The 85,807-nt window shown below is 39.6% G+C and carries 69 protein-coding genes and 1 riboswitch (1 of these 70 running past the window's edge); of the genes, 44 read left to right on the top strand and 25 right to left on the bottom strand.

From position 1 onward, the window contains the following. The first annotated feature begins 334 nt into the window (after positions 1 to 334). Together BM163_RS02610 and BM163_RS02605 are read left to right on the top strand one after the other, a co-directional pair. Positions 335 to 1,393 carry a methyl-accepting chemotaxis protein gene (locus tag BM163_RS02610; protein ID WP_089799916.1) on the top strand — a complete coding sequence of 353 codons (1,059 nt, stop codon included), beginning with the start codon at positions 335 to 337 and terminating at the stop codon, positions 1,391 to 1,393. A gap of 9 nt (positions 1,394 to 1,402) precedes the next feature. Further along, complete coding sequence (locus tag BM163_RS02605) at positions 1,403 to 1,960, top strand: methyl-accepting chemotaxis protein (RefSeq protein WP_170243613.1); 558 nt, start codon at positions 1,403 to 1,405, stop codon at positions 1,958 to 1,960. Between the two features lie 184 nt (positions 1,961 to 2,144). On the opposite strand, the gene BM163_RS02600 is transcribed toward BM163_RS02605, so the two are convergent. Together BM163_RS02600 and BM163_RS02595 are read right to left on the bottom strand one after the other, a co-directional pair. Next, a complete protein-coding gene (locus BM163_RS02600; protein WP_089799912.1) occupies positions 2,145 to 3,344 on the bottom strand; it encodes a DUF4317 domain-containing protein in 1,200 nt (399 codons plus the stop codon). Beyond that, positions 3,337 to 4,095 (bottom strand): MurR/RpiR family transcriptional regulator, encoded by a 759-nt coding sequence (locus BM163_RS02595; RefSeq protein ID WP_089799910.1) that lies wholly within the window; start codon positions 4,093 to 4,095, stop codon positions 3,337 to 3,339. Before BM163_RS02595 ends, BM163_RS02600 begins: the two co-directional genes overlap by 8 nt. 218 nt (positions 4,096 to 4,313) lie before the next feature. Between BM163_RS02595 and BM163_RS02590 the strand changes: the two genes are divergently transcribed. The 4 genes from BM163_RS02590 to BM163_RS02575 all read left to right on the top strand — a co-directional run bounded on the left by BM163_RS02590 (position 4,314) and on the right by BM163_RS02575 (position 8,922). Next, positions 4,314 to 5,741 carry a 6-phospho-beta-glucosidase gene (locus BM163_RS02590; RefSeq protein WP_089799908.1) on the top strand — a complete coding sequence of 476 codons (1,428 nt, stop codon included), beginning with the start codon at positions 4,314 to 4,316 and terminating at the stop codon, positions 5,739 to 5,741. Between the two features lie 93 nt (positions 5,742 to 5,834). Beyond that, positions 5,835 to 6,374, top strand: a complete 540-nt coding sequence (locus BM163_RS02585) for a DUF4358 domain-containing protein (RefSeq protein WP_089799905.1) — start codon at positions 5,835 to 5,837, stop codon at positions 6,372 to 6,374. Between the two features lie 44 nt (positions 6,375 to 6,418). Continuing rightward, positions 6,419 to 7,801, top strand: coding sequence for an MBOAT family O-acyltransferase (locus BM163_RS02580; RefSeq protein ID WP_089799903.1), 1,383 nt, complete (start codon positions 6,419 to 6,421; stop codon positions 7,799 to 7,801). 17 nt (positions 7,802 to 7,818) lie between these two features. After that, positions 7,819 to 8,922, top strand: a complete 1,104-nt coding sequence (locus BM163_RS02575) for a DHHW family protein (protein ID WP_089799901.1) — start codon at positions 7,819 to 7,821, stop codon at positions 8,920 to 8,922. Positions 8,923 to 9,049: 127 nt separating this feature from the next. On the opposite strand, the gene BM163_RS02570 is transcribed toward BM163_RS02575, so the two are convergent. Both BM163_RS02570 and BM163_RS02565 read right to left on the bottom strand, forming a co-directional pair. Beyond that, positions 9,050 to 9,835: a carbohydrate-binding domain-containing protein gene (locus tag BM163_RS02570; protein ID WP_177200248.1), complete on the bottom strand. Its 786-nt coding sequence runs from the start codon at positions 9,833 to 9,835 to the stop codon at positions 9,050 to 9,052. 46 nt (positions 9,836 to 9,881) lie between these two features. Further along, on the bottom strand, positions 9,882 to 10,142 hold the full coding sequence (locus BM163_RS02565) for a hypothetical protein (RefSeq protein WP_089799897.1): 261 nt from the start codon (positions 10,140 to 10,142) through the stop codon (positions 9,882 to 9,884). Between the two features lie 220 nt (positions 10,143 to 10,362). Here BM163_RS02565 and BM163_RS02560 point away from each other — a divergent pair, with 220 nt between their 5' ends. Together BM163_RS02560 and BM163_RS02555 are read left to right on the top strand one after the other, a co-directional pair. Next, a complete protein-coding gene (locus BM163_RS02560; protein ID WP_089799895.1) occupies positions 10,363 to 11,475 on the top strand; it encodes a YibE/F family protein in 1,113 nt (370 codons plus the stop codon). Continuing rightward, entirely contained in the window at positions 11,472 to 12,275 is an 804-nt protein-coding gene (locus BM163_RS02555; protein ID WP_089799893.1) for a YibE/F family protein, read from the top strand. Before BM163_RS02560 ends, BM163_RS02555 begins: the two co-directional genes overlap by 4 nt. Positions 12,276 to 12,310: 35 nt before the next feature. Here BM163_RS02555 and BM163_RS02550 read toward each other — a convergent pair whose 3' ends face one another. From BM163_RS02550 to ahpC, 5 genes are all read right to left on the bottom strand, one after another. Further along, positions 12,311 to 13,057, bottom strand: coding sequence for a MurR/RpiR family transcriptional regulator (locus BM163_RS02550; RefSeq protein ID WP_089799891.1), 747 nt, complete (start codon positions 13,055 to 13,057; stop codon positions 12,311 to 12,313). Positions 13,058 to 13,233: 176 nt separating this feature from the next. After that, a complete protein-coding gene (locus BM163_RS02545) occupies positions 13,234 to 14,562 on the bottom strand; it encodes a 6-phospho-alpha-glucosidase (protein ID WP_089799889.1) in 1,329 nt (442 codons plus the stop codon). Between the two features lie 85 nt (positions 14,563 to 14,647). Then, the gene (locus BM163_RS02540; RefSeq protein ID WP_089799886.1) at positions 14,648 to 16,213 is read right to left on the bottom strand and encodes an alpha-glucoside-specific PTS transporter subunit IIBC; all 1,566 of its coding nucleotides are present in this window, start codon (positions 16,211 to 16,213) and stop codon (positions 14,648 to 14,650) included. A 450-nt stretch (positions 16,214 to 16,663) separates the two neighbouring features. Then, entirely contained in the window at positions 16,664 to 18,190 is a 1,527-nt protein-coding gene (gene ahpF, locus BM163_RS02535; RefSeq protein ID WP_089799884.1) for an alkyl hydroperoxide reductase subunit F, read from the bottom strand. 14 nt (positions 18,191 to 18,204) lie between these two features. Beyond that, the gene (ahpC, locus tag BM163_RS02530; RefSeq protein WP_089799882.1) at positions 18,205 to 18,771 is read right to left on the bottom strand and encodes an alkyl hydroperoxide reductase subunit C; all 567 of its coding nucleotides are present in this window, start codon (positions 18,769 to 18,771) and stop codon (positions 18,205 to 18,207) included. A 492-nt stretch (positions 18,772 to 19,263) separates the two neighbouring features. Here ahpC and BM163_RS02525 point away from each other — a divergent pair, with 492 nt between their 5' ends. Genes BM163_RS02525 through BM163_RS02505 form a run of 5 tightly spaced genes read left to right on the top strand, consistent with a single transcriptional unit; the run spans position 19,264 to position 24,242 of the window. Continuing rightward, a complete protein-coding gene (locus BM163_RS02525; RefSeq protein ID WP_089799881.1) occupies positions 19,264 to 20,118 on the top strand; it encodes a helix-turn-helix transcriptional regulator in 855 nt (284 codons plus the stop codon). Next, entirely contained in the window at positions 20,115 to 21,281 is a 1,167-nt protein-coding gene (locus BM163_RS02520; protein ID WP_089799879.1) for a Gfo/Idh/MocA family protein, read from the top strand. Before BM163_RS02525 ends, BM163_RS02520 begins: the two co-directional genes overlap by 4 nt. 13 nt (positions 21,282 to 21,294) lie before the next feature. After that, positions 21,295 to 22,308: a Gfo/Idh/MocA family protein gene (locus tag BM163_RS02515; RefSeq protein WP_089799877.1), complete on the top strand. Its 1,014-nt coding sequence runs from the start codon at positions 21,295 to 21,297 to the stop codon at positions 22,306 to 22,308. After that, positions 22,298 to 23,158 carry a sugar phosphate isomerase/epimerase family protein gene (locus tag BM163_RS02510; RefSeq protein ID WP_229675477.1) on the top strand — a complete coding sequence of 287 codons (861 nt, stop codon included), beginning with the start codon at positions 22,298 to 22,300 and terminating at the stop codon, positions 23,156 to 23,158. The genes BM163_RS02515 and BM163_RS02510 overlap by 11 nt, the downstream gene beginning before the upstream one ends. 10 nt (positions 23,159 to 23,168) lie before the next feature. Further along, positions 23,169 to 24,242 (top strand): Gfo/Idh/MocA family protein, encoded by a 1,074-nt coding sequence (locus BM163_RS02505; RefSeq protein ID WP_218029746.1) that lies wholly within the window; start codon positions 23,169 to 23,171, stop codon positions 24,240 to 24,242. Between the two features lie 98 nt (positions 24,243 to 24,340). Here the strand turns inward: BM163_RS02505 and BM163_RS02500 are convergent, their stop codons facing one another. From BM163_RS02500 to BM163_RS02485, 4 genes are all read right to left on the bottom strand, one after another. Next, positions 24,341 to 25,765, bottom strand: coding sequence for a 6-phospho-beta-glucosidase (locus BM163_RS02500; RefSeq protein WP_089799875.1), 1,425 nt, complete (start codon positions 25,763 to 25,765; stop codon positions 24,341 to 24,343). Between the two features lie 80 nt (positions 25,766 to 25,845). Beyond that, entirely contained in the window at positions 25,846 to 27,723 is a 1,878-nt protein-coding gene (locus BM163_RS02495; protein WP_089799873.1) for a beta-glucoside-specific PTS transporter subunit IIABC, read from the bottom strand. A gap of 125 nt (positions 27,724 to 27,848) precedes the next feature. Further along, positions 27,849 to 28,691 (bottom strand): BglG family transcription antiterminator LicT, encoded by an 843-nt coding sequence (gene licT, locus BM163_RS02490; RefSeq protein WP_089799871.1) that lies wholly within the window; start codon positions 28,689 to 28,691, stop codon positions 27,849 to 27,851. Between the two features lie 197 nt (positions 28,692 to 28,888). Then, a complete protein-coding gene (locus BM163_RS02485) occupies positions 28,889 to 29,815 on the bottom strand; it encodes a DUF1002 domain-containing protein (protein WP_089799869.1) in 927 nt (308 codons plus the stop codon). Between the two features lie 209 nt (positions 29,816 to 30,024). Here BM163_RS02485 and BM163_RS02480 point away from each other — a divergent pair, with 209 nt between their 5' ends. From BM163_RS02480 to BM163_RS02470, 3 genes are all read left to right on the top strand, one after another. Then, on the top strand, positions 30,025 to 30,657 hold the full coding sequence (locus tag BM163_RS02480; RefSeq protein ID WP_089799867.1) for a cyclase family protein: 633 nt from the start codon (positions 30,025 to 30,027) through the stop codon (positions 30,655 to 30,657). 131 nt (positions 30,658 to 30,788) lie between these two features. Then, complete coding sequence (locus BM163_RS02475; protein WP_089799865.1) at positions 30,789 to 32,570, top strand: DUF4153 domain-containing protein; 1,782 nt, start codon at positions 30,789 to 30,791, stop codon at positions 32,568 to 32,570. A gap of 137 nt (positions 32,571 to 32,707) precedes the next feature. Beyond that, positions 32,708 to 34,159, top strand: a complete 1,452-nt coding sequence (locus tag BM163_RS02470) for an amidase family protein (RefSeq protein WP_089799863.1) — start codon at positions 32,708 to 32,710, stop codon at positions 34,157 to 34,159. Positions 34,160 to 34,212: 53 nt separating this feature from the next. Here the strand turns inward: BM163_RS02470 and BM163_RS02465 are convergent, their stop codons facing one another. The 6 genes from BM163_RS02465 to BM163_RS02440 all read right to left on the bottom strand — a co-directional run bounded on the left by BM163_RS02465 (position 34,213) and on the right by BM163_RS02440 (position 39,402). Further along, positions 34,213 to 35,097, bottom strand: a complete 885-nt coding sequence (locus BM163_RS02465; protein WP_089799860.1) for a metal ABC transporter permease — start codon at positions 35,095 to 35,097, stop codon at positions 34,213 to 34,215. After that, positions 35,094 to 36,008: a metal ABC transporter permease gene (locus tag BM163_RS02460; RefSeq protein WP_089799858.1), complete on the bottom strand. Its 915-nt coding sequence runs from the start codon at positions 36,006 to 36,008 to the stop codon at positions 35,094 to 35,096. Before BM163_RS02460 ends, BM163_RS02465 begins: the two co-directional genes overlap by 4 nt. A 1-nt stretch (position 36,009) precedes the next feature. Continuing rightward, on the bottom strand, positions 36,010 to 36,747 hold the full coding sequence (locus tag BM163_RS02455; RefSeq protein WP_089799856.1) for a metal ABC transporter ATP-binding protein: 738 nt from the start codon (positions 36,745 to 36,747) through the stop codon (positions 36,010 to 36,012). Positions 36,748 to 36,761: 14 nt separating this feature from the next. Further along, a complete protein-coding gene (locus BM163_RS02450) occupies positions 36,762 to 37,691 on the bottom strand; it encodes a metal ABC transporter solute-binding protein, Zn/Mn family (RefSeq protein ID WP_174787611.1) in 930 nt (309 codons plus the stop codon). Positions 37,692 to 37,843: 152 nt separating this feature from the next. Further along, positions 37,844 to 39,034, bottom strand: a complete 1,191-nt coding sequence (locus tag BM163_RS02445; RefSeq protein WP_089799854.1) for a pyridoxal phosphate-dependent aminotransferase — start codon at positions 39,032 to 39,034, stop codon at positions 37,844 to 37,846. A 173-nt stretch (positions 39,035 to 39,207) separates the two neighbouring features. Next, entirely contained in the window at positions 39,208 to 39,402 is a 195-nt protein-coding gene (locus tag BM163_RS02440; RefSeq protein ID WP_089799852.1) for a DUF6366 family protein, read from the bottom strand. Positions 39,403 to 39,559: 157 nt separating this feature from the next. Between BM163_RS02440 and BM163_RS02435 the strand changes: the two genes are divergently transcribed. From BM163_RS02435 to BM163_RS14090, 8 genes are all read left to right on the top strand, one after another. Beyond that, positions 39,560 to 40,657, top strand: a complete 1,098-nt coding sequence (locus BM163_RS02435; protein WP_089799850.1) for an iron-containing alcohol dehydrogenase family protein — start codon at positions 39,560 to 39,562, stop codon at positions 40,655 to 40,657. 2 nt (positions 40,658 to 40,659) lie between these two features. Further along, positions 40,660 to 41,442, top strand: coding sequence for a carbon-nitrogen family hydrolase (locus BM163_RS02430; protein WP_244946854.1), 783 nt, complete (start codon positions 40,660 to 40,662; stop codon positions 41,440 to 41,442). 86 nt (positions 41,443 to 41,528) lie between these two features. Continuing rightward, positions 41,529 to 41,637: riboswitch (SAM riboswitch) on the top strand. 88 nt (positions 41,638 to 41,725) lie between these two features. Further along, positions 41,726 to 42,526 carry a MetQ/NlpA family ABC transporter substrate-binding protein gene (locus tag BM163_RS02425; protein ID WP_089799846.1) on the top strand — a complete coding sequence of 267 codons (801 nt, stop codon included), beginning with the start codon at positions 41,726 to 41,728 and terminating at the stop codon, positions 42,524 to 42,526. 13 nt (positions 42,527 to 42,539) lie between these two features. Continuing rightward, positions 42,540 to 43,562, top strand: coding sequence for a methionine ABC transporter ATP-binding protein (locus BM163_RS02420; RefSeq protein ID WP_089799844.1), 1,023 nt, complete (start codon positions 42,540 to 42,542; stop codon positions 43,560 to 43,562). Continuing rightward, positions 43,555 to 44,214 carry a methionine ABC transporter permease gene (locus tag BM163_RS02415; RefSeq protein ID WP_089799842.1) on the top strand — a complete coding sequence of 220 codons (660 nt, stop codon included), beginning with the start codon at positions 43,555 to 43,557 and terminating at the stop codon, positions 44,212 to 44,214. Before BM163_RS02420 ends, BM163_RS02415 begins: the two co-directional genes overlap by 8 nt. Before the next feature lie 9 nt (positions 44,215 to 44,223). After that, positions 44,224 to 45,321, top strand: coding sequence for an alpha-hydroxy acid oxidase (locus BM163_RS02410; RefSeq protein ID WP_089799840.1), 1,098 nt, complete (start codon positions 44,224 to 44,226; stop codon positions 45,319 to 45,321). Between the two features lie 119 nt (positions 45,322 to 45,440). Beyond that, positions 45,441 to 47,129 (top strand): methyl-accepting chemotaxis protein, encoded by a 1,689-nt coding sequence (locus BM163_RS02405; RefSeq protein WP_089799838.1) that lies wholly within the window; start codon positions 45,441 to 45,443, stop codon positions 47,127 to 47,129. A gap of 243 nt (positions 47,130 to 47,372) precedes the next feature. Further along, complete coding sequence (locus BM163_RS14090) at positions 47,373 to 48,284, top strand: methyl-accepting chemotaxis protein (RefSeq protein WP_089799836.1); 912 nt, start codon at positions 47,373 to 47,375, stop codon at positions 48,282 to 48,284. Positions 48,285 to 48,358: 74 nt separating this feature from the next. On the opposite strand, the gene BM163_RS02395 is transcribed toward BM163_RS14090, so the two are convergent. Then, positions 48,359 to 50,008: a thiamine pyrophosphate-binding protein gene (locus BM163_RS02395; protein WP_170243614.1), complete on the bottom strand. Its 1,650-nt coding sequence runs from the start codon at positions 50,006 to 50,008 to the stop codon at positions 48,359 to 48,361. Between the two features lie 211 nt (positions 50,009 to 50,219). Between BM163_RS02395 and BM163_RS02390 the strand changes: the two genes are divergently transcribed. From BM163_RS02390 to BM163_RS02380, 3 genes are all read left to right on the top strand, one after another. Continuing rightward, positions 50,220 to 50,432, top strand: a complete 213-nt coding sequence (locus tag BM163_RS02390) for a heavy-metal-associated domain-containing protein (RefSeq protein ID WP_089799832.1) — start codon at positions 50,220 to 50,222, stop codon at positions 50,430 to 50,432. Positions 50,433 to 50,554: 122 nt separating this feature from the next. After that, a complete protein-coding gene (locus BM163_RS02385) occupies positions 50,555 to 52,471 on the top strand; it encodes a heavy metal translocating P-type ATPase (RefSeq protein WP_229675476.1) in 1,917 nt (638 codons plus the stop codon). Positions 52,472 to 52,515: 44 nt separating this feature from the next. Beyond that, entirely contained in the window at positions 52,516 to 53,181 is a 666-nt protein-coding gene (locus BM163_RS02380) for a Crp/Fnr family transcriptional regulator (protein ID WP_089799830.1), read from the top strand. A 443-nt stretch (positions 53,182 to 53,624) separates the two neighbouring features. Here the strand turns inward: BM163_RS02380 and manA are convergent, their stop codons facing one another. Further along, positions 53,625 to 54,581, bottom strand: coding sequence for a mannose-6-phosphate isomerase, class I (gene manA / locus BM163_RS02375; RefSeq protein ID WP_089799828.1), 957 nt, complete (start codon positions 54,579 to 54,581; stop codon positions 53,625 to 53,627). A gap of 120 nt (positions 54,582 to 54,701) precedes the next feature. Next, positions 54,702 to 55,610, bottom strand: a complete 909-nt coding sequence (locus BM163_RS02370; RefSeq protein ID WP_089799826.1) for an ROK family protein — start codon at positions 55,608 to 55,610, stop codon at positions 54,702 to 54,704. Between the two features lie 362 nt (positions 55,611 to 55,972). On the opposite strand from BM163_RS02370, the gene BM163_RS13600 reads away from it, so the two are divergent. From BM163_RS13600 to BM163_RS02305, 11 genes are all read left to right on the top strand, one after another. Further along, the gene (locus BM163_RS13600; RefSeq protein ID WP_143088168.1) at positions 55,973 to 59,383 is read left to right on the top strand and encodes a glycosyl hydrolase; all 3,411 of its coding nucleotides are present in this window, start codon (positions 55,973 to 55,975) and stop codon (positions 59,381 to 59,383) included. 461 nt (positions 59,384 to 59,844) lie between these two features. Further along, a complete protein-coding gene (locus BM163_RS02350) occupies positions 59,845 to 61,008 on the top strand; it encodes an AGE family epimerase/isomerase (RefSeq protein ID WP_307725318.1) in 1,164 nt (387 codons plus the stop codon). Continuing rightward, positions 61,008 to 62,201 carry a glycoside hydrolase family 130 protein gene (locus BM163_RS02345; RefSeq protein WP_089799824.1) on the top strand — a complete coding sequence of 398 codons (1,194 nt, stop codon included), beginning with the start codon at positions 61,008 to 61,010 and terminating at the stop codon, positions 62,199 to 62,201. Before BM163_RS02350 ends, BM163_RS02345 begins: the two co-directional genes overlap by 1 nt. 161 nt (positions 62,202 to 62,362) lie before the next feature. Continuing rightward, the gene (locus BM163_RS02340; RefSeq protein ID WP_371859473.1) at positions 62,363 to 63,376 is read left to right on the top strand and encodes a substrate-binding domain-containing protein; all 1,014 of its coding nucleotides are present in this window, start codon (positions 62,363 to 62,365) and stop codon (positions 63,374 to 63,376) included. Positions 63,377 to 63,458: 82 nt separating this feature from the next. Continuing rightward, positions 63,459 to 64,055, top strand: a complete 597-nt coding sequence (locus BM163_RS02335) for a DUF624 domain-containing protein (protein WP_089799820.1) — start codon at positions 63,459 to 63,461, stop codon at positions 64,053 to 64,055. A 484-nt stretch (positions 64,056 to 64,539) separates the two neighbouring features. Further along, positions 64,540 to 65,907: an ABC transporter substrate-binding protein gene (locus tag BM163_RS02330; RefSeq protein ID WP_089799818.1), complete on the top strand. Its 1,368-nt coding sequence runs from the start codon at positions 64,540 to 64,542 to the stop codon at positions 65,905 to 65,907. A gap of 158 nt (positions 65,908 to 66,065) precedes the next feature. Further along, a complete protein-coding gene (locus BM163_RS02325) occupies positions 66,066 to 66,941 on the top strand; it encodes a carbohydrate ABC transporter permease (protein WP_089799924.1) in 876 nt (291 codons plus the stop codon). Between the two features lie 4 nt (positions 66,942 to 66,945). Continuing rightward, positions 66,946 to 67,776 (top strand): carbohydrate ABC transporter permease, encoded by an 831-nt coding sequence (locus BM163_RS02320; RefSeq protein WP_089799816.1) that lies wholly within the window; start codon positions 66,946 to 66,948, stop codon positions 67,774 to 67,776. Between the two features lie 24 nt (positions 67,777 to 67,800). After that, the gene (locus BM163_RS02315) at positions 67,801 to 68,823 is read left to right on the top strand and encodes a glycoside hydrolase family 130 protein (protein WP_089799814.1); all 1,023 of its coding nucleotides are present in this window, start codon (positions 67,801 to 67,803) and stop codon (positions 68,821 to 68,823) included. A gap of 121 nt (positions 68,824 to 68,944) precedes the next feature. Next, entirely contained in the window at positions 68,945 to 69,883 is a 939-nt protein-coding gene (locus BM163_RS02310) for a glycoside hydrolase family 113 (RefSeq protein WP_089799812.1), read from the top strand. A gap of 2 nt (positions 69,884 to 69,885) precedes the next feature. After that, positions 69,886 to 70,839, top strand: coding sequence for an alpha/beta fold hydrolase (locus tag BM163_RS02305; protein ID WP_089799810.1), 954 nt, complete (start codon positions 69,886 to 69,888; stop codon positions 70,837 to 70,839). Between the two features lie 152 nt (positions 70,840 to 70,991). On the opposite strand, the gene BM163_RS02300 is transcribed toward BM163_RS02305, so the two are convergent. After that, positions 70,992 to 73,235 carry an alpha-galactosidase gene (locus tag BM163_RS02300; RefSeq protein WP_089799809.1) on the bottom strand — a complete coding sequence of 748 codons (2,244 nt, stop codon included), beginning with the start codon at positions 73,233 to 73,235 and terminating at the stop codon, positions 70,992 to 70,994. Between the two features lie 251 nt (positions 73,236 to 73,486). Between BM163_RS02300 and BM163_RS02295 the strand changes: the two genes are divergently transcribed. After that, positions 73,487 to 75,982 carry a beta-mannosidase gene (locus BM163_RS02295; RefSeq protein WP_089799807.1) on the top strand — a complete coding sequence of 832 codons (2,496 nt, stop codon included), beginning with the start codon at positions 73,487 to 73,489 and terminating at the stop codon, positions 75,980 to 75,982. A 129-nt stretch (positions 75,983 to 76,111) separates the two neighbouring features. Continuing rightward, positions 76,112 to 76,630, top strand: coding sequence for a GNAT family N-acetyltransferase (locus BM163_RS02290; protein ID WP_170243615.1), 519 nt, complete (start codon positions 76,112 to 76,114; stop codon positions 76,628 to 76,630). Positions 76,631 to 76,907: 277 nt separating this feature from the next. Here BM163_RS02290 and BM163_RS02285 read toward each other — a convergent pair whose 3' ends face one another. Next, positions 76,908 to 77,624 (bottom strand): HAD family hydrolase, encoded by a 717-nt coding sequence (locus BM163_RS02285; RefSeq protein WP_089799803.1) that lies wholly within the window; start codon positions 77,622 to 77,624, stop codon positions 76,908 to 76,910. Positions 77,625 to 77,894: 270 nt separating this feature from the next. Between BM163_RS02285 and serC the strand changes: the two genes are divergently transcribed. Beyond that, positions 77,895 to 78,986, top strand: coding sequence for a 3-phosphoserine/phosphohydroxythreonine transaminase (gene serC, locus BM163_RS02280; protein WP_089799801.1), 1,092 nt, complete (start codon positions 77,895 to 77,897; stop codon positions 78,984 to 78,986). Between the two features lie 173 nt (positions 78,987 to 79,159). Next, positions 79,160 to 81,718: a lipocalin-like domain-containing protein gene (locus tag BM163_RS02275; protein WP_229675475.1), complete on the top strand. Its 2,559-nt coding sequence runs from the start codon at positions 79,160 to 79,162 to the stop codon at positions 81,716 to 81,718. Positions 81,719 to 81,799: 81 nt separating this feature from the next. Here BM163_RS02275 and BM163_RS02270 read toward each other — a convergent pair whose 3' ends face one another. Continuing rightward, on the bottom strand, positions 81,800 to 82,825 hold the full coding sequence (locus BM163_RS02270) for a LacI family DNA-binding transcriptional regulator (protein ID WP_089799799.1): 1,026 nt from the start codon (positions 82,823 to 82,825) through the stop codon (positions 81,800 to 81,802). Positions 82,826 to 83,159: 334 nt separating this feature from the next. Here BM163_RS02270 and BM163_RS02265 point away from each other — a divergent pair, with 334 nt between their 5' ends. Together BM163_RS02265 and BM163_RS02260 are read left to right on the top strand one after the other, a co-directional pair. After that, complete coding sequence (locus tag BM163_RS02265; protein WP_089799797.1) at positions 83,160 to 84,872, top strand: glycoside hydrolase family 13 protein; 1,713 nt, start codon at positions 83,160 to 83,162, stop codon at positions 84,870 to 84,872. A 345-nt stretch (positions 84,873 to 85,217) separates the two neighbouring features. Continuing rightward, positions 85,218 to 85,807: the beginning of a family 43 glycosylhydrolase gene (locus BM163_RS02260; RefSeq protein ID WP_218029750.1), read on the top strand. Its footprint extends 823 nt past the window's final position; 590 of the gene's 1,413 nt are visible here — the first part of the coding sequence; its start codon is at positions 85,218 to 85,220; its stop codon lies beyond the right edge, outside the window.

The following is an 85,807-nucleotide window of genomic DNA, read 5'->3' as shown; positions in this document are numbered from 1 at the left end:
CCCCTTCCTCAAACATTCGTGAGAATGTTAGGTGGGGGTAGTTCAATTCATGTTTACACATCACTCTAGCGGACCTTTATCCACACGGTTATACACATATACCACCTAGTTCATGTTTGCTTATTGTTATCCACAAGTGGATAAGTGTTGTTTGCGCAGGAAAATAAGTCGTTTGTGATTGGTCGCTTCAAACGAGTAGTGCTCTTGTTATAGTCAAAGGAGATAATACATATAAATGCAGACGTTTACTAAACGCGAAAAAAAGGAGCAAATCAATGAAGCAATCGATGAGTAGAAGAATGTCCGTTATCTTTTTTTATTAGGAATGATTTTTTTGACGAATACTATCATGAGTGCGGTAACAAGTGATCAAGTACGATTATCATCTGAACTTATGAGTGATTATTTTTTACCGATAGAGCAGTCACGGTTAGCAATTAAAGCGTCCTTATATGATATCGGTTTAGGAGTGCGAGGTAATCTTACAGGTGAAATAACTATACCAGAAGACACCAAGAATCAACTTGTGCCTTTAACGGATGACCTGAAAAATACACTAGAGAATTATTCAGGTCGCGCGATGCATAATGCGTTATTATTATCATTTGAACCTGTCCAGCAAGTTATAAACAGCATAGGTGCGACACTCCAGTCGGGTGAAATTGAAGCTTCTAAATGGGGGGAGTTGTACGATGTGTATAATATGGCTGAAGCTGACTTTAATGACGTGCTAACGCAAAATATTGCTCATGAAAAGTCATTAATAGACAGTCGCGTCAACCGGTTAGTCATCATCGTTTGGGGCATGGGACTATTATTTTTTATGGTCATGTTGATCGGTTTTTTTCATTTAAAGCGAACAATCGTTAAACCACTCGTCGTTATGAGCCGGACATTAGGTGACATGATCGCCGCAATAGAAATGAAACAAGGTGATTTAACAAAGCGATTAACGCATAAACAATCAGACGAATCCGGTGTGATTCGTGATGCGGTAAATAGCTTTATCGAGCGACTACAAAGTGTGCTTATCGGTGTGAAACATGACGCGAATTTAACCGTATCTAGTAATGAAACGCTCAATCAAAATATCATTGAAAGTACCGAGCATACGGCATCGATGAGTGAATCACTGCATCAATTATCGGCAATAATGGAAGAGGTAAATAGCACAATCTTAGAACGAGAACATGCCTCAATCCAAATTGAGGATAAAGCATACGTTATTGATGGTGTGTCAACGGATCAAGTAAATGTCATTGATGCAATTACAAAAGAAACAACTGCCTTCAATCATCATTTAAAACTAAACCATGAAACGGCAAAAGATCAAATAACCTCAATGTCAAAACCAGTTGCGGGTGCGATTAAAGGTGCAACAGCTGTTAATTAGATTGACGACTTGACCAAAAAAATCTTGGATATTTCGGGTCAAACGAATTTACTTGCTTTAAATGCTTCGTTTGAAGCCGCACGTGCCGGTGAAGCGGGTAAAGGTTTTAGTGTTGTCGCCTCAGCAATTAGGAACTTGGCTGCTTCAACCGAAAACACTGCTTCACATATTCAGACCGTTAACGGCATGGTAAATGACGCGGTCAATCGATTGATTAAAGAAAGTAAAGGGATGATTGCTTACCTTCAGTCAGATATACTCATAGATTATCAACAATTTAACAAGGAAATGAGTCGCTTCACCAATCAGATGGCAGACTTAAAAGACGTATTCGGCGGATTTAAACAACATATCAACATGTTTAAAACAACGAGTCGATATATGGCAAGTAGTTTAAAAGAAATGACGACTGCAACAGAAGATGCTGTCGCAACTTTAGTGTCATCAAGTGAAAATGCTGCATCACTGTTAGAAAATATGGAAGATATGCGCACCTCATCAAGAAATCAACACGACAGGATTCAACATCTTACGACTCAGTTAGAGCCATTTGAAATGCTGGAGTAGATATACACATGTGGATAACCACACTTAGTAAACTTATCCAGCGTGTCTTTGGGTAACCTGGGGATAACCTGGTATAATTAAGTAGGCATGACTGTCTATATAAAAAGAAAAAGAACCGGTAAAAAACCTTAAGGTTTTTACCGGTTCTAAATGCATGCAAAAAGACGTGTTGATAGCGTATCCTTTATTCGTTATCTTCTGCTAGGTCGTCTTTCTTTTCGCCGAACACTTCCGGAATCATTGTGAAACCATCAACAACGGTATCCTCGTCAACCTCGATCATTAAATAGCGACGGCCAAACATTTGCATTTGTTTGACATAGCGCAAGTCCTCCGGACTCACTTTCACATCGGCCACTTTCGTATTAATTTTAATCGATTTAGATTTATATTTAGGGACAATATTTTTCGCTTTTAAAGCGTAATGTTCGTCATCAATCACTGTTTGAAAAGCGGTTTTTACACGCTCAGCTTCTATTGGTGTAGAGCTATTTGATGACAGTAATTCGGCAATATCTTTATAGTCAAGTGTTGGTATCTCATCTTCATCTTCGTTTTCTTCAACGAGACGGTTAATATCTTCATACATAGATGACAATGTTTGAGTATCCATCTTATAACCTACGGTATCACGGATGATTTCTTCGAAAATGATTTTATCTTCTTGTTGAGTGACGGTTTCTTCTGCTTCTAATACGTCAGTAATGAAGACTTCATCCGGTTCATTCGCTTTTGGTGCCGTATAAAGAATATGATTTACATCTGCTTGTTTATCCGTAAAGCATGGGAATAAAAAACCGCCAATGGGTGCTTTAATGTTAATCACCGGATCAACAATCACTTGGTATTTAAATGTTTTTTCTACATAATCAAACAATAAATCTTTCGGTGGGTCTTGGGTTTTATTTATCGTACACAAAATAAATTGGTGATCATAGACAAGGTCATTTTGGTGAGAGAAGTCATCATCTGACTTTTTTTGTGGTTTTAAGTAATCACCTTTAATAAAACTAATGACAATATCATGGTCATATTCTCTTGCTTCAAGTATCCGTTCAACAATTTCTAGCATCAATTCAATGAAGCGAGACTGATCTTCAGTCATTAACGCTTCGTTTAATTTTAGCTGAACAGGATCTTCGGTATCTGATTGAAATTTAAGCTCAAATAATTTCTCGTCAAGTTGTCCTGTTAAGGTCTTTTTAAAGTTAGTAAAAAATAAATCTTGTTCATCTTCTGCGAGAATGTTAAATGGTCGATTAATCTGGTGATATATTTCTTTTGTTTCTTTCATGACATAGACGTTAAATATATTTTGTACGTGTAATAAATCATTGTCACGTTTAAATTGTTTTCTAATATCGGCAATATCTTTTTTATTCATCGTGTCCCTCCATAGCTTTCTTACGTAAGTCTTGTTCATGTTGATTAAGTTTTCGTGCTAAAGTTTCTAATAGATAGATCACCGGCACTTGTGTCGTAATATTTGTGTCTTCATAATACTCTTCAGTCATATAGTAAGCAAGATTGATATCACTCATTTTCGCGGTTGTACAGTGCTTATTGTTGGTGATGCTAATGACTTTTGAGCCTTCACGTTTTAGGCGATTCATTTGCTTAACGGTAAAGCTATTTTCACCAGAGACCGACAACACGATAGATACGCTGTTTTTTTGAAGGCGATTATGGATCGGATAAGAAAAGTCTTTAATATACATTGAAAACTTTCCTAGACTAGAAAAATAACGTGCCCCATATTCAGCTAAAATACCTGAACTGCCAATGCCAACAAATAATACGTTATCTGCACTAGTCAGTAACTCGACAGCCTCTAGAAGCACAGCTTCTTGATCGCTTGAAAGGGTGCGCTCAAAAAACTCCATCACTGTGTGTTCACCCGATTTAACTGTTTCTTGTCTAGATTTAAGTTCTATTTTTAGTTTTGTTTTAAATTCTGAAAAACCTTCACAACCAACTTTTTTGCAGAAACGCAAAATAGTCGCGGTGGAGACATGTGTGTGTTCAGCAAGTTCTCTGATGCGCATGTAAATCACTTCTTGTTCATGGGTAATGACATAATTATAAATATCTGTTTCAAGGTCATTAAATGACGCGATCATTTCACTAGTAAACATTTTTCCACCTGCTTTTCTACACGTATAGCGTGCTGTTTCGTTCATACATTATAGCATAATGATACACCCTGTGTCAGAAATGTTACATGGGACATTTTATGTAAAGATAAACTAAATGACATGATGAACAGAGCAGTCATTAGAAATGTGATACGATAAAAGCGTGGATAAAAAATAAAAATAAAATGACGTATGAAAAACCAGAGGAGGTAATAATTATGGGATTTAGAGAAGATTTCTTATGGGGTGGAGCAACGGCTGCCAACCAATGCGAAGGGGCTTATGATGTTGACGGACGAGGACTGGCAAATGTAGACGTTGTGCCAATTGGTGAGGAGCGCTTTTCCATTATCGCAGGTAAACGAAAAATGCTCGATTTTGAAGACGGGTATTTTTATCCGGCCAAAGAAGCGATTGATATGTATCACCACTACAAAGAAGATATTAAGCTCTTTGCGGAGATGGGCTTTAAAACGTATCGTTTATCGATTGCTTGGACACGGATTTTCCCTAAAGGAGATGAACGAGAGCCAAATGAAAAAGGCTTAGCTTTTTATGAAGACTTATTTAAAACATGCCAACAATACGGGATCGAACCACTTGTGACGATTACGCACTTTGACTGTCCGATTCATTTAATTAAAGAGTATGGTGGTTGGCGTAATCGTAAGATGATTGAGTTTTATGAACGCTTAGTACGCGTATTATTTACCCGTTTTAAAGGTCTCGTCAAGTACTGGTTGACATTTAACGAAATTAATATGATTCTCCATGCACCGTTTATGGGAGCAGGACTAGTATTTGAAGATGGTGAGAATGAACAACAAGTTAAATATCAAGCGTCCCACCATGAACTTGTCGCAAGTGCACTCGCAACAAAAGTGGCCCATGAAGTTGACCCAGAAAATATGGTTGGTTGTATGCTTGCGGCCGGCTTAAACTATCCTTATACGTGTAAACCAGAAGATGTCTTTTTAGCCCAACAAAAAGACCGAGAAAATTACTTCTTCATCGATGTTCAGTCACGCGGGGAATACCCAGCGTATGCTTTGAAGGAATTGGAGCGAGCAGGGATTGACATTGAGATGACAGAAGAAGATCTAGCTTTGCTTAAAAACCATACGGTTGATTTTATCTCCTTTAGCTACTATTCTTCACGGGTTGTTACAACAGATCCTAAACTTAATGAACAAACAGAAGGAAATATTTTTGCATCAGTGAAAAATCCATACTTAGAGGCAAGTGAGTGGGGTTGGCAAATTGATCCGTTAGGATTTAGAACGACGATGAATGCACTTTATGACCGTTATCAAAAACCGCTGTTTGTTGTGGAGAACGGCTTAGGGGCGATTGATACACCTGATGAAGCGGGTTACGTTAAAGACGATTACCGGATTGATTACTTACGTGAACATATTCAAGCGATGAAAGATGCCGTTGAGATTGATGGCGTTGATTTACTCGGTTATACGTCTTGGGGTTGTATTGACCTTGTGAGTGCTGGGACAGGTGAGATGAAAAAGCGGTACGGTTTTATCTATGTTGACCGTGATAACGCAGGCAACGGAACACTCAAGCGGACAAAGAAAAAATCATTTGATTGGTATAAGAAAGTCATTGCGTCAAATGGTGAAGACTTAGCTTAAGAAAAAGGTTACAGCTTTTCTAAAAAAGTTGTAACCTTTTTCTATTGATGGCGACTAATGACATAGATATACATAAGAAAGGGAAGGATAGAGATGAAAAAAGTATGGCTAGTTGTTAGTTTAATTGTTTTGACGATGGCAATGGCAGCGTGTGGAAATGACTCAGCAGGAGACTCAACAAGTGAAACAGACGCCGTCACAATGAATACAGAAGAAGTGATGGATAAGATTGAAAGTCAGATCAGTGAGGATATGGACGGGGAGACAGGGATGTTTCAACGTGCGGATTTAACCGATGAAGAAGACCCGACGGGTGATATGTACATGGATACGATGGGAATTGATCGTACCCTACTTGCTTCTGGTTTCGGTTATCAGTCCATGATGAATGTGAATTCTACCACGATTATTGTCTTAGAAGCTGCATCGTCAGACGATATACCGGCAATAAGAGCAGGACTAGAAGCGTATTTAGAGAATCAAGTGAACATCTGGAGCCAATATCTACCGGATCAATATGAAAAAGTCGAGAACAATATCATTAAAACAGAAGGTAACTACTTCATTTATATTACGTACGATAACCCAGAAAGTATCGAAGCCATCTTTGATGATGCAGCTGGGGCTTTATAAGTGGTTGTTTCACTCATATAGGGCAATGTAAAGGAGGACTGACGATGGTCTTTAGCTCACTGACATTTTTACTCATCTTTTTACCACTTGCCTTCGCAAGCTATATACTCAGTCCGAAGCGGCTAAAAAACGGAGTGCTACTTATTGTTAGCCTCCTTTTTTATGCGTGGGGTGAACCGGTCTACGTCGTGCTCGTCATCTTTTCAGGGGGGATGGATTATCTTCATGGACGGTTAATGGGACGGTTTGAAGGAAGGGCCAGAATAAGAAGGTTGGTCTTATTATCCTCGCTCGTAATTAATCTAGGTGTGCTGTTTTTCTTTAAGTACGCGGATTTTATGATTGACTTAGTAAACAAAGTATTTCAGTTAGACATTGGCCTATTAGAGTTACCGCTTCCGATTGGCATTAGTTTTTATACATTTCAAACGCTATCTTATACGATTGATGTTTACCGAAAGAAAGTGAAAGTGAATCATAATCTGATTGACTTTCTTATGTATGTGTCACTTTTTCCGCAACTGGTCGCCGGACCGATTGTTCGTTACGAGGCAATTGATAATCAATTAAGAGAACGAACCATCACAAAAGAAGATGTTACTGAAGGTATCTTTCGCTTTAGTTATGGCTTAGCTAAAAAAGTATTAATCTCTAATCAAATGGCCGCATTACATGCTGAACTGATAAGGCTTGAATCGGTGTCATTTTGGGTGAGTTTTTTCGTGGCGTTTAGTTATGGCTTACATATTTATTTTGATTTTAGTGGCTACTCTGATATGGCGATTGGTTTAGGGCGTCTGTTTGGCTTTCGTTTTCCGGAAAACTTCAACTATCCGTATCAAGCGACCTCGATTAAAGACTTCTGGCGGCGCTGGCATATGACGCTTAGTCAGTGGTTTAGGGATTATCTGTATATCCCGCTTGGGGGTAACCGAGTCGGAGAAGTAAAATGGTTAAGAAACGTTTTCATTGTATGGTTTTTAACGGGTCTTTGGCACGGGGCAAGTGTCAACTTTATTTTTTGGGGTTTGTATTTTGGCTTTTTTCTTATTGTGGAGACCTATATTAGTCCTCTCTTTACACACAAGGTACCTGTCACATTAAAGCGCGTGTATACCCTCGGCGTTGTTCTTGTGAGCTGGTTGATTTTTAGTGTGACGGATGTCTTTAACCTGATGCGCTACATCACAGGACTAGTCAGCTTCCAAGCGCCACCGCCGACACTCATTTATTATCTTCGTGAATATGCGGTGCTGTTAGTGGTGGCGATTATCGGTTCGACAGATATATTTGCTAAATGGATCATAAATAAGTCATCCCCTACCACCCGCGTATTAGAAAGTCTCTTTGTCTTTATGCTCGTTGTGTTATCGATGAGTTATCTTATTGATCAATCGTTTAATCCATTTATATATTTCCGGTTTTAATGTGAGAGGAGAGTACGATGAAGCGATTAATAGGGATTTTAATCATAAGCTTCTTGATGAGTTTAGCGCTTTTGACATTCGTGATAGAAGACCAAACCTTTTCCGAAACGGAAAATCGTTATTTACAGACGATGCCTGAATTTAAGCTAGCGGCTCTACTTGACGGGTCATTTATGTCTGATATAGAAGACTATTTGGCTGACCAAATCATTGGGAAAGACTTTTTTCTCACCTTAAAATCAAAGACAGAACAGGCGCTACTTAAAAGGGAAAATAACGGGGTCGTAAAAGCAGGAGATTATTTAATTGAACCGTTTATCTATCAAGAAGACAATCTATTAAAAAATTTAGAAGCTATCAATGAGTTTCACCAGTCTAACCAAGCGATATTTGACATTACGGTCATGATTGTCCCAAATCAAGTCGGTATTTATGACACCTACTTACCGGCGTACTTACCAACGGATGATCAATCGCACGTGTTAAAAATAATAGACGAACGTCTTCATATGGATACGGTTAATGTCAGTCAGATATTACGTCAACATCAAGAAGATAATATTTATTATCATACCGATCATCACTGGACAATGCGAGGGGCTTACCTAGCCTATCAAGTATGGTTTAATGAAAGAGCGAAGCCATTATCAGATTATCAGTCTGAAGTTGTTTCAACTGACTTTCCGGGTACACGCTACCGCAAGTTTCATGACCTCACTTTGCCAAAAGATACGATTGAATGGTTTAACGTGACAGATGAGCTTGATTTAACCATTACGTATAGTGACGGTAGAGTCACAAATCAGTATGTTCATGATCACTATTTAGATGAGACGGATCAATACCGTTTCTTTTTAGATGGGAATGATGCGCTGATTAAGATTGAAGTTAATCATGAGGAGAAAACGAATAGAAAGCTCATGGTGGTAAAAGATTCGTACGCCGATAGTTTTGTGCCATTTCTGCTTCCGCATTACGATGAGATTCATTTGATTGATCCGCGTTATTATAAACAGTCGCTCAAAGCGTATATGGCAGAACACGAACTTAGTGAACTACTCGTCTTATATAATCTTCGTACCTTTAATGAAGATCAATCGCTTCGATATGTGTTATATTAATACTTCCATAACACCATATGATATACAACTAAAAGCAACGCCTTTAGACTTCGATTAAAGTCTAAAGATGTTGCTTTTTATGGGCTGTTTTTACATATACTATTTAATATTATGTTTGGCAACTAGACTATTGAGCGGGTCTATTTGGTCGTCGGCCAAAGCCGGATTCTGTGAGCGGGGTGCTACTTACTCCTGAAGGTGTAAGATAAGTTAACGTGTCTGTTAGCGTAAAGTTTAGTTCAGTTGACGTTGTGATTACACCATTCGTAATTAATCCGTTGACAGCTTCACCGTCTAAATCAACAGTCGTATGCCAAGTAACTGTCTTGTCTGTTTCAAGCAATGGACTGGATACAACAATCGTCTGGTAGCTTTTCGTTGGCGTGAAGCCTAGAATGAACTGACCACTGTCATCTGTCAGGGAGATGGACTCGGTTGTTGGTTGATCAAATTGATAGATAATACTTGGTTGAGAGGAGTCATCTGATGGACTTTGTGCCATTGCACTACTGCCGGCCGCAATGAGTATCCCACCTGAAATATGAAAGGTCTCGTCATAGTCAAGCGCACCATTACCGCCGTCGATCGGGCCGTTCACAATAACCGTTCCTCCTGTCATCTCAATAGTTGAATTAGAGTCAATTCCATCACCTGATGCATCGATTGTTATGTCTCCCCCATGAATAGCCAAATAACCTGTCTCCCCACTTGAGAGAATAAATGTCCCATTGACTATCTGAATATCTTTGTTGCTATGCAACGCATCGTCTAAGGTGTTAATGTTGAAAGTGCCAGAGGCGATGACAGTATCTTTTTCAGCTTTTAATCCTTTTGTTGAAGGTGTGTCATCAGACGTTTCATCCACTGTTTCATCATCTGTCGTGTTGCCCTGCATTCCTTCAGGCGGTGCCATCTGTTTATCTTCACCCTGCATCGCGGTAAATGCTTGTTTATTCTTTTCAAGGATTTATCGCAGGTCGTCCATGGACTTTGTCCCCCAGTAATGCTTCGGTTAAAGTGTCATTAAAGTCATTTTCTGCAATTAACTGTTCGACGAAAGTGGTTATATCTAATGGTCCAGCGAAGTTACCCATCATGTGATTGTTAGTTAAAGAAATCGTTTCTGGTGCACCTCCACCAGATGTGAGAGTATAGTTTCCATCTTCGACATATAAAGATGCGATACTTTGGATGGCATCTGATTTTGCTTCAATTGTCATATCACTTGATAAGATGGTTATGTCACCTTTATTGCATTAAGGCGAGAAGACACTTTCCTCAAGTGCGTCGGCACTAGGTGGGGAATCTTGTGTTAGTTGAGACATCTGAATATGGCACGACTTTTCGTTTGACTCTTCCGAAAGAAACGAAATAGGTATACACTAGACTAGTAAATCAGTATGAATATTTACTAGTCTTTTTTTGAAATGAGGTAAAGCTATGTGGGGAGTAAAAAGACGGACAAAGAAAAGCATCGTATCGTCCAGTCTATTGATTGGACTAATTATCATTTATTTCCTTATGGGGATAAGTACCTTATATGAGCGGCCAATAGTTGAGTTAGTTGATATTAAACATGTAGAAGAAATTGTTGTTAATGCGGATAATAGTGACGTTGCGGTGGATGTTATTTATGACGTTACCTTTAAAGCGCGACTTGAAAACACGAAGCATCGCGGTGAGACACTCACGATGCAGTATACCTATAGTGATAGTGCGCCGTACCATTCCGCCTTTGATGTGGGCGATAAAGTCTTTGTTACATTACGCGAAGGAAGTATACTAACAGCTGAGGTCATTGAAGTGAAACGTGACCAAGAAGTACTGATCTTATTTAGTTTATTTTTACTCATTATGCTTGTGGTGGGTCAGCGTCAGGGGTTATTCGCGGTCCTTAGTTTAATTTTTCATGTGTCGATAATGGCAGGAGCCATTTATCTTTTCATTGCCCGGCCAGGTACATCATTGCTCTTACTAATGGGTATTGCGGCAATTTTTATGACGGTGGTGTCATTGATTTTTGTTAGTGGCTTGACGAAAAAAACACTCAGTGCCATTCTTTCGACACTCACAGGCTTAGCGCTGATGATGACTATCACCTTACTTGTCTTAAGGCTAACGAATCAACAGGGGTTAAGGTTTGAAGAAATGGGGTTGCTTACACGGCATCCTGATGCGGTCTTCACTGCTGGTCTACTCATTGGGGCGATCGGTGCGGTTATGGATGTCGCGGTAACGATTGGCTCAACGCTCTTTCAGATTAAAGAAGAGCATCCAATGATTAATACAAAATCGCTGGTAGCTTCTGGACGACGCATTGGTCAAGATATTATGGGGACGATGACTACGATCGTTTTCTTTGCCTATATTAGCGGGACGATTCCAACACTACTTATTTACTTATTAAATGATGCGTCGCTAGGGTATAGTTTATCGATGAATTTCTCACTTGAACTTGTCCGCGCGTTAAGTAGTGGGATTGGAATTGTCTTAACAATACCGGTGTCTATTCTTTTTGCGGTACTCTTGACGAAGGTAGGTGAGGCGACATGACAACGATTAGTCTCTTGGCTATCATTCTATTCATACTCATGAGTGTGATTGGTGGAAAGAAAGGGTTATTAAGCTTTACTGTTATGCTGATTCATGTGAGTGTAATCATTGTCGCCGTGTTGATTATGACGGATCCAGCTGCAAGTCCGATCATCATCACATTGCTTGCCAGTGTTGTCATTAGTTATGCGACGCTATTCTTGATTAATGGGAAAAATGAGAAAACAAAAATTTCCTTTTTAGCAACGATTGCGACCATGATGGTTTTAATCGCTATGATACATTTCTTTGTTCTTTGGACACGTGTTGGAGGGTTTAGTACGGAAGAAGTCGAAGAACTAGCCATTTATTCGTTTTACTTTGGAGTAAACTTTACTGAGGTTATCACTTCGGTTATCATTTTAAGTACGATTGGGGCGGTGACTGATGAAGCGATCTCTGTCGTGTCACCGATGTATGAGTTGTATCGTCATAATCAAAACCAATCAAAGAAAGAGCTCTTCATGAGTGGTATGCGAGTCGGTATGGATTTATTATCAACAAGTGCGAATACACTATTTTTCGCCTTTTTTGGTAGCTATCTTGCGTTGCTAGTACGTTTTTTTGATATGGGTTATCAGATCAGCGAGGTGTTGAATGCGAAAGTGTTTGTTCAAGAGATTGTCACGATTCTTTTATCAGGTGTTGGGATTGTACTCGTCGTTCCAGTAACTGCATATTTAACGGCATATCGATTAACATCGACTCGCAGTAAGTCCGATACGTCATCATATCATTTAGTCAGAAGGATATTTAAATGAGGTTTGATATATAAGAAAACAGCTAATCATTTGCGTTAGCTGTTTTTCTTATAATCTAAAAATCCTCGAAAGAGCAAATCTATAAGTACTTGTAAGCCGATAAATGATTTTTGGGTATGGTCATTATAAGTGCCAAGGTCAGTAGACTGATAATACAAATGATAAGTAGAGTGTTCAGCAAGATGGTTATTTTTAAAACTCGTGATTGATAACGTAGGAATCCCTTTGGCTTTAAGCCTTTTAAGATGATTTAAAATGGGGTGTACATCACCACTTAAAGAAATGAGGATGACTAAATCATCCGTTGTGATCTCTTTAAGTGCCATTTGAAATTCAGTTAAAGCTGGTAAGTGATAGAGGTGTTTACCTGATGCAAAGAAATAACGTTTTAATTCTCTTAAAGCATTTTCCTGTCCGAATCCTGTCGCAAAGCCATACAACGATTGCGCTTGGTCAATCAATTCATATATTGCTCGTTTATCGATTTCTTCAAAGAGTTGAATTGTATAATCGATGTCATAGCGTGACAGTTCAAATAAATCTGAAGGATGATCTTCTTTTAAGGCATGTTCTTTTAAGAAGTATTTAAATTCACTGTAACCTGAAAAGCCGAGCTTTTGAGTCAGCCGAAGAATCGTTGATTTTGACGTCATACAGGCGTCACTTAAGGCAACAATGGTCATTTTTTGTGTATCGTTTGGGTGTCGTTCAATATAATCTAATATGTAATAATCATTGTCAGTTAAGTCATCAGCATATGTATGAATGAGCGCTTGAAACACATAAAAAACCTCCTTCTTGTTAGCACTATTATAGCGGATAAATTTATGTGTGACCATGGATAAATAGTGAATCGATATAAGAATTAAAGCGCAAACATATTCAACCATGACATAAAAAAGAAAGACGGACGATGATGATCGCCCGCCAAAAAGTGAATGGTTTGATTAGTGTAGGATTATTTTAATGTTGGCCAGAAGTCTTTGTTAGCTTCTAGTAATTCATCGAGAAGCTCCTTAGCTACACGCGCATTTGGTACTGTGCGTGAAAGTGTGAGTGCTTGCCAAAGTTTTTGATATGACCCTTCAGCATAGGCTTCGACAACGAGTTTTTCTACAGCGACTTGTTGTTCCATCAATCCTTTTTGGAAGCGTGGAATCTCACCTTGAGTTAACGGTTCAGGTCCGTTTTTACCAACAATACAAGGGACTTCAACCATAGCTGTTGGCTCAAAGTTTGAGATTGCCCCGTTATTTTCAACGATGAGTAACATTCTTTCACCTGTGTTATAAGCAATCGCACGTGCCAGGTCAACGATATATGATGCATGTTCATCAATTTCTAGTGTTGATCCTTCTGTTGACTGATTCTCGGCAATACGTTTACATTCAGTAAAGACATGCTTTTCACGGCCATCCATTACTTGATTAGCTCTGGTGTAGTCTGGGTCTGTTTTCTCTACTTCATCTTGTGGGTAGAAATAATATTTTAGATAGGTGTTTGGTAACGTATCAGGTGCAAGTGCATAGACATCTTTCACTTTCTTGAATGTATCTTGCCAGCTTTTATCCACATGCTGACCAGCATCGGTAAAGTCCACAGCATAGCCGTTATCTTTTACGTGCGCTTTTAGCACAGGCATTAAATCATTACCTGCTTGGTCTGTAATAGATGTCCACCAGCCGAAGTGATTAAGGCCATAGTAACGGACCTGCATTTCTTTACGTGATTTAAGTCCAAGTATTTTTGCCATTAAATTCTCAATTGAGATAGGCATGTCGCAAATATTTAGTATTTTTGCATTTGGGCGTAATTTGCGTGTCGCTTCTGCAACAATGGCGGCTGGATTTGAGTAATTTAACATCCATGCATCAGGTGAGTATTTTTCCATGTAGTCAACGAGTTCAAGCACACCACCGATTGAACGCATGCCATAGCTCATACCGCCTGGTCCGCATGTTTCTTGGCCAACGACGCCGTATTTAAGAGGAATCTTTTCGTCCATTTCACGCATTTTGTATTTACCTACGCGAATATGGGCCATTACAAAGTCTACATCGGTAAAAGCTGTTTTTGGATCAATTGTTTTAACAACGTTAATCTCTGGTGCTTTTTCTTTAATAATGACCTCACACGCGTCAGCAACAATATCTTGTCGTGCTTCATCATTATCATAAAATTTAATTTGACGAATCGGTAATCGGTCGAGATTATCGAGTAACATTAGGACAATCCCTGGAGTAAATGTTGAGCCGCCACCTGCGATAACAATTGAGTGTTTTTTCATTTTAAATCGTCTCCTTTATTGGTTAAGTGTATGTTCATACATGTTAGGGTTTTATTTCTCTATTTCCATATTTATTCGTGTTGCTTTATTTCATTAAATCCTCAATATTCCCACGTACTTGTGGAACCCTTAGTCCGACAATGACTTGTAAATTATGCCCTGAACGCACGACACCAGCGGCGCCGATATCCATAAATACATCGTCTGTTGCGACGTTATCTATCTCTTTTACTCTCACACGTAAACGTGTAGCACAATTGGTGATACTATCGATATTGTCTTTTGAACCGAGTGCCGCAAGGTACGCTTCTGCTAGTTCTTGATCAATACCCTTACCAGCCTCACCTGATTGTTTACTTTGTTTATAATCTTTTTTCGATTTTAATGACACATCAGCCCCACGACCGGGTGTTTTGAAGTCGAATTTTATAATTAACGCTCTAAAGATTACAACATATAGCGCCATGAAACCAATACCAACGGCGATTTGAATGACATAAATGAGCCAATGATTCGCAGCAAGTGGTAACCAGTTTTGGAAAACAAAATCAATTAACCCTGTTTGGAAGTTACCAGACAAGCCAAGTAAATAAAGTGTGGTAGCCATCGTTGCCGATAGTACAGCGTGCATAAAGAATAGTAGTGGCGCAACAAATAAGAATGTAAATTCAATCGGCTCGGTAATACCAGTAAGTACAGCAGTAACAACCGCTGGAACTAATAGACCAAGGACTTTCTTACGGTTTTCAGGTTTGGCTGTTAAATACATGGCAATAGCTGCCCCTGTGGTACCAAATGTTTTCCCCATACCCGTTAACATGAGTCCACCTTGCGGGAAGAGTGATGTTAAGCTGTCTGTTGAATTAGCAAAGTCTGATAGGTTTTGAATCCAATAATTCACCGTTCCACCATCAATCGCAACGGGTCCAAAGAAGACAGGACCATAAATGAAGTGGTGTAAGCCTGTTGGAATCAATATTCTTTCAAGGAAAGTAAATGTCCAAACGCCAAATCCACCAGCTTCAACCATGAAGTTTTGCATATTGAAAATACCTGATTGGATTGCTGGCCATACAATAAGTGTGACTAAACCAGCTAAAATTGTGATAGGGAATAAGAAAATAATGACAAGAGGTGTACCTCTAAAACTTTGCAGCATGTTAGGGACTTCTTTATCGTAATATTTGTTGTGAATCCATACGGCAAGAGAAGCAGCCACAATCGCACCGACTAAATTGGTATCAAGCGTGAGGACGCCAGCAACTTCAGTTAACCCTAGTGCGCCAGCTTCAAATGTATCTACGCCAAACGTTGGACCAAAATAGCTTAGTGTTGCCCCCATGAAATAGTTATACGTTAAATACGTAATAAAACTTGTTAATACGGCACGACCACTTTCTTTTTTTGCTAAGGTAATAGGAATACCTAAGACGAATAGGAGTGGTAAGTTTCCAAAGATTACGAGTGATGTTTGTAAGAAAATATCCGTGATTTTAAAGTAAGTTGAGCCTTCTACCGCAAAGGGGAATAATTGCTGGTTTTGCAAGATCACAGTCAGACCTAAAAGAATACCGGCAAAAGGTAACAAGAGCGCTGGGAAAAACATCGCGCCTCCAAATCGTTGAACTTTGTCTTTTAATGATTGAAACATAGTATAACCTCCACATCATTTTTTTGTTTTATCCATCCATGTGCCGTCGACTATTCTTAATCATCTCCTCCTTTATAGGGTGTAGTCATGTCATTTTTCGCAAGTGATTTTTAAGCCGCTTTAATGTTCTTACATATATTGAAAAAACATAGTGGCGTGTGTTTCTTTGACACTTTTATTAAAACATCATTAGTAAGCGTTTACAATGCTGTTAGGTCGTTTAGGGAGAGGGTAGCAAGGTTAGATACTTTTCTCTTAAAACGGGAAATTTCCCGAAGATGATGAGTGTAGAGGTGATAAGTGAACGATATAATGCGTGATGTGGTCTGGGTACTAAAAGTAAAAAATCCAATATATACAAAAAATCCAGTATTAATCTTCATTAAGAAGATTAATACTGGATACTATCTCAAGCTATACATTAACTTAAATCGTATAGCTGTATATTAATTAGTTGCGAATAAGGTAATCAAATGCCCCAAGTGATGCTGTTGCACCTGATCCCATTGAAATAATGATTTGTTTGTAAGGTGTGTCAGTACAATCACCTGCAGCGAAGACACCAGGTAAGCTTGTTTGACCATGCTTATCAACGATAATTTCTCCCATGCGGTTACGATCGACCGTATCACCTAACCAGTCTGTATTAGGTATAAGACCGATTTGTACAAAGACACCTGCAAGCGCAATGTGGTGTTCTTCACCCGTATCACGATCTTTATAAGACAAGCCGTTCACGGTTTCATCACCAGTGATCTCCGTAGTTTGAGCATTCTTAATCACCGTAACATTTGGCAGAGAATTAAGACGATCTTGAAGTACTTGATCAGCTTTAAGCTCAGGTAAAAACTCAACGACTGTTACGTGTTTTACGATACCAGCTAAATCAATCGCTGCTTCAATCCCTGAGTTACCGCCACCAATAACAGCAACATGTTTACCTTCAAAGAGTGGGCCGTCGCAGTGCGGGCAATAAGCTACGCCCTTATTTTTAAATTCTTTCTCACCAGGTACATTGATATTTCTCCAACGTGCACCAGTAGAAAGGATCACTGTTTTACTTTTTAAAACAGCCCCGTTTTCAAGTTCCACTTCAAAAAGGTCATTTTTCTTTAAACCAGTAGCTTGTAAACTCTTCATGACATCCACATCATATTCGTTCACATGTGCTTCGACATTGCCCATTAACTTAGGGCCTTCGGTGTAAGGCATACCGATAAAGTTCTCAATACCTAATGTATCCATGACTTGGCCACCGAAACGATCAGCAACTAAACCTGTACGAATACCTTTTCGCGCAGCGTAAATGGCAGACGTCGCACCTGATGGGCCCCCACCAACAACAAGCACATCAAATGGCTCTTTACTATTTAATTCTTCTGGGTCTGGCCCTTGTGATACTAAAGCGAGTAAATCATCTAAAGTCATTCGACCAGATTCTAAAAACGCACCATTTAAGTATACGGCTGGAACAGCCATGATATTTTCGCTTTCAACCTCAGCTTTATGAGCTGTACCTTCAACCATTGTATGAGTGATATGAGGGTTTAACACACTCATAATATTCAATGCTTGAACAACGTCTGGACAGTTGTGACATGAAAGTGATACATACGTCGTAAAGTTTAATTCTTTGGAAATACTTTTAATTTGTGCGACTTGGCTATCATCTATTTTAGGTGCCCGGCCACTAACTTGTAACAGTGCCATAACCAAAGAAGTAAATTCATGGCCAAGTGGTACACCGGCGAAAGTTACACGAGGCGTTTCACCTTTTTTCGCGATAGTAAAACTTGGTGTCCGCTCTAACACGGTTTCTTCTACGGCAATACGATCAGACATATGACTTATTTCATCAACAAGTTCTTTTGTTTCAATCGAATGCTTATCGTCGCCTAAACTTACTTGAATGATAAGATCAGACTCAAGCAGTCCGAGATACTGCTTGAGTTGTTCTTTGATTTGTTGGTCTAGCATGTAACGATCACTCCTTAGATTTTACCTACGATATCTAGGCTTGGTTTAAGTGTTTCTCCACCTTCTTGCCATTTCGCTGGGCAAACTTCATTTGGATGTTCGCGAACGTATTGTGCTGCTTTTACTTTATTGATAATAGTAGAGGCGTCACGACCGATACCATCTGCATTTATTTCAACGGTTTGGATAACACCGTCTGGATCAATAAGGAAAGTACCACGGTCTGCAAGACCTGATGCTTCGTTTAATACATCAAAGTTACGTGAAATCACTTGTGATGGGTCACCAATCATCGTGTATTCAATTGATCCAACCGCATCAGAATGCTCGTGCCATGCTTTGTGAACAAAGTGAGTATCTGTTGATACTGAGAAGACTTCTACACCAAGTTCTTTTAATGCTGGATATTCTTTTTGCATATCTTCAAGCTCTGTTGGACATACGAATGAGAAGTCAGCTGGATAGAAAATAACCACACTCCACTTACCTTTAAGATCGGCTTCCGTTACCTCAAAGAAATCTTCCCCTTGTTTGAATGCTTGTGCTGTGAATGGTAGTACTTCTTTACCTATTAGTGACATAAATTGTCATCCTCCTTTAAATTTTGAATAATATAAGAGATTATTAACGTCAATCACAAAACATATGTACAATTAACGATTAACGATAATAATTCTAATTCGATATAGATTATTATAAAGTATTTGTTTTTAAAGTCAAGTTAAATGATTCTCATTAAGAAAGCGTAATCATTGTTTTTATTTCAGTGTTTTCGAGCGTTATTTGTTGAAACGAGGAAAAATATTTTTATACTTTTAAATAAAAAATCTGACGATATATTATCGTTTATCATATGAGTATGATAATCACCACGCTTAAATGAAACATCCCATCCTAAAATTCCCCGCTTTCATTATATACCCCAAAAAATCATGACGTATGCATGAAATATGTCTTCATTTGAATCGACCAATAACAGTCTCAGTCAATAATATAGGTAATGTAAGTGTTTTCAGTCATTGTTTTATAACCCCTCAAACATTATAATACAAGTATACAAGGAGGGAAGGGGAATGAGTCAATCCATTTTAGTTAATCATCGGTATAAAGAAAAGGCTTATCCGCTGGCGTTTCATACGCATAATCATGATGAAATTTATTTGTTTCATCAAGGCAGTTGCCGCTTTTTAATTGGAGAACATATGTATTTGTTGAAACCTGGAGACTTGCTTTTTATTGACGGAAAAACCGTTCACCGGGCAGCGATTTTCTCTGATGTTATTTCTTATGAGCGGAGCATCATTCATTTTGATCGCGAGTGGTTAAAACCGCTACTAGATTTTTTAAACTTAGATCATCTCCTTCATATATTTCAAGAAAATAAACAGGGCTATATGCGAGCGATTCGTCCAAAGGCTATCAGAAAGGTTGAAGAACTGATTGAGCGTCTCGTTGATCTTAAAGGCGCGGACGAACCACACCGAGAAGCTGAGCAGCGGCTCATCCTTGTTGATGTATTGCTAGCGGTCGATCGCGGGACAGAACAGGTAGTAGATAAACCAAATATGAGAGGGGATGAAAAGACGATTATTGCTGAACGCGTCGCTAAATATATCTCAGAACACTATCACGAGAACATAACGATTGAAAGGATTGCTCATCATGTGAATTTGAGTACATCTTACTTATCACACATTTTTAAAGAGATAGCGGGTCAGACCATCATGCAATATATTATGGGGTATCGTTTATCACAAGCAACCCATGCGTTAGAAAGTTATCCGGAATACACGATTAAGCATATTTCTAAGGCACATGGATTTGAGAGTGATGCGCACTTTAGTCGCTATTTTAAACAACATTTTCAACTAACGCCATCGGCGTATCGGAAACAAGTATTTAATCAAAGGGGAGAGTATATGTTATGAAAAAATTACGTTTTGGCATAATCGGTTACGGGGCACAAGGGTCAATGTATGCACGTTTTATCGAACAAGGTATGGTCGAGAGTATGGATCTAGTCGCGATTTGTGATAGTGATGAAGTAAAACAATCGCAGTTAGTTGAATCGTTTCCAAATAAAAAAATATATAACGATTATAAAGACATGATTACAAGTGGTGAGGTCGATGCCATCATTACAACAGTACCACACTATCTGCACCCGGAGATGGCTATGTTTGCCCTTAACAACGGGGTACATGTATTAAACGAAAAGCCGGCGGGTGTATACACAAAACAAGTGAAAGCGCTTAACGATTTTGTTGCAACAAATAGCGATGTGACCTATGCGATGATGTTTAATCAACGAAATAATCCGCTTTACCAAAAAATCAAAAAGATTGTTGAAGATGGTGAGATTGGACCCATTCGTCGAACTAACTGGATTATTACCACCTGGTGGCGCCCGCAACCATATTACGATCAAAGTGCTTGGCGTGCAACGTGGGGTGGCGAAGGCGGCGGTGTCTTAGTTAATCAAGCCCCGCATCAGCTCGATCTTATTCAATGGATTGCAGGTGTGCCGACGAAAGTCTACAGTAAAATTAAACATGGCTTTAGACGTGATATTGCTGTTGAGGATGAGGTAACAGCACTGATGGAGTACGAGAATGGTGCCACGGGAGTATTTGTTACGTGTACACATGACTTATTAGGAACAGACCGGTTAGAAATTTTAGGTGATAAAGGAAAGATTGTTGTAGAAGACAGTAAAACGGTCACGGTTAAACGCCTAAAAGAATCAGAAAATATATTGAATAAAAACATGGATATGGAAGATGTGAAACGTTTGTTTATGGGACAAATGAATACAAAGGACCTTTATTCAACAGAAGTATTTACAGAAGAGAGTGCTTGGGGTGAACAGCACTCCGGCGTTTTAGAAAACTTTGCTCGTCATATTCTTTATGGGGAGGATTTACTCGCACCAGGCGCTGAGGGGATTAACGGTGTGCGTCTAGCCAATGCCATCCATTTATCTACTTGGACAGGAGAAGAAATAGTACTTAAGGATTTTGATGATGATTTATATCTAAATGAACTAAATAAGCGGATCAAAGAAGAAGCTAAATTTGACCTGCGTCGTTAAGGAGAGAAAGACCATGCTTAAAGTCGCCATTATTGGTCTTGGGGATGTGTCATTTGTTCATCGTCAAGCTATTGAAGCAAGTGATGTCGCCGACTTAGTCGCTGTTTGTGATATCGATCCGACAAAGCACGCGTTATACCGTGACAGACCTTTTTATACACAAGTAGATGATTTGTTAGCGAAAGAAGAGCTGGATGTGGTTCATATTTGTTTGCCTCATGATTTGCATGTGCCGATCGCAAAGCAAGTGATTAACCAAAGGATCGCTGTTTTTTTAGAGAAACCCGTAGGTTTAAATTATGAAGAGGCTTGCCATTTAAATGATGAAGTTGAACGGCTTAATGCCGTCGTAGGTGTTTGTTATCAAAACCGCTACAATAAGACGGTTCGTTTGTTAAAAGAAAAGCTAGCATCTAAGGAGAAAGGAAGACTGCTGGCAGTCAAAGGGCTTGTTACTTGGGGACGTCCGTTGTCATATTACACGCATAAACCATGGCGGGGATCAATGGCTCGTGCAGGGGGAGGTACGATTATTAATCAAGCGATTCATACGTATGATTTAATGCAGTATATTGCTGGAGATATTAAAGATGTGAAGGCAAGTCTATCGAATCTGACGGATTATCCTATCGAAGTGGAAGATACCGCTGTCGCTCAGATCAACTTTGCGCAGGAAGTTCATGGATTTTCTATGTCAACAAACGCTTATGTGGCCAATTCAAGTGTTGAACTACAAGTCATTCTTGAACAGGGGAAATACACAATAAAAGATTATCAATTATTCGACACAACAGATAAAGGGAAAGTGTGCCTCGTTGAAGACAAGGTATCAATAGAATCAAAATCTTATTATGGACCGAGTCATCAAGAGGCCATTGAAGCCTTTTATCGGGCAATCATCCATGGGGAAAATGATTATATTACGGTGGAGGATGCCTTGCCATCAATGATTATGATTGACTTAATGAAACAATCATCAGAAACAGGAAAACGAATCGATAAAGGAGACTGGTTACGTGAGAGCTAAAATTGGTGTGCAAGCAATGATGTTAAAAGAGAAGGTAGAACAATTAGGCGCTTATGAAACATTTAGGAAAGTACATGAGCTTGGGTATCATGCTATTGAGGTATCTCAAATACCAATGACAAAAGAAAATGTGAGTGATATCAAGCGAGCAACAGAAGACTTTGGCATTGAGGTGGCGTCAATGACCGCAGGTTTAAAACCGATGCAACCAGGACAAGAGTCACTCACAACTGATTTTGATAAAATTGTCCGTGATTGTCACACGTTAGATTGCGATCTCTTGCGGATAGGCATGTTGCCATTTGAAGCCATGGCTTCATTGGAGAAAGTGATTGAGTTTTCACATGAAGTCAATGCTGTTGCTAAAAAGCTACAAGAAGAAGGAATCAAGCTGTATTATCATAATCATCATATTGAGTTTACCAAGTATGAAGGAGAATATTTATTAGATATTATTCGTCGTCAAGCACCGCTTTTGGGGTTTGAACTTGATGTGCACTGGGTGCACCGAGGCGGATTAAATCCAGTCGAAGTGATTAAGCGTTATAAAGGCAAAGTCGAGCTTATTCATTTAAAGGATTACCGTGTCAATCGTGTACCTGAATCTGCACTTGAGTCACTTTATGCCGGGGACATTAAAGGGTTTATGCAACAATTTACTGATATTATTGAGTTTGCTGAACTTGGTGCTGGCTCACTTGATTTTAAAGCGATTATTGAAGCGAGTCTCGATGCAGGGGTACGTTATTTACTTGTTGAACAAGATGATCAATATGGTCGCGATCCATTTGATTGTTTAAAAGATTCACGTGATTATTTAATTGAACTAGGTTATCGTGAGCTATTTTAGGAGGGGTCGTGTGAGTAAAAAAGATGGCATGAATTATGCACCAAAAGGTAAGAGTAAGAAGGTAGTCAAACCAGGCGAATTCAATGTTGCGGTAACGGCACTCGATCATGGTCATATTTATGGGATGACCAATGGATTGATTGAAGCAGGGGCAACGATAAAGTATTTATATGAGCCAGATAAAATAAAACGGGAGAAATATTTAGAAACGTATCCGTTTGTTGAAGCGGTGGATTCATTAGAGGTCATATTAGGCGATCGGGCGATTCATATGGTTGCAGCAGCAGCCATCCCATACCTTAGAAGTTCATTAGGGAATAAAGTAATGCAAAGTGGTAAAGATTATTTTACTGATAAAACGGGCTTTACGACGTTAGCACAACTCGAAGAAACAAAACGCGTAGTCAAAGAGACGGGCCGAAGGTATTTTATTTACTTCTCTGAACGGCTACACGTTGAAGCGGCTATTAAGGCGGGTGAAATAATTGACGCAGGCACGATCGGTAAGGTTATTCAAGTGACAGGTTTTGGGCCGCATCGTTTAGATAAAGAAAATCGTCCGGAGTGGTTCTTCGAAAAAGATAAGTACGGGGGGGTTTTAGCTGATATCGGAAGCCACCAAATTGAACAATTTTTATATTATACCGGCAACAAAGAGGCAAAAGTATTAAACAGCAAGGTTGCTAATTATTATAACTCTGATAAGCCAGAGCTTGAAGATTATGGCGATGCGACACTTGTTGGTGAGAACGGGGCAACGTTTTATTTTAAAGTAGATTGGTTGACACCGGATGGTTTGCCAACGTGGGGTGATGGGCGTACGTTTATTACGGGCACCAAAGGCACCATTGAATTAAGGAAATATACCAATGTAGGCACAGAAGAAACAGGTGACCATTTATTCTTAGTGACACATGATAAAGTAGAACATATGTCATTAACGGGCAAGGTAGGCTTTCCGTTCTTTGGTCAAATGATACTTGACTCACTAAATGGAACTGAAATAGCCATGACCCAAGACCATATCTTCAAAGCGCAAGAATTGTGTTTAATTGCTCAAGAAGAAGCGATAAAAGTTCATTGACTAGCCAATGAATATAGTCAGGTAAGATTATTTTATCAATAACCCGAATGGCGCATGGACCATTCGGGTTATAGCTGATAAATGAAGCATAAGAAAGCTTAACTCAAATCTTCACCATTTGAAGCAATGACTTTCTTATACCAATCAAATGATTTTTTCTTTGTTCGTTTAAGCGAGCCGTTGCCGTCATTATCACGGTCAACATAGATAAAGCCATAGCGTTTTTTCATTTCACCCGTGCCCGCACTTACGAGGTCAATACATCCCCAAGACGTGTAGCCGAGTAAATCGATGCCGTCCAGTTCAACGGCGTCTTTCATCGCTTTGATATGTTCACGTAAATAACTGATACGGTAATCATCTTTAACACAACCTGATTCATCCGGCATGTCAATCGCCCCAAGGCCATTTTCTACGATAAATAAAGGTTTTTGATAACGATCGTAAATAGCGTTCATCGTTGTTCTCAAACCAAGCGGATCAATTTGCCAACCCCACTCACTTGCTTCAAGATAAGGGTTTTTCACAGATTTAAAGATATTTCCAGCTGTTTTTTCGACGGATTCATCAGTTGTAACTACGCGAGAAGAATAGTAGCTAAAAGAGATAAAATCAACAGTATGTTGTTTAAGTAATGTGACATCCTCTTCAGTCATGTCAATCTCGATGCCTCCACGTTCGAGTGCTTTTAGTGCGTAGGCAGGATATTCTCCGCGTGATTGTACATCGATAAAGAAGTAATTTTCATGATTTTTTTGTTGTGCTAAGAAGACATCTTCTGGCTTTGGTGTTAGCGGATAGTATTCTCCAGCCGCAAGCATACATCCGATCATATTGTCGGGGTCTATTTCATGGGCTATTTTTGTAGCTAGTGCACTAGCGACGAGCTCATGGTGTGCGGCTTGATATTTTGTTTGTTGTTCATTTTCACCTTGTTCAAACACTAAACCTGCCCCCATAAATGGTGCATGGAGAATCATGTTAATTTCGTTAAACGTTAACCAGTATTTCACCAGCCCTTTATAGCGTGTAAAAAGCGTTCTAACAAGGCGCTCGTAAAACACAATCATCTTCCGGTTACGCCAGCCGCCATATTCTTTAATTAAATGAATCGGACAGTCAAAGTGCGTAATCGTTACGAGTGGTTCGATGCCGTACTGTTGACATGTTTTAAAAAGGTCTTCATAAAAAGCTAGCCCTTTTTCATTTGGTTCGAGTTCATCCCCGTTAGGGAAAATCCGTGTCCAAGCAATCGATAAACGGTACGTTTTAAAGCCCATCTCCGCAAAGAGCTTAATATCTTCTTTGTAGTGGTGATACATATCAATCGCTTTTTTTGCTGGATAGAAGTACCCGTCTTCAAAATCTAACATCTTTCTTTTTCCTGAGATAATATCAAATCGTTCGTTACCTATAGGGACGACATCTACATTTGCTAGTCCTCGTCCATCAGTATTATATGCGCCTTCACATTGATTAGCGGCTGTTGCTCCACCCCATAAAAAATCTTGTCTAAAACCCATTTTGTTTTTGCATCCTTTCCGTTGGTAGAGACGGACACCGCCTAAACAGATCCGTCTCTAAATCAGTTAGCGTATTTTATCTATTTTACAACCCGGATTAGCGGATCTTTATTTGTAACTGTTTGTTCTGTCAGTCCAATAATGTCTCCGTACTCAGCTGAATTAGTGATGACTAATGGCGTTGTGACAGGATAGCCCTGCTCTTTAATATAGTCGATATCAAAGGTAATTAATAAGTCACCAACGTTGATGCGATCACCCTTAGTAATCGCATACTCAAACCCTTTTCCTTCAAGTTGAACCGTATCAATTCCGACGTGAATCAGTAATTCCAGACCTTCGTCAGTCGTAATGCCTACAGCATGTCTCGAATCAAATGTGGCAGAAATAACACCGTCTACTGGTGAAGTGACCATACCGACCGTTGGTTCTACAGCCATCCCTTTACCAAGAATTTCTTCAGAGAACATCTCATCAGGCACTTGTGAAAGCGGCAGTGCTTGGCCTTTTAACGGTGAGACAAGGGTGATGGTTTGATTGGCGAGTGTTGTTTCTCCTGTCATATCTGTTGTTTTCTCATCTACTTCAGGTGTCTCTTCTACTTTGTCTTTATAAAGAACATAAGAAATAATGAAACTAACAACAATACTAATAGCCGCACCAATGGCCGCAAATGTAAAGTAACTTAATGTATCATCACCAATATAACTTGGTAAGGTAAGTAGACCAGGCGCGCCACCTGAGAAGTTTCTTACACGGAAAATCCCCATAAATAAGCCCCCAACACCCCCGCCAATCATAGCGGCATATAGAGGTGTCTTATAGCGTAAGTTAACCCCATAAAGTGCAGGCTCTGTAATGCCAAAGAGCGCTGTTAAACCAGCAGATGACGCCAGTTGTTTTACAGTTGAGTCTTTTGATTTAAAACTTACCGCAAGTGCTGCGGCACCCTGAGAAACGTTTGATGCTAACATACCTGGATAAATCACGGTATCATAGCCACTTGTCATCCGGTTATTAATGCCAATTGGCACCAAGCCATAGTGTGTACCAGTTGCGACAAATAGAGGAGTAAATGCTCCGATAATAAGTGGCACAATCCAAGGACTAAATGATTCAAGTGCCTGAATACCTGCTGAGATATAATCACTAATTAAATGCCCAAAAGGCCCGATAATGGTTAACGCTACTGTTCCAACAATCGCAATAGTAATCAAAGGCTTTGTAAAGAATTTGACAGCTTTGGGTGATACGCGATCAGCGATGGGTTCAACATATGACATAAACCAGACGGCTAAAATAATTGGAATAACAGAAGAACCGTAACCAATTGCTGTAATAGGTAAACCGAAAAAGGCAATACCTTGGCCGTCTTCTAATGTATTGACCATCGTAACGAAGTTAGGATGCAAGAGAATACCACCAAGCATCATCGCTAAATAAGCATTCGTTTTAAACTTAGCTGCAGCAGATGAAGCGAGCAAGATAGGCAAGAAATAAAAGGCGGCATCTGCCATAAAGTCCATCACTTGATAGGATTGTGACGTATTCTCAATCACGCCAAAAACAACAAGTAATGACAGAACAGCTTTTAACATACCGGCTGCTGTAATGGCTGGTAAAATTGGTGTGAAAATCCCTGTAATTGTATCAATCACTTTAGCTACACGGCCGCGGTCATCTTCTTCATCACTCGATGCATCATCGTTTAATTGTGGAATAATTTGAGTGATTTCTTTATAAACTGTTCCGACATCGCTACCGATAATGACTTGATATTGTCCGCCTTTAGCCACAGCCCCCATCACACCGGGTGTTTTTTTAATCGCTTCTGTTTGCGCCTTTTTTTCGTCCTTTAAATTAAAGCGTAAACGTGTAGCGCAGTGATTGAGCCCTTGAATGTTTTTATCACCACCGACGTGTTCGATGATGGTTTGTGCTAATTGTTGATAGTTCATTGTTTTTTCCTCCTAATATAGGTTGTTTGGCCAATAAAAAACACCTAAATGTCACCGCATGTATAAACATGTGTGAATCATTTAGGTGTAGCCTGCTTGACCAGTAACAACCCTATAGTAATAAGTTAGACGCCTGCTTGTGTGATGCGGCGTATGTGAATCGTTAAATAAATCATCTCATCTTCTTTTAAATCACGATGAAACTCTTTCATGATGTACTCTCTAATTTTAAGTGCACATTGATATTCCTCTTTATAACGCTCTTTAAGAATAAATAAAAATCCAGCATCTTTATCAGACTCAAGTTCAACACCTCGGTATAACCGGTGGATAAAAAACTTTAAATGGGTGATAAAGCGCTCATAGTTTAGTGAATATTCATCTAAATCAATTTTGTAGTGGTACTTAATAATATTAAGAATATTTTGGATGATTTTAGTCATTTCGCTTACTTCAGAGACCTTAGACATATCAAGTTCTGCATTCACGATATGAAGCGCAATGAAGCCTGCCTCATCTTCAGGAAGTTTAATCCCAAGCTTTGAGTCGATAATATTTAACGCCTCTTTACCAATTAAGAATTCATGATTATAAAAACGTTTGATTTCCCAAAGTAACGCATTTTTAATCGGCAGCCCATTTTGATAACGTTCAATCGCATAATCAATATGATCTGTCAGTGTTAAATAAATATTCTCACTCAGTTTTTTCCCGAGAGAAGCTTTCGCAAAATTAATAATTTCATTTGCGACTTGGACATGTTCTAGTTCTACTTTTGCTAATAACTCGGTTAGTTTATTTGTCGGCATATCTTTATTGCTCGTATAAACTTTTTCGATTAATGTTTGATCAATGGCGTCACCAGGCTTCTTTTTAAAACCTAATGCTTTACCAATCACTAACACATCTTTCCCGAACTCATCCGTTGATTGCACGATGTTATTATTAATAATCTTTTTTACTTTCACACGTTCGATCTCCTTAAATGAGATTCAATCAGCTAGCTAATCACATACTGTGAGCATATCGAGTGTAGCCCGTAAGCGGTAACAACCTCGACTCCAAAGATAATTACAACACAGGTTTATATGAAAGTCAAGACTAAAAAAGCGAAAGATACCTTTCCCGTAAAAAGGATGAAAGGTATCTTAAAATAATGAATTATTTACTTGCGTAAGTATGACGTGACAACAGCCTCGTCATCATTTGTAAAAACAGACGTAAACCAATCCCATACGGCACGGAAGAAGTCTCTGATTGCGTTCACAATACCCTGACCTTCTTCAGACTGCGTAAAGTCATTTAGCCAGTCACGTGTTTTATCGATAGTTTCATTCACTTTATCCCAGTTGATATTGAGGTTTTTTAGCTTATCAAAGAGACTGACTAGCTGGTTAAGCTGTTCGTCTGTAAGTGTAAGGCCCATTTCTTCGGCTAAGCGCTGAATAAGTGCACGTAATTCTTCTGTTGTTTCAGGCTTTTGTTTATCAACTTCTTCTTTAATCCTGTTCATAAAATCAATGGCGTCATCTTCTGATACATTTTCATCCTCAGCTAAATCAGCTGTGATGACCATCTCTTCATTGGCTGCTTTTTTTAAATCCTCATCAAGTTCTTCTCCTGTGGACTGTTCATAAGCTTTTAATATACCTGTTAAAGCGCCGGTTCCCGAAACGTTAAATGGTGCAGTTACATAAATTTCCGCTCCAGTAATACCAGCTGTTGCGAGTGCGTTAGCATACATTTTAGAAGTGATATAGGTAATGTTTTCAGTTGTTACCATAATACCAGAGTTGCCATCAGCCAAAGATATTTTCGCAGATGAAATGGCGCGCGTACCGATTTTTTCTTTTGGTACAACATCACCTAAATATTGGTGCTCTTCTGCGTTTGTTACGTAGACAATCTCTTCCTCGTTGATATCAGACATGTTCATTTCTCTTAATATACTCGCTTTTTGTTCAGCGGTTAAATCTTCACCTAATGTTACAACAACATCTGTCACTTGATCAGCGGATAAGACGGGTACTAAAACTTGAAAAGCCATAAGTGCGAGTAACATAACGACAAGATATTTTTTGAAATTTTTCATATTTTCTTCCTCCTTAAACTCTTACACATGTGTGCTTTAGAGCACATACACTGATAGTTTACCCCATAATGCTTTAAAAGTATCTTTTTCCTTCGTTTTTACACAAAAAATAGGTCAATAGCCAGTCTTTTGATACAATATAGTTAACCGAAAACGTTACGTTCATATTCAGTTAATGAAACGGATGATTTTAAAAAAGGGGAGAGATTATGCACTATATTGATATTACGATGCCACTTATAAACGAAGGTGCTGTTTGGCCGGGTGATACGCCCTTTCACTTTAAATTAAGTGCCACGATGAAAGAAACTAACGCCGTTAATATAGGTGAAATGAGCTTGAGTCTGCATAACGGTACCCACATGGATGCGCCGTTTCATTACGATGAACATGGTGCCACAATTGATCAGGTTAACCTTTCAATTGGGATTGGACGCTGTCAAATAATAGACGTCACGCATTTAGAGAAAGTTACGGAGAGTGACTTAAAATGTTTCGACTTTAATAATACTCCGCGCGTACTTTTTCATATGCTTGATCGAGCGCCTACTATTTTTCCAGAACAGTTTCCATTATTGACAGAAGATGCTGTAAATTATTTATCTAAGCAAGGAGTGAAGCTCATAGGAACGGACGCACCTTCTGTTGACGAGGTAACCTCCAAAACGTTACCTATCCACCAAGCGCTTCATGCATCAAACATGACTATTATAGAAAATCTTTTTTTAAATCATGTAGCACCTGGCGTTTATTGGCTCTATGCGGTACCGTTAAAAATTATCGGAGCAGATGCGAGCCCCATAAGAGCCATACTAACGCCGTTAGATGGCGAGGTATATTGAACATAATGCGTATGGGGAAAACGTGAGCTAACAGAAGAATAAAGCATGAATGTTACTTTATTAGGGTATAGATTGTTGTAAGTACAGATTAAAACGTAACAAGTAGTTATTGATGTGAAAGGGTGGATAATATGAAGATATTAACGCGTATAGAACAACAGTTAAATGACACGATTCAGGCAGTTGGACGTTATCCGTTAGCCTTTAGTTTTATTTTAAGCTTAACGATTGCGAACATGTTTATGATTGAATCAAATGATGAAGCAATGTATCGCTTTAGCTACACCTTTATTATTGGTATACTCCTAAGTATCGTATTTGAACATATTTATGAACGCTTTTATGTTCAAATTAAAGTGCGTATGTTGTTAATGTGGGGAGCGCTTATTTTAACGCTTGGGTACTTTTTCCTTCAAGATTGGCCGAGTTTTATGTCTATTCAAGTGGGCGTTAGAACGAGTGTTATTGTATTGATGAGTGTTTTGTTAATGATATGGATTCCAACGATTCAAAGTGAATTTCGCTTCAGTCAAAATGTGTTTGTTTTCTTCAAAAACTTTTTTATTTCCTTCCTGTATTCTTTTGTGTTAGCTATTGGTATTAGCTTGATCATCGCTTTAGTTAATGCGCTACTCTTTACAACAGGCGCAAATGTCTTTTTACATTTTCTTAATCTCGTTACTAGTCTTTTCTTCCCGGCACTCTTTTTATCAATGATGCCGGTCTACATTGGCGCGAGAGATCAAAGGTTGGCGAATAAAGACCAAATAGTAAAAAAGAATAAACTATTAGGTCTAACGGAAACGACGCCTATTTTTGATCGATTGCTCAGCTATATAATTATTCCGTTAACGAGCATCTATAGTGGGATTATTTTACTGTATATTATGATCAATATTACAGGTGATTTATGGTCAGAAGTCTTACTAGAACCGCTCCTTGTATCGTTCACTGTGATCGTTTTACTTGTCTATCTTCTTTCACTAGAAGTTGAGACGAAAACTGCTGATTGGTTTGCACGTATTTACCCGAAAGTGTTGTTGCCAATAGTGTTATTCCAAACGATGGCATCTATCGTTAAATTAACGGATACCGGTGTGACATATGGTCGCTATTTCGCCATACTATTCGGTGTCTTTGGTACAATTATGGCGGTTATTTATGGCTTTTTAAATCGAGAGAAAATGGGCTGGATTGCCCCAATCTTCGTCGTATTTGGGCTAATTTCTATCACACCACCATTAGATGCCTTTAGTGTAAGTTTCTTTAGTCAAAAAGCTAGCCTAGAACAACTACTGGAAGACAATGAGATGTTTAATGGCGGTGAAATCATTCCTAATGCTACTATTTCGGAGGCAGATAAGTCGCAGATAACAGAATATATCAATGAATTTGACTATCTGAATCAATTAACTAAGATTGATTATTTACCTGATAGCATCTTGAACGATGGAGCGTTCGAATCGATTTTTGGATTTAAGGCAACCTATGACTACGGTACGGATGATAGATTCCAGTTCTCTGTCTATCTCAATACATTTGAACGAGAGATGTTACCTATTTCAGGCTATAGTCACTTAATGATTAATCACGTAGAGCCTGGGGTAAGTACACAGACCGTTAATTTTGAACATAACGGTGAAAATTACCAGTTCAATCAACAAATGAGCGAGACGACCTTTACGTTCACTATAGAAGATAGTGATGAGAACACACTCGTTACCTTTAACGGCGATGATGTCATTCAGTCTTTAGAAGCTGATCAATACCACCGAGAAATAATGCTCGATCAGGCAACCTATTCAGCAGAAACGGATGAAGCGAAAATTACTGTTATTATTCAAAACTTTGATTATTATGACCAAGGGTATTATGGTAATTTCTATACGTTAATTGATGTGAAAACCGATTAATATGTTGGACATGCTAGCGTAAGTTCGTAATTAAAGTCGCCTGTAACATAGAGGCGACTTTTTGGCTGAAAGCGACTAAAAAAGGTAAACTAATAGAAAACATATTGAAGGTATCATGAATTCGGGGAGTGGTTGGATTGGGATTTAATTCTGCAGCATATTTAAAGGATCAAGTGAGAAAGCAGTATCATGATGCACCGACATCGTCGGTAGAAGTGGAAAATCTAGGAGAGCGTTTTCCAGTGAGGGCATCACTTACAGAAGAGATGATGAGAACCATTGTCAAAAGTGATGTTGATGCGTTACAAAAATATGTAAAATCAGGGAAAATCAATTATGAGGATATTGCGACGGTGTTTTTCAACCGCGTATTGGATTATGCCTCTTATCACGCGGTAATTTCACTTAACGGTGATGTAATAGAAGAAGCTAGACAATGCATCTATAGTGATACGAATGATCCGTTATATGGATTACCTGTGCTATTAAAAGACAACATAGCAACTAAAACATTACCAACAACAGCGGGTGCGGCTATTCTAAAAGATTACTATCCAAAAGAAGATGCTGATATTGTCCGTTCATTAAAAGAAAAAGGTGCGCTGATTTTAGGTAAAGTCAATCTATCGGAATGGGCGAACTTCATGTCAACAGATAGCGCTAACGGGTATTCAGCTGTAGGTGGTCAAACCCGTCATCCAGAAGGAGAATTTGATGTTGGAGGTTCGAGTAGTGGAAGTGCGGTGGCTGTCCGTTTAAAATTGTGTCCTGTTGCGATGGGCACAGAAACGGCAGGTTCGATTATTTACCCAGCGAGTCAAAATGGGGTAGCGGGTCTTAAACCAACATGGGGGATTGTCTCGCAGTCTGGGATTATTCCACTTGCTAAAGCGCATGATACCGCTGGGCCAATGGCTCAAACAGTAAGAGATTGTTTTTATGGCTTGCGCGCAATAACAGATGTTTCCTGTGATATAGATACGTATACATCGAAAGTGACAGATTATCGTTTTGGCTTTTTAGCTGATGAACATATAAAGTCAACCTATCGAGACGATGATGAAGCAATACTTAGAAAGTTCAAGCACATCCTTAAAGACAATGGGGTTGATTACACAGACGTGATGATAGATGAGGCGGCATACGAGGTAGACATAATGGATGTATTGACCTATCAGTTTAAAGAAGGTGTAAAGACCTTCTTTAAAAATGACATAACACCACGCACACTTTTGGATGTCTATCAATTTAATGAACAAGATCTCAAAAATCATGCTCCGCATGGACAAGATTTGATTAAACAGTCTATCGACACGTCGCTAAAAGAAGAGCTCATCACAAAACAAGTGATGAACCATCAGTCCATAACAAAAAAAGCGCTCGATCAAGCGTTTGAAGAAGTGGACATACTTGTGACACTGAGTAATTATGCTACAACACTTTATGCATCAAGTGGTTATCCTGCACTTACACTACCAGGGTTTAAGCGTTCAACAGGAGAACCGGTTGGTGTAACATTTATTTCCCCAGCGAATAAAGATAGTGAATTGCTTCATGTCGGCACACGTATTGAAGCGCTAATCAAATGATAAAAGCCAGCTCATCTCTGCAAAGATACCTTTTGCATGATGAGCTGGCTTTTTTAAATGGACGTCTGATTTGCGCGGCTAGGACGACGGCATTTGGATAGGAGGCCGTGTTTTGGTGACCCGATAAAGCTCACCATAAAGAAGATGCCAGTAGAGAAGGCCATTGATCCCGAGATGGATGCATCCAAAAAGACGGCAATATAATAGCCAGAAATAGCCGCTAGTACACCAAATAAACTGCTTAAAATAAGCATAATGGCTAACCGATCAGTCCAAAGGTAAGCAGCAGATGCAGGTGTTATAAGCATGGCTACAACCATTATTGCCCCAACGGCATCAAAAGAGGCAACGGTTGTGACTGAGACGAGGGCCATAAATAAATAGTGCATAGCTAGCGCAGGAATACCGATGCTAACAGCAAGCGCAGGATCAAAAGAGGTGATTTTCCACTCTTTATAAAACGCGATAATGAATACGAGTACGATTAAAAAGACACTAAATAATAAAAGCGTTGCTTTAGGGACAGACCCAATGAGAGGTAAGTGGGTTGTGTCAAAAGGAATGAATGTAATTTCTCCCATTAAGGCATGTTGAATATCTAAATGAGCATTACCGACAGACGTAGAGATTAATATAACGCCAATCGCAAACAACGTTGTAAAAATAATCCCCATAGAGGCATCATGCTGAACACCCAGTGAATGTAACGATTGTACTAAAAAGGCTGTGAGTAGACCGGAGCCTATACCACCAATCAGCATCATTGGACCACTTACTTCATTTGTCACTAGAAAAGCTAAAACAATGCCGAGTAAAACAGTATGGCTGATTGCATCAGCCATCATCGCCGTTTTTCTTAGAATAAGAAAGACACCAATTAACCCGCATGAAAGGCCAACTAAAGACGCGGTAATGATAATCCAAGCTGTATAAGTCATTTTATTGCCCCCTTTATTGGGAGTTGATTCACACGGTATTGCTTACTTTGATTTTGTCTGTGTAAGTAATGAATCAGCAAGCCTTTCTCTTTACCGAACACGAGAGAAAATATAAAGAAGCTAGCAGCAACAACGACGATAAATGGCCCAGTAGGCCACCCCCGCCCTTGCGCACTAATTAACGTGCCAATCGCTCCGGAAAACGCACCAAATATGGAGGAAATAATTAGCATGCACTTAAACGAATGTGTCCAGTAACGCGCACTGACGGCAGGGATAATTAAGATAGCTGCCATTAAGATGACCCCTACAGCCTGAATGCCAATAACGATTGTGACAACGAGAACGAATGTATAGAGTGTATTCATCGCCTTTAAAGGTAACCCAATACTATTAGCAAATGACTGATCAAATAAATAAATCTTCCATTCTTTAAAACCTATTACAACAGTTAATATGACAATGACTGCAAGCATCATCATCGTCCGAATATCTGAGCGTACCATGGCTGCTGCTTGACCAAATATGAAGTTATCCAGTCCACTTTGATTTCCCCCACTAGAACGTGAGGCAATCGATAACAACATAATGCCTAAACCGTAGAAGACAGATAAAATCATCCCCATTGCCGCATCTTCTGAAATACGACTAGATGTTGTGATCCATTGGATCAATAAGGCACCTATAAGTGCACTTATACCGGCACCAATAACCAGGAGCAACAGATTTTTCTCTTGGAAGATAAGAAAGGTGATCACAACACCGGGTAAGGCAGCATGAGACAAGGCATCGCTCATTAAGTTTTGTTTTTTCCAGTAAGCAAGACAACCTATAGCGCCAGCAGCAATACCGAGCATTGTCGTACTAAGAAGTACCCACCCGGTATTTGTATTTAGTAAGAGTGACCACATGTCAATCAACGCCCCCTAACCAACGGATATTTCCGCCATAAGTGCGGCGAATATTATCTTTTGAAAAGACATCTTGTGTCTTGCCGTGACTAATAATGGTTTGATTTAAAAATAGCACATGGTCAAAGTAATCTTCAACAGTTTGTAAATCATGGTGAACAACGATCACTGTTTTGCCTAGAGCATTTAATTTTTTTAATGTAGCCATAATAGCCCGCTCTGTTGCAGCATCAACCCCTGCTAGGGGTTCATCCATAAAGTAAATATCGGCATTTTGAACAAGGGCCCGCGCCAAGAAAACGCGTTGTTGTTGTCCACCTGATAATTGACTGATTTGACGATGGGCATATGCTTGCATCCCCATCTTCTCTAGTGCCTCAAAAGCACGTGCTTTATGTTGTTTCTTCGGGTGTTTAAACCAACCGATATCGCCATAAAGCCCCATAGTCACGACATCGAGTGCATCAGTTGGGAAATCCCAATCAACAGATCCCCGTTGCGGTACATAGCCAATACGTTTTTTTACTTCTTTAAAGGGACGACCAAAGAAAGTAATGTCTCCGGTAATGGCGGGATGAAGATTCAACAACACCTTCATTAACGTTGATTTTCCAGCCCCGTTAGGTCCGACAATCGCCGTTAATGAACCGGCAGGAATAGAAAAACTGACGTTTTCTAGCACTGTATTTTTTTGGTAAGCAGCGACTAAATGTTTGACGCTGATGACGGGCTGAGACATGACGCTTCACTCCTTTAAGGTTTTAATGCTTGATAAATCGTTTCGATGTTGTGTTTGTACATACCGATATAAGTGCCTTCTTCAGTTCCTTCTGCACCCATCGCATCTGAGAAAAGTTCACCACCTAATCGAACATCTAGTCCTTTGTTTTGGGCCCCTTCGAGTACGGCTTGTATAGTATTTTCGTTAATACTGCTTTCTACAAATATCGCAGGAACATGGTGTTTTTCTATAATGTCAATGGTGTCATTAATATCTGATAGGCCTACTTCGTCTTCTGTGCTTAGCCCTTGAAGTCCAATCACATCCATAGCGTATTTCTCACCAAAGTATCCGAAAGCATCATGTGCTGTCACAAGAATGCGTTGTTCTTTAGGGATTTCGTGAATTTTTTCTGAAAATATTCGTAATTGATCGAGCTCCTCAAAGTACGCTTGTTTATTCGCTTCGAAAAATTCAGCGTTTTCCGGGGAATAATCTTTTAATACTCCTACAGCGCTATCCAAAGCTTGCTGCCACAAGTCGATATCAAACCATATGTGTGGATCGACGATTTTATCATCTTCATATAAAAGGTCTGCTTCATCAATGGTATCACTTACGGCTAGAACTACTTTTTCATCGCTAAGAGCTTCAAAAATAGTGGTCATATTTGCTTCTAAGTCTAGCCCGTTATATAAAACGATATCTGCTTCGTCCACCTTTTGGATATCACTTTGTGTGGGATTGTATAAGTGTGGATCAATGGATGGTCCCATTAAGCTTGTTACTTCGACCTTGTCTTGTCCAATCACAGCTAAAGGTTCACCGATTTGCGCGATCGTTGTCACGATGTTAACTTTTTCGTTAGTTTCATGTGTGCTTTCTCCGTTGCTACAAGCTACTAATAGTAAAGTAACTCCTAAAATGATGAGCCACGTTAATTTCTTAAACAACATTATCATCCTCCTTTTTTGCCCTAGGGCAATTCTTTTGTATGAGTACAATTTAACGCACTTAACAGGACGTTGTCAAGTGGAGAAACTGAATTTATTAAAATAAAAAACACATAGACAAAAGTCTATGTGTAAATGTCGCACAGTGATTTGATTAAAGATCATGTCATGGTCTGTTTGGCTTTGAAAAGGCCTGTTTTTTCTATGCGATGAGCCGCCTCTATTAAGCGATCAACAGAATCAAGTAGAGCCAGTCTTACATAACCTTCACCGTATGAACCAAAACCATTTCCTGGAGCAACGACTACTTTTGCTTCCTCCAACAAATAGGCACTGAAGCTTTCTGAGGTAAAGTTTTCTGGTACTTTCAACCAACAGAAAAAAGTTCCTGCGGGTGCTTGAACATCCCAACCCAGCTCGGTTAAAGCAGTGATTAGTGCGTGACGTCTAGTTTCATATGTTTTAGTAAGGGCTATTGTCGTTGTTTGATCCCCCGTCAAGGCCGCTTTAGCCGCCATTTGAACGGCCCCGAAGATGCTCACATATAAATGGTCTTGAATCAATTCGAGCTTTTTAATAATGCTTTTATTTCCTACCGCAAAACCTACGCGCCAGCCCGCCATATTATAGGCTTTTGATAGAGTAAACATTTCAATGCCAACTTCTTTAGCGCCAGGAGTTGCTAAAAAACTAGGGGCTTTTTCGCCATCGAATTGGATGGTGTGATAAGCAAAATCATGACACACAGAAATGTGATGTTTCTTGGCAAAGGAGACGGTCTCCGAGAAGAAGGATTCGTCAGCTTTAGCGCCAGTAGGGTTATTGGGGTAATTTATAAACATTAATTTCGTTTGAGACAGATCAGTTTTTTCGAGGTCTTGATAATTCGGTAAAAACTGATTGGTGGCTAATAATGGCATCGGGATAACCTCTGCTCCGGCTAAGGCAACGCCTGATAAGTAGTCAGGATACCCTGGGTCGGGTACAAGTACGGTGTCCCCAGGATTTAATAAGCATTGACTTAATTCAACGAGCCCCGTTTTTGTACCAGGTAAAATCGCGACTTCAGTTGATGGGTCCAGTGTCACGTCATATTCGCGTGAATAATAATCACTCACCGCCTGTTTTAATTCTATGTAACCTTGAAACGGAGAATATTTGTGATGTCTTGTATCGTCTGCCGCTTGTTTTAGGGCATCAACAATTGCTGTAGGTGTTGGTAAATCGGGATTGCCTTGCCCTAAATTAATCACATCATAGCCTTCCTGTTGGAAGCGGTGCACCGTTTGAACTAAATCATTAAAAAACTGTTTGGGTAAACGTTTAAGTAAGTCTGAAGATGGATGAATCATTATGTCACGCCTTTCAATTGAGTAAATTTATTTAACATTCTGACGAATTCGTTTGTGATACAGTCTAACGAAAACGACCTCATTCGTCTAGTGTTTTTTCTCAGTTGTCGTTTTTTTACGTCTATCTGAACGAAAAAAAGCACCGTTAGGTGCTTGTAGTGTAGTATTTTTTATCACAATAAGGCAATAAGGAAAATAGCAGCGATGAGAATCAAAATAATCACTCCGAGTACTTTTGTACTTAAGCTACTTGCTAAATCTTTTGTGCTCCCATAACGCGCACGCTCTAGAGCGTCACGGCTATTTGCTGTTGGTGATGCTTTTCTTTCCTGTTGGTTAAGCGCTTCGCTTTTATCTTCTAGTTTCATTTACACGCCTCCCGTTCATATGTTGATGAACCTTGATAGAAATATTATAACATGGAAAATTTTATAAATAAATCGAAGTATGAAAATTCGAAAGATTGACATAAATGCGTGAGTGTCGGACAATAAACAAAACAATGATCGCAGGAGGCAAGGAATGATGGAGACAATAAAAGTGCAAGGGACACCGAATATATACCGTCACCATGACGGGGCAATTAAAGAAATGGCACAGGTTATTTGTCGTTATGGATTGAAAAAAGGGTTACTAGTGACAGGAGAGGCATCTTATCGTGTGGCAGAACCGCACTTAAGAGCGACAGATCTAAATGTTGTGGTCGAGCAATACAGTGGCGAATGTTCGCGTGAGGAAGTGACGAGGTTAGAGGCCATCGCTGAAGAAGGGGGTGTGGATTATTTAATCGCAGTTGGAGGAGGCAAGGTCATTGATGTTACAAAGGCAACGGCTACGCTCATGCGCTTACCCTATTTTATAATCCCGACATTGGCTTCTAATTGTGCGGCACTTACGCCACTTAGCGTGTTTTATACAGAAGAAGGCGTATTTACTGATCACGTTATTTTTGACCAAGCCGCCTTTATGGTTGCTGTTGAACCGAAAATAATGATTGAAACACCAAGCGAATACTTACGTGCTGGGATTGGTGATACGCTAGCCAAGTGGTATGAAGCAAGGCCACTCGTTTTAGAAATGGTTCATCAACCACTTGCAGTGAAAGTCAGTCAACACGCGGCCAAATTGTGCCAAGATGTTTTGATTACTTCCGGTAAACAGGCGCTAGATGATGCTAAACAGAAGGTAGTTAGTAACGAGTTTATTGACGTTGTTGATGCAATCATCATGGCGAGTGGAATGGTCGGAGGTTTTGGTGAGCATTATGGCCGTATTTCCGGGGCTCACTCCATTCATAACGGTTTAACAGTCCTAGAAGAAACACACCACCTCTTGCATGGAGATAAGGTCAGCTACGGTATTCTTGTCCAATTAGCATTATTTAACGAGTGGGACGAAATTGATCAATTGTTACCGTACTATGACGAACTCGGATTACCTAAAACGTTTGCTGATTTCGGCATTACAAAAGACTTGGATGAGAAATGGGAACACGTTGCTCGTCATGCAGTCCGAGAAAATGAGTCGATTCATTTATTGGGCGAGGTAACAAAAGAGGCTCTTCACCTTGCTATGTGTGAGTTAGAACAACATGTCATAATTAGAGCGCAAAGGGGAGAATGAGTGTGACATTAAAACATGTGGCGTGCTTACAAATGGATATTCAGTTTGGCGATGTAAAAGCCAACCTGGACCATATCAAAGCACAATTCAAACAATTAAGTTCGAAAGTTGATACGGTAATATTACCGGAATTTTGGCCAATGGGTTATCGTTTAGATATGTTAGCTGATGTGGTCACTAATGATTTGTTAACGCCATTACACACCCTGGCGAAGGTACATGATGTTGATATTATTGCAGGCTCTATTCCAACAGAGCGCGATGGCCAATTTTATAATACACTCCCTGTTATTGCTCGAACGGGTGATGTTATTTTTTCATATGACAAAGCGCATCTCTTCCGTTTGATGAATGAAGAGCAATACTTGGCAGAAGGGAAAGGAAAAGGTGTCTTTCAGTTGAACGGCGTGTCATCAGCTGCCGTGATTTGCTACGACATTCGTTTTCCAGAGTGGATAAAAACGCAGATGCTTGATGATGTAGAGATATTATACGTGGTTGCGCAGTGGCCCAAACAACGACTGGATCACTGGCGAACACTGCTTATCGCTCGTGCAATTGAAAATCAAGTGTATGTTGTTGCTTGTAACCGGGTGGGGAGTGACCCTAACAACGTTTTCGGTGGACATTCACTCGTCATTAGCCCTTGGGGAGAGGTTGTTAGTGAAGCGGGAAATGATGAAATGATTCTTGAAGCTACACTTGATTTAGCTGAAGTGAAGCGAATTCGCCGGGAAATTCCTGTTTATGAAGATAGAAGACCGGATCTTTACCAGTTGAAATAACGAAAAGTTTTAAAAGTTTAGAAAATTGTGTTGACTTTTTTAAAAACGTTGTGTAAAGTAAGTCTCAACAAAAAAATATTAACCGGATCTTATCAAGAGAGGTGGAGGGACTGGCCCTTTGAAGCCTCGGCAACAGACTATATGTCCTCGTGCCAAATCCAGCAGCCCTAATTTATTAGGGACGACAGATAAGTTGAGTATGCCTTTAAAGCCTCAATTTATCACTTGATAAATTGAGGCTTTTTAAATGTAAAGGTCCGGAATAACCTGAGGGGGAAACGAAATGAGAAAGTTATTAGCATTAATTAGTTTAGCCGTTTTAGTTGTGTTGGCAGGATGTGGTGATGAAGCAACGACACTAAGTGAGAATGAGATTACTGTAGGTGTAACAGCGGGACCACACGAACAAATATTAGAAAAAGTAAAAGAACTAGCCGCTGAAGAAGATTTAACGGTTAACATTGAAGTATTCACTGAATATGTGATTCCAAATACAGCCCTTGACGAGGGAGAGCTTGATTTAAATAGTTACCAGCACCAACCATTTTTAGATAACGCGAAAAGTGACCGTGGATATGAAATAGAAGCGGTGGCAACAACAGTTAATTTCCCGATGGGTATTTACTCAACAGAGATCGCGGATGTGAGTCAGTTACAAGAAGGCGATAAAGTTGCTTTACCTAATGATCCAACCAATGGTGCCCGTGCCTTGATTTTATTTGAAGCGGCTGGTCTCATTACGTTAAAAGAGGGTGTGGGTGCAGAGGCGATGGTGCTTGATATTGAAGAGAATCCATTAAACTTAGACTTTATTGAACTTGAGGCGTCACAAATTCCGCGTCAATTAGAAGAAGTAGCTGCAGCAGCAATCAATACAAACTTTGCGATCGAACATGGTTTTGTACCGACAGAAGATGCTATCTACATTGAACCAAGTGATTCACCTTGGGTGAATTTGATTGTCGCAAGAGAAGAAAACAGTGATGATCCTGTTATTGAAAAATTCATTCGTATTTATCAATCAGACGAAGTAAAACAATTTATTGAGGACACATTTGAAGGATCAGTTGTTGCCTCATGGTAAGGAGGCAAAATCGATGATTGAATTAAGAAATATCACAAAAGAATTTCATACCGGAAAAAACACTGTAATTAAAGCCTTAGATGATGTTAGTCTCACTGTTTCAAAAGGTGAAATATACGGTGTCATCGGTTATAGCGGAGCAGGGAAAAGTACCCTGGTCCGCATGGCTAATCTATTAGAGGTACCGACATCGGGTAGTGTGATCATTGATGGTGAAGACCTCGTGACATTATCAAAAGAACAGTTACGACAAAAACGACAAAATATTGGGATGATTTTTCAAGGGTTTAATCTACTTAAAACGCTGACAGTGTATCAAAACATCGCTATCCCACTTAAACTTACAGGTGTGAGTGAAGCAGAGATTAAAGTGAGAGTGAAAAAATATTTAGATATTGTCGGTCTCAGTGATAAAACCGATGTTTATCCGAACCAGTTATCAGGTGGACAAAAACAACGTGTAGCGATTGCGCGTGCTCTTTCACATGAACCAGATATTCTTCTAAGTGATGAGGCAACAAGCGCACTTGACCCAGATACAACAGACCAAATACTAGCGCTACTTTTAAAAATCAATCGGGAACTCGGGATTACGATTTTATTAATTACACATGAAATGCATGTGATTCAACAGATTTGTGACCGTGTGGCCGTGATGGAAAACGGAAAAATTATCGAACAAGGCCTCGTCGTAGATCTTTACACAGATCCTAAACACGAGACGACAAAGCGGTTTGTCAGCAGTATATTTCCAAGTCAAACCCCAGGTGCAATTATTGAAGATTTGAGAAAAGATGGTCCGATTTTAGATTTGACGTTTGTTGGCGAAGTGGCAGAAAAGCCAAGTCTATCAACAATTTCTAATCTCTTTCATATTGAGACGAATATTCTTTCAGGTAATATTGTGGAATTAAAGGATCAAACATTCGGTAAGTTGCGTGCACACGTTAAAGGCAATACTGAAGAAACAACCAAAGCGATAGATTATTTAACAACACACGGTGTGATTGTAAGGGAGGTAAGGAGTCATGGCTGAATTTATTGATCGCTGGGGAACAACAATTGTAGATGAGACGTTTGCAACGTTTCAAATGGTGACAATCAGTCTTTTTTTCTCCATTTTAATCGGTCTACCACTCGGTGTATTATTAGTGATTAGTCGAACGGGTGATAAGAGGAATATTTGGCTTTACCGCGTGCTTAATGTCATTATTAATACGATTCGTTCTGTACCGTTTATAATCTTACTCTTCGCATTACTTCCGTTTACGCGTCTTATTGTAGGAACGTCTATAGGGGTACGTGGTGTCATTATTCCGTTAGTTATTTATACGGCACCTTATTTGGCAAGGTTAATAGAATCGTCTTTACTTGAAGTTGACCAGGGAGTTATTGAGGCTTATCAAGCGATGGGCATCAAACCCTTATCGATCATTTGGCATGTGATGATTCGTGAAGCTAAACCATCGATTATTTTAGGTATAACGATTGCGGTTATTGGCCTAATAGGGGCGACAGCTATGGCTGGCCTTGTCGGTGCGGGTGGCCTTGGTGATTTAGCTTATCGCTTTGGTCATGTCCGCTATCAACCCGATGTGATGTATGTGACGATTGTAATTCTTATTATCATTATTCAAGCGATTCAATCTTTTGGTAATATACTCAGTCAAAAAGCAAAGAAAGATTAAGGTGGATATATGTCTAGAAAAACAGGTGTAGATTGGGAAAAGAAAGCAAAGGAAACGCTGTCTGCGAATGCTTTTGGATACTTATCTGGTGGTTCAGGCAGTGAAGTAAGTTTGTCTTATAATATAAAGCAGTTTGATCGCTATCGCTTGATTCCACGTGTATTAAGAGAGGTTAGTCTCACTGACACAACAACACACCTATTTGGCTCATCGATTCAAGCACCGTATTTACTCGCGCCAATCGGTTTTCATACAATTGTTCATGAGGCAGGGGAACTGGCAAGCGCACGCGCTGCAGACGCAGCTGGTGTGCCTTTTATCCAAAGTACTGTCTCAAGTTATAGTATTGAAGAAGTGAGTGAGGTAATGGCAGTCGCTGATCACTACTTTCAGTTGTATTGGCCAAGCGATGATGATGTCAGAGAAAGTTTTGTTCGCCGTGCAGAAGCGGCCGGTGTCAAAGGTTTGGTGATTACTGTTGATACGCCTGTTTTGGGACGGCGTGAAATTGATTTGTCACATAATTACTTTCCGATGGATGAAGGCGCAGGCATGGCTAACTTTTTAGCCGATCCTGTTTTTCAGGCGCGTTACCTGTCACCCACTATGGATTCAGCAGAAGTCAAACAGAAAATACAATCCATTTTGTTTAATCCGTCGCTTACGTTTAAGAAAGTACAACAGTTAATTAAAAGTACGTCGTTACCGGTCATCATCAAAGGTGTGCTCCATCCTGATGATGCGAAACGGTGTCAAGACATCGGCGCAAAAGGTATTATTGTAAGTAATCACGGGGCAAGACAATTAGATAGTGCGATAGAACCACTGGAGGTTTTATCGGCAATAAGAGAAAAAGTGGGCAATGATTTCCCGCTTATTCTAGATGGCGGGATTAGGCGCGGGGCAGATATTATTAAATCGCTTATTTTGGGTGCAGATGCGGTATTGGTTGGTCGGCCTTATATTTATGGTTTAACAGGTGGTGAATCAGGCGTTATGGATGTACTTTCAACGCTAAAAGAAGATTTAGAAATTAATTTAAAACTATTAGGTGCGACGTCAATCTTAGACTGTCATCATGACCACTTAAAACGACTCGAACGTTAGGGGCGTTTTTTTGTGCATCCGACTAAAGAAATATAAGTTTTTTTGTTGAATCTGTTCACAACTAGTAGAATGAGACGATATAATAAGAAGGAAGTGGATATTTTTTAGGGGGTATAACAATGAAGATCAAGGGTAAATTAATTAGCTCTTATGTTGTTGTTGCGCTATTAGTATTGGTTGTCGGCGTGGCAGGTATATGGGGTATGGGTCAGATTCAAAATAATACACGGTTACTCTATCGAAACCGAGTAGAGCCGCTCGGTGTTATGACAGAAATTATTCAAACAGGTGAAAATATCAGTGTACAATTACTGTTGGGTGTAGCTGAGGAAAACCCCACAAGAGGTAGTGATGCTTCTAATGCTCTAGAAGTAATGGATATCTTACTTGAAAGATATAGTGAATTTAATATGGAAGCTGATGAGCGTATCTTATTCGATCAAATGGTTGAACAGTGGAATACATATAATGTTCAAGCGGCCGAGAATGCAAGACTTGTTTCAAGTGGCTCTTTTGAACAAGCGGCTAGGGGCATTGACACAGCCGGCAATGATTTTCGTGCTTTTCGCGATACGCTTTATCAACTGCGAGATGGAAGTTTAGTGATTGCTGAAGGAGATTATTCCAATGGCGAGTCAGCCTTTATATGGACGCGCTCAATTATCTTTTTCATTGCGATTGGTGCTGTTGTTCTAGCGATTATATTAGGTGTTGTCATGGGACGTTACGTAGGTAGTCCTTTAAAAAAAATCGCGACGCGTTTAACAGCTATTGCGCAAGGGGATCTTACGCAAGATGAATTGAAAACAACACGCAAAGATGAAATTGGTGAATTAACAGAGTCGATGAATATGATGCAAGAAGATTTACAGGCGGTCATTCGCAGTGTATCAAGTGCAGCAGAACGTGTATCTGGCGCAAGTGAAGCGTTAACGCAATCATCACTGGAAGTACGCGAAGGTTCAGAACAAATTGCCTCAACGATGCAAGAATTGTCATCAGGTTCTGAAACGCAAGCACATACCGTATCTACCTTGTCAGAGAAGATGGAAGACTTTCTTAAACGTATTGCAGAGGCTAATGAGAAGACAGAACTCGTTTCTGAAGATTCTGCGACAGTGATTGAAAAAACAGATGATGGTTATAAAATGATGGAACAAGCCATTAATCAAATGATGAAGATTGATTCAATTGTGAATGATGCTGTGAAGAAAGTATCAAGTCTTGAGCAGCGCTCGAATCAAGTATCCAAACTTGTTGATGTGATTCAAGATATCGCGGAACAGACGAACCTTCTTGCATTAAACGCAGCGATTGAAGCAGCACGTGCTGGGGAACATGGTTCAGGCTTTGCGGTTGTAGCTGATGAAGTGAGAAAATTAGCAGAAAACGTCTCAGATTCAGTGCGAGAAATTACGACGATCATTCAAGGTATTCAAGGAGACACGAAAGAAGTCGTTCTTGCGTTAGAAAATGGCTATAATGAAGTCAATATGGGTACGGTTCAAATGGCTCAAACAGGTCAGAACTTTAACGTAATTAATGACGCCATTAAACAAATGGTTGAAAAGATTGAATATGTCACGAATACACTCTCGGATGTTACGAGTGAAAGTGTTTTAATCAATACATCTATTGAGGAAATAGCATCAGTTGCCCAAGAGTCAGCTGCTGGTATTGAAGAAACAGCTGCTTCTTCTGAACAGTCAGCTAGCTCAATGAATGAAATATCTGCAAGCGCAAATACACTTGCAGAATTAGCGGAGAGCTTAGGTAAAGAAGTCAGTCATTTTAAAACAATTTCATAAGTGAACGTGCCCTGCATCACGCATGCAGGGCTTTTAGCGTTTTTAAAGCGGATTAAGCAAATGCTTTGACTTTTAATCTGGATTTGTATAGTCTTTGTATAGTTAATGTATAGTAAAACGCTAAAAAATTGATAAATATAGCTGAGAGTAATAAAGAAGGGGTTTTTTACTGTTAGGGTGTAACACGTGAGTTAATTTGACAGGCTTGTCACAGAAGTGACAGAGTCGATGGGGGAAGAAATGATGGAAAGAAAATTATTTGAAAGCTGTGAAGCGAGTGAACTTATTATTGAAGCGCTAGAAAGTAACCTTGCGATTATTCAATTTGACTTAAATCGTCGGGTATCTTATGTGAACGGGTTGTTTGCTGGAACGGTAGGTTACTCGACGAAAGAGATGCTGGGGATGCATCACAAAGAGCTCTGCTTTGAATCGTTTAGTAAGAGTAAGGACTATGATGCATTTTGGAATGATTTATACAACGGGAAAAGTTACCAAAACAAAATTGACCGTAAAGCAAAATCAGGAAATAGGGTCTGGTTAGAGGCAACGTACATGCCGTTAAAAAATGCAGCGGGTAAAGTAGTCGGTGTTGTAAAGGTAGCAACAGATATTACAAGCCGCCAAGAAACAGTAACGCATGTTGTAGAACAGTTAAGTGATATGTCGCGTGTATTAAATGAGCGAGCTAAAACGGGGATTGCCCGCAGTAAAGATTTAGCAAAGCAAGTCGAGCAAATAGATAGAGCATACGACACGTCAAAAATCACATTAGAAACACTTCAAAATGACACGGCATCTATACAAGATATCGTTAAAACCATTCGAGGCATTGCGTCACAAACGAATCTTTTAGCCCTAAACGCAGCAATTGAAGCGGCACGTGCTGGTGAACATGGTCGCGGCTTTAGCGTGGTGGCTGATGAAGTAAGGAAATTAGCGACAGGTGTAGATCAATCTATTGGTGAAATAAGACAAAACATTGAACGTATAACAGCCGAAATTTCTCAAATAGTCGGTGATGCAAAAGAAGTGCAGGAAAATATCAAGGTGGCTAAAAAAGATGTTGCCACTGCAACGACTGATTTTGATAATGTATTAGATGCAGCTGAGCAGCTATCTAAACAAGCTGAAGAAGTAACAACGATAATTTAGATAAATAGAAATAAAAAAGAGAAGCTAATGTATAAATTTAGCTTCTCTTTTTTACTTACAACATTTTTAATCAATTACTCGCCACCTAACATTGCCTCAGTGTTTCTGCTACCTGGTGGGACAATCGGGTAAACATTCTTTTCATCTTCAATGGCAAAGGTCATTAAAAAGGGTCCGTCTGTTGCCATCGCTTGCTTTATTAAAGCCTTGGCTTCTTTAATTGTATGCGCTTTTCCACTATTAATACCATAACTTTCAGCGAGCATACTAAAATCTGGTGATGATATCTTAACTTCTGAGTATTTTCGTTCGTAAAATAGCTGTTGCCACTGACGCACCATACCGAGGTAGCCGTTTTGGAAAATAGCTATTTTGATATTTAATCGTTCCCGACTGACTGTCATTAGTTCTTGAAGGTTCATTTGGAAACTACCGTCACCACTAATAAGAATCACCTGCTGGTTCGCTTTTTTTCTTGCCCCACCAATGGCTGCGGGTAACCCATATCCCATCGTACCGAAGCCACCAGAGGTTAGGAGTTGTCTTGGACCTCGTAACCTAAAGTGATGAGCTGTCCACATTTGGTGTTGCCCGACATCTGTCGCAACGAGACAATCACAGCGTGCTTCTTGTTGAAGCGTCGTTAATATCATCGACGGATCAAGAAGTTCATGTGTTACCTTGTGAAATTTTGCGGATGTTTGATGCCAAGAAAGTGCTTCGTTAATCCAAGTCACCGACGTCTTTTGTAAGTGCTTCGAATTGATCTTAGCTAAGACGTCTTTTACATCACCAATCAAGGGCATATCCACAGGAATCAGTTTATTTATTTCTGCGGGGTCGATATCAATCTGTATCTTCTTTGAATACGGGGAGAATCCTTTAATGTTCCCTGTGATTCTGTCAGAAAAGCGAACGCCAAGACAAATAAGGAGGTCAGCCTTATGAACAGCTCTATTGGCACTATATGTACCGTGCATACCGACCATGCCTAAGTGAAGTGGATGGTCTTCATCTAAGGCACCAAGTCCCATCAAGGTACTGACAAAAGGTATCTCTGTCTGTGTAATGAAGTCGTGAAGTTCTGCGTGTGCCTGGCCTATAATAACCCCGCCTCCAACAAGTACGACAGGTCGCTCTGCGTGTTTTATGGCATCGCATATTAGGTTTGCCTGGTCATCTTTTAATTTTAGTGCGGGTTTCTTAGTCGATACATAAGGTTTATGTGTGATGTAAGCATCGAAGTGATGAAAATTCACTTCTACTATAACGATGCCAGGTCGTCCTTCTTTTGCTCGTTCGATAGCCGTTTGGACAGAGTTTAAAACGTCTGTATGATTTTGGACATAGATATAATCTTTCGTTAATGCTTGTGACATTGAAAAGGGATCAGCGTTTATTCGTGATTCGCGATTTGACTGATTGAGCATGATCACAAGGGGGACAGAATCGAGTTTCGCCGTGGCAATAGATGTTATGGCGCTCGGTAACGCTTGGTCATTGCGCAAAAAACAAACGCCGACAGAACCTGTTGCACGACTGTAACCGTCTGCTGCATGGACGGTGGCTTGATCGTGAACAAGTGATGTGATAGGAAACGTTTTCTGTTGAGGTGAAAAGGGTAACGGGTGACCAGTCGTAAAAGCATGTGTGATTGAGTATGTGTTGAATAAATCCATTAAGTAATGACTGACCGTTTTTTTGGTTGAAATAGCGGTAGACATCATATCTCTCCTCGTTCATTTAGTTGATTATTTTAAATTTTCTAAAAATAAAGTATTGTCATCATATCACGCTTTTAGTTGTTGTGGATAATAACATTAAAACGTTCACGAAATGTTCATAAAAAAAGGACGAATAACTTGACGGGCGTCAAGTTATCTTTGATAAAAGACCGATATAGTAGAAGTAGTTAAAAAATTAAAGGAGGACATGATGATGTTGATCACGCTAAAGTTAGAACAGCTCGGGTGCCCGAGCTGTGTAAAGAAAATTGAATCTGGTATAAAGCAACAAGCGGGCGTTCATGCGGTGGAAGTGTTGTTTAATTCTAGTAAAGTGAAGGTGGATTTTAATGAAAAAGAAGTGTCACGTGAAACAATCGCGTCAGTGATTGAAAAGTTAGGTTACACTGTAAAAAATAGATAGAAACAGCCCTTTGGGTGGTTCTTTCTGTTCTCTATCTCCGCTTTATATACGAATATTTAATGAAAGAAATAAGTGTCCATAAGATATGTGTCGCCTATAAAATGAAAGGAAGGAGCTATTAAGTGGCAAAGCGAATGAATCAATTTAAACAAATAGCTATGATGAGTGCTGGGTTGTTCATCATTTTGGCGTTCGCATTTTATCTTTTAGGTCTTAATGTACTTATTGCGCCTCTTTTGATCAGTGCAACAACATTGACAGCGATACCGATTGTATATTTTTCCATTCAAGCGTTAAAAGTGAAATATATGAGTATAGATTTACTTGTATCTATAGCCATGATAGGTGCTGTGGTCATTGGTGAGTATATTGAAAGTGCTGTGGTAGGTTTTTTGTTTTTGTTTGGGAGTTTCTTAGAAGTAAGGACGCTGGAAAAAACGCGGGCGTCGATTCAATCACTTTTATCACTAGCGCCTGATAGTGCGATCGTGTTTAGAGACGGTGAAGAAAAGACTGTTAGTGTTGAGGAAGTAAATAAAGGGGATACGGTTATAGTGAAAGCAGGTGCAAAGGTCCCGGTTGATGGTGTTATTTTCTCTGGTGATGCGTGGGTAAATGAGGCGATGATGACAGGTGAAAGTGTTCTGCGCGAGAAAAAAGCAGGCGATGATGTCTTTAGTGGCACGATTGTGGATGAAGGTTACATTAAAGTCATTGCTAATAAAGTAGGTGAAGATACGGCGTTTAGTCAAATTATTGAGCTTGTGGAAGAAGCGCAAGATCAAAAATCGAAAACAGAAAAATTTCTTGATCGATTTAGTCAATACTACACACCGGGTGTCGTGATCATCAGTGTGATTGTTTACTTAGTCACGAGCAATACACACTTAGCGATTACCTTTTTAGTGATTGCCTGTCCGGGTGCCCTTGTGATTGGAGCACCGGTATCGAGTGTGAGTGGGATTGGAAATGGTGCAAGACATGGCGTTTTGCTTAAAGGTGGTGATGTGCTTGATCGTCTTAAGCAAACAACGACCTTTATGTTCGATAAGACCGGGACATTGACAAAAGGTCAACCGGCTGTCACTGAGGTCGTTTCCTTCGTCTCAGGTAATTGGCTGTTAGCTGTCGCTGAACTTGAACGACATTCCGAACATCATCTTGGTCGTGCCATTGTGGCTTATATTGATAACGAGGTACAGCTAACGAATCATCACTTAGATGTTACATTGATTAAAGGTCAAGGACTTGTAGGTGATTGGGAAGGGGCAAGATATTATGTAGGTAATCGACGCTTACTAAAGGAGCACGGTTTTAATTTATCGATTGAAGTGAACCGAGCGATTAAGGTAAGAGAACAAGAAGGGAAAACTGCGGTGATTGTTGCGCGAAACGATGAGGTGATTGGCTATATTGTTATCGATGATGTCATCAAGAGTGAAGCGAAACAGGCGCTACGTATGCTAAAAGAGCGTGGTGTTAAATCATTGGTTATGCTGACAGGTGATAATGAGAAGACGGCACATTATGTTGCTAGGCAGTTAGGTATTACAGAAGTTAAAGCAGAACTTCAACCAAAAGATAAGTTAGCAGAAATAAAAAAACGACAAGCTCGAGGTGAGAAAGTCGTCATGGTTGGTGATGGTGTTAATGATGCGCCGGCTCTAGCGCTTGCTGATGTTGGTATTGCGATGGGATTTAGCGGCACTGATGTAGCAATTGAAACGGCTGATGTTGTAGTGATGAATGATCGCCTTGATAAAATGGTACACGCCTATCAACTCGCAAAACAAACGGTGAAAAACCGTACGCAAAATATATTATTTGCCTTAATAACGGTATTCTTTTTACTCATTGGTGTATTAAATGGTACGATACATTTAGCCTCAGGTATGTTTGTTCATGAAGCAAGCGTGTTACTGGTCATTTTAAATGGGATGCGTTTGATTCATTTCCGGTTAAAAGGAACTACGGAGGCTATAATGTATGAAGGGGACCTAACTAGTAAAGGTATTAAAAGTAGAAAAATAGTAGAATAACGTCTATGGAAGTTAGAAGCTAAATATAGCGAGGAGGCGTGGATATGAGCGAATGTCATCATGTGACTGGTTGTGTGCGACAGGTGCCTATCTTTAATCATTTACCAAATAAGGAATTGACTGAAGTGATGAAGGTGGTTCACTCTAGATCATTTCCTGTAGGGAGCTTTTTGTATAAAGCGGGAGACAGTTCAACGGGACTTTACGTGGTGCAAACGGGTAAAGTGATATTATACCGCTCTAATGAAGAGGGGAAAAAACAGCTTGTCCGTCAGCTTTTTCCGGGTGACTTCACGGGTGAATTAGCTTTGTTTTTAAAACAAGATCATGATTTATTTGCGGAAGCGGCTGAGGCCAGTCACATCTGTCATATTAAACAGTCAGACATCGATACTTTACTCATGACTTATCCTAATATTGCGTTAACGCTCTTAAAGCACTTAGCTTTTCGATTAGATGAATCCGAACGTGCCTTACAACAAGCGACGTCAGGTCCAGTTGACGTGCGGTTAAAACACTATTTGCATCAACTGAAACAGCCGAGTCGTTATCCGGTGGTGTGTGACTTGCCGATGAAACAAAAAGATTTAGCGAGTCATTTAGGAACAACACCTGAGAGTATTAGTCGAGCGATTAAACGTTTAGAAAAAGCAGGTGATATAAAAAAGCGTGGTCCTAAAACATTTGTTATATTGCAACCGCTTATCTGATAATAGGCTAACACTGTTTATTTTCGCTTGTTGGAATAGCTATCTAAATATGCTAAAGTCCTCCTCATTAATGCATCCGGGCGTATAGGGGGGCTTTTTACTATTGATAGCGCATCATGTTGTTATAGTCCGGGGGGCTTGATTATCTGATTCATTACCTCGATAGAAGGACTGATCTGGTGGTTGGCATATTTCTCCTTCCTGAAACTTAAGACCTGTCTCAGTGCCTTCGTGACAGAGGCTCTATCTGATTGATGATGAAACACATCGATGTGCCGAGTATCGATATCATCAGTACCTAAATAGGTATCAATCTTTTTGGGTTTTTCCAGGGGATAACTATTTTCTGCGGCGGTTATGGCCGTTGTCATAGTTAGCGATAAGGTGAAGAAGTTGTGAAGATAAAAAAACTCTGTCACATGTGAGTGACAGAGTGTGAGTGATTAACAGTGTGAAGTGATAAGTGTCATCTGACCGGATAAATCAAACGTGTTAACGCCATATGGTAAGACAAAGTGAGTGCCTTTTTTTATAGTATAGCTCTCATGATCTACAGTTATCGTACCTTCTCCTTCAATAACACTTACTTGTAGAAAGTCGTGATTTTGAGTTTCAGTTGTCTGGCCGTTTAATGTCCATTTTTCAACTGTGAAATAATGTTCTTCTACAAGTTCCGTTACAGTTAAATCGCCGCGCGTTGTCTCTGATTGATTCAATGCGGGGTCTTTGTGAGGGACAGTTGTCACGTCAATCGATTGTGCCAAATGTAACTCACGTGTATTTCCTTGATCGTCCAAACGATCATAGTCATATACACGGTAAGTAATATCAGAGCTTTGTTGTGTCTCTAATATGACAATTCCTGCACCAATCGCATGAATCGAACCGCTTGGCACGTAAATAAAGTCCCCCTTTGTTACAGGTACATAACGCAAGAGTTCATGCCATTTACCTTCCTCAGCAAGCGTTGTTAATTCGGTAACTGATTGAGCGTGATGACCGAAAACAATCTTCGCGTCTGGTTCAGCATCTAATACATACCAACATTCTGTTTTTCCATATGGAACGCCTTCTTTTTCGCGTGCGTATGTATCATCTGGGTGAACTTGAACAGATAAATTTTGCGCGGCATCAAGAATTTTTACGAGTAGTGGGTAAGCTTCTGTGTCTGATTCTTTTCGATTAAAATAGTCACGGTGTTGTTCCCACGCGTCTGTTAATGTTTTTCCTTTAAGAGGGCCATTAGTAATCATACTTGGTCCGTTTTCGTGTGCTGAAATCACCCATGCTTCTCCTGTCTTATCTGATGGGATATCATAGTGGAATTCGGTGTTAAGTTTGTTTCCACCCCAAATACGCTCTTGTAGTGTGGGTGATAAAAATAATGGTTGTGTTGTCATGTTTTATCTCCTTCTCCTAACTTTGTGAATGATGTTCATTTATCGTTATTTACATAATATCTAGTATAGTCTGTCTTCTGTATGAAAGAAAGGGTAGACGGGAAAAAGTATAAAATTCTTTTAACGATTTAATATCAATGCAGCCGCACCAATGACGCCAGCTGTCTGGCTTAATTTAGCTGGAACGATGGGTGTGTGTGCTGCATCTTTGTTGAGGGTGAAGCGTGTGACATAATGACGAATGGGTTCAAAAAGTATGTCACCTGCCTGGCTGACACCACCACCAATAATGACGATTTCTGGATCTAAAGTGTTAATTAATGAGACAAATGCCATACCCATCCTTTCTAGGACTTTGTCAAGGTAAGGGGTGATGACGGGTTCTTTCTCTTGGTAAAGCTGAAACACATCCTTTGTTGAAAGAGGCATTTTTTTAAGTCTTGAAGCCTCACGACTTATCGCAGTACCTGAACAGATGTGTTCAAAACAACCGAGTTGACCACAGACGCATAAGCCAAAGGATGGGTCCACCACCATATGTCCCACATCTCCAGCGTTACCTCTGCCACCTGAAATAAGTGTGTTATTGGCGATAATACCAGCGCCAATACCTGTGCTAATCGTAACAAATAGAATGTTTTTATGGCCATGTCCTGCGCCAAAATGATGTTCGGCGAGTGCGGCGGCAGAAGCGTCGTTTTCTAAGTGAATAGGTACAGAAAAATGTTGAGAGATGTAATCAACAATGCGTACTTCGCGCCACAGGGGCAAGTTAGGTGGATAAGTAATCATCCCTCTAAAAAGGTCAAGTGGGCCAGGAGCTCCAATGCCAATCCCTAATAACGTCTTTTCTGTCACGTCGCTTTTCTCGAGGAGCTTCTTCGCGCAGATGATTATTCGGTCAAGCATCACTTCTGGTGCCGCTTGTGTTGAAGTTTTTAGTTGATCATGCGCGATGATTGTACCGGATGCATTCATAATCGCCATCGCTGTTTTAGTGCCACCAATATCAATGCCTAATGCATACATAGATACACCCCCTTATGTTTAGTTATTCTACAATTTTATCAGTTTGTTTATTTTTAATCAATCAGAAAAGACTCTTTAAATTAATTTTTAAAGTTAACGATAACCCTAAAAATAAAACTTGTATTATAAGCTATAATTAGGGCGTAAAATTATGTTAACATCAATATATAGCAAGTTATACGTGTTTATTTATGTTGCATAAAAAAGTATGTTTCGGTCGTTATATAAATTATCTAAGTGAAATTAAACGATTTAATTAACTAAATTATAAAAGTATTTAAGTTTTTTTATTGAAATATTTACTTTATTATATATAATGATAAATGACAGCGGTTTCAAAAAATAAAGGAGGCGTAGATTGAATGAAGAAGAACAAACGATTGAAAAGTAAAATGGCTCGCGGGCTCGCGAGTGTCATGTTGGTGCTGTTAATGCTACAGCTGGTGCTACCGTATGTGGGGGTGACGGCTGTTTCGGATTATTCGGTTTTAAAGCTATCAAATCCGGATGCTTCTCGGTATACGAAAGAGTTATTTGCTTATTTAAAAGGCTTGGGTGGCGATGAGATATTATTTGGTCAGCAGCATGCGATTGATGAAGGGTTAACTTTAACGAATGATGGTAATCGCGTGGCCTCAGAACAATCTGAAGTGAAAAATGCGGTAGGTAATTATCCGGCTATCTTTGGTTGGGATACGAACAGTTTGGATGGGCGTGAGCGTCCTGGTAACGCTATTGGTGACGTAGCATTATCTTATGAAGAGCGTTTAAGTAACCTAGCGGCATCTATGAAAAAAGCACATGAACTTGGGGGTATTGTTACGCTTAGTATGCACCCGAACAATTTTGTAACAGGTGGAAATTATGGAGACACGAGTGGTCAAGTCGTAAAGGCTATCTTACCTGGTGGTGATGCGCATGATGCCTTTAATGCGTGGTTGGATCAAATTGTTGATTTGTCACATAGGTTAGTAGATGGGAATGGGGAAGCGATTCCGATGATTTTCCGTCCATTCCATGAACAAACAGGCTCTTGGTTTTGGTGGGGGCAAAGCTCAACGACGCCGGAAGATTATAAGGCCATCTTCCGTTATACAGTTGATTACTTACATGCCCGTGGCAACAATAATATATTAATTGGATACTCTCCAGGTTCTGGTCCGAGCGGAGATAAAGACCGTTACTTTGAAACGTATCCAGGAGATAAGTATGTTGATATATTGGGTATTGATAGTTATGATAATAAATCAAACGCGGGTAGTGACGCGTGGATTAACAGTGTGGCGGGTGATTTAGAAATGCTTGCAATTGAAGCAGAAGCGCGCGGGAAAGTCTCTGCTTTAACAGAGTTTGGTTACAGTGCTCAAGGGATGAATGAAACGGGTAATAATCTTGAATGGTGGACAAAAGTTTTAGAGGGTATTATGAATAATGAATTATATCCAAAAGCAAAAGAAACATCTTATATGTTGACGTGGGCAAACTTTGGCTTCCCGAATAACATGTATGTTCCCTATCGTGATGTCAATGGAAATTTAGGTGGTGATCATGAGTTATTACCAGATTTTCAGGCGTTTCATGATGATGAAAGAACGGTTTTTGCAAGTGAAGGTGACGTATATAATCAAGGGGTTCAGTATGAAACATACACCTACCCATCTGATATGTATGTTGTACGTCCGACGAATGGCGTGAGAGTGACCGAGTCGCCAACGACTCTAAGTGTGAAAGTTAATGGTGGGAAAAACCCTCAGGTAACTTATCAAGTAACGGGTGCTGATGAAGTGGATATGGTGCCTGTAGGTGAGTTCTATGAGGCTGAGTATATCCCGGCAGCTAAAGATAACAACGGAAGTATCGATGTGATCTATCGCTATTATGAAGGGGAAGAACTTATTGATGAAGACACGCATCGCTATTTCATCACGGTAAATGAGATAGTAGTCAAAGGCTATCCGTTTGACGAAACGATTGACGGTATAAAATCTAATGGCACATATTCTGATCAATCAGGTGATGCGCCAGAACTCATAATAAGTCATAGTGATTTTAACGGTGGTGCACTAAAGTTGGATGTGGAGAACATGGATCCAACTGTATGGTGGCAAGAACTGAAATTGGAATTAACGGATATTGAGGACGTTGATTTAATGGCAGTGAATCGTGTCAATTACGACCTCTTTGTTCCGGTGACAGCAGGAGAAAAGTCATTAGCTAATGTGGTTATGTTGCCGCCGGATTGGGAAAAAAAATATACACAAGAAGTGAATGTAGCTGATTATGACAGTGTTTCAATTGATAGCTCGGATTATTATCGTGTAGAAGTAAGTGTTGACGTGCCGAAGGTTGAGGGTGCAGAGAGTTTAGCGATTTCATTGGTGGGTAAGCAAATGACTTTTGATGATGCATTCTATATTGATAATATTCAACTTATCAATACGTTTGAAGAAGTTGAAGCTAATCCATATGTTGTTGATGATTTTGAAGGATACATGGGTGAGAATACATTACTTAACCGTGCCTATAGTACGAATGGTGATCCGATTGTATTGGCGTTATCAGAGACTGAAAAATATACCGGTAATTATGGTTTGGAGTTTGATTATACACTTGGTAGTGCTGGGTATGCGGGTCGCCAAACGTCGCTTGGTACGGTGGATTGGTCAGAAAGTAATGGCGTATCATTTTGGTTAAAACATGAAGCCCAAGGGGAACGCCGCTTAACCGTCCAAATTCAAATGGGTGGTGTTAGTTTTGAGTCAAACGTGGAACTTGCTGAAGCATTTGAAGGTATGGTAGACATACCGTTTAGTGCATTTTCTCCTGCGCATTGGGAAGGGAATCAACAGGCGATAATTGATTCTTCTCGTATTCAAAAAGTAACACAATTTGCATTGTATATGGGTGGTGAGACAGGTTCTGGAACGTTATATTTTGATGATATTAAAGCGACGACAATCCCTGGTGCGCCCGATGTGCCTGGAGCGAAGGATCCTGGGGAACAAGTCATTGAACCGATTTACTATATGTTTGATGATTCTCTTGAAGGTTTTTCGGCACCGGGTTTCAATGTCATCGACGGTTATTTAACAGGGGAAGTGAAGCTAGATGGTAAGAAAGAAATCAACCGAGCGTTTGGTCAATCGCTTGAAGGATACCAATATCTTGTTGCGCGGATCAAATATACAAGTCAACAGCCTGAATTAGAGGCTTTAAAGGCAAAGTTATTCATTAAAACGGGTGATGCATGGAGTTGGTCAGATAGTGGTGAGGTGACTTTAGTTAAGGATGCCTTTGTTGATGTTATATTTGACTTATCCGCAGTAGAAGATTTGAATGCGGTCAGAGAATTAGGAATTGAGTTTATCGGTGCTTCTACAGGTGAAGCGACAGTATATATTGATCATGTTAGCATTGTTGAGTCTCTTGATCAATTGCCAGGCGTGACACCGGATGAAGAAGATACCCCACCAGGTGAAGATGATGCAGAAGGAGAGGGAGATACCCCACCAGGTGAAGATGATGCAGAAGGAGAGGGAGATACCCCACCAGGTGAAGGTGACGCAGAAGAAGAAGGGAATACCCCGCCAAGTGAAGGTGACGCAGAAGGAGAGGGAGATACCCCGCCAGGTGAAGGTGTTGTAGTTGATGAGAGTGGTAACGCTTTACCTGGTACAGCGACGTCTAACTTTAATATTATGTTAGTTGCAGGGTTACTGTTGTTATGCGGGGGTAGTATGATTGTTATTGAGAGAAAGCGCCGCGTATTATAGTAAGGGAAATAAAGGTAGAATTAAGTACTTATTTTAATTGTTTATCTTACGTAAAAAACCAGTGGGATGTAAGTGTCCTTCTGGTTTTTTCTGTGGATTCTTTTTAAAAGTGATTGGTAGGTCGAATAGAATGAGTTGATAAATAATACAGTGATGGATGGCGCTAAGTTTTATCTATTTTGTGAATGTTTATGCGGCTTTTCTGGTCGTCTAAGGAGTGAGCGGTTTGAAGTGTGTCGGTGATACGCGTGTTTTCGGGGGCAGAACTAAAAATTAAATTTGTTTTAATAACTAATCTATAAAGGGAAACTTTATCCGTAAGTTAGTTTTACGTACACAAATGGATAGATTGATGAAAAAAACGGCTTTTCAAAAAAGAAAAGGCTTACTATTGACTTTTATTAAGGGTTTATTTAAGATGTAGTTATTAAGTTATCGATTAACTAATATGAGGTGATCTTGTGAATGAAGTAATGATAAGGAAGGAATTGGAACAATCGATCCTGCCATTCTGGATGCGTTTAAAAGATGAACAATATGGTGGTTTGTATGGGCGTGTAACATTTGACTTAATACCCGTTGAAGTAGGTGAAAAAGGTGGGATTGCAGCTGCTCGGCACTTGTGGTCTTTTTCAAGTAGTTACCGCGTATTAAATAACCCTGAATATTTGTCAATGGCAACACATGTGTATCAGTTTATTAAAGACGCTTGTATTGATAAGGTGTATGGCGGTGTTTATTGGATGCTTGATTACCGCGGAACAGTCATAGATCATCGAAAACATATTTATGCACAAGCGTTTATGATTTATGGTTTGAGTGAATATTACCGGGTCACAAAAGATAAAGAAGCGCTAGATTTAGCAATGGTGCTATATGATTTAATCGAAAGTAAAGGTTTTAATGAAGATAATGGAGCCTACAAAGAAGAATTTACGCGTGAATGGGTGGAAACGCCAAATGAAATGTTAAGTGAAAATGGTGTGATAGCAGACATTACAATGAACACGCACATTCATATATTAGAAGCGTATACAAACTTATATAAAGTAGCCCCAAGCGATGAACTTAAAGAGAGATTAAACTATTTATTAGCGCTTCATTATGAGCGTCTGTATCAATCAGATTATTTTTTAGGTGTGTTTTTTGATCAAAACTGGAAGAGCATTCTTGATTTAAAGTCGTTTGGTCATGATATTGAAGCGTCCTGGTTAATTGACGAAGCGCTAAAAGTACTAGGCAATGAAGATCCGCGTTATCATCGAATGGTGATCGACATTGCGGAAAATATAAGGTCGGTGGCGATTAATGATGATGGGTCATTGTTAAATGAGCAAGAAGGTGATCATATTGATCGTACACGTATTTGGTGGGTGCAAGCAGAAGCTGCTCTTGGTTTTTATAACGCCTATCAAAAAACAAATGATGCGGCGTTTAAGTCGGCGTCAGAACGTTGTTGGGGTTTTATAATGAAACACATGAAAGACCCGCGTGAGCGTGGGGAGTGGTACTGGTCGTTAGATGAAGATAATCTGCCGATCAAACGCGACTTAGCTGAGCCATGGAAGGTATCTTATCATAATACACGGAGTTGTTTAGAATTGATTGAAAGGATGGGAAAATGATGATTCACGAAAAATATTTTGAGTTAAAGCCGCAACAAGAGGCACTAATTACAAGAAAAAACGAGGTAAACAAGGCGTTTTATAATGGCATTTATGACCGTTATCAGTACCCTGTAATCACGCGTCACCACGTGCCGTTACACTGGCGTTTTGATTTAAATAAAGAAACGAACCCCTATTTTCAAGAACGTTTAGGTATTAACGCGACATTAAATCCAGGAGCGTTGTACCATGAGGGGCGCTATTATTTAGTTGTCCGAACAGAAGGGTTAGATCGAAAGTCTATATTTGCGCTTGCTGTGAGTGATAATGGGGTTGATAACTTCCGCTTTATCGATACACCACTTGTGTGGGAAGATATAGATGAAAAAGAAACGAACATGTATGATATGCGTCTGGTGAAGCATGAAGATGGCTATATTTATGGTATTTACTGTTCGGAGAGTAAGGATCCTGATGTACCACCGAGTGACACATCTAGTGCCATCGCGCAGGCGGGTCTCGTACGTACGAAAGATTTAAAAACGTGGACACGACTCCCGAATATTAAGACACCATCACCGCAACAACGTAATGTAGTACTTCACCCAGAGTTTATTGATGGTCACTATGCTTTTTATACGAGACCACAAGACGGTTTTATTTCAACTGGCTCAGGTGGTGGTATTGCATTTGCGCTATGTGAAGATATAGAGAACGCTGTCATTACAGAAGAACACGTGATTCATGAGCGTCAGTACCATACGGTATATGAGGTAAAAAATGGCCAAGGTCCAGCACCGATAAAGACAGATAAGGGATGGGTACATATCGCTCATGGTGTTCGAAATACGGCAGCTGGTTTGCGTTATGTCTTGTATGTTTTAGTGACTAGTTTAGATGACCCTAAGCAAGTAATTGCTGCACCAGGAGGACATTTTATTGCTCCTTATGATGATGAACGTGTAGGGGATGTCTCAAATGTCATCTTCTGTAATGGTGCTGTCGTCAATGAACACAATCAAGTATTTATTTACTATGCCTCAAGTGATACGCGTGTACATGTGGCAACGACGACAGTAGATCGCTTGCTTGATTATGCATTTAATACACCGACAGATGACTACCGTTCATTATTAAATGCGCATGTACGAAAAGCATTCATCGAAAAAAATGATGCGCTTTTAGCGTCTCTTAACGAATGGAAACCCTAACAATTCACGTGTGTTTATTGCCTTATTGCTTAAGGTTTGATACTATTAGGGAGAATTCGTTTAGTTAAACAACTAAGTTAACTTACTTAATAAAGTTATAACTTAAGCTCCTAGATGATGGCGATAAATAAATGGTAGTTTTGAGATGGGATGTGTGTATGATGGCGAATGTAACAATGAAGGATATCGCAGAAAAAATAGGTGTTAGTAGTGTCACGGTGTCAAAGGCATTAAACGATAAAGAAGGTGTCAGTGACGCGCTGAAAGATAAAATTAAACAACTCGCAGATGACATGGGTTATCGTTATAATACGACGGCAAAATCAATGAAGAATGGTTTAACTTATAATATTGGCGTAGTCATACCTGAGCGTTTTTCGGGTGGTATGTCTCAATCGTTTTACTTCCGTGCTTACCAACAAGCCGCACGTGTCTTTGAGAAATATGGCTACTATGGAATTATGAATATTTTGACGGATGCTGATGAAGAAGCGCTAAAATTACCCCGGCTTTATTATGAAAAGAAAGTAGATGGCTTTATTTTCTTAGGTCAATTATCGGCAGATTACATTAACCTCATCAAAGAAATGGATATGCCTAAAGTATTTTTGGATTTTTATGATGAACACGATGAAATAGACTCTGTTATTACGGATAACTTCTTCGGTGCATATGATTTAACGAATTATCTTTTTAATAAAGGGCATAAAGATATAGGCTTCGTAGGGAATCTGCATTCTACTAGTAGTATTCAGGATAGGTATCTAGGATTTTACAAGTCTTTGTTAGAGCATGGCAAAGATTTAACTAAAGATTGGATTATCAATGACCGTGATGAGCGTGGGAAGTATGTTGAATTTGACTTACCAGACGCCTTGCCGTCTGCCTTTGTCTGTAATTGTGATCAGGTGGCCCATGCTTTTGTGAACCGCTTAAAGCAAGAAGGATACAAAGTGCCAGAAGATGTATCGGTCGTTGGTTTTGATAATGACATATACGCAACCATCACTGACCCGAATTTAACGACGGTTGAAGTCGACATTCATGAGATGGTATCTGAAGCGGTAAAAATAATCATTAAAAAAGTTCAAGGGACAAAGAAATGTTATGGTCGACAGTCAATCAAAGGAAAGATTGTTAAACGAGCATCTGTTTGGGACAAAAGACAAGGTTAGCGCCTTGTCTTTTGGCTTTCAACCTATCGTTTCCTTATCAAGCTACACATATGGGAGCGACTGTGATAGTTCATGAAAGGGTGTGTGTCGTATCGGGACGAAAATCGTTAGTTGGACAGTTCAAATCTATCACTTTATCGTTTTGGCCGGTTATTTCTGGCTAGGTATTCTAAAAGGTCTTATCTTATACGGCGTTGTTCCGGCGTGTGTCAGTGTGATTAAAACATATGAAGATATCAAAGTGACCGATGAAGTTGATGAAAAATTTATTAAGAAGCGATTTTTTGACTATTACCGTGATTATGATCATTATAAAGTCTTATCATTCGTTATGAGTTTAGGTGTCCTCTTATTGATGTCATTATTCATGCTTAGTTTAGCGCGAGGTGTCTCGCTGATTTTAGTCGTTGTCTGCATTTATTTCTTGTTATTGTTAGTAGGGGCGATGAGCTATACTTTTTATCATTTAACGTTAAAGAAAGAATCCGGCCGTCTCGCTTTTTCTAAAGGGTTTGTTGTGATGATTAAAGAATTAAAAACGACTGTTCCTTTATTGATTGCTGTTGTTGTACTTATAGGTGTTCTATATTACAATCTGGTATTATTTCTCGTTGTCTTTCCTGCTGGCTACGCCGCTGTTGTTTCAGGAATACTGCATGAGAAAATGCCTTTAAGTTGAGTTGTTGTTTAAGTGAAAAACGCACATGATACCGGGGGTTAGGTTTATAGAGACTAATCCTCGGTTTTATGTGCGTTATTTTCCGTGTTAAATTAAGAGTGGCATATCCACCGAACGTTTATTTCAAGGATTATAATTAAGTAAGAAAAGTAATGTTAAGTAAAAAATGATCAAATAACTTAATATTAATATTTTATAGTAATGATTTTCTGTAAGTTTTAATATAATAAAGTTAGCTGGTGTAAAAGGAAACAAGCTTACTTGTATAGTTATGCTTCAGGAGTGTTGGGGTGTGAAGGTTGTTTGAGTGAGTTAAGTTAAAGAACGCTATTGTTAACTAATTGGTTAAGTAAAAACAATAATAAATTATGAAAAACCTATTGACGAGTAAACGTTTTCAATATACAATACAGTTATTAGCTTAGCGATAACTTAAAAGTTAAGTTAATAATAAGTTTGAAAAGAAAAGAAAGGGTGTTTAATTATGGGTAAAAAGTTAATGGTTTTATTTATGAGTTTATTCCTACTTGTGATGTTGGCGGCATGTGGCGGCGATAATGACAATGCGACAGACTCAGGTGACGGCGGTTCAGATGATAATGGTTCTTCTGAAGAAAAACCAATGCATGAGGCGTGGAAAGACATGGATCCTGAAGAAATTGAAGGAGACTTAACGGTTCTTACACACCGTACCGATATCGTTGATTCGGTGTACCAAGAGTACAAAGAACAATTTGAAGCGAAATATCCAAATGTAAACGTTGTGTTTGAAGCGTTAAATGATTATGGCGGCGACATTATGCCTCGTATTAATACCCAAGATTTCGGTGATGTTCAGTATTTACCGGTTGAAGTACCGATTCAAGATATTCCTAACTTCTTTGAACCGATGGGTTCATTGGCTGATATGGAACAGAACTTCTTAGGTGTCGAAGAGCGTGCAGTTAATGGCACGGTTTACGGTATTCCGATTGCTGTAACGTATACAGGAGTTATTTACAATAAAGCTGTGTTTGAAGAAGCTGGCGTTACTGAATTACCAGAAACACAAGCGGAATTTTTAGAAGCATTACAAATGGTTAAAGATAACACAGATGCGATTCCACTTTACACAAACTATGCAGATGCTTGGCCGTTAACGCAGTGGCAAGGTGCGTTATCAACAACGGCAGGTAGCGAAACATACTACAATATCGATATTTTAGATGATCCACGCCCGTTTGAAGCGGGTGACCCACACTACGAACATTATAAGTTAATGTATGATGTAGCTGAACAAGGTTTAATCGAAAATGATCCTCTCACAACTGACTGGGAAGCATCAAAAGTTATGATGAACAATGGTGAAATCGCAACGATGGTTCTTGGTTCATGGGCGCTTGAACAGATTCAAAGTTCAGGTCCGAACGCAGATGATATCGCGATTATGGCTTATCCGAATGATCAAGATCGTACGCTATTTTCACTAGGTGCTGACTATAATGTTTCTATTAGTAAATTTAGTGATAATAAACCGGCAGCTTTTGCTTGGGTTGATTGGTTCATCAATGAATCAGGTTACTCTGTTGAACAAGCAGGCGGAATCAGTGCTTCTAAAGAAGTGCCACTTCCAGAGGCGTTAGCTGAAGCAGAGGCAGCAGGAGCAGAGTTCGTTATGCTTGAGCCATCTCCTGAAGAGTTACAAGGTAAATTAGACGAGATTGATAATGAATCCGAAGTTGGTCTCTGGGGTCAAGATAAAAAACAAGTGTTGGTTGAAGCAGCTATTGGTAACCGTGACATGACATTTGATGATGTGATGAACAGTTGGAACGATGCTTGGGAAGCAGCTTACAACAAAATTATGGAATAGTAAAACAACAAGTAGATCAGATGAAAAGGGAGTGCGTTCATCGTACTCCTTTTCTCATCTTAAAAGATAAAAAATAGTTTTAACAACGCTTGCGTCTAGAGATAACCTTAAATAGGAGGTGCGGACTCTTGTCTAAACTTAAAGAAATAATAAGCAAAATGAGCTTTTCGAATATTTCATACAAAGCACAACGAAATATAATTATTATCGCATTTTTGGCGGTGCCAATGACCTTACTTGCGACGTTCGCGTTCTTGCCGGTCATTAACATGTTTTGGTATAGCTTTACCGATTGGAATGGTTACAGCAAGATGAACTTTGTTGGGCTTGACAACTACAAAACCATTTTTTCAAACCCTGAATATTTTTCAGTGTTTAGAGTCAGTTTGTATTACTTTTTCGCGACGTTTGTCCAATTGGGGATCGCTTTATATTTTGCGACCATCCTTAGTTTTGAAGTGAAGTTCAAAAACTTTTTTAAAGGCGTTTTGTTCTTCCCTTACTTACTAAACGGTGTAGCGATTGGTTTAATGTTCTTATTGTTTTTCAGAGCAGACGGTACGCTTGATACCGTTCTTCACGCGATTGGATTAGGTGATTACACACAAATGTGGCTAGGGAATCCGAAACTTATTAACATCTCACTAGCGGGTGTGTCAGTTTGGCGCTATATGGGTTTTAACTTTATTATTTTCCTCGGAGCAATATCGTCCATTCCGAATGAAATTTATGAAGCTTCAGAAATTGATGGGGCAAATCGTTGGCATCAATTTATCTATATTATTTTACCTAGCATTAAGATTATCGTATCACTTAATTTAATTTTAGCAGTTAGCGGTTCGTTAAGTGCGTTTGAAATACCGTTCATTATGACGGGTGGGGCAAATGGTAGTGCAACCTTTGTTATTCAAACGGTTAATACGGCCTTTAGATATGGAAAGATTGGCCTTGGTTCTGCGATGGCCGTTGTGTTACTGTTTATCGTTGTTGTTGTAACGGGTATACAGAGAAAATTCTTTAGTGAGGGGGATTGACAAAGTGGAGACCAAAAAAAATCTAGCAATCGTAGTTAAATACTTAACGCTTATTCTCGGTGCAGCTTTTGCGATTATCCCGATTCTAGCTATTTTCTTTGCTTCGTTTAAGACGGGAACAGAGTATGGATCGACGGGTGCTTTAACAATGCCTGAAAACTGGCTTAACTTTGAAAATTACAGACGTGCATTCAGTGAAGGTAATATGATGGTGGGTTTTAAAAATACCGTCATCATTCTGATTATCTCAGTTATTGGAACAACATTGATTGGTTCCATGGTCGCGTTTGTTCTGCATAGATTCACATTTAAAGGAAGTAAGTATATACTGGGTGCTTTCTTACTTGCGACGTTAATTCCAGCAGTTACAACACAAGTGGCGACGTTTCAAATTATACACCGCCTAGGGTTGTTTAATACAATTTTCGCAGCAATTGTTTTATATCTAGGGACAGATATTATTGCCGTTTATATCTTCCTTCAATTTATGGATTCGATTTCGGTCTCGCTTGACGAATCAGCAATGCTTGACGGTGCTTCATACCTTACGATTTACCGAAAAATCGTTTTACCCCTTTTGAAGCCGGCGATTGTAACGGTGTTTATTATTAAAGGGGTCAATGTGTATAACGACTTTTATACCCCGTTTTTATACATGCCAAAGACAGACTTACAAGTCATCTCGACCTCGCTTTTTAAGTTCCAGGGACCTTTCGGAGCGGAATGGCAGGTTATTACAGCGGGTGTCATGATTGCGATTATTCCAACGCTGATCGCGTTCATTTTCTTACAAAAATATATTTATAACGGATTAACTAACGGATCAGTTAAATAACTGATCAAGAAAGGGGACAACAACATGTCTAAAGTAAAAATGATTGCTGAAAACATAAAGAATTTGCCGTGGGAGGACAAACCAGAAGGTTTGAACGCACCTGTTTGGCGTCATAGTCAAAACCCTATCATTAAGCGTAACCCTGCAAAAGGTATCTCGCGTATTTTTAACAGTGCGGTTGTAAGCTATGAAGATAAATTTATCGGGGTATTTCGTGCAGAAACGATCGATGGTCGTCCGCACCTTCATTTAGGTTATAGTGAGGATGCTTTGAACTGGTCTATTGAAGAGGAAAAGATTCCGTTTGTGGATGAAGAAGGTAACGGTTTCCAACCGCCTTCAGCTTATGATCCGCGTTTACTAAAAGTAGAAGATACGTATTACATTATCTGGTGTACAGACTTTTATGGTGCCGCGATTGGTGTAGCGAAGACAGATGATTTTAAAACGTTTGTCCGCTTAGAAAATCCTTTCTTACCGTTTAACCGGAATGGGGTACTTTTCCCTCGCAAGATTAATGGGAACTATGTGATGCTTTCACGCCCAAGTGACAGTGGTCATACGCCATTTGGTGATGTTTTCTTAAGTGAATCGCCAGATATGACTTACTGGGGTAAACACCGTCATGTTATGACCAAAGGTGGTTACGGCTGGTGGCAAAATGTGAAAATTGGTGGTGGTCCAGCGCCGATTGAAACGTCTGAAGGTTGGCTGATGTTCTATCACGGTGTGACGGGGACATGTAATGGCTTTGTTTATTCGATGGGTGCGGTTATTTTAGATTTAGAAGAACCGTCAAAAGTTAAATATCGCTCAAAGAACTTTGTGTTAACACCGGAAGAGTCTTATGAAACGACGGGCTTTGTCGATAATGTTATTTTCCCATGTGCGACATTGCATGATGGGGAGTCAGGGAAAATTGCGATTTATTATGGTGCAGCTGATACGTATGTAGGTCTTGCTTATACGACAGTAGAGGAAATTGTAGCATATGTAAAAGAAACATCAGAAGTTGTCGCAGATGATGAGGAAATTGGACGTAAATAATTGTTTGAAGCTAGTATGCCGAACATCTGGTATACTAGCTTCTTTTGAAGGTGGATATATAAAAGAACGCGGTAACGAAAACAACAAGAAGGACAATAAGGTAAAGATAAGGATGGTTTAAATGATATTTATTAAAGGATTTACATTTGGTTGGGATAGTCGAAGAGGTGATTTTCTAAAACAAGAGGCAAAAGAAAGCTTGCGTTTGATGCAGATGAATACGGCGAGTGATACAGTCATTATTGCCATCAGCGCACTACAAGACACAGCGCATACGACAAAGGTGGATTATGTAGGGGATCATATGGTTAGTGATGACGAGTTAATCGCTATGATTGATTATGCCAAATCACTTGGGTTACGTGTGATTCTAAAACCAACAGTCAATTGTAAAGATGGCACATGGCGAGCGCATATTAATTTCTTTGATGTAGATGTGCCGTGTGAGCCGAAATGGTCAGATTGGTTTAAGTCTTATACTGATTATCAGCTACACTATGCTAAAATCGCTGAGGTAACGGATTGTGAGATGGTGATTGTCGGTTGTGAAATGGTGCAAACTGAACGGCGTGCGGATGAGTGGCGCCAATTAATTCTAGAAGTGAAACAGGTGTATCACGGGTTAGTCAGTTATAACACCGATAAATATCAAGAAGATCATGTGCCGTTTTGGGATGCGGTGGATGTGTTGTCATCGAGTGGCTATTACCCTACTGGCACGTGGGAAAGAGAATTAGACCGGATAGAAACGGTTGTAAAAAAATACAACAAGCCATTTTTCTTCGCAGAAGCAGGTTGTCCAAGTCGAACAGGATCGAGTTATATACCGAATGATTGGAATCATGTGGGCGAAGTAAATATAAAAGAGCAAGCGGCCTTCTACCGTGAGATGTTTGAAGCCGCCGGACAACGTGACTTTGTGTCAGGGTTTGGCTTATGGGATTGGAATACGCTTCTTCATACACATGAAGAAGCTGTGACAGATGACGGTTATGGTGTGTATGGGAAACCAGCAGCGGACGTCATATATAATTATTACACACGAGAGAAGAGGCACTAGTTATGCACATGGACATGTCTTTACCAGAGTTAAAGCAGTATCAAGGGAAAAATCCTAAGCCGACGAACTTTGATTGGTATTGGGAAGCGTCACTGGATGAATTAAAGGAGTTATCGTTAGGTTATGAGATAACAGCGGCGGATATGGCTATTTCCGATGTGACGCTTTATCACCTCACCTTCACAGGGATTGGTGGTGTGAGGGTTCATGTGAAATGGGCAAAACCTCACCGGCCGACAGGGCAAGCGGTGGTAATGTTTCATGGTTATGGTGTTGATAGCGGCGATTGGTTAGAAAAAATCGCTTATGCTAAAGAGGGAATCCATGTTTTTGCGATGGACTGTCGAGGGCAAGGGGGGTTAAGTGAGGATGCTATCGTCACAATTGGACCGACAGTACGGGGCCATATTATCCGCGGTTTAAAAGATCAAGACCCGAAAAATCTCTATTATCGATCAGTTTTTTTAGATGCGGCTCACCTTGTTAAAATAATACAAACCATCGATGGGATAGATTCAAACCGAATAGGTTCATATGGTCAAAGTCAAGGCGGGGCGTTAGCGCTGGCGGTGGCAAGTTTAGTGCCGGAAATTAAGAAGACCTACAGTGTGTATCCTTTTTTAAGTGACTATAAACGCGCCTGGGAAATGGATGTGACTAACTCCGCTTATGAAGAAATCTCATTTTATTTTAGAAATGTTGATCCGATGCATGAGAAGGCGGATGAAACATTTTTAAAATTAGGTTACATTGATTTACAACATTTAGCATCACGGATAAAAAGTGAGGTTATTATGGTGACGGGTATGCGTGATGCTATTTGTCCGCCGTCTACCCAGTTTGCTGTATTTAACAAGTTGAATACAAAGAAAACGCATCACCTTTATCCTGAACACGGGCATGAGTATATACCGCTTCATGCGGATGAAGCATTTAATTATTTCCGGTCATTATAATACGTGTGTAGCGGGTTGTTTAGTATCATTTAGCTGTAAGTTGAGTATTGGAAAAATAGTAAATGTGAAAGTGGCGTGCATCCGATTGATGCACGCCACTTTCTGTTGAAGTTTAAATATATTTGGCCAGGGGGGTAGCTGGCCTTTTATTTTTAAAAGGGGTAAGGTTGTTTTTTTGTTAACGTAAAAATCCGTGATTGATAATCGCCAGGATGCTCACGTCCCCAGTACTCATGGGCGCGATCGGTAAAGTCCTCTGCGAGGATAATACCGTAGGCCATTAATTCTGATCCGTAGTAATCTGTCCCTAGCGGAGCAACGTGATAGAGTGTATCTTCTGACAGTCCGGTAAGCTTCAGGCGTTTATAACTTTCATTCGGTTTAGCTAGCACTTTGTAGTAACCGACAAGGGCGGTTGATTGGTCGTCACTTACGACCATCCACGCGGTTTCGTTTGACTCGAATGGACTAAGCAGACGGTGGAAGTTACCTTGACTTATAAGGGCGCGATGCGCTTTAAAAAATGCTATTTGCTCTTTTACAGCGGCTTTTTCTGGATCTGTTAATTCTGTTACATCCAGCTCATAGCCAAATGTTCCGAAATAAGCGACATCTGCCCGTGTTTGAAGGGGCGTTCTTCGTCCGACTTGGTGATTAGGAATCTGTGAGACGTGTGATCCAATCGAGGAAAGTGGATAGACCAAAGATGTTCCATATTGGATTTTCAAACGCTCACAAGCATCGGTATCATCACTTGTCCACGTTTGTGGCGCGTAATATAGTAGGCCTGGATCAAAGCGACCGCCACCACCAGCGCATGACTCAAAGAGAATCTCAGGGTATTTTGTCGTTAGTCTTTCATATAGGTCGTAAACACCGAGAATATAACGGTGGAACGCTTCGCCTTGTGCTTGTGCCTCAAGTGTGCGTGAGTAGGCTTCTGTTATGTTTCGGTTCATATCCCACTTAATGTAGCTGATGGTGCTGTCCTTTATAACGGTATCCATTAAATGAAAGATGTGTTCAACAACATCCTCTCTAGAAAAGTCCAAAACGTACTGGTTTCGTCCGTGTGACAGTGTACGCTGAGGTGTTTCCAACAGCCAATCAGGGTGGTCTTTAAATAACGTAGTCCCAGTCGAAATCATTTCGGGCTCGAACCATAAGCCAAACCGCATACCAAGGTCGGTGACTTTCTTTGATAATGCACCGATCCCATGAGGTAGTTTTGCTGTGTCGACAAACCAATCACCTAGTGATGAGCTGTCATCATTGCGTTTACCAAACCAGCCGTCATCTAAAACGAACAGTTCGATTCCGAGATTTTTAGCTTCTTTAGCAATGGTTAATATTCTATCTTCGTTAAAATCGAAGTAAGTCGCTTCCCAATTATTGATTAATACCGGACGTGTCCGGTCGCGCCAGTAGCCACGTGCTAAGCGGGTGCGGTATAGGTGGTGGAATATTTGACTCATTCCTGATAATCCATTTGTTGAATAGACCATCACGGCTTCAGGTGTTGTAAAGCTTGTCTTTGGTTTAAGTTGCCATCCGAATCTAAATGGATTTATACCGAGTGATACTCGACTAACATCATACGTGTCTACCTCAACTTGTCCTCTAAAGTTTCCGCTATAAACGAGACTAAAGCCGTATACCTCGCCTGTTTGTTCGGTCGTATAAGGTCTCTTTAGTGCAATAAACGGATTGTGCACATGACCAGATGCGCCGCGGTTACTAGAAATTGCTTGTACCCCTTTTTTTAAAGGTGACACGCCCACGTGTGCTTCTCTTGCCCAGGCGCCGTTTAATTGAACCATGTCAAAGTCATCATCAGGGAAGTCAATGCTCATTGATTGAGCATTTGATAAAGTATATGTTTTTGAACTATTGTTGGTAAATTTGCTGTGACGTGTAATGACGGCGCGCTCTGAGTATATGGTATAAAACAGTTCCAAGGTGACGCCGATGGTGTCATCGGTGAGTGTGATTATCAATGTATCTGCTTCATCAGTCGCTTCGATATACGTGTGTGGAAGACCGTTAAGTGCCGGTTTTCCTTTTAAAACGTCATAGTGTTTAAAGCGAAAATCAGTAATGTGTGATCCGTTAGGTTGATCAATCGTAAAGGCGGGATAACGAAAATCTGTCGTCCCGTAACTAGGGTATTCTTGTTTAATATGCTCAAAAGAGGACGTATGGTCATCTGTAAAACGATTGGTCGACGGGCGAACCTCGCGTTCGATTAAGTGGGAAAAATTATCCCGGTGGTGAACGGATTTGCCGTAGTATAAATGTTCGAGTTGCGCGCTCTTTTCGAGGACGCGAAAAATATAACTGACATGTTTATTAGTTAAGTGAAATGAAAGGCTTGCATCATTCACATGAATTGTCATATAATCACCTCATAAAGTTATTTTTAAGTTATCGATAAAGTTTCTTTTTGATTATTTTAACATAGTGATAATTAAATGGCTAGGCTTAATTTGAAAACGCTATACACAAGATTTTATTAGTGATTAAGTTAGGGAAGGGTAAAGGTTTTTTGTGAAAAAAGAGAGAGTGTTTTCATTTAGGTGATATTTTATGAAAGTTAATTTTTTTTAAAAAAACTAACGATATAAGTAATAGAAAAGAGGTTTTTTAAATGGAAAAGTTGATGTTGGAAAAATGGCGATTTAAACAAATGGGGGAAAAGGAGTGGTACCCAGCGTATGTACCAGGGTGTGTTCATACGGACTTGCTGAAAAATAAGCTGATTGTCGATCCGTTTTACGGAGATCATGAGAAAGACTTGCAGTGGATTGATAAAGTCGATTGGTGTTATGAAACGACACTCCACGTGACTGAGGAGATGTTAGTAAAACAAATGGTGCTGATTTTTCATGGGCTTGATACGTATGCTGATATTTATTTGAATGATGTTTTAGTGCAAAAGACAGCGAATATGTTTCGCATCTATAAGTTGCCCATCCGTCATTTAGTCGCACGAGGTGAAAATAGGCTACGCATCGTCTTTAAATCACCGATTCAGATGGATTTGCCGAAGCTTCATGCACTTGGCTATCAATTACCTGCAGTGAATGATGATAGTGCCATGGGGGGATTAGGTGATAAGAAGCTAAGTATCTTTGCACGTAAAGCGCCATTTCATTATGGTTGGGACTGGGGGCCAAGGTTTGTGACCTCAGGCATTTATAAGCCAGTAGAATTAAAGATATATGAGGAGCTCATAATAGAGGATCTATATATTCGGATGACGACTGTGGAAGAGCATGAAGCCATTGGTGAAGTAGAAATGGCGTTTAACGTAGCGCATTCAGGGGTTTATACCTTTACACTTCACACGGAATCTTATCGAATTGAAAAGACATATGAAGTAGAAGAAGGCCATCAAACAATCACTTTACCGGTGACAATAAAACAACCGAAACGCTGGTATACCCATGACTTAGGTGAGCCTTATATGTATACATTTACGTTGAGTGTGCGAGATGAAAAACGATTAATAGCGCAGAAACAATTAAAGACGGGGTTAAGAAAAGTTCGACTTATCACGGATAAAGACCAATTAGGTACCTCATTTTATTTTGAGTTAAATAATCAGCCTTTATTTATTAAGGGTGCTAACCATATACCGAATGACAGCTTTGTGAGTGAAGTGACAGATCAAAGGTATCAAAATGAAATAGATGCGGCGCTTTTTGCGGGGATGAATATGCTTCGGGTGTGGGGTGGTGGCATTTATGAAATGGACGTTTTTTATGAAAAATGTGATGAGGAAGGGATTTTGGTATGGCAAGACTTCATGTTTGCTTGCAGCATGTATCCAGGGGATGAAACCTTTGTAGCCAATGTAAAACAAGAAGCCATTGATCAAGTCAAACGCTTGCGTCACCATCCATCTATTGCCCTGTGGTGCGGTAATAATGAAATGGATGCAGCATGGGCACATTACGAAGAAGATGGTGGTTGGGGTTGGAAAAAGCCTTTTAGTAATGTTGAACGTGAGAAAATTTGGTCGGATTATCAAAAGGTTTTCCATGGCGTTTTAAAGGAAACAGTGGCGACATATACAACCGAAGACTATTGGTCCAGTTCACCGCTTCGCTTGGAAATAGAAGACGCAAGCCGCCATGCATTCACCGCTTCAAATGCGGGTGATGTACATTACTGGGATGTATGGCATGGGAAAAAGCCATTTGAAGCCTATCACGACAACGTTGGTCGCTTTATGAGTGAATATGGTTTTCAGTCATTCCCAGAGAAACGAACGATTGATACATTTTTAACAGAAAAGGATTATGCCATTGATTCGCAATATATGTTGCATCATCAAAAGAACGGCGACGGGAATCACTTAATTGAGACTTATATGTCAGAAGCTTTACCAAAGCCGAAAGATTTTGAAGGGTACCTATATTTAAGTCAAGTGCTCCAACAAGAAGCGATTAAACAAGCGATTGAAGCACATAGGAAAGCAATGCCCTATTGTATGGGGACGTTGTACTGGCAACTTAATGACTGCTGGCCGGTAGCTTCTTGGTCAAGCATTGATTATTTCGGTCGTTATAAGGCTCTTCATTACCAAGTGAAAGAAAGTTACCAAAGACAGTGGCTTGTTATGAGTCAAGAGGGTGACAATGTGATGATTCACGGTATTAACGATGGTGAGGCCATATCAGGTGAACTTATCGTAAGTTTAACGTCGATAGATGGTGCGGTGCATTTCATTGATCATTTACCAATCACGCTTGATCAATACTCAAGTGCTTGTCTTAAAACGTATAATTACGTCACGTTATTAGAGGGAGTTAATCATAAAGACGTTGTGCTGACGGTGACTTTTAAAGGATTGAGTCAAGCGATTGACGTAACGAACCGACACTATTTTGTTAAAACAAAAGCATTACCTTTAAAAGAGGGAGCTGTTATGGTTCAGAAGATTAAACCTTACGTGTACCATGTATCTTCTGAAGTGTTTCAAAAGGCGGTACGTTTAGAAGCGTCAATCGATGGTCATTTTTCAGCCAATTACTTTGATTTGTTGCCAAATGAAGTGAAAGAGGTTGTGTTCTATCCGGCAGATGTGCATCAGCTTATCAAGGTTGATGCCAAAGGGATGGCATCGTTTATCGTGTGATCGTTAATCAATTAACGCGACATTAAAAAAGGCGGAAGTGACACTGTTGGGTAGGCTTTCGCCTTTTAGTTATGCTAGACTATTCAGTAAGGATCGTGTATGAAAAAAGAAAAGGAAAGGGTGGGTAGGGTGATTCATTTAAAACCATTTGAACCATCAGATTATCAAGCGTTTATTGGCTGGCACAAAGAGGCAACTGAGGCTGATATGTATAGTTGGGCAGGGCGGACATTTAAGTTGCCAGTAACAACCTCTCAGTTAGATCAATATGCAAAATCAGCAGCAGAAAAGACGTTACCAGTTAAATTATTTACAATCATTGAAACCGCAACAAATGAAAAAATCGGCCACATTCAAGTCGCTGACATGGATGGATTAAACCGTTCCGCGTTTCTTAACCGGATTTTTATCCGTTCAGAAAGTAGAAATAAAGGCTATGGCTTATTGTTGATGGAGGAAATGAAGCGTTACATATTTGACACATTAGGTTATCACCGACTTTCATTATATGTTTTAAGTAACAATCAAAAAGCTCGATGGCTATATCAAAAAGCAGGCTTTAAAGATGAAGGCACGATGCGAGATGCGAGGTTTTTTAACGGGGATTACTTAGACTTACATTTAATGAGTTTACTATCGACGGACTAACTCCTAACAATCCGGTGGAATAGACAATTATAGGTGTTGTTTTGAGGTAAAGAATTGACAGCTCATGTGATTGGTTTCAGTTTTGTAGCGATAAGTGATTTTTACTGACGGAGTAAATAGTCGATGTATGGCGTGCGTTACCACTTATTCATACGGTTGGCGCATGGCAAGTGCTTGTAATCACCACCATATTGACAGTTACTTTTTTAGAGGTTGGTGTAAAAGTAGCCGAGAAGAGAATATGATTAAAGTGAATGAGAAAGTAGTCAAGCGAACATCAGCTGATGTTCGCTTTAAAATACTGCAACAACGCTTCGGGTGTCGTTGCGGTGTAGTCTGGTAACACATCACCTTCAGGGGCTCTGTTGCGCTGGTTAAACCAAACGACATGAAAGTCAGCGCTCTTAGCACCTAATACGTCATTGATATAGGCATCACCTACATAATAGGTTGTGTCTTTATTAAGGTTAAGTGCATTTTCAATGTGTTTAAATACGGCTTGGTCAGGCTTTTGAAATGGTAAGGCGCCAGAGATGAATTGATGATTTTTTGATATCCACCGATCAACACCTAATTGGGTTATTTTCATTTGCTGATGCTCTTTATTCCCGTTTGTTAAAATCCCTAAAGTCACGTCCTTCTTAGTTAAAAAATTGAGTAACTCTTCCACTTCAGGTATTAAAGTGATGTGATGTTGATAGTAGAGATAACGCGCTTGAAACATTAAGGCATCTGTTTTAGAGATGGCTTGGCCGATATCTTTCATTGACTGGGTGATGCGATAGACTTGTAAATCTTCTGTCGTTATTTTCCCGCTTTGCTCATCTTCAAATACATCATCACTATATTTTCTGCTTAAAAAGTACAGCCGCTCAATCTCCTCGGTTGTGAAAGGGTGATTGAATATGTCGATCAGTGCTTGTCTAAAAGGAAATATTTGATCGTAAAGTGTGTCATCAACATCAAAAATAACAGTGGAAATCTGTGGTGTCATCGTTATCCCTTCTTTCTTTTGGTCAGTTATTTGCTATTTGTCTAAAATTATTCTAACATAAAACAATAAATGTGAAAAAGTTTCACACTTGCCAATTGTGCTAATTTTGAGAATATTCACTTGAAGAAATGACTGTTTTTTGTTACAATGAGTCGAGTAGACTCGCATAAAACTGAGCTTGATTTTTGTTTGTGAAAGAATAAGGGGGACCTTATTTTAGTATAAAAGAAAGATGGTAAAAAAACTAAAAGAATAGGTGTGGTTAAATTTATGAATCCAGTTTATAACTTTTCAGCAGGACCATCGACATTACCGAAAAGTGTATTAAAAAAAGCAGAGGTAGAGCTATCTAATTATAAAGGCTCCGGCATGTCAGTAATGGAATTGAGTCACCGTTCCAAATTATTTATGGATATTATCCAAGATGCAGAGAAAACATTACGTGAATTAATGAATATTCCTGATAATTATACGGTTTTATTTTTACAAGGGGGAGCGTCAACGCAGTTTGCGATGGTGCCAATGAACTTGATGATTAAAAATAAAAAAGCGGACTATGTGATTACGGGTACGTGGTCACAAAAAGCGTACGAAGAAGCAAAAAAATATGGTACACCGCGTGTAATTGCCAATTCACATGGCGCTGATCTTTCACACATTCCGAAAGTCACACGTGATATGATTGACCCGGAAGCGGATTATGTGCATATCACAACAAATAATACTATCGAAGGTACCTGTTTCTATGAATTACCTGATACAGGGGATATTCCAATTGTTGCTGATATGTCATCAAATATTCTCTCTGAATTAATTGATGTGACAGACTACGGTTTAATTTACGCCGGAGCACAAAAGAACATTGGACCGGCTGGTATGACGGTCGTTATTGTACGTGACGATTTAATCGGACATGCGCCAGAGAATGTGCCGACAATGTTAGATTACCAAGTACACAAAAAAGCCCACTCTATTTACAATACACCACCAACGTTTGCTATTTATATGGCAAAGCTTGTCTTTGATTGGTTAAAAGATGACGTCGGCGGGTTAGAAAAAATGGCGGAATTAAATGAACAAAAAGCTAATCTATTGTATGATGCTATTGATCACTCTATTTTATTTGAGGCAACAATTAAAGATCGTGACCGTTCTTGGATGAACGTGCCGTTCATTTCAAAAACAGGTGATGAAGCGCTAGAAAAGAAATTCCTTAAAGAAGCATCAGAACGTGGCTTAGTCACGCTTAAAGGTCACCGCTCAACTGGTGGCATGCGCGCAAGTATATACAACGCAATGCCTTTAGAAGGTGTACAAGCGCTCGTTGACTTTATTAAAGAATTCGATCAAAATAATCAATAATTTTTATGACAAACTCTATGCCTTTTTTGAGGTGTAGAGTTTTTTGTTGAGCTTTTTTAAATGGAGACCAATAGATTAAATTGTTATCGAGGCGAACTTGTGCGTTCAAACGTTGACAAAAATGAAAACGCTTTATAAAATGTAAGTACAAGTAAATGAAGAGGAGTGATGAAATGAAAAGAAAAGCTTGGATAATAATGATAACTTTATTAGTTATCGCATTGGTGATTATTATATATCAAGGGATAAGGCAAGAGAATAATGATGCGCGAACCAATGAGAATGGGGTGTCGGATGAAAAACAATCAGAAGTATTTGCGAGCACACTTTCAGAACCGACGTATAAAGATGTGTCCGTACATGATCCGTCGATAATTAAAGTCGATGATGCATTTTATGTTTTTGGAACACATATCGAAGCAGCTAAATCATCTGATTTAATGAGTTGGGAGCGCTTTTCAAATGGTTATACGACACCAGGAAATGTCTTATATGGAGATTTATCAGAGAATTTACAGACGTCCTTTTTATGGGCAGGTGAAGATGATGCCGATGCATCAGGTGGTTTTGCTGTCTGGGCACCAGATATATTTTGGAATGAACACTACATCAATGATGATGGTACAACAGGGGCATTTATGATGCACTATAGTGCATCATCAACTTATGTGCGTTCTGCGATTGGCTTTGCGGTATCAAAAGACATTGAAGGGCCTTATCGTTATGTGGATACATTGGTTTATTCAGGATTTACTGAAAATGAGGTATATGATGAAAACAGTGATGTCAATAAGCAGTGGAAAAATACACACTTAAACGCCCTTATCGCAGACGGTAAGATTTCAGATGTGAATGAGGCTTGGTTTAATGCCGATGGTAGCTTTAATAACCGCCATTATCCCAATGCAATAGATGCGAATGTTTTCTTTGACACAGAGGGTCAGTTGTATATGACTTATGGGTCGTGGTCGGGTGGTATTTTTATTCTTGAATTAGATAAAGAAACCGGTGCTGTGATGTATCCAAAAGCAGATGGAGAAACAGATGATGGTCGAATGATTGACCGTTACTTTGGAACAAAAATTTCAGGGGGTTATTATGAATCTGGTGAGGGGCCTTATATTGAATATAATCCAGAAACAGGCTTCTATTATCTCTATGTGACTTATGGTTGGTTAGGTGCTGATGGTGGTTATCATATGCGCCAGTTTAAATCAGCCGATCCGATGGGTCCGTATATTGATGCGGCGGGGGCACCGGCGGTCTTACCTCCAAATCAATCGAATACACAGTTCGGCAATAAATTAATGGGGAACTTTCTCTTCTTAAGGGACAGTCATGAGCCGGGGTTTGGTCCGGGTCAGGGTTACATGTCTCCAGGGCATAACTCGGTGTATACAGACCCGGATACCGGTCAGCAGTTCCTTGTTTTTCATACGCGCTTCCCGAATCAGGGGGAGAGCTTTCAAATGCGTATTCACCAGATGTTTATGAATAAACATGACTGGGGTGTTGTTGCGCCGAAACGTTACGCTGGAGAAGTATTGAATAATGAGATAACAGAACAGGATATTGCCGGAACTTATAAGTATATCAATCATGGGAAAGATAGCTCGGATGTGGTAAAAGAAAGTACAAAAATTGAACTTCATACCGATGGGACAATTACAGGTGCTATTGATGGAATGTGGCAAAAAGATGGTTATTATGCGACCATTACAATCAATGACGTCACGTACGATGGTGTATTTGTTGAAGTATGGGATGAATTGAATAAACAAGGTACATTAAGTTTTACAGCTTTATCAGAAACGGGTGTCTCAATTTGGGGAGTACAAGCGATTGAAGAAACGCGAGAGGCAAAAGAGATTGCCGTAGACATTGCCAATGACTTAACGGTACCTAGTGAAGTAACGGGTGATGTAACGCTTAAAACAGAAGCTATTTATGATACGACCATTACTTGGGAATCTAGTCACCCAAGCGTCTTATCGACAGATGGTGAAGTTGTAAGAAGAGATGGTGAAGATGTTGAGGTAACCTTGGTAGCAACTATTACGCATGAGGGTGAAGTGGTTGAAAAAACGTTTGATGTGACGATTGTTGGGGTAAAAGAAGCGACCATAATTGCCCATTATGCGTTTGATGGGGACCTTAGTGATCAGACAGGTAATCATACAGCGCTTCAGCCAATGGCTGAGAGGATTGATATAGAAGGTGATGCTGTTGCCTTTAAAGAAGGGGTTACAAATCAAGCTGTTTTTCTCGACGGAACAGCTGGTTTAAGATTAAATGATGGCCTTATTTCTACACCGAGTTATACAATAAGTTTGTTTGTTAAACCTTATGCACTTACGCAACATACGACAGTGTTTTTTGGCGCAAACAATCCAGATGAGTGGATGAGTGTTGTACCGTTTGGTCATAATGATCAGACGTTGTTGTGGGCAGGAAGTACAACGTGGTTTGATGCCTCGGCAAATAGACGTATAGAAATAGATGTATGGTCACATATCGCGGTGGCTGTTGATGGGGATAGGGTAAGGCTGTATTTGGATGGTGAGGAAATGTTTCACGGTGAAGGTATACCTTACAGATTTGATATGTCAAGCTATTTTGCTTTAGGTGTCAATCATTGGGATGTGCCGTTTGAAGGTTTAATTGATGAAGTGAAAGTCTTTGATGGCGCTTTAACAGCTAAAGACATTAAAGAATTTATAGAAGCGTTGTAACCAAGCGGTCAAGTATAAAGGAAGAAGTGGATGACAAAAAAGCCGGGAGACGTTTTCCGGCTTTTTTGTTGAGTGTAGGTGTTAAGGTTCAAAACGTTTTGTTGATGAACGGTATTTAATTGAAAATGGGACGATGACGCGCTTAGCTGGTTCGTCTTTTGTTTGAAGTTGTTCAATTAAACACTTTGCACCTTGAATGCCTAACTTGTAAATTTGGATATCGACCGTTGTTAGTGGTGGTCTTGTAATCTCGGATAAATAGAGATTATTAAAAGACGTAATCGAAATATCCTCTGGACAATCAAGTCCAAACTCTTCTAACATGTTGATAACGCCAAGGCTCATCATATCATCCGTAATGACCATAGCCGTTGGTGGGATTTTTAATTTTAATAATTTTTCCACTGCTTTTTTACCACTGGTGCGATTAAATTCATCGTTGATGACATAATCTTCTCGTACTTTAATACCCGCTTCAATTAAGGCCTGTTTATAGCCTTCAAAGCGGTCTGTTGTAACGACGAGGTCGGTTGTTCCGCCGATAAAGGCAATATCTTTATGACCGAAGTCGATTAAATGTCTCGTTACTTCTTTGCTGGCACTAATATTATCGTTATCGACATATGTAATGCTTGCTTCGTTTTCATACGGTTTTCCAACGACAACAAAAGGGAATTTTTCTTCGACGAGAAAATCCATAATAGCATCATTCATTCGTGAATAAAGCAGAATAATCCCATCAACTCGGTGACCGTAAACCATCCGTTTTACTTCTTCGTATAATTGTTGATCGTTGCCGCCTGTAGAAACATAAAGTGAATATTCTGTTTCATGTGCTACTGTACCAACGCCACGCAATACTTCAGGGAAGAAAGGGTTCTGTAAGGCTGTTTCTGCGGATGATGGCATAATAACCCCAATAGCTTTTGATGAGCGAACAGCGAGATTACGTGCATTGACATTCGGATGATAGCCTAGCTCTTTCATAGCTTTTCTCACGCGTTTTTTTGTATCTATACTAATTCTCGGGCTATCTGCGATCACGCGTGAGACCGTAGACGGCGCCACCCCTGCCTTTTTGGCAACATCTTTAATGGTTACCGCCATAGGTTTTTGCCTCCTTTAAAACCGATTATAGGTTACTTTATTTGTTTGATTTAGTGTTGTTTGTAAAAAAATAAAAACACAGAAATAAACTGTGAAAACACTTATGCAAACGGTTGATGAAAAACATGTAAGCGTGTACTTTTATTATATATGATTTGTCCTAAGATTTAAATAGCTTATTTTATTTAATTGATTTTCTTTCAAATGCTTGACCATATACATGTAAGCGTTTATATTTAAAGGCGGATACCTATGGAGTTAAATAATTAGCAGTAAGCAAGTGAACGCAAAAATGCAAACGCTTGCTCAAAATGTTAAAGGAGTGGATGGATAAATGGAAAAAGCAATGATCTTTCACAGGGCAATAAATGAATACGCTTACGGATATGATGATGAAACGGTGCATCTCGTCTTACAGACAAAGCATGGGGATGTGAAAACGGTCGAGTTAATCTATGGTGATCCGTATGATTTCGAACAAAAGACATGGAACTATATGACATCTCCGGTAGAGAGAACTGGTGAGACAACAACAATCGATTACTATAAAGCTAAGGTAACACCGCCAAATAACCGGATGCGCTACGGTTTTAAATTAACGGGCCATGATGATGAAGTACTCTATTACTTAGAGCGTGGCATCTTCTCAGAACTGTCTAAAGAAATAGGCGATTACTTCTGTTTTCCATACTTTCATCAGAGTGATGAATACCGAGCACCCGCTTGGGTGAAAGATACTGTATGGTATCAAATATTTCCTGAAAGGTTTAGAAACGGTGACCCAAGTATCTCACCAGACAATGCCACAGCTTGGGAAGAGGGCGTCGTAACACCAAGAAGTTTTTATGGTGGTGACTTACAAGGCGTGATTGACGGATTAGATTACTTAGAAGATTTAGGTGTCAACGGTCTTTATTTTACGCCAATCTTTCAATCGCCAAGTAATCATAAATACGACACAGTAGACTATTATGAAATTGATCCGCACTTTGGTGATAAAGAAACGTTTAAACGCCTTGTTGAGGCATGTCATGACCGCGGGATTCGCGTGATGTTGGATGCAGTATTTAACCATAGTGGTTATGAATTCGCGCCTTTTCAAGATGTTTTGAAAAATGGAGCGCAATCAAAGTATAAGGAGTGGTTCCACATCCACAACTTCCCGATTGTAACAGAGCCAAAGCCAAATTATGAAGCGTTTGGATTTGTGAGTCGTATGCCTAAGTTAAACACACAAAATAAAGAGGTCGAAGCGTATTTATTAGATGTTAGTAAGTATTGGATTGAGACGTTTGATATTGATGGATGGCGATTGGATGTTGCCAATGAAGTCGATCATCGCTTCTGGCGTAAGTTTAGGGAAACAGTTAAAGCAGTAAAAGAAGATGTCTATATTGTTGGCGAGGTTTGGCATGATTCAATGAACTGGTTACGCGGGGATGAGTTTGATGCGGTTATGAATTATCCACTTGTGGATAGTTTATTAAGCTATATCGAAGCAGGTACCATTGACCAACAGGCATTTAAAGACCGGATTGTACATTTATTGCATATGTACCCACAACATGTGACTGAACATTTGTTTAATATCCTTGCCAGCCATGATACGGCGCGATTAGTAACTCAAACGGGTGATTCCGTTGATAAAGCGAAGTTACTGTATCTCTTCCAATTTTCATATCCAGGCTCGCCTTGTATCTACTATGGGGATGAGATCGGTATGGTTGGTGGTGAGGAACCAGAAAGTCGAGGTTGTATGATTTGGGATTCATCACGTCAAGATTTAGCGTTGCGCGGGTTTATTCAAACGCTTATTAAGCTTAGAAAAACAGAAAAAGGCTTCTCAAATGAGGCAAGTTTTAACTTTGTTGAACGTAACGACCGTTCACTCACATATGAAAAGGTCTCGACTGAAGGTAAACTTATCTTTGTAATTAACCCAACGTCAGAAGCGCTACAGATGGTTTCTTATGCGGGGGACGTTCTTTTAAGTTCCAATGAGGGTGAAACGGTAGCACCGTATGGTTATCGTGTGATTAAACAATAGGCTCTCATTTAAATCCGCTTGTATTGATAGAAAAACCCGTCACTCACTTTGGTTGACGGGTTTTAGCTATATATTCGGACAAAGACAATCACAAACGTAATAATCAGTAGTAAAATAAAGCTTCGCAGATCAATAATGGGAATGTGTTTCATCTTTAATCACTCCGTTCATTTAAATTAAAAATATTATAACACATAATTCCGATAAAGTTAATGTGAATTAGAGAAAATGTTTAAAAAAAACGAAAATGTAAATGAATAGCTATGTTTCTTGAAAGATCATCTATACTTTTTACCCGCAGCCCTTTGATAGAATAGGTGTAGAAAAGATTAATGAGGAGTGAATATAATGAAGCAAGCGGTTAATCCTTATTTACCATCATCAGAATATATCCCCGATGCAGAACCTTATGTCTTTGGTGAGCGTGTCTACATTTATGGTTCGCATGATAAATTTAATGGACATGTATATTGTCTCAATGATTATGTTTGTTATTCAGCTGATATACATGACTTAGCAAATTGGCGTTATGAAGGGGTTATTTATAAAAAAACACAGGATCCACTCAATCGATCAGGAGATATGTGTCTTTATGCCCCAGATATAACTGTAGGTCCTGATGGACGCTATTATTTATATTATGTGCTAGATAAAGTATCTGTTGTATCTGTTGCAGTAGCGGATACGCCAGTGGGTCCATTTGAGTTTTATGGTTATGTAACGGATACCCAAGGCAAGCTGTTAGGCGAAAGAGCAGGTGATCAACCTCAGTTTGATCCTGGTGTCCTTACAGAAGGGGATACAACCTATCTTTATACAGGATTTTGTCCGAAAGGTGATGCCTCTAGACTGGGAGCAATGGTGACTGTACTATCTGATGACATGGTGACGATAAAAGAAGAAACAAAGATTATTGCGCCAAGTGAACCGTATAG

This window comes from Halolactibacillus alkaliphilus (genome assembly GCF_900115465.1).
In the GTDB taxonomy this organism is placed as follows: Bacteria; Bacillota; Bacilli; order Bacillales; family Amphibacillaceae; genus Halolactibacillus; species Halolactibacillus alkaliphilus.
This window is presented reverse-complemented; position numbering and strand designations above follow the sequence as displayed.

Excerpts from the sequence above, each read along its gene's own strand:
- ahpF (WP_089799884.1), bottom strand. The coding sequence starts at position 18,190 with ATGCTAGACCAACAAATCAAAGAACAACTCAAGCAGTATCTCGGACTG.
- BM163_RS02270 (WP_089799799.1), bottom strand. The coding sequence starts at position 82,825 with ATGGCGGTAACCATTAAAGATGTTGCCAAAAAGGCAGGGGTGGCGCCG.
- BM163_RS02555 (WP_089799893.1), top strand. The coding sequence starts at position 11,472 with ATGACAACGATTAGTCTCTTGGCTATCATTCTATTCATACTCATGAGT.
- BM163_RS02460 (WP_089799858.1), bottom strand. The coding sequence starts at position 36,008 with ATGTGGTCACTCTTACTAAATACAAATACCGGGTGGGTACTTCTTAGT.
- BM163_RS02565 (WP_089799897.1), bottom strand. The coding sequence starts at position 10,142 with ATGACAATTGAAGCAAAATCAGATGCCATCCAAAGTATCGCATCTTTA.
- BM163_RS02295 (WP_089799807.1), top strand. The coding sequence starts at position 73,487 with ATGGAAAAGTTGATGTTGGAAAAATGGCGATTTAAACAAATGGGGGAA.
- BM163_RS02435 (WP_089799850.1), top strand. The coding sequence starts at position 39,560 with ATGGAGACAATAAAAGTGCAAGGGACACCGAATATATACCGTCACCAT.
- BM163_RS02585 (WP_089799905.1), top strand. The coding sequence starts at position 5,835 with ATGAAAAAAGTATGGCTAGTTGTTAGTTTAATTGTTTTGACGATGGCA.
- serC (WP_089799801.1), top strand. The coding sequence starts at position 77,895 with ATGAATCCAGTTTATAACTTTTCAGCAGGACCATCGACATTACCGAAA.
- BM163_RS02300 (WP_089799809.1), bottom strand. The coding sequence starts at position 73,235 with ATGACAATTCATGTGAATGATGCAAGCCTTTCATTTCACTTAACTAAT.
- BM163_RS02265 (WP_089799797.1), top strand. The coding sequence starts at position 83,160 with ATGGAAAAAGCAATGATCTTTCACAGGGCAATAAATGAATACGCTTAC.
- BM163_RS02325 (WP_089799924.1), top strand. The coding sequence starts at position 66,066 with ATGAGCTTTTCGAATATTTCATACAAAGCACAACGAAATATAATTATT.
- BM163_RS02540 (WP_089799886.1), bottom strand. The coding sequence starts at position 16,213 with ATGTTTCAATCATTAAAAGACAAAGTTCAACGATTTGGAGGCGCGATG.
- BM163_RS02515 (WP_089799877.1), top strand. The coding sequence starts at position 21,295 with ATGCTTAAAGTCGCCATTATTGGTCTTGGGGATGTGTCATTTGTTCAT.
- BM163_RS02570 (WP_177200248.1), bottom strand. The coding sequence starts at position 9,835 with ATGGCACCGCCTGAAGGAATGCAGGGCAACACGACAGATGATGAAACA.
- BM163_RS02440 (WP_089799852.1), bottom strand. The coding sequence starts at position 39,402 with ATGAAACTAGAAGATAAAAGCGAAGCGCTTAACCAACAGGAAAGAAAA.
- BM163_RS02580 (WP_089799903.1), top strand. The coding sequence starts at position 6,419 with ATGGTCTTTAGCTCACTGACATTTTTACTCATCTTTTTACCACTTGCC.
- BM163_RS02575 (WP_089799901.1), top strand. The coding sequence starts at position 7,819 with ATGAAGCGATTAATAGGGATTTTAATCATAAGCTTCTTGATGAGTTTA.
- BM163_RS13600 (WP_143088168.1), top strand. The coding sequence starts at position 55,973 with ATGAAGAAGAACAAACGATTGAAAAGTAAAATGGCTCGCGGGCTCGCG.
- BM163_RS02455 (WP_089799856.1), bottom strand. The coding sequence starts at position 36,747 with ATGTCTCAGCCCGTCATCAGCGTCAAACATTTAGTCGCTGCTTACCAA.
- BM163_RS02525 (WP_089799881.1), top strand. The coding sequence starts at position 19,264 with ATGAGTCAATCCATTTTAGTTAATCATCGGTATAAAGAAAAGGCTTAT.
- BM163_RS02345 (WP_089799824.1), top strand. The coding sequence starts at position 61,008 with ATGATTCACGAAAAATATTTTGAGTTAAAGCCGCAACAAGAGGCACTA.
- BM163_RS02405 (WP_089799838.1), top strand. The coding sequence starts at position 45,441 with ATGAAGATCAAGGGTAAATTAATTAGCTCTTATGTTGTTGTTGCGCTA.
- BM163_RS02595 (WP_089799910.1), bottom strand. The coding sequence starts at position 4,095 with ATGTTTACTAGTGAAATGATCGCGTCATTTAATGACCTTGAAACAGAT.
- manA (WP_089799828.1), bottom strand. The coding sequence starts at position 54,581 with ATGACAACACAACCATTATTTTTATCACCCACACTACAAGAGCGTATT.
- BM163_RS02450 (WP_174787611.1), bottom strand. The coding sequence starts at position 37,691 with ATGATAATGTTGTTTAAGAAATTAACGTGGCTCATCATTTTAGGAGTT.
- BM163_RS02600 (WP_089799912.1), bottom strand. The coding sequence starts at position 3,344 with ATGAATAAAAAAGATATTGCCGATATTAGAAAACAATTTAAACGTGAC.
- BM163_RS02495 (WP_089799873.1), bottom strand. The coding sequence starts at position 27,723 with ATGAACTATCAACAATTAGCACAAACCATCATCGAACACGTCGGTGGT.
- BM163_RS02315 (WP_089799814.1), top strand. The coding sequence starts at position 67,801 with ATGTCTAAAGTAAAAATGATTGCTGAAAACATAAAGAATTTGCCGTGG.
- BM163_RS02380 (WP_089799830.1), top strand. The coding sequence starts at position 52,516 with ATGAGCGAATGTCATCATGTGACTGGTTGTGTGCGACAGGTGCCTATC.
- BM163_RS02425 (WP_089799846.1), top strand. The coding sequence starts at position 41,726 with ATGAGAAAGTTATTAGCATTAATTAGTTTAGCCGTTTTAGTTGTGTTG.
- BM163_RS14090 (WP_089799836.1), top strand. The coding sequence starts at position 47,373 with ATGGAAAGAAAATTATTTGAAAGCTGTGAAGCGAGTGAACTTATTATT.
- BM163_RS02445 (WP_089799854.1), bottom strand. The coding sequence starts at position 39,034 with ATGATTCATCCATCTTCAGACTTACTTAAACGTTTACCCAAACAGTTT.
- BM163_RS02285 (WP_089799803.1), bottom strand. The coding sequence starts at position 77,624 with ATGACACCACAGATTTCCACTGTTATTTTTGATGTTGATGACACACTT.
- BM163_RS02330 (WP_089799818.1), top strand. The coding sequence starts at position 64,540 with ATGGGTAAAAAGTTAATGGTTTTATTTATGAGTTTATTCCTACTTGTG.
- BM163_RS02485 (WP_089799869.1), bottom strand. The coding sequence starts at position 29,815 with ATGAAAAATTTCAAAAAATATCTTGTCGTTATGTTACTCGCACTTATG.
- BM163_RS02560 (WP_089799895.1), top strand. The coding sequence starts at position 10,363 with ATGTGGGGAGTAAAAAGACGGACAAAGAAAAGCATCGTATCGTCCAGT.
- BM163_RS02520 (WP_089799879.1), top strand. The coding sequence starts at position 20,115 with ATGAAAAAATTACGTTTTGGCATAATCGGTTACGGGGCACAAGGGTCA.
- BM163_RS02475 (WP_089799865.1), top strand. The coding sequence starts at position 30,789 with ATGAAGATATTAACGCGTATAGAACAACAGTTAAATGACACGATTCAG.
- BM163_RS02420 (WP_089799844.1), top strand. The coding sequence starts at position 42,540 with ATGATTGAATTAAGAAATATCACAAAAGAATTTCATACCGGAAAAAAC.
- BM163_RS02465 (WP_089799860.1), bottom strand. The coding sequence starts at position 35,097 with ATGACTTATACAGCTTGGATTATCATTACCGCGTCTTTAGTTGGCCTT.
- BM163_RS02370 (WP_089799826.1), bottom strand. The coding sequence starts at position 55,610 with ATGTATGCATTAGGCATTGATATTGGTGGCACTAAAACAGCGATGGCG.
- BM163_RS02310 (WP_089799812.1), top strand. The coding sequence starts at position 68,945 with ATGATATTTATTAAAGGATTTACATTTGGTTGGGATAGTCGAAGAGGT.
- BM163_RS02545 (WP_089799889.1), bottom strand. The coding sequence starts at position 14,562 with ATGAAAAAACACTCAATTGTTATCGCAGGTGGCGGCTCAACATTTACT.
- ahpC (WP_089799882.1), bottom strand. The coding sequence starts at position 18,771 with ATGTCACTAATAGGTAAAGAAGTACTACCATTCACAGCACAAGCATTC.
- BM163_RS02480 (WP_089799867.1), top strand. The coding sequence starts at position 30,025 with ATGCACTATATTGATATTACGATGCCACTTATAAACGAAGGTGCTGTT.
- BM163_RS02390 (WP_089799832.1), top strand. The coding sequence starts at position 50,220 with ATGATGTTGATCACGCTAAAGTTAGAACAGCTCGGGTGCCCGAGCTGT.
- BM163_RS02305 (WP_089799810.1), top strand. The coding sequence starts at position 69,886 with ATGCACATGGACATGTCTTTACCAGAGTTAAAGCAGTATCAAGGGAAA.
- BM163_RS02395 (WP_170243614.1), bottom strand. The coding sequence starts at position 50,008 with ATGTCTACCGCTATTTCAACCAAAAAAACGGTCAGTCATTACTTAATG.
- BM163_RS02500 (WP_089799875.1), bottom strand. The coding sequence starts at position 25,765 with ATGGGTTTTAGACAAGATTTTTTATGGGGTGGAGCAACAGCCGCTAAT.
- BM163_RS02415 (WP_089799842.1), top strand. The coding sequence starts at position 43,555 with ATGGCTGAATTTATTGATCGCTGGGGAACAACAATTGTAGATGAGACG.
- BM163_RS02410 (WP_089799840.1), top strand. The coding sequence starts at position 44,224 with ATGTCTAGAAAAACAGGTGTAGATTGGGAAAAGAAAGCAAAGGAAACG.
- BM163_RS02275 (WP_229675475.1), top strand. The coding sequence starts at position 79,160 with ATGAAAAGAAAAGCTTGGATAATAATGATAACTTTATTAGTTATCGCA.
- BM163_RS02340 (WP_371859473.1), top strand. The coding sequence starts at position 62,363 with ATGGCGAATGTAACAATGAAGGATATCGCAGAAAAAATAGGTGTTAGT.
- BM163_RS02590 (WP_089799908.1), top strand. The coding sequence starts at position 4,314 with ATGGGATTTAGAGAAGATTTCTTATGGGGTGGAGCAACGGCTGCCAAC.